The sequence below is a fragment of the Halomonas alimentaria genome, assembly GCF_009902005.1.
GTDB classification, from domain to species: Bacteria; Pseudomonadota; Gammaproteobacteria; order Pseudomonadales; family Halomonadaceae; genus Halomonas; species Halomonas alimentaria.
Map to the genome: position 1 here is coordinate 1,012,012 of NZ_WUTT01000001.1, position 94,760 is coordinate 1,106,771.

General features: G+C 65.2%; 96 protein-coding genes. 66 read left to right on the plus strand and 30 right to left on the minus strand.

Annotation, left to right across the window (positions count from 1 at the left end; all coding sequences use genetic code 11):
* Positions 1-186 precede the first annotated feature (186 nt).
* Positions 187-690: a maltose acetyltransferase domain-containing protein gene (locus GRB96_RS15570; RefSeq protein WP_240894218.1), complete on the plus strand. Its 504-nt coding sequence runs from the start codon at positions 187-189 to the stop codon at positions 688-690.
* Here the strand turns inward: GRB96_RS15570 and GRB96_RS04820 are convergent.
* The 8 genes from GRB96_RS04820 to GRB96_RS04855 all read right to left on the minus strand — a co-directional run bounded on the left by GRB96_RS04820 (position 596) and on the right by GRB96_RS04855 (position 6,288).
* Positions 596-1,561 carry an arsenic resistance protein gene (locus tag GRB96_RS04820; RefSeq protein ID WP_161430997.1) on the minus strand — a complete coding sequence of 322 codons (966 nt, stop codon included), beginning with the start codon at positions 1,559-1,561 and terminating at the stop codon, positions 596-598. The two genes, GRB96_RS15570 and GRB96_RS04820, sit on opposite strands and share 95 nt — an antisense overlap.
* Positions 1,562-1,576: 15 nt before the next feature.
* Positions 1,577-1,900 carry a rhodanese-like domain-containing protein gene (locus tag GRB96_RS04825; RefSeq protein WP_161430999.1) on the minus strand — a complete coding sequence of 108 codons (324 nt, stop codon included), beginning with the start codon at positions 1,898-1,900 and terminating at the stop codon, positions 1,577-1,579.
* Positions 1,901-2,013: 113 nt separating this feature from the next.
* Entirely contained in the window at positions 2,014-2,721 is a 708-nt protein-coding gene (locus tag GRB96_RS04830; protein ID WP_161431001.1) for a cytochrome c biogenesis CcdA family protein, read from the minus strand.
* Positions 2,711-3,121 (minus strand): thioredoxin family protein, encoded by a 411-nt coding sequence (locus GRB96_RS04835; protein ID WP_205743493.1) that lies wholly within the window; start codon positions 3,119-3,121, stop codon positions 2,711-2,713. The genes GRB96_RS04830 and GRB96_RS04835 overlap by 11 nt, the downstream gene beginning before the upstream one ends.
* A gap of 62 nt (positions 3,122-3,183) precedes the next feature.
* Positions 3,184-3,633: a CNNM metal transporter family protein gene (locus GRB96_RS04840; protein ID WP_161431005.1), complete on the minus strand. Its 450-nt coding sequence runs from the start codon at positions 3,631-3,633 to the stop codon at positions 3,184-3,186.
* A gap of 54 nt (positions 3,634-3,687) precedes the next feature.
* The gene (locus GRB96_RS04845; RefSeq protein WP_161431007.1) at positions 3,688-4,041 is read right to left on the minus strand and encodes an ArsR/SmtB family transcription factor; all 354 of its coding nucleotides are present in this window, start codon (positions 4,039-4,041) and stop codon (positions 3,688-3,690) included.
* 4 nt (positions 4,042-4,045) lie between these two features.
* Entirely contained in the window at positions 4,046-4,348 is a 303-nt protein-coding gene (locus GRB96_RS04850; RefSeq protein ID WP_161431009.1) for a hypothetical protein, read from the minus strand.
* A gap of 575 nt (positions 4,349-4,923) precedes the next feature.
* Positions 4,924-6,288 carry a DegQ family serine endoprotease gene (locus GRB96_RS04855; RefSeq protein WP_240894220.1) on the minus strand — a complete coding sequence of 455 codons (1,365 nt, stop codon included), beginning with the start codon at positions 6,286-6,288 and terminating at the stop codon, positions 4,924-4,926.
* A 228-nt stretch (positions 6,289-6,516) separates the two neighbouring features.
* Here GRB96_RS04855 and GRB96_RS04860 point away from each other — a divergent pair, with 228 nt between their 5' ends.
* From GRB96_RS04860 to GRB96_RS04875, 4 genes are all read left to right on the plus strand, one after another.
* Positions 6,517-7,431 (plus strand): cation diffusion facilitator family transporter, encoded by a 915-nt coding sequence (locus tag GRB96_RS04860; protein ID WP_089685292.1) that lies wholly within the window; start codon positions 6,517-6,519, stop codon positions 7,429-7,431.
* Between the two features lie 101 nt (positions 7,432-7,532).
* The gene (locus GRB96_RS04865; protein WP_161431011.1) at positions 7,533-8,210 is read left to right on the plus strand and encodes a DsbA family protein; all 678 of its coding nucleotides are present in this window, start codon (positions 7,533-7,535) and stop codon (positions 8,208-8,210) included.
* Entirely contained in the window at positions 8,207-9,466 is a 1,260-nt protein-coding gene (locus tag GRB96_RS04870) for a M23 family metallopeptidase (protein ID WP_161431013.1), read from the plus strand. Before GRB96_RS04865 ends, GRB96_RS04870 begins: the two co-directional genes overlap by 4 nt.
* 107 nt (positions 9,467-9,573) lie before the next feature.
* Positions 9,574-10,356: a ZIP family metal transporter gene (locus GRB96_RS04875; protein ID WP_023007116.1), complete on the plus strand. Its 783-nt coding sequence runs from the start codon at positions 9,574-9,576 to the stop codon at positions 10,354-10,356.
* A gap of 21 nt (positions 10,357-10,377) precedes the next feature.
* Here the strand turns inward: GRB96_RS04875 and GRB96_RS04880 are convergent, their stop codons facing one another.
* Together GRB96_RS04880 and GRB96_RS04885 are read right to left on the minus strand one after the other, a co-directional pair.
* On the minus strand, positions 10,378-10,857 hold the full coding sequence (locus GRB96_RS04880; protein ID WP_089685295.1) for a MerR family transcriptional regulator: 480 nt from the start codon (positions 10,855-10,857) through the stop codon (positions 10,378-10,380).
* A gap of 34 nt (positions 10,858-10,891) precedes the next feature.
* Positions 10,892-11,614, minus strand: coding sequence for a cytochrome c biogenesis CcdA family protein (locus tag GRB96_RS04885; protein ID WP_089685297.1), 723 nt, complete (start codon positions 11,612-11,614; stop codon positions 10,892-10,894).
* Positions 11,615-11,723: 109 nt separating this feature from the next.
* On the opposite strand from GRB96_RS04885, the gene GRB96_RS04890 reads away from it, so the two are divergent.
* The 11 genes from GRB96_RS04890 to GRB96_RS04940 all read left to right on the plus strand — a co-directional run bounded on the left by GRB96_RS04890 (position 11,724) and on the right by GRB96_RS04940 (position 23,494).
* Positions 11,724-13,919: a heavy metal translocating P-type ATPase gene (locus GRB96_RS04890; RefSeq protein WP_089685299.1), complete on the plus strand. Its 2,196-nt coding sequence runs from the start codon at positions 11,724-11,726 to the stop codon at positions 13,917-13,919.
* A gap of 17 nt (positions 13,920-13,936) precedes the next feature.
* Complete coding sequence (gene lspA / locus GRB96_RS04895; RefSeq protein WP_240894127.1) at positions 13,937-14,419, plus strand: signal peptidase II; 483 nt, start codon at positions 13,937-13,939, stop codon at positions 14,417-14,419.
* Positions 14,420-14,423: 4 nt separating this feature from the next.
* Positions 14,424-15,956 (plus strand): apolipoprotein N-acyltransferase, encoded by a 1,533-nt coding sequence (gene lnt, locus GRB96_RS04900; RefSeq protein ID WP_240894128.1) that lies wholly within the window; start codon positions 14,424-14,426, stop codon positions 15,954-15,956.
* Positions 15,956-17,023 (plus strand): L,D-transpeptidase family protein, encoded by a 1,068-nt coding sequence (locus tag GRB96_RS04905; protein ID WP_089685305.1) that lies wholly within the window; start codon positions 15,956-15,958, stop codon positions 17,021-17,023. Before lnt ends, GRB96_RS04905 begins: the two co-directional genes overlap by 1 nt.
* A 364-nt stretch (positions 17,024-17,387) precedes the next feature.
* Positions 17,388-18,152, plus strand: a complete 765-nt coding sequence (locus GRB96_RS04910; protein ID WP_240894221.1) for a cytochrome c oxidase assembly protein — start codon at positions 17,388-17,390, stop codon at positions 18,150-18,152.
* Positions 18,130-18,594: a copper chaperone PCu(A)C gene (locus GRB96_RS04915; RefSeq protein ID WP_161431016.1), complete on the plus strand. Its 465-nt coding sequence runs from the start codon at positions 18,130-18,132 to the stop codon at positions 18,592-18,594. Before GRB96_RS04910 ends, GRB96_RS04915 begins: the two co-directional genes overlap by 23 nt.
* A gap of 25 nt (positions 18,595-18,619) precedes the next feature.
* Entirely contained in the window at positions 18,620-19,183 is a 564-nt protein-coding gene (locus GRB96_RS04920; protein ID WP_240894129.1) for an SCO family protein, read from the plus strand.
* A 641-nt stretch (positions 19,184-19,824) separates the two neighbouring features.
* A complete protein-coding gene (locus GRB96_RS04925) occupies positions 19,825-21,126 on the plus strand; it encodes an ISL3 family transposase (RefSeq protein ID WP_161431020.1) in 1,302 nt (433 codons plus the stop codon).
* Positions 21,127-21,200: 74 nt separating this feature from the next.
* Entirely contained in the window at positions 21,201-21,506 is a 306-nt protein-coding gene (locus GRB96_RS04930) for a DapH/DapD/GlmU-related protein (RefSeq protein ID WP_338074010.1), read from the plus strand.
* A 415-nt stretch (positions 21,507-21,921) separates the two neighbouring features.
* Positions 21,922-22,326, plus strand: a complete 405-nt coding sequence (locus GRB96_RS04935) for a hypothetical protein (protein ID WP_161431021.1) — start codon at positions 21,922-21,924, stop codon at positions 22,324-22,326.
* Positions 22,327-22,990: 664 nt separating this feature from the next.
* Positions 22,991-23,494 carry a hypothetical protein gene (locus GRB96_RS04940; RefSeq protein ID WP_161431023.1) on the plus strand — a complete coding sequence of 168 codons (504 nt, stop codon included), beginning with the start codon at positions 22,991-22,993 and terminating at the stop codon, positions 23,492-23,494.
* A 162-nt stretch (positions 23,495-23,656) separates the two neighbouring features.
* On the opposite strand, the gene GRB96_RS04945 is transcribed toward GRB96_RS04940, so the two are convergent.
* A complete protein-coding gene (locus GRB96_RS04945) occupies positions 23,657-24,028 on the minus strand; it encodes a histone-like nucleoid-structuring protein, MvaT/MvaU family (protein ID WP_161431024.1) in 372 nt (123 codons plus the stop codon).
* 231 nt (positions 24,029-24,259) lie between these two features.
* On the minus strand, positions 24,260-24,487 hold the full coding sequence (locus GRB96_RS04950; protein ID WP_161431027.1) for a helix-turn-helix domain-containing protein: 228 nt from the start codon (positions 24,485-24,487) through the stop codon (positions 24,260-24,262).
* 101 nt (positions 24,488-24,588) lie between these two features.
* Here GRB96_RS04950 and GRB96_RS04955 point away from each other — a divergent pair, with 101 nt between their 5' ends.
* Positions 24,589-25,176, plus strand: a complete 588-nt coding sequence (locus tag GRB96_RS04955) for a hypothetical protein (RefSeq protein ID WP_161431028.1) — start codon at positions 24,589-24,591, stop codon at positions 25,174-25,176.
* On the plus strand, positions 25,173-26,561 hold the full coding sequence (locus GRB96_RS04960; RefSeq protein WP_161431030.1) for a DEAD/DEAH box helicase: 1,389 nt from the start codon (positions 25,173-25,175) through the stop codon (positions 26,559-26,561). The genes GRB96_RS04955 and GRB96_RS04960 overlap by 4 nt, the downstream gene beginning before the upstream one ends.
* Before the next feature lie 513 nt (positions 26,562-27,074).
* On the opposite strand, the gene GRB96_RS04965 is transcribed toward GRB96_RS04960, so the two are convergent.
* From GRB96_RS04965 to GRB96_RS04975, 3 genes are all read right to left on the minus strand, one after another.
* Positions 27,075-27,278 (minus strand): PA3496 family putative envelope integrity protein, encoded by a 204-nt coding sequence (locus GRB96_RS04965; RefSeq protein WP_161431032.1) that lies wholly within the window; start codon positions 27,276-27,278, stop codon positions 27,075-27,077.
* Positions 27,279-27,476: 198 nt separating this feature from the next.
* Complete coding sequence (locus tag GRB96_RS04970) at positions 27,477-27,911, minus strand: PAS domain-containing protein (RefSeq protein WP_161431034.1); 435 nt, start codon at positions 27,909-27,911, stop codon at positions 27,477-27,479.
* Positions 27,912-28,069: 158 nt separating this feature from the next.
* A complete protein-coding gene (locus GRB96_RS04975) occupies positions 28,070-29,383 on the minus strand; it encodes an MFS transporter (protein WP_161431035.1) in 1,314 nt (437 codons plus the stop codon).
* Between the two features lie 104 nt (positions 29,384-29,487).
* Here GRB96_RS04975 and GRB96_RS04980 point away from each other — a divergent pair, with 104 nt between their 5' ends.
* Entirely contained in the window at positions 29,488-30,372 is an 885-nt protein-coding gene (locus GRB96_RS04980; protein WP_161431037.1) for a DMT family transporter, read from the plus strand.
* Positions 30,373-30,394: 22 nt separating this feature from the next.
* Here the strand turns inward: GRB96_RS04980 and GRB96_RS04985 are convergent, their stop codons facing one another.
* Positions 30,395-31,060, minus strand: coding sequence for an arylesterase (locus GRB96_RS04985; protein ID WP_161431038.1), 666 nt, complete (start codon positions 31,058-31,060; stop codon positions 30,395-30,397).
* Between GRB96_RS04985 and GRB96_RS04990 the strand changes: the two genes are divergently transcribed.
* From GRB96_RS04990 to GRB96_RS05020, 7 genes are all read left to right on the plus strand, one after another.
* Entirely contained in the window at positions 31,059-31,775 is a 717-nt protein-coding gene (locus GRB96_RS04990; RefSeq protein WP_161431040.1) for an ABC transporter ATP-binding protein, read from the plus strand. The two genes, GRB96_RS04985 and GRB96_RS04990, sit on opposite strands and share 2 nt — an antisense overlap.
* Positions 31,772-34,354 carry an ABC transporter permease gene (locus GRB96_RS04995; protein ID WP_161431042.1) on the plus strand — a complete coding sequence of 861 codons (2,583 nt, stop codon included), beginning with the start codon at positions 31,772-31,774 and terminating at the stop codon, positions 34,352-34,354. Before GRB96_RS04990 ends, GRB96_RS04995 begins: the two co-directional genes overlap by 4 nt.
* A gap of 24 nt (positions 34,355-34,378) precedes the next feature.
* Positions 34,379-35,806 carry a polyphosphate:AMP phosphotransferase gene (locus GRB96_RS05000; protein WP_161431044.1) on the plus strand — a complete coding sequence of 476 codons (1,428 nt, stop codon included), beginning with the start codon at positions 34,379-34,381 and terminating at the stop codon, positions 35,804-35,806.
* Positions 35,807-35,864: 58 nt separating this feature from the next.
* Complete coding sequence (locus GRB96_RS05005) at positions 35,865-37,025, plus strand: hypothetical protein (protein WP_161431046.1); 1,161 nt, start codon at positions 35,865-35,867, stop codon at positions 37,023-37,025.
* A gap of 129 nt (positions 37,026-37,154) precedes the next feature.
* Positions 37,155-38,420, plus strand: coding sequence for a serine hydroxymethyltransferase (glyA, locus tag GRB96_RS05010; protein ID WP_161431048.1), 1,266 nt, complete (start codon positions 37,155-37,157; stop codon positions 38,418-38,420).
* A 198-nt stretch (positions 38,421-38,618) separates the two neighbouring features.
* On the plus strand, positions 38,619-40,028 hold the full coding sequence (locus GRB96_RS05015; protein ID WP_161431050.1) for an MBL fold metallo-hydrolase RNA specificity domain-containing protein: 1,410 nt from the start codon (positions 38,619-38,621) through the stop codon (positions 40,026-40,028).
* A gap of 75 nt (positions 40,029-40,103) precedes the next feature.
* Positions 40,104-41,081 carry an arsenic resistance protein gene (locus GRB96_RS05020; protein ID WP_205743494.1) on the plus strand — a complete coding sequence of 326 codons (978 nt, stop codon included), beginning with the start codon at positions 40,104-40,106 and terminating at the stop codon, positions 41,079-41,081.
* Positions 41,082-41,087: 6 nt separating this feature from the next.
* Here the strand turns inward: GRB96_RS05020 and GRB96_RS05025 are convergent, their stop codons facing one another.
* Entirely contained in the window at positions 41,088-41,714 is a 627-nt protein-coding gene (locus GRB96_RS05025) for an ankyrin repeat domain-containing protein (protein WP_161431052.1), read from the minus strand.
* Positions 41,715-41,922: 208 nt separating this feature from the next.
* Here GRB96_RS05025 and GRB96_RS05030 point away from each other — a divergent pair, with 208 nt between their 5' ends.
* From GRB96_RS05030 to GRB96_RS05090, 13 genes are all read left to right on the plus strand, one after another.
* A complete protein-coding gene (locus GRB96_RS05030; RefSeq protein WP_205743495.1) occupies positions 41,923-42,513 on the plus strand; it encodes a rhodanese-like domain-containing protein in 591 nt (196 codons plus the stop codon).
* A 111-nt stretch (positions 42,514-42,624) separates the two neighbouring features.
* Positions 42,625-43,113, plus strand: a complete 489-nt coding sequence (locus GRB96_RS05035) for a DsrE family protein (protein WP_170293768.1) — start codon at positions 42,625-42,627, stop codon at positions 43,111-43,113.
* A 40-nt stretch (positions 43,114-43,153) separates the two neighbouring features.
* Positions 43,154-43,345, plus strand: a complete 192-nt coding sequence (locus GRB96_RS05040; protein ID WP_161431053.1) for a YgaP family membrane protein — start codon at positions 43,154-43,156, stop codon at positions 43,343-43,345.
* A 214-nt stretch (positions 43,346-43,559) separates the two neighbouring features.
* Positions 43,560-44,471, plus strand: coding sequence for an MBL fold metallo-hydrolase (locus GRB96_RS05045; RefSeq protein ID WP_161431055.1), 912 nt, complete (start codon positions 43,560-43,562; stop codon positions 44,469-44,471).
* Positions 44,472-44,641: 170 nt separating this feature from the next.
* Positions 44,642-45,508 carry an MBL fold metallo-hydrolase gene (locus GRB96_RS05050; protein WP_161431057.1) on the plus strand — a complete coding sequence of 289 codons (867 nt, stop codon included), beginning with the start codon at positions 44,642-44,644 and terminating at the stop codon, positions 45,506-45,508.
* A 20-nt stretch (positions 45,509-45,528) separates the two neighbouring features.
* Positions 45,529-45,963 carry a protein tyrosine phosphatase family protein gene (locus GRB96_RS05055; RefSeq protein WP_161431059.1) on the plus strand — a complete coding sequence of 145 codons (435 nt, stop codon included), beginning with the start codon at positions 45,529-45,531 and terminating at the stop codon, positions 45,961-45,963.
* 1 nt (position 45,964) lies between these two features.
* The gene (locus tag GRB96_RS05060; protein ID WP_161433013.1) at positions 45,965-47,773 is read left to right on the plus strand and encodes a SulP family inorganic anion transporter; all 1,809 of its coding nucleotides are present in this window, start codon (positions 45,965-45,967) and stop codon (positions 47,771-47,773) included.
* 35 nt (positions 47,774-47,808) lie between these two features.
* Positions 47,809-48,270, plus strand: coding sequence for a YeeE/YedE family protein (locus GRB96_RS05065; protein WP_161431061.1), 462 nt, complete (start codon positions 47,809-47,811; stop codon positions 48,268-48,270).
* A complete protein-coding gene (locus GRB96_RS05070) occupies positions 48,267-48,680 on the plus strand; it encodes a DUF6691 family protein (RefSeq protein ID WP_161431064.1) in 414 nt (137 codons plus the stop codon). Before GRB96_RS05065 ends, GRB96_RS05070 begins: the two co-directional genes overlap by 4 nt.
* Before the next feature lie 159 nt (positions 48,681-48,839).
* On the plus strand, positions 48,840-49,529 hold the full coding sequence (locus GRB96_RS05075) for a response regulator (protein ID WP_161431066.1): 690 nt from the start codon (positions 48,840-48,842) through the stop codon (positions 49,527-49,529).
* The gene (locus GRB96_RS05080) at positions 49,526-50,863 is read left to right on the plus strand and encodes an ATP-binding protein (protein WP_161431068.1); all 1,338 of its coding nucleotides are present in this window, start codon (positions 49,526-49,528) and stop codon (positions 50,861-50,863) included. The genes GRB96_RS05075 and GRB96_RS05080 overlap by 4 nt, the downstream gene beginning before the upstream one ends.
* A gap of 47 nt (positions 50,864-50,910) precedes the next feature.
* The gene (locus GRB96_RS05085; protein ID WP_161431070.1) at positions 50,911-51,561 is read left to right on the plus strand and encodes a c-type cytochrome; all 651 of its coding nucleotides are present in this window, start codon (positions 50,911-50,913) and stop codon (positions 51,559-51,561) included.
* 13 nt (positions 51,562-51,574) lie between these two features.
* Positions 51,575-52,609 (plus strand): c-type cytochrome, encoded by a 1,035-nt coding sequence (locus GRB96_RS05090; RefSeq protein WP_161431072.1) that lies wholly within the window; start codon positions 51,575-51,577, stop codon positions 52,607-52,609.
* Positions 52,610-52,704: 95 nt separating this feature from the next.
* Here GRB96_RS05090 and dsbG read toward each other — a convergent pair whose 3' ends face one another.
* Together dsbG and GRB96_RS05100 are read right to left on the minus strand one after the other, a co-directional pair.
* Positions 52,705-53,466, minus strand: a complete 762-nt coding sequence (gene dsbG, locus GRB96_RS05095; RefSeq protein ID WP_161431074.1) for a thiol:disulfide interchange protein DsbG — start codon at positions 53,464-53,466, stop codon at positions 52,705-52,707.
* Positions 53,467-53,525: 59 nt separating this feature from the next.
* Positions 53,526-54,347, minus strand: coding sequence for a TlpA family protein disulfide reductase (locus tag GRB96_RS05100; RefSeq protein WP_161431075.1), 822 nt, complete (start codon positions 54,345-54,347; stop codon positions 53,526-53,528).
* 182 nt (positions 54,348-54,529) lie between these two features.
* Between GRB96_RS05100 and GRB96_RS05105 the strand changes: the two genes are divergently transcribed.
* The 15 genes from GRB96_RS05105 (at position 54,530) to GRB96_RS05175 (ending at position 70,965) form a co-directional block, all read left to right on the plus strand.
* Positions 54,530-55,045 (plus strand): copper chaperone PCu(A)C, encoded by a 516-nt coding sequence (locus GRB96_RS05105; RefSeq protein ID WP_161431077.1) that lies wholly within the window; start codon positions 54,530-54,532, stop codon positions 55,043-55,045.
* A 75-nt stretch (positions 55,046-55,120) separates the two neighbouring features.
* Positions 55,121-55,594, plus strand: coding sequence for a transcriptional regulator NrdR (gene nrdR / locus GRB96_RS05110; protein WP_161431079.1), 474 nt, complete (start codon positions 55,121-55,123; stop codon positions 55,592-55,594).
* Positions 55,595-55,608: 14 nt separating this feature from the next.
* Positions 55,609-56,751, plus strand: a complete 1,143-nt coding sequence (ribD, locus tag GRB96_RS05115) for a bifunctional diaminohydroxyphosphoribosylaminopyrimidine deaminase/5-amino-6-(5-phosphoribosylamino)uracil reductase RibD (protein ID WP_161431081.1) — start codon at positions 55,609-55,611, stop codon at positions 56,749-56,751.
* Positions 56,752-56,952: 201 nt separating this feature from the next.
* Positions 56,953-58,122 (plus strand): bifunctional 3,4-dihydroxy-2-butanone-4-phosphate synthase/GTP cyclohydrolase II, encoded by a 1,170-nt coding sequence (ribBA, locus tag GRB96_RS05120; RefSeq protein ID WP_161431082.1) that lies wholly within the window; start codon positions 56,953-56,955, stop codon positions 58,120-58,122.
* A gap of 92 nt (positions 58,123-58,214) precedes the next feature.
* Positions 58,215-58,709, plus strand: a complete 495-nt coding sequence (ribH, locus tag GRB96_RS05125) for a 6,7-dimethyl-8-ribityllumazine synthase (RefSeq protein WP_161431084.1) — start codon at positions 58,215-58,217, stop codon at positions 58,707-58,709.
* Positions 58,706-59,203 (plus strand): transcription antitermination factor NusB, encoded by a 498-nt coding sequence (gene nusB, locus GRB96_RS05130; RefSeq protein ID WP_161431086.1) that lies wholly within the window; start codon positions 58,706-58,708, stop codon positions 59,201-59,203. The genes ribH and nusB overlap by 4 nt, the downstream gene beginning before the upstream one ends.
* An 11-nt stretch (positions 59,204-59,214) precedes the next feature.
* A complete protein-coding gene (gene thiL, locus GRB96_RS05135; RefSeq protein ID WP_161431088.1) occupies positions 59,215-60,180 on the plus strand; it encodes a thiamine-phosphate kinase in 966 nt (321 codons plus the stop codon).
* On the plus strand, positions 60,177-60,650 hold the full coding sequence (locus GRB96_RS05140) for a phosphatidylglycerophosphatase A family protein (RefSeq protein ID WP_161431090.1): 474 nt from the start codon (positions 60,177-60,179) through the stop codon (positions 60,648-60,650). The genes thiL and GRB96_RS05140 overlap by 4 nt, the downstream gene beginning before the upstream one ends.
* A gap of 58 nt (positions 60,651-60,708) precedes the next feature.
* A complete protein-coding gene (locus GRB96_RS05145; RefSeq protein ID WP_161431092.1) occupies positions 60,709-61,950 on the plus strand; it encodes a DUF945 family protein in 1,242 nt (413 codons plus the stop codon).
* 79 nt (positions 61,951-62,029) lie between these two features.
* On the plus strand, positions 62,030-64,489 hold the full coding sequence (lon, locus tag GRB96_RS05150; protein WP_161431094.1) for an endopeptidase La: 2,460 nt from the start codon (positions 62,030-62,032) through the stop codon (positions 64,487-64,489).
* A gap of 97 nt (positions 64,490-64,586) precedes the next feature.
* Positions 64,587-65,591: a thiamine ABC transporter substrate binding subunit gene (thiB, locus tag GRB96_RS05155; RefSeq protein WP_161431096.1), complete on the plus strand. Its 1,005-nt coding sequence runs from the start codon at positions 64,587-64,589 to the stop codon at positions 65,589-65,591.
* A complete protein-coding gene (gene thiP, locus GRB96_RS05160; protein WP_205743496.1) occupies positions 65,567-67,225 on the plus strand; it encodes a thiamine/thiamine pyrophosphate ABC transporter permease in 1,659 nt (552 codons plus the stop codon). The genes thiB and thiP overlap by 25 nt, the downstream gene beginning before the upstream one ends.
* Entirely contained in the window at positions 67,225-67,890 is a 666-nt protein-coding gene (locus tag GRB96_RS05165) for an ATP-binding cassette domain-containing protein (protein ID WP_161431098.1), read from the plus strand. Before thiP ends, GRB96_RS05165 begins: the two co-directional genes overlap by 1 nt.
* Positions 67,891-67,973: 83 nt before the next feature.
* A complete protein-coding gene (ilvD, locus tag GRB96_RS05170) occupies positions 67,974-69,818 on the plus strand; it encodes a dihydroxy-acid dehydratase (RefSeq protein WP_161431100.1) in 1,845 nt (614 codons plus the stop codon).
* Between the two features lie 61 nt (positions 69,819-69,879).
* Positions 69,880-70,965: an oxidoreductase gene (locus tag GRB96_RS05175; protein WP_161431102.1), complete on the plus strand. Its 1,086-nt coding sequence runs from the start codon at positions 69,880-69,882 to the stop codon at positions 70,963-70,965.
* Positions 70,966-70,971: 6 nt separating this feature from the next.
* On the opposite strand, the gene nudE is transcribed toward GRB96_RS05175, so the two are convergent.
* Complete coding sequence (gene nudE / locus GRB96_RS05180; RefSeq protein WP_161431104.1) at positions 70,972-71,556, minus strand: ADP compounds hydrolase NudE; 585 nt, start codon at positions 71,554-71,556, stop codon at positions 70,972-70,974.
* Between the two features lie 72 nt (positions 71,557-71,628).
* Between nudE and yrfG the strand changes: the two genes are divergently transcribed.
* Together yrfG and hslR are read left to right on the plus strand one after the other, a co-directional pair.
* Complete coding sequence (gene yrfG / locus GRB96_RS05185) at positions 71,629-72,333, plus strand: GMP/IMP nucleotidase (protein WP_161431107.1); 705 nt, start codon at positions 71,629-71,631, stop codon at positions 72,331-72,333.
* The gene (gene hslR, locus GRB96_RS05190) at positions 72,326-72,709 is read left to right on the plus strand and encodes a ribosome-associated heat shock protein Hsp15 (RefSeq protein ID WP_161431109.1); all 384 of its coding nucleotides are present in this window, start codon (positions 72,326-72,328) and stop codon (positions 72,707-72,709) included. The genes yrfG and hslR overlap by 8 nt, the downstream gene beginning before the upstream one ends.
* 46 nt (positions 72,710-72,755) lie before the next feature.
* Here the strand turns inward: hslR and GRB96_RS05195 are convergent, their stop codons facing one another.
* Positions 72,756-72,869 carry a DUF188 domain-containing protein gene (locus GRB96_RS05195; protein WP_420841743.1) on the minus strand — a complete coding sequence of 38 codons (114 nt, stop codon included), beginning with the start codon at positions 72,867-72,869 and terminating at the stop codon, positions 72,756-72,758.
* 51 nt (positions 72,870-72,920) lie between these two features.
* Positions 72,921-73,370 (minus strand): YaiI/YqxD family protein, encoded by a 450-nt coding sequence (locus GRB96_RS05200; RefSeq protein WP_161431111.1) that lies wholly within the window; start codon positions 73,368-73,370, stop codon positions 72,921-72,923.
* Positions 73,371-73,813: 443 nt separating this feature from the next.
* On the opposite strand from GRB96_RS05200, the gene GRB96_RS05205 reads away from it, so the two are divergent.
* Together GRB96_RS05205 and GRB96_RS05210 are read left to right on the plus strand one after the other, a co-directional pair.
* Positions 73,814-75,517, plus strand: coding sequence for a DEAD/DEAH box helicase (locus tag GRB96_RS05205; RefSeq protein ID WP_161431113.1), 1,704 nt, complete (start codon positions 73,814-73,816; stop codon positions 75,515-75,517).
* Positions 75,518-75,628: 111 nt separating this feature from the next.
* Positions 75,629-76,612 (plus strand): DMT family transporter, encoded by a 984-nt coding sequence (locus GRB96_RS05210; RefSeq protein WP_161431114.1) that lies wholly within the window; start codon positions 75,629-75,631, stop codon positions 76,610-76,612.
* A 3-nt stretch (positions 76,613-76,615) separates the two neighbouring features.
* On the opposite strand, the gene GRB96_RS05215 is transcribed toward GRB96_RS05210, so the two are convergent.
* Both GRB96_RS05215 and argE read right to left on the minus strand, forming a co-directional pair.
* On the minus strand, positions 76,616-77,332 hold the full coding sequence (locus tag GRB96_RS05215; RefSeq protein WP_161431116.1) for a glutamine amidotransferase: 717 nt from the start codon (positions 77,330-77,332) through the stop codon (positions 76,616-76,618).
* Positions 77,333-77,366: 34 nt separating this feature from the next.
* Positions 77,367-78,521 carry an acetylornithine deacetylase gene (argE, locus tag GRB96_RS05220; RefSeq protein WP_161431118.1) on the minus strand — a complete coding sequence of 385 codons (1,155 nt, stop codon included), beginning with the start codon at positions 78,519-78,521 and terminating at the stop codon, positions 77,367-77,369.
* A 199-nt stretch (positions 78,522-78,720) separates the two neighbouring features.
* On the opposite strand from argE, the gene GRB96_RS05225 reads away from it, so the two are divergent.
* The 4 genes from GRB96_RS05225 (at position 78,721) to GRB96_RS05240 (ending at position 82,433) form a co-directional block, all read left to right on the plus strand.
* Positions 78,721-79,854: an alkene reductase gene (locus GRB96_RS05225; protein WP_161431120.1), complete on the plus strand. Its 1,134-nt coding sequence runs from the start codon at positions 78,721-78,723 to the stop codon at positions 79,852-79,854.
* A gap of 211 nt (positions 79,855-80,065) precedes the next feature.
* Complete coding sequence (locus GRB96_RS05230) at positions 80,066-81,091, plus strand: virulence RhuM family protein/type II toxin-antitoxin system death-on-curing family toxin (RefSeq protein ID WP_161431122.1); 1,026 nt, start codon at positions 80,066-80,068, stop codon at positions 81,089-81,091.
* A complete protein-coding gene (locus tag GRB96_RS05235) occupies positions 81,088-81,972 on the plus strand; it encodes a PhzF family phenazine biosynthesis protein (RefSeq protein ID WP_161431123.1) in 885 nt (294 codons plus the stop codon). Before GRB96_RS05230 ends, GRB96_RS05235 begins: the two co-directional genes overlap by 4 nt.
* The gene (locus GRB96_RS05240) at positions 81,969-82,433 is read left to right on the plus strand and encodes a hypothetical protein (RefSeq protein ID WP_161431124.1); all 465 of its coding nucleotides are present in this window, start codon (positions 81,969-81,971) and stop codon (positions 82,431-82,433) included. Before GRB96_RS05235 ends, GRB96_RS05240 begins: the two co-directional genes overlap by 4 nt.
* Before the next feature lie 15 nt (positions 82,434-82,448).
* Here GRB96_RS05240 and GRB96_RS05245 read toward each other — a convergent pair whose 3' ends face one another.
* From GRB96_RS05245 to GRB96_RS05260, 4 genes are all read right to left on the minus strand, one after another.
* Positions 82,449-83,036, minus strand: coding sequence for an NAD(P)H-dependent oxidoreductase (locus tag GRB96_RS05245; protein ID WP_161431125.1), 588 nt, complete (start codon positions 83,034-83,036; stop codon positions 82,449-82,451).
* 129 nt (positions 83,037-83,165) lie between these two features.
* Entirely contained in the window at positions 83,166-83,483 is a 318-nt protein-coding gene (locus tag GRB96_RS05250; protein ID WP_161431126.1) for a CcdB family protein, read from the minus strand.
* The gene (locus tag GRB96_RS05255; RefSeq protein ID WP_161431127.1) at positions 83,483-83,728 is read right to left on the minus strand and encodes a type II toxin-antitoxin system CcdA family antitoxin; all 246 of its coding nucleotides are present in this window, start codon (positions 83,726-83,728) and stop codon (positions 83,483-83,485) included. Before GRB96_RS05255 ends, GRB96_RS05250 begins: the two co-directional genes overlap by 1 nt.
* Before the next feature lie 192 nt (positions 83,729-83,920).
* Positions 83,921-84,631, minus strand: a complete 711-nt coding sequence (locus GRB96_RS05260; protein ID WP_338074011.1) for an SDR family NAD(P)-dependent oxidoreductase — start codon at positions 84,629-84,631, stop codon at positions 83,921-83,923.
* A 141-nt stretch (positions 84,632-84,772) separates the two neighbouring features.
* On the opposite strand from GRB96_RS05260, the gene GRB96_RS05265 reads away from it, so the two are divergent.
* Complete coding sequence (locus tag GRB96_RS05265; RefSeq protein WP_161431129.1) at positions 84,773-86,104, plus strand: carboxypeptidase-like regulatory domain-containing protein; 1,332 nt, start codon at positions 84,773-84,775, stop codon at positions 86,102-86,104.
* Positions 86,105-86,131: 27 nt separating this feature from the next.
* Here the strand turns inward: GRB96_RS05265 and GRB96_RS05270 are convergent, their stop codons facing one another.
* A complete protein-coding gene (locus GRB96_RS05270) occupies positions 86,132-86,413 on the minus strand; it encodes a DUF503 domain-containing protein (RefSeq protein WP_161431131.1) in 282 nt (93 codons plus the stop codon).
* Between the two features lie 257 nt (positions 86,414-86,670).
* Here GRB96_RS05270 and GRB96_RS05275 point away from each other — a divergent pair, with 257 nt between their 5' ends.
* Complete coding sequence (locus GRB96_RS05275) at positions 86,671-88,704, plus strand: sensor domain-containing diguanylate cyclase (protein ID WP_161431133.1); 2,034 nt, start codon at positions 86,671-86,673, stop codon at positions 88,702-88,704.
* A gap of 172 nt (positions 88,705-88,876) precedes the next feature.
* Here GRB96_RS05275 and GRB96_RS15525 read toward each other — a convergent pair whose 3' ends face one another.
* A complete protein-coding gene (locus tag GRB96_RS15525) occupies positions 88,877-91,351 on the minus strand; it encodes a bifunctional diguanylate cyclase/phosphodiesterase (protein WP_338074012.1) in 2,475 nt (824 codons plus the stop codon).
* A 496-nt stretch (positions 91,352-91,847) separates the two neighbouring features.
* Here GRB96_RS15525 and GRB96_RS05290 point away from each other — a divergent pair, with 496 nt between their 5' ends.
* On the plus strand, positions 91,848-92,873 hold the full coding sequence (locus tag GRB96_RS05290) for a nuclease-related domain-containing protein (RefSeq protein ID WP_161431135.1): 1,026 nt from the start codon (positions 91,848-91,850) through the stop codon (positions 92,871-92,873).
* A 206-nt stretch (positions 92,874-93,079) separates the two neighbouring features.
* On the plus strand, positions 93,080-94,732 hold the full coding sequence (locus GRB96_RS05295; protein ID WP_161431136.1) for an ATP-dependent nuclease: 1,653 nt from the start codon (positions 93,080-93,082) through the stop codon (positions 94,730-94,732).
* Positions 94,733-94,760 lie beyond the last annotated feature (28 nt).

Genomic DNA, 94,760 nt, shown 5'->3' on the forward strand with positions numbered 1-94,760 from the left:
CCCGAGTCGAGTTTTGGAGTGCGCTTGCTCTCGCGGTAGGGGCGGGTGTCTGTGTTCAGGCGGTAGTGCAGTGGCTTGTGCTGCCCAACAAGACGCTCCAGCCGACACGCTGACGCGCGCGGCTGAGCTTTTGCGTTATGAGTAAATTGGTCTTGGAGTCCAAGTTTAATGTCAGAAAAAGAAAAAATGTTAGCAGGTAAGCTTTATGATCCAAGTGATGAAGAGTTATTAAAGTTAAGATTGAACGCTAGACTGTTAACTGAAGAGTTGAATACAACCTCTGTCGAGTTTCATCAAAAGCGTGTTGAAATAATTAGACATTTGTTTGGTACAACAGGTGACAATATTCACATTGAATCTTATTTCAATTGTGACTACGGCTCTAATATTCATGTTGGTGATAATTTCGGGTATCCGGAATATCTGGTTGATTTCTGGTTATCGCAAAAAGGTCCCTACTCTCTGCCTCACCGGATTTCTCGGTTGATGGGTGCTTGGTTTACTCAAGGGTTGCGTCCGGTGAACTACCCTCCGGTCGGGGCCATGGTGCAGATCGCCAGGCGCCGCCGAGAGGTGGCGTCACGGAGCCGTGCGGCTAGGAGGGAGAGGGGTCTGGGATCAACTTGCCCGGCACCCAGCTCAGGTAGGCCACCATGCCGAACAGTTCGACCAGCGACTGGAAGACGATGACCACCACGGCGGCTTGCCAGGCCTCGGGCAGCGCCAAGGCGATGGGCAGCACCACAAAGGAGTTGCGGGTGCCGAAGCTGAAGGTCAAGGTTCTGGCCGAACGCGTGGGGAGCTGGAACAGTCTGCCGAGGGTCTTGCCCAGGAACGCGGCGAAGATCAAGTAGGCGACGAAGATCAACAGCACCTGCAGCAACACCCCGGTGAGGCCGGCCACGGTCGTCACCTGCGATGCCGCGATGACGAAGACTACCAGTGCCAGTAGCGGCACGGGCAGCATGCCCAGGCCATGCACCCACCGCCTGGTATTGAGGCTGCGCTCGGCCAGGCGCTCGGTCATCCAGGCCAGGGCCAGAGGCGTGAGGATCAGCCCCGCAAAGGCGCCGAGCAGATGGGTGCTGATGGCGGTCTGAAGCCACTCCGCGCCCAGGAAGAGCCAGAGATAGACGGGCAGGGCCAGCAGCTGCGCGAGCAGGAGCACCGGTGTGGCGGCAATGGCTCGGCCGGCATCGCCTTTGCCGAGGTGGGTGAAGCTGATGAACCAGTCGGTACAGGGGACGAGCAGCACCAGCAGCACGCCGGCTTGCACGGCGACTGATACGGGCAGGAGGGTCATCAGCCCGCCTAGGACTAGGGGGATCACCACGAAGTTGCCGAGCAGCAGGGCCGCCAGGAAGCGCCAATCCTTGAGGCCCTGGCCGATTCGCGTCAGCGGCACCTGGGTAAAGGTGGCATAGAGCAGCCCGCCGAGCAGCGGCCAGAGAACGGCTTCAAGGCGTGAGGTCACGTCCGGCAGGCCCAGCCCGATGGCCAGGCCTGCCAGGATACCAATTAGATAGATCCAGGATTGCTGGCGTTCCAGCCAGTCGCGCACGGGAGAGGATCCTTCTCAGTGTTCCAGTGTCAAGCCTTCGGCCAACCAGGCCTTCTTTCCACCCACATAGTGGTAGACCGCGGTGTAGCCGAGGCGGGCCAGTCGTTCGGCGGCACGGCCGGCCCGTTTGCAGTCTTCACTGGTACAATACACGACGATGGTCGCTTGCCTGTCGGGTAGCCGGCGGGGCGCCTCGTCCAGGATGTCGTCGGAGACGATGTTGATGGCCCCCGGCAGGTGTCCCTTGGTGAAGGTCTCGGCCGGCAGGGTATCCACCAGGGTGAACTCCCGGTGTCGCCGCTGCCAGTCACGTAGGGTGGCGGTATCGATCGTTGTCATGGTACCTCCTGGCTTGGCGTGATGTTCCTCTTCCATCCTCGCCGAGGCTTTCCGGCCTCTCTTCCTGGTTTCCCGGTTGAACGCCGGCGCAAGGACTGTCCCGCAGGAATCCCCTACAGGCCCGTCACCCAAGCGGGAAGCATCTGCACCGCCCAGGTCTGCAGGACCTTGTCGACGCCGGTGAGCACGAGTCCTCCCAACAGCAGTAGTGTCCAGCCCAGCAGGCGTTTACCGAGGTCCGCGCTCTTCATGGCCGTGGCATTCCAGCGGGCGATCGCCCGGCTCGACAACAGGCCGGCCGCCAGCAGGACCGCCGCCGTGCCCGCGCCGAACATCAGCATCACCAGAAAGGCGAGGCCCATCTGCTGGCCCATGGACGCCAGCCCGATCGCTGCGCCCAGGGTGGGGCCCACACAGGGAAGCCAGACGAGGCCCAGCAGCAGGCCCACGCCGAATTGGCCATACCAGCGCTCGGCGCTGGCGTCGAGATTCCACCGGGACGTTACAAACGACAGCCCCGATGTCAGGCGGTTGGCCAGGGGCTTGATCACCAGCATGGCCCCGGCGGCCAGCAGGATGACGGCGGCGAGGTAACGGAACGATTCCGGGTCCAGCCCCAGGTTGACCAGGAAAAACATCAGCACACTGCCGGCCACGGCGAAGGACAGGCTCAACCCACCGGCCAGGGCCAGGGGGCCGAAGCGACCGGTGGTGGTGGACGAGGCGATGACCACCGGTACCAGGGGCCAGACGCAGGGCGAGAGGATGCCCACCACCCCCGCCAGGAAGGCGAGGGGGAGCGCCGTCAGTTCAAGAGCCATCGGTCACGGCATTGAGTTGGCTGAAAATCTTCTCCTTGCGAGTTTCCCCGACGGCGAACCAGACCTGCTCGGTGCCCGAGAACAGCACCAGCGTCGACTGATGTGGGGCCTTGAAATGGGTCACCCATTGCTTCTGGGTATCGTAGTCCACGTTCAGGATATGCAGCCCGGCGTCCGGGTACTGCTGCTGGTATTCGGTGAGAACCTGCTTTTGCCTCTGGCAGTTCGGACACCATGGCGCGCTGATGTGCACCAGCACACTTTCCCCCTGCTCCTGCAACGTCTCGAACCGCTCCATGCTGAACGGCTCGGCGTCCAACGCCATCGCCGCCGGTGCCAATATCAGGGAAAACAGCAACACGACATATCCCGTCAGGGCCGAGAGTGGTTTGCGAATCACGAGTCTTTTTCCTCTTGCTATCACTTGGGCGGTAGCGACCGCCGACGTTCGTTCAGGATGTGTCATGACCCGCCGTGCCTGCCCAGATAACGGTCCAGCCCCCACAGCAGCAGGCCGAACAGCAGGTGCGGCAGGGCGGACGCCGGAATCAGTTGGGGACCGATAGCCAGGCCGGCGAGTCCCCAGCCCACCACGGGGAAGAACACCACCAGGATCACGACCCACAGCACGGCGGCCAGGCCCAGCGCGGTCGGCAGGGTCTTGCGCGGGAAATAGCGCACGAACACCACCGACCAGAAGGTCACGTAGACCGTATGGAAGAGCAGGCCGATCGGCATCGGCAGGGGCCGTCCCAGCAAGGTCTCGGCGAAGGCCAGAGAAGGGGGCTTCGGGAAGGGGGATACGCCAGCCTTCAACAAGGCGACCATCACGATGGCGGTGAGCACCGACACCGCGATCCCGATGCCGATCGCCCTTGGCCAGGAGGGTTTGGTGGGGACTGTCTGGATCATCTTGCGCTCCCTTTTGATGAACGGTGTGGATGGACCCTCAGGCGAGGCGGAGGGTCACCGGTCGCGAGACGTGGGGCAGCGGGGCCCGCAGCTTTCCTCGGCCTCGCTGCAGCAGGCACCGACCAGGTGGTCCGTCAACGCCAGCAGGGCATCGAACACCGCGCGGTAATAGACGAACTGGCCCTCGCGGTGCGATTCGACCAGGCCGGCGGCGGCCAGCTTCTGCAAGTGGAAGGTCAGCGCATTCGGCGCCACGTCGAGGCGCTCGGCGAGCCTGCCTGCCGCCAGGCCGGTGGGGCCCGCCGCCGCCAACTGGCGAATCGCCGCCAGGCGAACGGGATGGGCGAGGGCGGTCAGTTTTCTGGCGACGATGTCGTCGCTGTTCTGGCGTCCGCAACCGTGTGCCATGGACTCATGCCCTCGGGTCGCGCTGCGCTTGGCCCGCATCGGCACAACCGCCGATCGGGCCGCAACCGCAGCTTCCGGCCCTTTTCGATGCGACGCGACGGCGCAGGTAGAGATAACCGCCGACCGCGCCAAGCGCGGCGATGCCGAGCCCGATCTGTCCCGCCAGCGCTAGGCCGACTCCACCGGCGGCGAAGAACGCGGCCAGGAAAGGGACGACCAGCGGGGCGCAGCAGACCGCGCAGGCCGTGAGCAGCACGCCGCCCGTCGCGACGGCCTTGCCGGAGGGGCTGGAGGATGTCTTGCTCATGATGGGTTCCTCTCGGGTTCGGGCGCTAAGTGGATGAGCTCGATCGGCTGTCTGGCGACGATGTCGCCATCGTCCTGGGTCAATATTTCAATAATAAATGAACTCTATATTTCATGCAATAATGAAATATAGGCGTCACGCAACATGGTGTCGGCTTCAAATCCTTGACCAAGCTCTGAGCTCAGAGCTTGCCCCCTGCGGGTAGCTCAAGCCGGTTGTGGCCAGCGGAATACCAATGCCGTTGAACAGGAACGCCGGCGAGACGTTCTCGGCGTAGGCGGGGTAACATCACCACCCGTACATCGGCATCCTGCCGCGCCCGGATCACGCCACCGGTGGTATTCTTCTCCTTGATGGGGTCGGCATGGCCAGCAGCTCCACCGAACGACCGCCCACGGCAGCGAAGATTACCATGGCGCCGTCGCCGCGCAGGCGCACGGCCTCGCTTTGTTCGGCTGCCCCTCCACATGCTCGCGTTCCATCAACAAGCGGTTGCTGAGCGGAGCGGGCCGTCTGCCCCCTGACCCACCACGCCCTTGCCATTGAGGGAGTCGAATGCCGACGTCCCGGACAGGTCAGTTACTCACCGGGCGTAAGGCAACGAAGTAGGAACGGCCCTCGCGGTTGATGAGCACTGGGACGACTTGCTCTTGGGGTAAGTTGGCGGCCATATCGGCCAGTTGCTCCGCACTCTCCACCGACTGCTGGCCGATGCTCATCAGCACATCCCCTGGCCGGATCCCGGCCGCTGCCGCGCTGCCGGCGGGATCGACGCTGACGATACGCACGCCCTGCTTGATACCCAGCTGGCGACGCTCAAGCTCGCTCAGAGACTGCACTGTAATACCCAGTCGCACCGGACCGCCGTCGCTATCACCCTGGTTAGCAACCACATCCGGCCACTCCCCGACTGTCAGGGTGATGGGCTGCTTTTCACCATCGCGCAGCACCGAGAGTTCGACTTCCTCACCGGGCGTCACTTCGCCCACAAGTCGGGGAAGCGTGGTGGAATGATCCACCTCCTCGCCATTCACCTTCAGGATAACGTCTCCTGCTTGGAGACCACCCTTGGCTGCCGGTCCGCGAGGGTCCAGATCTGCGATCAAGGCTCCTTCCGCCTGTTCCATGCCGAAGGATTCCGCCAGGTCCTTGGAGACCGGCTGGATCCTGACACCCAGCCAGCCACGGTTCACGAAGCCGTCATCACGCAGTTGGTCGGCCACATCCATGGCCACATCGATCGGGATGGCAAACGAAAGGCCCATATAACCGCCGCTACGGGTCAGGATCTGGGAGTTGATACCCACGACCTCACCGTCCAGGTTGAACAGCGGACCGCCTGAGTTACCCGGGTTTATGGCCACGTCGGTCTGGATGAAGGGCACATAAACATCCTGGGGCAGGGTACGGTTGATGGCGCTGATGATGCCCGCGGTCACGGAATGGTCGAAGCCGAAGGGCGAGCCGATGGCGGCGACCCACTGTCCGACCTTGAGGTCGGAGGACTCGCCCAGCTCCAGGGTGGGCAGGTTGTCCGCCTCGACCTTGAGCACCGCCACGTCGGTCTTCTCGTCGGCACCAACCAGCTCGGCCTCGAGTTCACGGCGGTCGTTGAGGCGCACCAGGATCTCGTCGGCATCCTTGACCACATGGGCGTTGGTCATGATGTAGCCGTCTTCATCGAAGATGAAGCCCGATCCCAGTGACTGACGTGGCTCCTCATTGCGATTGGGCGCCCCGCCGGGTGGCATCGGGATGCGGTCGCCGAAGAACTCTCGAAAGATCTCCGGCACCTCCTGCCCCCCAAACTGCCGAGAGGACGTCATGGACCTCTCGACCTCCCGTGAGGTGGAGATGTTGACGACGGCCGGCGCGGCCTTGTCGACCAGCTCCGTGAAGTCTGGCAGTCGTGGCTCGGCGAGGGCTGGCGTCGCCAGCATCAAGAGTAAAGCTAGGCTCATCAGCCAAGTGTGCGAGTGAGGCTTGGGTATCACAATGAGTTCCTTCCGGGGCATGAGACATGGTAACCATGTCTGGTACAGCGCCCACTATGCAAAGTTCCACCACGCCTAGCCCTAGCTCGGCCTTCATTATAATTCGAGCTTGAACCTTGAGTTGGTATAGGTTTTATACTGTCGCGTCATCAGGTGACACCACAAGGACGACGCATGGGACATCATCACGATCATCCCCATCTTGACCCCACCTCTGGTGACCGTCGGGTGAGCATCGCCATCTGGGCCAACGGGATATTGACCGTTGCTCAGATTGTTGGGGGTATCCTGGCGGGAAGCCTCTCGCTGATCGCGGATGCGCTGCATAATTTTTCCGACATGGCGGCGCTCGTCATTGCCTTTGCGGCCCGCAAGATAGCAAGACGACCGCCAGACTCACAGATGACGTTTGGCTATGGACGAATCGAGATTGTGGCGGCGCTGATCAACTACACCACGCTCATTCTCGTCGGCGTCTACCTGATTTACGAAGGCGCCATGCGCATGATCGACCCGCCAGCGGTTCAGGGCTGGATCATCGTTGTCATCGGTGCCGTCGCCTTAGCAGTCGACGCGCTCACGGCCTTGCTTACCTGGTCGATGCAAAAGCATAGCGTCAATATTCGGGCCCTGTTTCTGCACAACCTATCTGATGCGCTTGCGTCCCTCGCCGTGATCATTGGGGGCTCGCTGATTCTGCTATACGACATGCGCTGGGTAGACCCCGCGATTACGATCGGCATTGCGCTCTATATTCTTTATCTCGCCTTTACGGAGATTGGTGGCCCTATCCGGACACTGATGTTGGGATCGCCACCCGATATCGACGGCCAATCAGTCATTGATGCGCTGCGTGACGTCGAGGGTGTCCAGGATGTACATCATGTCCACCTATGGCAAATGCAGGAAAGCACTGCCGCGCTTGACTGTCACGTGGTGCTCACGGAAGCCGGCTGGCAGCAGCTTGAGGCGATCAAGGCGGATATCAAGGCTCAGCTAAAAGCGCGCTTTGACATTGGCCACTCCAGCTTGGAATTCGAGCATATTGATCATGCGCATCAGAGAGCCAATCTTTATGGGCATGGATGACACGTCACTATTCGCCGACTTAGGCACCCAACAGCGGTTGAGATCTACTCAGCAGCTCTCTGGTCTTGCTTTCCGCTTAACCACTTGAATTGGAGAAGTCAATGTACAAAAAAGCGACGTTTATCCTGGTTGGCGCGTTGATGCTGATCGCCCTCATCGTGATCGTAGCGAGACCCTCGTTGTTGGGCATGGGCGCCGAGGCGGCCAGCCAGGATGGCGCTCAGGCCGAAAACTCTCTGGTGCGCTCACACTCGCCTATTCTGGGGCCGGAAGAAGCGCCGGTGACCATCGTGGAGTTCTTCGACCCGGCCTGTGAGGCCTGCCGTGCCTTCTATCCGCTGACCAAGCGCATCCAGGAAGAGTATCCCGACCAGGTGCGGTTGGTGGTGCGCTACACGCCCTTCCACGGAGACGTGTCCGATACCGCCATTCGCGTGCTGGAAGTCGCCAGGCGCCAGGACGTCTTCCAGCCGGTGCTGGAAGCGTTGCTGGCCCGGCAGAGCCAGTGGGCGGCTCATGGCAGCTTCGATGAGGCCGCTATTCTGGATATCGCCAGCGAGGCTGGTCTGGACAGGGCTTCAGCAGAGGAACAACTTGATTCCCCCGAGGTACAAGCGGTCATTGACCAGGACAAGGAAGACGTCAAGGCCAACCAGATCCGCCAGACGCCGACCTTTTTCGTCAATGGTGAGCTGTTGGACCCCTTCGGCATGCAGGAACTGGTCGACGCCGTCAATCGTGAGGTGACCGAGGTCGCTGGCGAGGACGATGCGTCATGACACGGCGCTGGTTGCTGCTAGGGTTGGTGGGTCTGGGCCCTCTGCTGGCCGAGGCCCATTGGCAAGAGAACACCTTGCTATCACCGAGCGAACCGGCATCGGCCAGGGCACAAGCTCTCGCGCAGAGGGGCTCAGCGCCCTTGGCCGTTCAGCCGCCCGAGATCGTCGCCCAAGAGCTCACCGTGGCATCAGGGGATACCCTGAACGCACTGCTGTTGCAGCTTGGCGTGAATGCCGAGACGCGCACCCAAGCGTTGACATCGCTGGCGGGGAGGTTCGACCCAAGAGGCTTGCGGCCTGGAGACCGTCTCACTGTCACCTCTCTGACGACCGGACAGCCGGTGTCGGTGGCCATCGAGCGTGACTCGGGTATTCAATACGTCGTTACACTGGGGGAGCGGCCGTCGACGCGGATTGTCCCGCCTCGTCTCGACACCCTGACTCTGGGCCGTGAAGTGGACATCGAAACGTCACTTTATGCCGCCTTGGCGGCAGAGGGGATACCCACGCGTTTCGCCATGGACCTCGAGGTGCTGCTAGGCGGACTCATGGACACAGCCCGAGATATCTCGGGCGCGGAGCGCCTGCAGTTACTGTGGGAAGAGGATCGCCGAGAGGATGGCACGCGAGTCGGGCCTCCCCGTCTGACCTATATGGGATTGGCTGACCCGTCGGCACGACTGGAGATGGTATGGCCGACGGACCAGAGAGCCACCGTGATGCTCTTCAAGGACGGTAGCCTTGTGGAGACGAAGCGGTTCCCGGTGCTCGGCGCACGCCTGACGTCCGCCTTCGGCAATCGACGCCATCCCGTTTACGGTGGGGTACGTCGTCATGACGGCGTCGACCTTGCCGCCCCTCGCGGCACCCCAGTCATGGCGACGGCGCCGGGGCGGGTCTCCTTCGTCGGTCGCCGGGGAGGTTATGGTCGTGTCGTGGAGGTAGAGCACGAGAGGGGCACTCTCAGTCGCTATACGCATCTCAGTCGCTTCGCCTCCGGCCTGTCGGTCGGGGACGCCATCAATGCCGGCGACACGCTGGGTGAAGTCGGGGCCTCCGGACTCACCACGGGGCCCAACCTGCACTACGAAGTGAGAGTGGGTGACCGACCTGTCGATCCCCTGGAGGAGGGGCAGCGCATCATTCTGGGGGAGTCACCGACACCCCAGGATTATCGAAGCGCGCTCTTCGAGGCTCGTGGTCGTCTGAAAAAAGCCATCGGTACGTCTGGTCTGGTCGCCTTGGATAATCGATAGGCCGCCAGGCTGGCTTGTTGTATGAGACGCAGCGGTGGCCATGTAATGGCTATCGTCGTGTGACTCAACATTCCCTGCAGTACCAACCCTCCAAAGGGGAAGGGTCTATGGAAGGTGTCTCTCCAGTCACGCTGGGGTTTTTGGGTAGTCTTGCCGCCGGTTCGATGACCGCGATCGGAGCGCTACCTATCCTGATCAGCAAGGCGCCCGATCGTGCCGTTCGCGACCTGGCACTCGGATTCGCCGCCGGTGTCATGCTGGCGGCGTCCTTCTTTTCACTGATCATTCCCTCCCTGGAAGCCTCTGGACTGCGCTATGGCGGTAGCGTCTTGCCTGCCGTCATTGCCTGCGCGTCGATACTGATGGGGATGGGGCTGGTCGCCCTGCTGAATGAGCGACTCCCCCACGAGCATTTCGAGCAGGGGCGTGAAGGGCCACAGGCAGCATCGCTTCGCCGAATCTGGCTGTTCATCATTGCCATCACGATCCACAACCTGCCAGAGGGTCTGGCGGTTGGTGTGGCTTTTGGAGCAGGGGGAAGCGAAGGGGGACTTCCCCTTGCCATCGGTATCGGCCTGCAGAATGCGCCGGAAGGCCTGGCGGTGGCAGTGGCACTGCTGGGTGAAGGCTATTCACGCTGGCGATCCTGGACCATTGCCTCCCTCACCGGGCTGGTAGAGCCGCTGGGTGGCCTGCTAGGTGCGGGAGTCGTCAGCATGTCACAAGTGCTGCTCCCCTGGGGGCTGGCCTTCGCCGCCGGCGCCATGCTCTATGTCATCAGCCATGAGATCATTCCCGAGACCCACCGAAGTGGCCACCAGAACAAGGCGACGTTGGGGCTCTCGGTGGGGTTGGTACTCATGCTGTTCCTGGATGTCTCGCTGGGCTAGCTTGCCGACCCTTCCAGGCGCCTACCCCAGGTCGTGAGCGCCTCCGTGGGCCTGGTCGCTGATACAAAGCTGATGATCGCTCAACACTTCGATGATCCGGCAGCTTTCGACCTTCCCCCCGGCACACTGGCTGACCATCCGTTTGAGCTCGTCACGCAGTGCGGAGAGCCGCTGCAACCGCGACTCGACCTCCTCCAGGTGGTGCTTGGCAATGGCGTCGACCTCCTGACACGGCATGTCGGGCTGGTCTGACATGGCCAGCAGTTCACGCACCGCTTCCACCGAGAAGCCGAAGTCCCGAGCATGGCGAATGAAGGTTAGCCGCCTGACGGCTTCCTCTCCGTAGCGGCGTTGACCGCCCTCGGTACGTGTCGCGTCGCTCACCAGCCCGATGCTCTCGTAATAGCGAACCGTTTCGGGCTTGCAGCCGGCACGCCGGGCCAGTTCGCCGATGCCGATATTCCTCTCCGGGACGTGGGACGTGTCGACAGAGTTGGTCATGGTGGCATCTCCGTAAAAACGATCAGCGTCTGAACTACCCCAGAGTTGCAAGGGAAGGAAAGAGTCCCAGCATGAAACTTGAAAGCTGGGTCATGGTGCCTGTCGCGATCGCAATCCCCATGACGATCACGATCGTGCCCGCCACAGGTCTTGTATAGGCACTCCACCTACCGAGCTTCCGGCTGTTTTGCGTCATGACGTTCAGAAAGATGGTGCTAGCCAAGAAAGGAAGTGCCAGACCAAGAGAATAGCTTGTCAGATAGACCATGCCGGCCTGGGCGCTGACAGCACTGCCGGTCGCCATCAGGATGGCTCCCAGGATGGGACCGATACAGGGTGTCCAGCCAATGGCGAAGGACACGCCAAAGATAGTTGCCGATAGCGGTGAGCCACCCTGGACATTGGGTGAAAACTGCAGCGTTCGTTGCAGCAGTGGCAAGCGAAGTATACCGGTCATGAAGACGCCTAGGAGGATGACCACGCCTCCCGTAATCCAGTTGAACTCGTTCCGATAGCCTCGAAGCAACTGACCAATGCTGCTGGCCCCCAAGCCCAGCATGATAAAAACCATGGTGAATCCCAAGATGAAGAAAGAGCTGAGAATCAGGGCTTCCAAGCGCTTGTCCTTTTTCCCGGCGCTTCCTCCCGTAACCACCGACAGGTATGCCGGGAGCAAGGGCAGGGTACAGGGGGAAAAGAATGAGACAAGGCCACCCGCGAAGGCGCCCAGCAAGCCAATGGACGACAAGGATTCCAACGTGCCCTCCCAAAGAACAGCCCTTCAGGCTGTAACCGATGGAGCTTGAAGCTGTAGTTGCTACAGGGTTTATGCTGTCGAATAATACATCATCCCACGGAGTCACACCATGGAGAAATCGACACACTTTGAGGATTCGCCTGCCTTGAAGCTCCGCGTCGAGGGCATGGACTGCGGCGGCTGCGAGCGTAAGGCCGAGGCCGCCCTGGGCCGCCTGGAGGGCATCAAGGAGGTGTCGGCCAGCTCGGTTACCGGCTCGGTCACGATCCAGCTTCATGAGCACTCGACGCCCTCGCATGAGTCGATCGAGGAGACTCTCATTGAGCTTGGCTACCGCCTCGTCGACCAGGATGAGGAAAGTGAATCCACTACCACGCCGGACTCCTGGTGGCAGACCGCCAAGGGGCGCCTGGTGCTCGTCACGGGGGGGCTGCTGGCTCTGGCCTTGGTCCTTCGCATGACCTGGCCGGTCCTGGGGGGCTGGCCTTTTGTCGCCGCCACCCTGGTGGGCCTGATGCCCATCGCCCAGGGCGCCTGGGGCGCACTGAAAATGCGCAACCCCTTCACCATCGAGATGCTGATGAGTATCGCCGCCCTGGGCGCCCTGGCCATCGATGCCGCGGCCGAGGCGGCAGTGGTGGTCTTCCTGTTCGCCGTGGGCGAACTGCTGGAGGGCGTGGCCGCCTCACGGGCGCGACGCAGCATCTCGGCCCTGGCCGATCTGACGCCGTCTACCGCGAGATTGATGGAGAATGGGGATGCCCGGGAGGTCTCGGCCGCCACGCTCACACCTGGCCAGCGGGTACTGGTAAGGCCGGGCGACCGTGTCCCCTGCGATGGGCGTATCCTGGCTGGTGAGTCCGATGTGGATGAGTCACCGATCAACGGAGAGTCGGTGCCCCGCTCGCGTGCCCCGGGTGACGACGTCTTCGCCGGCACGGTCAACCTCGATGCCGCCCTGGAGGTGGAGGTAACCCGCGGCGCCGAGGACAACACCATCGCGCGGGTCATCCGCCTGGTGGAGGAGGCCCAGGCCGCCAAGGCACCGGTGGCCCGCTTCATCGATCGCTTCGCTTTCTACTACATGCCGGCGGTGGTGGGGCTCGCCCTGCTGATGGCGGTGGTGCCGCCGCTGGTCTCGACCATGGCCTGGTCGGAATCGGTCTATCGCGCCCTGGCCCTGCTGTTGATCGCCTGCCCCTGTGCCTTGGTGATCTCGACCCCCGCGGCGATTGCTGCCGGCCTCTCGACGGGCGCCCGGCGGGGCCTGCTGATCAAGGGCGGCGCGGTACTCGAACAGCTGGGCAAGCTCCGAACGGTGGCGTTGGACAAGACTGGCACCCTCACCGCCGGCACTCCCCAGGTCACCGACGTGGAGAACTGGGCCACCGACCAAGGCGAGCACGAGGTACTGAGGCTGGCAGCGGCGATGGAGCGGGACTCCAGTCATCCCATCGCCACGGCCATCTTTTCGCACGCGCAGAAGCTGGGCCTTTCCATCCCCCAGGCGAACGGTAACCGCGCCCTTTCGGGACGTGGCGTCACCGGCTGGATCGAGGGGCGTGAGCTGAGCCTGGTCTCCCCCCGTCACCTGACAGCGCCGACCGCTCTCGATGACGGTCTGCGTGCCCGAATTGCCGAGCTGGAACATGCCGGCAAGAGTCTCGCCCTGCTGGTCGAGAGTGAGCGTCCGCTGGGGCTGATCGCCGTTCGCGATGAGCCGCGTGGGGACGCCCGGGAGGGGCTCGCCGCCCTGTCACGTCTCGGCGTCGAGGCCGTCATGCTCAGTGGTGACAATGCGCGTACCGCCGCTGCCATCGGTGGCTCGCTGGGCATCGAGGCCCATGGCGAGCTGATGCCCGAGGACAAGGCCCGGCGCGTGCAGCAATGGCAGGCCACCGGACGCGGGCCGGTCGGCAAGGTGGGCGACGGGATCAACGATGCCCCGGCACTGGCGGCGGCCGATGTCGGCATCGCCATGGGCGGCGGCACCGACGTGGCACTGGAAACGGCGGATGCGGCCCTGCTCAAGAACCGCGTCACCGGCATCGCCGAGCTGATCGACCTGTCTAGGGCCACGCTGCGCAACGTCAAGACCAACGTCGCCCTGGCGCTGGGCCTGAAGGCTATCTTCCTGGTGACCACGGCGCTGGGCATCACCGGCATGTGGATCGCGGTGATGGCGGATACCGGTGCCACCGTGCTGGTGACCCTGAACGCCATGCGGCTGCTGGGCTATCGCTTCTCACCAGGGACCGCCATGAGCGGCTCGGCAAGCCCGCGCTACCAGGCAGCCACGTCATGAGAACGAAACGGATAGCGATGGCGCCGCAGAGTCGGTACTGGTTGGCACTGGCGGGCCTGGTCGGCCTGGCCGACCAGGCCATCAAGGGGCTGGTACAGGCGCTGATGCCGTATGGCCAGGCCAACCCGCTGACCCCATTCTTCAACTGGGGCCACTGGTGGAACACGGGGGCAGCCTTCAGCTTCCTCGCCGATTCAGGTGGCTGGCAGCGCTACCTCTTCCTCTGCCTGACAGGAATAGCGGCTATCGTGCTGACGTTCCTGTTGTGCAGGCCCAGGCCCCGCCTGGAGGCGCTGGGGTACAGCTTGATGCTGGGTGGCGCGCTGGGTAATGGCATCGACCGCCTGGCGCGAGGGTATGTGGTGGACTACCTGGACATCTACTGGCGAGAGTGGCACTGGCCCGCCTTCAACCTGGCGGATATCGCCCTGTTCCTGGGTGTCATTACCTTTGCGATGGCGGCCTTGCATGAACGTCCCTCCCCCAGGTTGTCCGAGTGACGGCATGGATGCACAGAACCCGCCAGTCCGGGACATGACGCTTTTCGGACGGCTCTCTCCGGTCCTCGGCTGTTTGCTGGCCCTGACCGCCGGAGGGTTGACCACCCTTAGTGCCGCGCCCTTCACGCTGTGGTGGCTGGGCCCGGTGGCGGTGGCCCTGGTCTATGTCGGCATCCATGCCCTGACACCCGCTCAAGCCGCCCTCCGCGGTTGGTGCTATGGCGTGGGCCTGTTCGGCTCCGGTACCTCCTGGGTCTTCGTCGCGATCCACGACTATGGCGATACGGGGGCGCTCCTGGCGCTCTTCCTCACCGGTCTGTTCGTGGCCAGCCTGGCGCTGTTCTATGCCGTGCCCTTCTGGCTCTATCGCCGCGTCACGGGCCCACGCCTGGCCTTCCTCAGCTTCGCCGGCGCCTGGGTACTCAGCGAGTGGCTGCGCACCTGGCTGTTTACCGGGTTTCCCTGGCTGCTGCTGGGCACCTCTCAGGTGGACTCGCCGCTGGCGGCCTGGGCCCCGGTAGGCGGCGTCTATCTCCTGTCGCTGATCACCGCCCTGACCGGCACCCTGGGCGTGGAGCTCCTGCGCCGCCGCTGGTGGGCCGCGGCGCCCATCGCCGCTCTCTGGCTGACTCCCCTGGCCCTGCCGGCCCAGTGGACCTTCCCGGCCGGCGAGCCGCTGGGAGTCGCCCTGCTGCAGGGCAACCTGGACCAGTCGATCAAGTGGACGCCCGAGGGCCAGCGTGAGGCGGCCAACATCTACACGGTGTTGACCCTTGCCCAGTCCAACGACCTCGACCTGATTGTCTGGCCCGAGGCGGCCTTGCCGATGTTCGAGGAGAACGCGCGGCCCATACTGGAGCGGGTGCAGTCCAAACTGTCGCCCGACACCGCCCTGCTCACAGGCATCCTGCAGCGCGACGGCGGCAACAACTACAACGGCGTGATCGGCCTGGGTAACGCCGAGGGCCATTATCGTAAGGTGCGTCTGGTGCCTTTCGGCGAGTACCTGCCGCTGAAGCGCCTGCTCGCCGGCACTATCGCCTTCTTCGACCTGCCCATGCCGACCATGACCCCCGGGGCCGCGGCTCAGGGGCCGATCCACGCCGCCGGAACCACCATCGGTAACGCCATCTGCTACGAGATTATCTATGCCGACCGGGTCGCCGAGCAGGCGCGCGATGCCGAGCTACTGTTGACGGTCTCCAACGACACCTGGTTCGGCCGCTCCATCGGCCCCCTGCAGCATCTGCAGATGGCCCGCCTGCGTGCGCTGGAGAATGGCCGATACCTGATCCGCGCCACCAGCAACGGCGTGACCGCCATCGTCGATCCTCAGGGCCGTGTCACGGCCCGCGCACCACAGTTCCAGGCGACGAGCCTTCGCGGCGAGGTACTGCCCATGCAGGGCCTCACCCCCTTCACCCGAACCGGTAGCTGGCCCGCTTGGCTGTTGGCCGCACTGCTGACTCTACTTGGGTGGAAACGCAACCTACATCGGTCGATTGACAACACACCCGGCGAAAAAGGAAGAGCGTAATGGCCTTGTCGACATTTCATTCAGGTGCTCTGGAGAAACCACTGTTGGGGCAACGTCGAACCAGCATACTGATCGCTGTGATGGCCGGTTGGCTCGCGCTCATCGGCGTTGCTCAGGCCCAGGAGGAGAACAAGTGGCCCCGCGGTCACTATCCGCTGCCTGAAGAAGGCAATGTGATCGGCGACACCTACCGCATAACGGTGGAGGATCGAGAAGATACCCTGCTCGATATCGCCAGGCGACACAACCTGGGGTACAGGGAGATCGTGCGCGCCAACCCGGACGTGAGCATCTGGATTCCCGGCGAGGGTACCGAGGTGACCATACCCGGGCGCTTCATCCTGCCCGCCACAGAGCGCACTGGCATCGTCATCAACATCGCCGAGCTGCGCCTTTATTACTATCCCGAGGTGGATGACGACGAGACATCACGTGTCGAGACCTATCCTATCGGCATCGGTCGCGAGGGCTTCGATACTCCCCTCGGTGTGACCAAGACCACCATGAACATTAAGAACCCCGCCTGGTACCCACCCGAGTCGGTTCAGCGCGAAGCCAGGGCACGCGGTGAAGAGGCGCCCAGCGTGGTGCCACCAGGCCCGGACAATCCGCTGGGAGACCATGCCATTATCCTGGGTTTCGATGGCTACTTGATCCATGGGACCAACCAGCCGGATGGTATCGGCATGCGTGCCAGTCGTGGCTGTATTCGCATGTTCCCTGGGGACATCGAGTCGATCTTCGACCGCGTGCCCGCCGGCACCCAGGTCCGAATCGTCAACCAGCCCATCAAGATCGGCTGGCATGAAGGGCAACCGCTGGTTCAGGCATTCCCGCCTCTGGAGGGGGAGGGGCACAGCATGTCCACGTTGGTAGAGACCGTCACACGCCTCAACCAGCGCAAGGCCGAGGGCTGGAGCTTCGATTATGAACAGCTTCGTGGCCTGTTGGATGACCCCAGCGGTCGCATGGTAGCCCTGAATCCCAAGCCGGAGCCGGAGCCAGATAAAACACCTGACCCTGACTACCAGGGTATCTACGCAGAAATTGCGCTGCGCAGGCCATGACGACGACAACATGGCGGGTCCTGTCAGTCTCGTGATGTTGACTTCAGGCGTGGCTGATACAGGACCTATCGCCCTGTGCAGGGTCACTGGCGGCGCGTTGGCGGTATACCCAACTACTGAACTGGTGCCGTGCCTTGGGGCGCGGCCTTCCTCGCCTCCCAGGCACCGAGGTGCGGGCTCTGGCTTCATCTGCGTTTATAGTCCCACCTTGCCGCATGCCACGTTGGGCTCCTAGTCTCACCGTTGGCATGCCGATTCTGGGGAGGGAAGGGCTATCGACCTCGACGTTGCTCTGGGCTACCTGCTGCCGTGGGAGTTCTCGCTGGCCTGGTCGGGGGCCTGCCTGCTGGCCATCGCGCTCTACCTGCGTGGCCTTCGGCAGCGCCGACGGCGAGGCGAGGCCACCGGCGCAGGCCGAGTCCTTGCCTACCTGCTGGGTGTCGCCACCATCTATGGCGTCACCCAGACCCATTACGACTACCTCGCCCAGTACATGTTCTTTACCCACCGGGCACAGCATCTGGTATTGCATCACGCCGGTCCCTTCCTGATTGCCCTGGCCGCCCCCCTGCCGGTACTGACAGACGGCTTGCCGACCCGAATCAGGCACTTTTCAGGATGGAGGCCGGTCGCGCGCCTGCTGCGCCCCGTATACCGGACGCTTCAGCATCCACTGATCGCTCCCGTACTGTTCGTCGGGCTGATCTATTTCTGGTTGATTCCCGAGGTCCACTTCGATGCGATGCTGAGTACCGACCTGTATCAAGTGATGAACTGGAGCATGGCGCTGGATGGGTTGCTGTTCTGGTGGTTGATCCTGGATCGCCGCACGCCGCAGCAGGGCGGCCTCGGTTACGGCAAACGCATCGCCATCCTGCTGGTGGTGATTCCGCCGCAGATCGTGCTGGGGGCCTATATCGTCTTTAGCAAAAATGTCATTTTCGATGTCTATGAGGTGTGCGGGCGCGCCTGGCCGCTGGACCCTCTGACTGACCAGCTCCTCGGTGGCCTGTTGACTTGGGTACCGGCCACGATGATGAGTGCCATCGGGGTTCTGATCATTCTCAGCTTTCTGTTCCGTGATGCCCGCAAGGAGGATGCCGCTGATGTCTCTCACGCCACACCCTAGTCTGCCGCGACTAGCGAAACCCTGGTGCTCGACCTTCCTGCTGCTGATCGCGACGTCCGGCACGCTGGCGGCTGCCGAACTGGAGGTCAGCGAGGCGCGTCTTAGGCTCCTGCCCGGGGACCTGCCCGCGGCAGGCTACTTCACCCTCATCAATACCAGCGAAAAGGGCGTCACCCTGACAGGAGCGGATAGTCCCGCTTTCGGTAATGTCATGATGCACCGCAGTGTCAATCAGGATGGCGTCACCCGCATGGAGCCCGTTGCCCAGCTGGAGCTGGCGGCGGGGGAACAGGTCGAATTTGCTCCGGGTGGCTATCATCTCATGCTCATGAAGCGGGCTCGCCCCCTCGTCGTAGGTGACGACGTCGAGGTGAATCTTCATTTCGCCGGCAATCAGCGACAGCGTGTCACGTTCCGCGCCGTGGCGCCGACAGCACAGTAGGGGGAGCAGGATGCGCCGATGTATCATGGCACTATTCGTGACGCTATGGATTGCGGGCTGCAGCGATCCAGACTGGCAGACCAAGGATATCTCGGGGCTGATGCCATCCCTGGCGTTCGAACTCATCGACGAGAACGGGAATACGGTGAGCGCCGATCAGTTCCTCGGCAAGACGACGCTGCTGTTCTTCGGCTTCACCCATTGCCCCGATGTCTGCCCCACTACCCTGGCGCGCCTCGACGCTGCCACCCAGCGCATGGATGAAGCGGCTCGCGATGACATCCAGGTGCTTTTCGTCTCGGTGGACCCCCGCCGCGATAACGCCGAGACGCTGGATAGCTACACCGCCGCCTTCGGCCCCCAGTTCATCGGCCTCACTGGGGATAAAGCGGCACTCGATAAGCTGACACGCCGCTATCGGGTGACCTACGGGTATGGTGAAGAAGACAGCGAAGGCAGCTATGATGTGTCGCACTCCAGCGCTGTCTTCGCCTTCAATGCCCAGGGAGAAGTACGCCTGCTGATCCGGGACAGCGACCCCATGGATGCCGTGGTTGCCGACCTCGAAAGGCTTGCCAGCGGTGCCTGAGTTGTCACCGTCCAGTGCCCTATCTTCCGTCGAGAACCAGTACGGTTCAGGGGGAGAAAGGCTGTCGAGGAGGCTTGCCTAGGAGTACGGCGCAGGGTTCGTCGTAGCGCCTTGAGGCAGCCGAAAACCACGTTCGATCACATTTCACTCTTGGAAATTGGGTCTGTCGACCCTGGGGTTAACCTGGGCCGCCGGCGCCTCGCTGGTCATGTCCCTCACCGGACGCCTGCTCAAACAGTCGTGCCAGCCAGAGGACCGTCCGGCGCTGTTCGCCGCGCAGTTCTCGCTTTCGCATGGCTGGTGGCCTATCCGTTGGCCGGCTGAGTCGGGGCCGAGGTGGGCCTGATCGAGACCTTCGCCCTGCTGGGGGCGATTGCGCTGGTGTCGACGGCGCTCGCGATCCGTGTCTGGCCGTCAGGGAACCCTATGGCGCTCGAGCATGATCATGCTCCTATGGAGCACACCCATCTGCACTATCATGACGACCACCATCAGCATGAGCATGAGGGCTGGGAGGGGCCGGAACCGCATCGCCATCCCCACCATCACCCAAGGGGCAGGCATCGGCACATCTTTATGATCGATGGCCATCACACGAGATCGCCGTCGTGACATGACAAAGAGGCACAAGGAACGTTTGCATGACCATTCTGCCTGACAACATCCTCCATTTACCGGAATACCGCATCCTGGGTACAAAGATGGAAGAGCATGATCTCCACTTTCAGGTCGAAGCTCCGGTCCCTGTGGCCTGCAAGGAGTGCGGCGTAGAGGGAGAGTTCGTCAGGTTTGGCAAGCGCGATGTGGCTTACCGAGATCTGCCCATCCACGGCAAGCGAGTCACCCTATGGGTGGTACGACGCCGCTACACTTGCCGAGCCTGCGGAAAGACATTCCGCCCACCACTCCCCGAGATGGTTGACACTCATCGCATGACGCGGAGGCTTTACAGCCATGTCGAGAAGGAAGCCTTCAACCATCCCTACGCTTATGTGGCCGATACCACGGGCCTGGACGAGAAGACTATTCGAGAGATCTTCAAGAAGAAGGCTGAGTTCCTGGCGACCTGGCACCGTTTCGAGACACCCCGTTGCCTGGGCATCGACGAGCTGTACCTGAACCGCCGCTACCGTTGCATCCTGACCAACCTTGAGGAGCGTACCCTGCTGGACCTGTTGCCCGGTCGTCAGCAGGACTCCGTGACCAGACGCCTCATGAACATGACCGACCGCAACAAGGTCGAGATCGTCAGCATGGACATGTGGAAGCCCTACCGCCGTGCCGTCCAGGCGGTGCTGCCACAGGCCCGCATCGTGGTCGATAAGTTCCATGTTGTGCGTATGGCCAACGAAGCCTTGGAGAAGGTCCGCAAGGGGCTCAGAAAGGAGCTGACGGCCAACCAGCGACGGACGCTCAAGGGTGATCGGAAGATCCTGCTGAAGCGGGCTCACGATGTCTCAGACCGCGAACGGCTCATCATGGAGACTTGGACGGGGGCCTTCCCTCAGCTCCTGGCAGCCTACGAGCATAAGGAGCGGTTCTACCACATCTGGGACTGTGCCACCCGGCGAGATGCTGAGAAGGCACTAGCTGCCTGGATTGACGACATCCCGCAGGGGCAGAAGGAAGTCTGGAAGGATCTTGTCAGCGCCGTCAGCGAATGGCGTGAGGAGATGCTGACCTACTTCGAGACTGACATCCCGGTCACCAACGCCTTCACGGAGTCGATCAACCGGCTGGCCAAGGACAAGAACCGCGATGGCCGGGGCTACTCATTCGAGGTGATGCGGGCCCGGATGCTCTATACCACCAAGCACAAGAAGAAGGCGCCGCAGACCAAGGAGTCCCCGTTCCTAGGCAAGGCTACCATGACCTACGGCAGGGGTCTCCCCGAGCCCGAGAAGAACTTCGGCGTCGATCTATCAACCTTCTGGGAAGATTAAGGTTTTGGTGGATCAGAAGGGATCGTCAACCACTTAATCCGGATACCCATAATTTCTATGCTAATTTCGGCTGCGTGATTTTGGATGTTGCGGAAGTAAAATTTGGTAAGAACTGTTTACTAGCACCTCAAGTTGGAATTTATACTGCGACACATCCCTTAGATCCAATCGCGAGGAACAGTGGTTTAGAGCTAGCGAAGCCAATAAAAATTGGTGATAATTGTTGGATAGGTGTTCATGCGGTTATCAACCCTGGCGTGACCCTTGGGAACAATGTGGTGGTAGCCTCTGGTGCAGTGGTAACGAAGAGTTTTGGGGACAATGTCGTAATTGGTGGTAACCCAGCGAAAGTGTTAAAAGAAATCAGCGTTAAGCCATAATTTACTCATAACAAAGCATTTAAGAGTGATTCCCAACGCTTGGCATTTTTCATTCCATCGTTGGGTTTTATGTTTACGGTGGTATGGTTGGGTTTCGTGGTAGCGTTGCTCACACCTTAATGCGGCGTTATATCAGCTCTGGCTGAATGTCCGTTTCTGGCCGAATGGGGAATGTTAGTCTATGCTGATGAGCAGCTTTCGGCCCTAAGCGGCCATGTCAGCAATGGCTGTATGCTCGTGAATTGGGGATATGTGGCACGCGCAATGATCAGCGTTATGCTGCCAAGCTATACTTATTTTCTTGGTTTTTCAAAAATATAAGAGATGGGTGGGCGTCCAGCATAACATTATTGAGCGCGCGTGCGCGTTTAAGTGAAATATAAATCACGCGGTATAATACCTGTTAGGTTTCTGAATGAGCTCAGATTTGATTTCGGTCTTCGCGCTTTTCGTTTCGATAGCAAGCCTGCTTTGGTCTTGGAAAATATCGAAAGCAGCTAGTTCAGTCGCTGTGGCTGAGAAATTGTCCAACCTTAAAATCACGGCAACTGAGGCAGTTCTTTTTATTGAGAATAAATTGAACCAGGAATGTCGCGAAGAAAGTGATGATTTTTATAACCGTCAAAAACGCCTGCGCCGTATTTTGGAAAAGCTTTTGAAGATTAGGGCGCAGCTCGACACTAAAACTTGGCGGAGCTCGAGTAAGTCAGTGGTAGAGCTTCAGGAAATCTCCGGACTTATGTTGGAAGTTCTAAAGGAACTCGAGGCAGAAATGAGAGTTAACGTTGCCGAAATGGGACGTGAGGCCAATGAAACCTAACAAGTCGCTAAAGTTCGTTCCGGCCTTTGGCCTACAGCGGACGCGCTTAAACGCGCCGCTTAGCTTAATCTCTGGGTGACAAGATGAGTAGTGCTGCCAAACTCGCAGAAGCTGGTTTCTTCCTAGAACTATTGGACGCCCTTGAAAATAGGGAGCGATCACTCACCCACGGTTCAGGATCAGCTATGGAGGTGTCGTAATTGCTTAGTACTGTTATAAATTCCCTTTGTTCGGCGCTTGAGTATGCAAAGCCAATTGTAGGGGTTGATGCAGTCAAGGCATACAAGGCCGCTCACTCAACGCTACTCAGCGGGCAAGACGTTCGCAATATCACGATACATGAGAGGCACGTCGGTATTGATCACTACGGGTATATACCTCCGTCGGGAAACACGGTTAACTTTGACTTCCGAAAAACGCCGCGCTTAGTTCAAGAAGAGCGATCAGCTTCAACAGGTGTCGTTCTAAATGTGGGTGCCAATTACCACATCGAATATCAGGGAAAGCTTACTGACCTCACTGACCTTTGCTTTCAACAATTCTATGAGGTGCGCGCATTCCTTGTTTCTCGCGGCGTTGTTACCCAACAAGGTGCTGAAGCGGACAGTCCCGACTCCGGTGCGCCTGCTATTTAGCTTGAGAGTTATAGCCACACGGAGTCACCATGGATCTAAATGAATTGGCGGTAGAGTACTATCACAGCTCTCTTGATCTTGCGCAAAAAGCCCTTCTGGCTGGCCTTTCGGTAGCAGGTGTTGCGTATTTGGTCGCAATAACCGGGGTGAGCAGGGAGTCATATGCTGTCCCTCAGGTTGGTGTGGAAGTGGAATCGCTTAGTTACTTTTCTATTTCTCTTATAATTCTATTTATGGCGTGCGGATTTATTTGCAATTATGGAATTCGTAAAGCTATAGATAACTGGAATTTAATTTCAAATGAGGATCTTGCGGCTAGGTTGCTCGAAGTTCCAAGTTTATTCATGCTTGGAGTTGTAGTTGATGCTTTGCTTTACGGATTCTTATTTATGGTTGGGGCAAGTCTTTTTGAGCCTATATTTGGAGTGAGCAACTGGATGTCTTTGATATTTGGCAGCGTGGTAGTTCTCCCATATTTTCTTGCTTTTAGTTTATCTTCCGATTTGCGGCGATTTAGGGGGAGTGCACAATAGCCATAACAAGGCCAGGCGCAGCGACGTCTTTTCCGTCGCGGCTTCGCCTGCACTACAAAGCCGCGCGTGCTAGCGGCGTTATACGTCAGGAAAATCTCAATGACCGCTCTTGGCCGAAAGCGGCCCTGCCAACCACATCTTTAGATGGGCAGGGCATGATCTTTAATCCTCTGTTCTGACCAGCCATCCTTCAACGGTGTCCGAGCCGTATTCGTCCTTCCAGGCTTTTAGTGTTTTCTGGTTGCCGCCGCGTGTCTCTACGACTTCACCAGTATTAGGGTTTTTATAGATCTTCAGCTTGCGTTTGGCGCGACCCGTGCTCGTGGTGCTGGAGTGTTTGGCCGTTGTCTGTTGCGGGTCAAGCAACTTGATGACGTCTGAAGCCGACTTGTCAAATTCTCGCATGAGAGCTTCCAGCTTATCCTTGAACTGAAGCTCAGCCTTGAGGCGGTCGTCGTTCTTGAGCCTATCCAGCTCTTCCTGAAGCTGCTTTAACTGCTGTTCCTTCTGCATGTAGGAAGCTAGTATGGACATGTGGTCTCTCTCTTCGGGTGGATAGTTACAACTATGGAGAAGAGTCAAGTGTAAATCAAGTCATAATGGCGTCCCTGCAAGGTCAGAATTGGTTCGCCGAGACGACCGCGCTTCATGCGGCTTCTATGCTCGATGAGCCTGAATCACTGGAGTATGACGCGCTGCGATTAATGCAGGCATTGACTTACTGTCTCACTTTTTAGGTGAGAAGAGAGCGTATGGCAGTAAAGCTCAGCTGTAGAGCTCTGTGGCCGCAGGAAGAAGAGTGGCTGGGTCACAGGCCAGCACTGTAGCGATGCGGTAAAGCTTCTCCACAGTGATGTTGACCTCCCCTCGTTCAATTCGGCCTACGTAGCTCCTATCTATGCCACTCAGCAGTGCCAAGTCATCCTGAGATAGACCGCGCGCCTTCCTGCGGTGTCGAATCCGCTCCCCTATTGCTTTCGCCAGATGGTCCATGGCCGCCTCAAAATCTCTTGAGGCGGCACTATCATGCGTTTGCGGACCGTCAGGCCACGGATTATAATCCGCATTTCACTCTTTTCCCCCCCGGACCTCCCATGAAGCCCAATACGTTCACCCTCGACACACGGCTGTATGAGCTCCTTCAGGAGGAAGGGCTTGATCGGTTCACCACACAGGACCTTCGGGATGCCTTCGCGTCCAGGCTGGAGGAGGGCTCGTTCCAGCTGAAGGATGTGCGGAGGTATGTGTATGAGCAGATACGCCGCATGCTGCGCGTGGGCTGGCTCGTGCTAGACGATGAGCGCAAGAGCCGCGGGCAGGTCTATCATCGTCTTCCCATGCCAGAGAAATTGAGGTTAAACTTAATTAGTAATGGCTTTGAGGCTAGCCTCACGCCCAGCAAGACCAAGAAGCGGACGTCCGCCGAGGCTGCGCCTACCTCAGCTCAAAGCTGTGCTGGATCAGAGGTCTACCAGCGACTAGAAGCAACGCGCAAGGAGGTCCGCCTGGATCTTCTCGCCTCAATGGGAGAGGCCGAGCGTTACAAGCAGCTAATTAGCGACATGCCATACCTGAGAGCCCGTGTGGAAAGTGAGTATCAAGAAGCCAAGGACCAAAGTTATCGGCTGCTGGGCCACCTGCGTGCGGTGGAGAAGACGATTTCTGCATTGTCCTCGCCATGAAGTTACCGCGACTCAGACTGTGGCAGCAGCGCTGCATTAAAGCGGCGCTGCCTCATTTTTCTACCACACCACACTTTTTGTGCCAGGCAACACCGGGCGCTGGCAAGACGCGATTGGCAGCAGAACTAGCACGCTGTCTCTTTGAGAATAATCAGATAGATTTAGTCCTTTGCTTTGCGCCCTCATGCCAGGTAGTAGAAGGCTTTCGCCAGACCTTTTCAGAAGTGCTGGGCAAGCGGCTTGATGGCTTGGTCGGTGCAGTTGGGGGTGCCTATACCTACCAAGCTATGGATTATAGGGATGAGTCCTTCTGGCAGCTTCTCAATGACTTTCGTGTGCTTGTCGTGTTTGATGAAATACACCACTGTGCAGGACATGACCCCCTGTTAAGTAATGCCTGGGGTCAGAAAATCCTTCAGAGAGTTCAGGATCGCGCCGCTTACACATTGGCACTTTCGGGGACTCCATGGCGTTCTGATGACCTGCCCATCGCTTTAGCACGCTATTCATCACCAGAAGGTGAGTTGATCTGCGACTTTCGGTACGGCCTACGAGAGTCCATCATTGATGGTGTGTGCCGATCGCCGCGTATTGTTCTTATAGATAATCATGAGGTTAAGCTAAAAGAGGAGCTGAAGCTTGAGAGCACTGCCAGGCTCTTTCCAAGCATTGCTGCATTGCTCGGAGACTCACCGATCACCTACGAAGACCTTCTTCGCCACGATGATGTTATGCATCATATATTGGGGTTGGGCTGTGAGAAGCTAAATGAATTGCGGTGCATTAAGCCTGATGCCGCGGGCCTGGTTGTTGCTACTGATATTGAGCATGCCCACCAAATTGCCGGAGCATTGGAAGCTCAAGGAGAGGCATGCCATGTAGTTACAAATCAAACCCAAGGTGCGCAGCAGGTTATTAATACATTCCGACATAGTGATTGCCGTTGGATTGTGGCAGTAGGAATGATCAGTGAGGGAACAGATATTCCACGTCTACAGGTGTGCTGCTATCTCAGTCGCATCCGGACTGAGCTTCACTATCGTCAGGTGCTGGGAAGGGTGTTAAGGAGAATAGGGCAGAGCGATGATCATGCTTGGCTGTTCATGCTAGCAGAGCCCACTCTTCAGCGCTTTGCGAAGCGGACTGCGGAGGACCTCCCAGATGATTTAGCAGTGCTGACCCAGGTGGAAAATCTTTCATCAAAATCTCATCGGCCGCACGGTGCAGCAGGCAGTAAAGGAGGAGCTGATGACGCTTCGAGTGTCAGCTTTAGCCTTCTGGAGAGTGACCTCCTTACAGCTCCGTATGAGAGTGGTGGCGAGGCCCAACCTCACTACCAAGTCAGCTTTTCTAGCCATTACCGACAGGTCCTGCTCGACCTATAGGTTATACAGCCTTTTCCAAGACATTACTCATGTTGTGTCATGGAAAATAACTCCATATAACGTTTGATGCATTCCCAGCTGCAGCAGGCGAGGTGCCACTGTGTCGCTTAACCCGGATCGGGGCTTCAGGTCACTTTAGCTGATCCGGGAAAGCTGGTCCGGAAAAAAGAAGCGGCTAAAATGAACTCAAATGAGAAGTATTCTTTACAAGCGCTGGGTCGCACAGCCCTCCTCCAAAAAGTTAAGTTTTCAAGCCAAATTGGGCCAAAAAGCGGTAAAGCTAACTGAAAATGTTGGTTTTGAGTAAAGGGGGGAGGGGGCGGACTGCTTGGGTAGGCTGGAAAGCCTGTTGTCACGGGATCAACCCATCCGCCCATGGAAAGTTAACGAAAAGGGAATGGCGCAGAGAGGCATATTGCGCCATGGAGTTCCACTTGGTTGAAGGATTGGCTGACCCACGGATGATAGAGCCCGCAACAGGCAAAGGCCAGCCACTGTCCCGCTCCGGCGGGGCTACTCCTCTTCGTCGATGGCCCAGTCGTCCTCGATGGCGCGGCGTAGACGCCGCTCCTCGAGCAGCGCCTCCACGCGGCGTCGGGCGCGCAGGGTGTCGGCACGACTGGAAGCGCGGGGGCGCGCGTAGTCGTCATCGTTCATCGCGTCGGAGAGTTCCTGGTCGTCGTCGTATCCAGGATCGAGAAGGTGTTCACGGCCCATGTGGTGTTCCTCCCATGGCCAGTGGTCGACGGGCGTCGACCGATCACGTATCGCTTCTCTTCCTCTGTGCGGCTGTGGAATCCGAAGCGCCCAGGCAACGGGGTTGCCTGGGCGCTATATATATGCAACGCGAGGGGAGCACAAGCCCCGCCGCCGGTTTTTTTGCAGCACCGCGCCGGGTGATCGCCCCGGGACGGCTTACTCCAGGCCGTGCTCGGCCTTGAGGCGCTCCAGTTCCAGCTGGGCCTCGACCCGCTCGGTGACATCCTTCTGCACGCCGATGTAGTAGGTGAGGTTGTCGTCGTCGTCATGCACCGGCGTGATCGAGAGCTCGTTGTAGAACAGGGTGCCGTCCTTGCGGTAGTTGCGCAGCACGGTGCGGCAGGGCCGTCCCTCGGCCAGCGCCTTGCGGATGGCCACGAGGCCCTCCTGATCGCGGTCGTCGTTCTGCAGGAAGCGGCAGTCCTGGTAGAGGATCTCGTCGGCGCTGTAGCCGGTCAGACGCTCGAAGCCCTGGTTGACGTAGATCAGGATGTTCTCGTCGCCCTCCTGTTCGGCGACCACGATGCCGTCCTCCGAGGCGTCGATGATGCGCTCGAGCAGGTCAGGGCTGATCAGTGGGGATCGTTTCATGTCGGGTGTTCCATTATGGGCGTTCCTGTCGCGTATCCGGTCCTGGCCGCCTGGGTGACGACGTGCGTTCTGCACTCGATTGTGCCAGATAGCATGGCCAGTAGCCGGCGGGATTTCAACGCGGCCCAAGGCTCGTCGCCGATAGCCGCCGCAGTCGGTCACTCCACCTCGGGAAGCCGGCTGGCGCTGGCGGCGGCGGCCAGCGCCATGCCGGCGAGCACCACCAGCAGGGCGGGACTGCCCAGCCACTGGCCAAGGGCGCCGACCGCGCCGCCCACCACCAGCAGAAGCACGCCGGTAATGGTGTTGGAGAGCGCCACATAGAGGGCGCGCTTGTCGCCGCCGGCCATGTCGACCACGTAGGTCTTGCGGCCCAGGCGCACCCCGGCGTGGACGATCACCAGCAGCGCATAGACCAGCGCATAGGGCCAGACCGTCTGGGTCCAGCCGCCCGGCAGCCAGGCGATGGCGGCGCCGAGCAGGCAGCACGCCGCCGCGCCCAGGCCAGCATCGCGCATCACCCGCCGGCTCGAGGTGTCGGCGCGCTTGCCCCATACCGGGCTTGCCAGCATGCCGGCGAGCCCCGAGACCACGATCAGCACCCCCAGGCCACCCAGTTCGGTGCCGCTCTGCTGCTGGCCGAGCAGCGCCACCCAGGGCAGCGCCAGGGCGCTGGCCAGCAGCAGGGTGCGGGAGACGTTGAAGTGCAGGAAGGCGCGATCCTCGCGCAGCAGGCGCAGGCCCAGCTTGATGCTGTCCCAGGCGTTCTCGCCGCCCTCTACCGCGCCGGGGGCCTCGCGGATGCGCGCCGCGCACAGGGCGTTCAGCGCCCAGCCCAGCGCCGCCACGCCGAGCAGCACGGCCAGCGCGATCTCGCCGGGTCGATCCTCGAAGAGCATCAGCACGCCGCCGGCGGCCAGGGTCACGGCCCCCGCCACGCTGCCGCTCCAGCCCATCAGGGTGCCGCGGCGCTGCTTGGCGATGGTCTTGCCCAGCACGTCCTTGGTGGCGATGGAGGAGAGCCCCCGGGCCAGCGAGAGTGCCACCAGGGCGACGAGTACCAGGCCCCCGCCGATGGCGCCTGCGCCGAACAGCGCGAGCAGGGCGAGTACCGCGGCGGCGGCCGCCTGGAGCAGGCCACCGGCCACCCACACCCACTTGCGCTGTGGCTTGAGGCGGATGAAGCCGGCCACGAACAGCTGCGGCAGCAGGGCGCCGGATTCGCGGATCGGCACCAGCAGGCCCACCATCCATAGCGGTGCAGCGATCACCCCCAGCAGCCAGGGCAGCACCAGGCGTGCGCTGGATAGCTCGTCGGCCAGCTTGTTGCCCAGCGAGGCGACCAGGTGCAGGAAGAAGCTGCGCGGCTGCTCGTCGCAGGCCTCGTCGGGAATGTCCTTGCACATCCGGCTGTCGTCGTCGCCGGTCAGCCACTCGTAGAGGCGGCGCTGGCTGATCTCGGGTGCGGCCATGGGGGCTCCTCGCTGGTAGGATGGGTCCCCTATTGTCGCGACAGGGAGGCCGCCGTGTCACCTATAAGACTTCTCGACTGCACCAGCCACCGGAGGCCGGCCTCATGACCCGCGATGGCCAGGCAATGCTTTACGGCCTCGGCGCCGTGGCGCTGTGGTCCACCGTGGCCACCGCCTTCAAGGTGGCGCTGGGCTACATGTCACCCCTCGAGCTGATGTGGCTCGCCTCGCTGGTCTCCTGGGCGCTGATCGGCCTGCTGGTGGCCCGCCAGGGGCTGATGGGCCAGGCGCTGCGTCACGGTTGGCGCACCGCCGCCTGGGCGGGACTGATGAACCCGGTGGCCTACTACCTGGTGCTGTTCGGCGCCTATGACCGCCTGCCGGGCCAGGAGGCCATGGCGCTCAACTACACCTGGGCGCTGGCCATGGCCTTCCTGGCCGTGCCGATCCTCGGTCAGCGGCTGACCCGCATGGATGTAGTGGCCGGGCTGATCGCCTATGCAGGGGTGTGGGTGATCGCCACCCGCGGCGCGGTGTTCGACGTGGCTTTCGCCGACCCGCTCGGCGTGGGCATGGCGCTGGCCTCGACGCTGATCTGGGCGCTCTACTGGCTGCTCAACGCCCGCGACCACCGCCCGCCGCTGGTGGCCCAGTGGCAGAACTTCAGCGTCGGGGTGCCGGTGCTGACGGTGCTGCTGCTGGCCGGCCCCGGCCTTGAGTGGCACGGCTGGCCGGCGCTGGGCGCGGGGGTCTACGTGGGGCTGTTCGAGATGGGCATCGCCTTCGTGCTGTGGCAACTGGCCGTGCACGGGGTGTCGCGCACATCCAGGGTCTCCAACCTGATCTTCCTCTCGCCGCCGGTGTCGCTGCTGCTCCTCTACCTGGTGGTGGGGGAGCCGATCCTGGCCTCGACACTGGTCGGCCTGGTGCTGATCCTCGCCGGCCTCGGGTTGCAGCAGTGGCAGAAGGCACCGGCGGCACCGCAGTAGGTGAATCGAAAGTCCGAAGGCGTCAGCCCTGCGCCTCGGCCAGCGTCAGGCCGTTCTCCTCGAGGAGGGGGGCGAGCTCGGGCCACACGGTGTCGAGAATCATCGGCTGGGCGGCGGCGGTGGGATGGATGCCGTCGTCCTGCATCAGGTTGTCGTCCAGTGCCACGCCCTCGAGCAGGAAGGGCACCAGTGCCAGGTCGAAGTCGTCCGCCAGGCGCCGGTAGACCCCGGTGAAGGCATCGCGGTAGGCGCGTCCGTAGTTGGGCGGGATGTCGATCCCCAGCAGCAGCACCTCGGCGCCCGCCTCTCGGCTCGCCTCGACCATGCGTCGCATGTTGGCCTGAAACTGCCCTGGCGGCAGGCCGCGCAGGCCGTCGTTGCCGCCCAGTTCGAGCAGAACGATGTCGGGGTCATGCTGTCCGAGAAGCTCGGGCAGCCGGGCTGCGCCGCCGCTGGAGGTCTCACCGCTGATGCTGGCGTTGACCACCCGCGCCTTCCCGTCGAGCCGCGCCTGGAGCAGACTGACCCAGCCCGCGTCGGCCTCGATGCCGTAGGCGGCACTCAGGCTGTCGCCCATCACCAGCAGCGTGGGGCGTCCGTCGGCCGACACTGGGCCCGCGCCCAGGGCAAGCGCCAGCAGCCAGCCCAGCGCCCAGCGCCATGCCACATCAGGGAGTCCCTTCTTCATGAATGCTACCTCTCGCAAGGATACGACGCCGATTCTACACGCCGAGCGGCTGAGCAAGCAGGTTATCAGCGGCGAGCGACGGCTCACCATTCTGAGTGACCTGGCGATCTCGGTGTTCCCCGGCGAGACGGTGGCGATACTCGGCCAGAGCGGTGCCGGCAAGTCGACCCTGCTGGGGCTGCTGGCCGGACTCGACCTGCCCACCGGCGGCGAGCTCGAGATGTTCGGCCATCGGCTCGCCGACCTCGACGAGGATGGCCGGGCGCGGCTGCGCGCCGGTCGCGTGGGCTTCGTGTTCCAGAATTTTCAGCTGTTGCCGACCCTCACCGCCCTGGAGAACGTGCTGCTGCCGCTGGAGCTCTCGCCGCGCTCCGACAGCGAGCAGCGTGCCCGCGAGTGGCTCACGCGGGTGGGCCTGGGCGAGCGCCTCGACCACCTGCCCAAGCAGCTCTCCGGCGGCGAGCAGCAGCGCGTGGCCCTGGCGCGGGCCTTCGTCACCGGCGCCGAGCTGGTGTTCGCCGACGAGCCCACCGGCAACCTCGACCCCGACACCGGCGAGCGCATCATCGACGCCCTGTTCTCGCTCAACCGCGAGGCGGGCACCACCCTGGTGCTGGTCACCCACGACCACGCCCTGGCACGGCGCTGCGACCGCTGCCTGCGCCTGGAGCATGGTCGCCTGGCGGAGATGCATCTCGATGAGGTGAGCGCATGAGCCTCTCCGTCCTGCGCCTGGCGCGCTTTTCGGCCCGGGGGCTCGCCCGCGACCTGCGCGCGCCCGACGTGCGAGCGCTGTTCGTGGCACTCGCCCTGGCGGTGGCCGCCTCCACCATGATCGGCTTCTTCCTCGACCGCCTGGACCGCGGGCTGACCCGCCAGGCCAGCCAGCTGCTGGGCGGCGACCTGGTACTGGAGCAGGGGCGGCCCTTCGACAGTGAGCTGCGCGGCACCCTCGAGGAGGCGGGCCTGGTGCTCAGCGACCAGGTGGATATGGTCTCCATGGTCAGCCTGGGGGACGCCTTCCAGCCCGCCAGCCTCAAGGTGGTGGATGGTCGCTATCCGCTCTACGGCGGGGTGCACGTCGACCTGGGGGAGGGCGTCGAGGTAGTGGCCCGCGGGCCCTCCCCGGGTGAGGTGTGGCTGGCGCCGCGCCTGGCGCTGCTGCTCGAGGCCGAGATCGGCGACCGGGTGCGCCTGGGCGAGAGCGAGCTGGTCGTCGGCGGTCTGGTGGAGCGTGAACCCGACCAGTCCGCGGGCTTCGGCAGCTTCAACCCGCGGCTGATGATGCATCGCGACGACATGGAGGCCACCGAACTGGTCCAGGATGGCTCGCGGGTGGAGTTCGAACTGCTCGCCGCTGGGCCGCCGGACATCCTCGACGAACTGGCGCCGCTGCTGGAGCGACTGCGTCGCGACGGTATGGAGGTCCGCGACGTGCGCCGCGACCGCCCCGGGCTTGGCAGCGCCCTGGAGCGCGCCGAACGCTACCTGAGCCTGGCCGGGCTCGCCGCGGTGCTGCTGGCCGGCGTGGCGGTGGCGATGTCCACCCGACGCTATGTCGACCGCCACCTGGATACCGCCGCGCTGCTGCGCTGCTTCGGCGCCACCCAGGGCGAGCTGACCCGGCTGTTCGGCCTGCAGCTGCTGTGGCTGGCGCTGGCGGCCTCGGTGCTGGGAGCACTGCTGGGGATGGCCGGCCAGGCCGCGCTGCTGGCGCTGCTTACGGCCTTGCTGCCCATGGAGCTGCCGGCTCCGGGCATGCTGCCGCTGTGGCTCGGGGTGTTCACCGCCCTGGCGGTGCTGGTGGGCTTCGCCGGGCCGACGCTGCTGCGCCTCAAGAAGGTCAGCGCCCTCAAGGTGCTACGTCGCGAGCTCGACCCGCTGCCGGCATCGGCCTGGCTGGTGGTGGCAGTGGCCAGCGGCGTCTTCGGCGGGTTGCTGTGGCTCTACTCCGGCGACCCGGCACTGGCGCTGGGTCTGCTGCTGGGAGGCCTGGTGATGCTGGTGGTGCTGTGGGGGCTGGGCTCGCTGCTGCTCGGCGGTGTGTTGCGCCTGGCCGGGCGCCTGCCACGTGACGGGGCGGAGTCAGGCGTCACCCAGGCGCTGCGCCTGGGCGGTGCCCAGCTGGCGCGCCGTCGCACCGCCAGCCTCGGCCAGCTGCTGGCCTTCGCCGTGACCTTCTTCGCCATGGCGATGATCGCCCTGGTGCGCGGTGACCTGCTCTCCACCTGGGAGGCGCAGCTCCCCGCGGACACCCCCAACTACTTTGCCATCAATATCCAGCCCCAGGAGCGCGAGGCCTTCGAGGCCTCGCTCAGCGGTGCTGCCGACGCCCGCAGCGCCCTCTACCCCATGGTGCGCGGGCGCATCACCGCCATCAACGGCATGGCGCCGCGAGAGGCGGTGCCCCCCGAGGCGCGCGGCGACAACGCCCTGCGTCGCGAGCTCAACCTTACCTGGCGTGAGACGCTTCCCGAGGGCAATCGCCTGGTGGCGGGGGAGTGGTTCGGTGCGGAGCAGCAGGTCGAGTCCACTGGCTGGTACGACGAGGTCGCCGCCGAGCCCGGGGTCGAGCGGGTGCCGATCTCCATGGAAGATGGCCTGGCCGAGCGCTTCGGCCTGACCCTGGGCGACACCCTGACCTTCACCATCGGCGCCGCCGATGTGGTCGGTGAGGTGACCAGCCTGCGTGACCTCGACTGGGACAGTTTCCGCCCCAACTTCTTCGTGATCTTCCCGCCCGGCGTACTGGAGCGCTTCGGCCACAGCTATATCACCGCCTTCCACCTTGACGAGGCGGAGCGCGAGGTGCAGCGAGACCTGGTGCGCGACTTCCCCGGTGTCACCCTGCTCAACGTCGACGCCATCCTCGCCCAGGTGCGTGACCTGCTCACCCGGGTGACACGTGCCGTGGAGGTGGTGCTCGCCTTCGTGCTGCTGGCCGGCGTCAGCGTGCTGTATGCGGCGTTGACCGCCAGCCGCCCGGTGCGCGCCCACGAGAGTGGCCTGCTGCGGGTCTTCGGTGCCGGCAATCGCCTGCTCTCCCGGGTGCAAGGGGCCGAGTTTGCTATCCTCGGCCTGGCCAGTGGCCTGATGGGCGCACTGCTCGCCGAACTGGCCAGCGCCGCGCTCTACCTGGCCTGGCTCGACCTGACGCCGCGCCTGCACCTGTGGCTGTGGCTGGCGCTGCCGCTGGGTGGGGCGCTGCTGATCGGCGCCATCGGCCACCTGCTCTCCCGGGACCTGCGCCGCCAGGCCCCGGCGACGAGCCTGGGCCTGCTGGGCGAGACCTGAGATGAACGACATGCGGAGCAGCAGATGAAACAGGACACCCTGCGCTACCGGCTGCTGGAAGCCCAGCTCGAACTGGCCCGGCGTGGTGATCGCGCGGTGGTGCTGCTGCTGACCGGCCATGCGGTGACCCACAAGGGGCAGTTGGTCAACCGCCTCAACCACTGGCTCGACAACCGCCATACCGAGGTCCATGCCCTCGCGCCCAGCAGCGAGGAGCAGGCCAGGCCCTACTGGTGGCGCTACTGGCGGCGGGTGCCGGAGCGCGGGCGGGTCGGCATCTTCATCCACGGTTGGCATGGCGACGCGCTGTTCGCCCGCGCCGAGCGCCGCCTCTCTCCCGGCGCCTTCGAGGATCGCCTGGCGAGGATCCGAGAGTTCGAGGCCGAACTCGCCGCCGCCGGGGTGGTGCTGGTCAAGTTGTGGATGGATATCGGTCGCCATGCCCAGCGCGAGCGCCTGCAGGCGTTGCAGGCCGATCCCGCACTTGCCTGGCAGGTAGGGCCGGTGGAGTGGCAGCGCCACGTACAGCATGCCGCCATCCAGGCGCTGGGCCGGCGCCTGCGCGATGCCACCGATGTCCCCTACGCCAGCTGGAAACGGCTGGCGCTGCGCGCCCCGGACGAGCAGCTGCCGCGGGTGGGGGAGGCGCTGCTGGATGCCCTCGAGGCGCCGTCCGCATCGCCGCGACCGGTGGTGGCTTCGTCGCTGGCGGCCCTGCCCGAGGCCCCCGCGCTGCTCCACACCGACCCCGAGGTCGCCCGGCGCCTCGACAAGTCCCGCTACCGGGAGCGTCTGGCCGCCGCCCAGGCGCGCCTGGCGATCAATGCGCGGGAGGCCGCCCGACGCCGCCTGCCGGTGGTCATCGTCTTCGAGGGGCAGGATGCGGCGGGCAAGGGCGGCAGCATTCACCGCCTGACCGCGGCGCTGGATGCCCGGCAGTACCGGGTGCATCGCATCGCCGCGCCCAGCGACGAGGAGACCCTGCGTCCCTGGGCCTGGCGCTTCTGGCGCCGTCTGCCCGCCGATGGGCGCATCGCCATCTTCGATCGCAGCTGGTATGGCCGGGTGCTGGTGGAGCGGGTCGAGGCGCTCGCCAGGCCCGATGAGTGGCAGCGCGCCTTCGCCGAGATCCGTCAGTTCGAGCAGCAGCAGCTCGAACACGGCGGGGTGGTGATCAAGCTGTTCCTTGCCATCAGCAAGGAGGAGCAGCTGCGCCGCTTCGAGGCGCGCGCCGCCACCCCCCACAAGCGTCACAAGCTGACCGACGAGGACTGGCGCAACCGCGAGCGCTGGGACGACTATCGGCTGGCCATCGACGAGATGTTCGCCGCCACCCACCGCCACGGCGCCGAATGGACGCTGGTCGGCTGCGATGACAAGCGGCGTGCCCGACTGGCGGTCATCGACACGGTCAATGCTCACCTCGAGGCGCGCCTGCAGTCATCCCGTTAGGCTAGACTGCTGCCAGACCCCACGATCACTCAGCTCGATCACACACGGAGGTGATCCCATGCGTTTCCCGAATCCTGCCCCGCCGCGCCGGGCGCTGCCTCTGGCATTTGCCCTGCTGGCCAGCGCCCCGGCATTCGCCGATACCGAGCGTCTCGAGAGCGACCTGCGGGCCCTGGTCGCCGAGCAAGGCGAGCTTGTCATTGGCTACCTCTCCACCTCGCTGCTGGGTGGCGAGACCCGTGCCGAGGAACTGCGCTTCGAGGGTCCCGACGGCGAGACGCTGTGGATCGACCGCTATGTAGTCAAAGGTGACTACGAGCGCCCGGACTCCGTCACGCTGGAGGGCATCCGTGTGGAGGGCATTCGCCTGGAGGACGCCCCGCAGGAACTGGAGGCCTCCCTGGTACTGGGCGTCGCGCGCATCGTGCTGGATGATCCCGGCAGCGCCGTGCCGCCCCGGGACGACGAGGCGCTGGCGGAGGAGTGGCTCGATGTGATGACCCTCACCGAGCTCAGCCTGGAGCACCCCGAGGGGATGCTCGCCTCCCTGGCCAGTCTCGACCTGGATGGCGACTTCGAGGACGGCCAGGGCGGGCTTGCCCTCGAGGCCCTGGCGGTCGACCTGGACCGGCTGATCACGCTCTCCCCCGAGGAGGAGCGCACCCGCCTGCGCATGGCCAGCAATGTGCTCACCGACGGCAGCGGCCAGCTGCACCTGGATGCCGGTTTCGATGCCCGCTGGGAGCCCGAGGACGAGCAGACGGGACGGCTGTTCAGTGACGGTGAGCTGACCCTGCGCGATGCCCTGGTCATGGCGATCGACCTGGAGAGCCTGCTGGCCCTGCCCGAAGGAGCGGAGGTCGCTTCGCTTCTGGCCGACGGGACGCTGCTTGAGGAGGCGGCCCTGGGTGGCGGCCGGTTCGAGCTGCGTCTCGCCGAGCGGGGGCTCTTCGCCCGGTTGGCGACCCTGGGCGCCACCATGGAGGGGATCAGCAAGGCCCAGTATCTCGAGCAGGCGCGTACCCAGGCCGAGGGTTTCGGAATGATGTTCGGTCCCCAGGTGCGCGACCTGCTCAACGGCCTGGTCGACCTCATGGCCGGCGGCGCCGAGGAGCTGGTGGTCACCCTGGATCTGCCCGCGGAGGAGCGCCTCGAGAGCTTCGCCGAGGATCCCCTGGCGCTGCCCGAACGCTTCGCCATGCAGGTGGAGACACGCTGAGCCCGGCAGCCGGCAAGGCAAGATGAATGCGGTGCGGGCCGGGATGACGTCGTTTCATGTGAAAGGGGCGGGGGGCTGGGGTATCATGCCGTGATTCACCTTACCCCCGTGATATGAGGTTTCCCGCCGATGTTCAGCCGTGACATGACGATTGCCGGTTTCGATGATGCTCTCTTTGACGCCATGCAGAAGGAAGTGCAGCGCCAGGAGGCCCATATCGAGCTGATCGCTTCCGAGAACTACGCCAGCCCCCGGGTCATGGAGGCCCAGGGCAGCCAGCTGACCAACAAGTACGCGGAAGGCTACCCCGGCAAGCGCTACTACGGCGGCTGTGAATATGTCGACATCGTCGAGCAGCTGGCCATCGACTACGCCAAGGAGCTGTTTGGCGCCACCTACGCCAACGTCCAGCCCCACTCCGGCTCCCAGGCCAACGGCGCCGTCTTCCAGGCGCTGGTCAAGCCGGGCGACACCGTGCTGGGCATGAGCCTCGACGCCGGCGGCCACCTCACCCACGGCGCCAAGCCCAACTTCTCCGGCAAGCACTACCACGCCGTGCAGTACGGGATCGACGAAAGCGGGCGCATCGACTACGAGGAAGTGGCCAAGCTCGCCCGCGAGCACCAGCCGAAGATGATCATCGCCGGCTTCTCCGCCTACTCCCAGATCATCGATTGGGCGAAGTTCCGCGAGATCGCCGACGAGGTGGGTGCCTACCTGCTGGTCGACATGGCCCATGTGGCCGGCCTGGTGGCCGCCGGCGTCTACCCGACGCCACTGCCCCACGCCCACGTGGTGACCACCACCACCCACAAGACCCTGCGCGGTCCGCGTGGAGGCCTGATCCTTTCCAGCGAGGGCGACGAGCAGATCGAGAAGAAGCTGCAGTCCGCCGTCTTCCCGGGCAGCCAGGGTGGCCCGCTGGAGCACGTCATTGCCGCCAAGGCGATCTGCTTCAAGGAGGCCATGGCCCCCGAGTTCAAGGCCTACCAGCAACAGGTGGTCAAGAACGCCCAGGCCATGGCCGGCGTGTTCCTCGAGCGCGGCTATGACGTGGTCTCCGGCGGCACCGAGGACCACCTCTTCCTGCTTTCGCTGATCAAGCAGGAACTGACCGGCAAGGATGCAGACGCCGCCCTGGGCCGCGCCCATATCACCGTCAACAAGAACGCCGTGCCCGGCGACCCGCAGAGCCCCTTCGTCACCTCCGGCCTGCGTATCGGCACCCCGGCGGTGACCACCCGTGGCTTCGGTGAAGGTGAGTGCAAGGACCTGGCCGGCTGGATCTGCGACATCCTCGACGTGATGGCCAAGGGCGAAGATTCCGCCGCCATCGAGGCCGAGGTCAAGGCCAAGGTCGCCACCGTCTGCACCAAGTTCCCGGTCTATCGCTGATCGATGACAGGCTCCTGCCACCGGGGCCGACCATGATAGACAACCACGCCCCGCGCCGTGACAACGGCGCGGGGCGTGGTCGTTATGACATCTTATGCAGGGCGATATGACATATCGTCAACTTCGGATGTGCACCCTCGCCCCGAACCATTATGCTGCAAGTAGAGGCAATTCTGCTGGCCAAGGAGAAGCACGCATATGTCGACACTGACCTTTCTGGGCGCGGTGGGGGAAGTCACCGGGTCCCGCTACCTGCTCGAGGTGGACGGCGAGAACGGGCCCCACCGGCTGCTGCTGGAGTGCGGCCTGCACCAGGGCGGGGCGGACGCCGACCGCGCCAACGAGAAGCCCTTCGGCAAGTTGGTGAAGGAGCTCGAGGCGGTGGTGCTCTCCCATGGCCACCTGGACCACTCGGGTCTGCTGCCCAGGCTGGTGCGCGAGGGCTATCGCGGGCCCATTCACTGCACCCGCGGCACCCGCGACCTGCTGGAGATCATGCTTCAGGATGCGGCCTTCGTGATGGCCAAGGATATCGAGTGGGAGAACAAGTGGCGCAGCCGCCACGACAGGCCCCTGGTGGAAGCGCTCTACGACCTCGACGACGTGGAGCAGACGCTTGCCCAGTGCGTCTCCCACCCCTACGGCCAGCCGGTCACCTTGCCCGGCGGCGTGACCCTGGTGTTTCGCGACGCCGGCCATATCCTCGGCTCGGCGATCGTCGAGCTCAATGTGCCCTCCGGCGGGCAGGAGAAGCACCTGGTGTTCTCCGGCGACCTGGGGAACCCCAGCTCGGTGCTGATGAAGGACCCCGAGAAACTCTATGAGGCCGACCTGGTGCTGATGGAGAGCACTTACGGCGACCGTGACCACCGCCCCCTGGAGGAGACCCTAGAGGAGTTCGCCAAGGTGCTGGAAGAGGCCCACGCCGATGGCGGCAACGTGCTGATCCCCGCCTTCGCGGTGGGGCGTAGCCAGGAGATCCTCTACCACCTCAGCGTGCTCTACCACGAGGGGCGCCTTCGCCAGCAGCTGGTGTTCCTCGACAGCCCCATGGCGATCCGGGTCACCGAGCTCTACCACCGGGCGCGCAAGGCGCTCGACCCCGAGGACCTCAAGGTGCTCAACAAGGCGGCCAGCGGCGACCCCGGCCAGTACCTGCCGGTACTGCGCATGACCCGCACCGTGGAGGAGTCCATGGCCATCAACCGCATCCACGGCGGGGCGATCATCATCGCCGGTGCGGGCATGTGCAACGGTGGGCGTATCGTCCACCACTTCCGCTACAACCTGGAGAAACCCGCCACCCGGCTGGTGATCGTCGGCTTCCAGGCCGGTGGCACCATCGGTCGCCAGATCGTCGACGGCGCCGAGCGTATCCGCGTGTTCGGCCACGACCTGGCAGTGAAGGCGAAGGTGCATACCATCGGTGGTTTCTCGGCCCATGCCGGCCAGAGTCAGCTGATCGGCTGGGCCGGGGCCTTCCGAAATCGTCCGCGCTTCTACCTGGTGCATGGCGAGCCCGAGACCCAGAAGGTGCTCCAGGCGGCGCTGGCCGAGAGCGAGATCGAGGCGGAGATTCCCGCTTACGGTGATCGCATCGAGCTCTAGGTTGCCGCGACAACCTGCCGTCTTGTCGTCACGCGGGCGGAGGCGCAGCGTGACGGTATCGATGGAGCGGGAGGAATGAGCATGATGGGTGTGATCCAGGCGCTGACGCGCAATCTCGTGGTGGCGATACCGGTGACCCTGCTGCTGGGGCTGGCCTTCGGTGCCATGGCGCCGGTGGGTTGGCTCTCGATGCTGGTGATACCGCTGACCCTGCTGATGATCTACCCGATGATGGTCAACCTGCGCCTGCGTGAACTGCTGATGGGCGGCGACGGCCGCGCCCAGGGGCTGGCCCAGCTGATCAACTTCGCGGTGATCCCCTTCGTGGCCTTCGGGCTGGGCCTGTGGTGGTTTGCCGACCAGCCTTACCTGGGGCTGGGGCTGCTGCTGGCCGCACTGCTGCCCACAAGCGGCATGACCATCTCCTGGACCGGCTTCGCGCGCGGCAACCTGCCGGCGGCGGTGAAGATGACCGTGGTCGGTCTGATCCTGGGTTCGCTGGCCACGCCGATCTACGTGAAGTGGCTGATGGGGGCGGCAATCCCGGTGGATCTGGTGGCGGTGTTCCGCCAGATCATCCTGGTGGTGGGCATTCCCATGCTGGCCGGCCAGCTCACGCGACACTTCCTGATCAAGCGCCATGGCGCCGAGGGCTTTCGCAAGCAGTGGGCGCCGCGCTTTCCGCCGCTCTCCACCCTGGGGGTGCTGGGCATCGTCTTCGTGGCCATGGCGCTCAAGGCCGACGACCTGCTGGCTAGTCCCGGGCTGCTGCTGGATATCGCCGTGCCGCTGCTGATCCTCTACGCCGTCAACTACCTGATCAGCACCCTGGTGGCCCGGTCCTGGCTCTCGCGGGGCGACGGCATCGCCCTGGTCTACGGCACGGTGATGCGCAACCTCTCCATCGCCCTGGCGCTGGCGATGAACGCCTTCGGCGAGGCCGGAACCGACGCTGCCCTGCTGATCGCCCTGGCCTATATCATCCAGGTGCAATCCGCGGCCTGGTACGTGCGCTTCTCGGATCGCCTGTTCGGGCCGGCCGAACCGGCCTGAGACGGGCTACTTGCCGGCGCCGGCGGCTTCCAGGCGCGCGGCGATCTCCGTGTGGCCATTCTCCCGCGCCCACTGCAGCGGTGTGGTGCCGTCGCCGGCCACATGGGCGGGGTCGGCACCCTGCGCCAGCAGCAGCTCGACCAGCTCCGGGCGGCCATCCTTGGCGGCCCATGTCAGGCTCGACCAGCCCGCCTCGTCATCCACGGCATCGACATCGGCGCCGGCCGCAAGCAGTGCCCGGCTGGTGGCTTCCTGGTTGTTGACCACCGCCACCAGCAGCGCCGTGTAACCGGCCTGGTCGCGGTGCTTGGTATCGGCACCGCGGGCCAGCAGCGCCTCGAGCATTTCCAGATGGCCGTTGGCGGCGGCCTTCATCAGGGCTGTCCAGCCACAGCGGTCGCTGGCATCCACCGCGGTGCCGTCGTCGAGCATCGCCAATACCCGCTCGGTTTCGCCATTTTCGGCGGCCAGGGTCAGCGCCGTTCGGCCCAGTGGGTCCACCGCTTCCGGCTCCGGTTTCATGAGGTCAGGCCCGAACATGAAGGCCACCACCAGTGCCAGCGGCATCAGGATGCCGGTCAACAAGGGGTAGCGCCGATAGGGCAGGGTGATCCATTGCCAGATTCGGGACATGCGTGCCTCCGCCAGTGGTGTCGTTGACCTCGGTGCATGATGCCCTTTTCACACACGTTCTGGCTGCGGCACGTTGTCCCGCGCCCGGGTGGCTGCATTCCTGTTGATACACATCAAGGTGCGGCCACATGCCTCATGCCGACGCGGCAGCTTCTGGACTACGCTGGGATTAACATTGAGTTATGTCATAGCGTTAGAGGAAGCGGTTATGAAAGCAGCGATGAAGACTCTGCTGGCGGGCTCTGTCATGGCGGCCATGCTGGCGGGTGGGCCGGCCTTCGCCGAGGAGGCCGAGGCCTATCGCGAGACGTCGCTCGGGCTCTACGTCAACGCCGCCGAGGCCTGGGAGCTGATGCAGGAGAACGAGCGGGCGGTGCTGATCGACGTGCGTGACCCGGTAGAGATCAAGTTCACCGGCTTCGCTGAGCCCACCGACATCCACGTGCCCTGGGTGCTGGCCGACCGCGACAGCTTTGACGCCGAGGCCAGGACCTGGCCCATGGTCAAGAACCCGGACTTCGCCGAGCAGATGCGCGCCGAACTGGAGGCGCTGGGGGTGGCCGAGGATGACCCGATCATCGTCATGTGCCGCTCGGGCTCCACCCGCAGCGCGCCGGCCGCCGACGCCATCGCCGAGATGGGCTTCAGCGAGGTCTACTCGGTGACCGATGGCTTCGAGGGAGGCAAGCTCGAGGAGGGCGACTCGAAGGGCGTGCGCGCGGTGAACGGCTGGCGTAACTCCGGGCTACCCTGGAGCTATGAGATCGACCCCGAGGTTGCCTGGCAGCCTGCCGAGTAACCGGATGATCGGCACGCGGGTGGGGCTCTGGTGGCCTGCCCGCGCTTCCGGGCAAGACGTTTCCGCCAAGAGATTTCCACGCAAGTCTTCGACCCAAGCAAGGAGCAGAACATGAGTTTCAAGACGACCCTGAGTGTGGCGCTGGCCACGGGTGCCATTGCCTTTGGTGCCAACGCCCTGGCCGACAACCACGGTGGCGAGGCCGAGGAAGGCAAGGCAATGGATGACAAGGCGCTGGTGATCCTGACCAGTGACTCCCTGGAGACCCAGGGCATGGCCATGATCCTCGCCAATGCCATGCAGCAGCAGGGCACCGACCTCCAGCTGCTGCTCTGCGACCAGGCCGGTGACCTGGCAGTAGAGGGTTACCAGAGCGCCCAGCCCATCAATACACCGCCGAGCAACCCCGCCGGTCAGGTGACCCCCGAGGGCATCATGCAGATGCTGATGGGTAATGGCGCTCAGGTGGACGTCTGCGCCATCTATCTGCCCAACCGCGACTATGGTGAAGAGGTGTTGCGCGAGGGGGTGGGCATCGCCGCACCGGGCCCGATCGCCGAGCTGATGCGTGACCCGAGTGTTCCGGTCTTTACCTTCTGAATCCAAGCAACTTTTGCTCCCAAGCATCGAGGAGAACGCCATGACCCGTAACGTAGGTGGTATCGACAGGATTGCCCGTATCGTGGTCGGCATCGTGCTGATCCTGCTGGCATTGACCGGCACCATCGGTGCCTGGGGCTGGATCGGCGTGGTACCGCTGGCCACCGGGCTGTTCAACTTCTGCCCGGCCTACAAGCTGTTGGGCGTGAATACCTGCAAGCTGAAGAAATAGTCACCGCCGGCCATAGCCGGCTCTCGAATCGCGGCGCCCGCGGCCTTCAGGTCGCGGGCGCCGTGCGTTGGTTCTCCCCTGCGGAGGTTGTCGCGGAAGGGCTATCGGCCCCATGCAGTGGCACAATCGTCATATAGTTCATTTTAAGCTAAGCTTATTCCATATAAAGCAATTGGTGGTCGACTCACCGCAATACGCTATCGGAGGTATCCCCATGCAGACCTTTGCCCTCTCGCCCAGCACCGGTGCCGGCAGCCCTGAGGTCGCCGGCTTCTTCGACCCGCGTACCTTCTCCATCCAGTATGTGGTCAGTGACCCGGCCACCGGCAAGTGCGCCATCATCGACCCGGTATATGACTTCGACGAGAAGTCCGGTGCCACCGCCAGCCATCACGCCGATGAGCTGCTCGCCTATGTGAAGGAGAAGGGGTTTGAGGTGGAGTGGGTGCTCGATACCCACCCCCATGCCGACCACTTCTCGGCGGCGCAATACCTGAGCGAGAAGACCGGGGCGCCCACTGCCATCGGCGAGAAGGTGGTGGAGGTGCAGAAGCTGTGGAAGAAGATCTACCACTGGCCCGACTTCCCTGCCGATGGCTCCCAGTGGCACCGCCTCTTCGCCGAGGGTGACACCTTCGCCATCGGCGATCTGGAGGTGCGGGTGATGTTCTCGCCGGGGCATACCCTGGCCTCGATCACCTATGTGGTGGGCGACGCGGCCTTCGTCCATGACACCCTCTTCCAGCCGGACTTCGGCACCGCCCGGGCCGACTTCCCCGGCGGCGATGCCCACCAGCTGTGGCGCTCCATCCAGGCGATCCTGGCACTGCCCGACGACACCCGGCTGTTTACCGGCCACGACTACATGCCCGATGGTCGCGAGCCGGAGTGGGAGAGCACGGTGCGTGAGCAGCGCGAAACCAACAAGCATCTGGCAGGCAGCGTCACCGAGGATGACTATACGGTGATGCGCGACCAGCGCGACAGCGAACTGCCCATGCCCAAGCTGATCCTGCACTCGCTCCAGGTGAATACCCGTGGCGGGCGTCTGCCCGAGCCTGAGGCCAACGGCAAGCGCTACCTCAAGATCCCCCTGGATGCCCTGGAAGGAGCTGCCTGGGAGTAGGCGTACGGCAGCGCTGGAACAACGAGCCCCGAAGGCCCTGCCGCCGGGGCTCGTGCCGTGGAGGAGGGTAGTGGGACCCCTATATAGCTAAATATTCTATTCTTAGAACATGTTTTCGGCTATGCTGTCTCCATACTCCGGCCAGCGACATCCGATGGAGGTTGTTTCCCATGTCCCAGCCAATCGTGACCCACTTCTTCGACGAGCCCACCAATACCTTCAGCTATGTGGTGCAGGATCCAGACAGTAACGCCTGCGCGATCCTCGATTCGGTGCTCGACTTCGACTATGCCGCAGGGCGCACCGACGTGCGCTCCGCCGACGAGATCATCGCCTTCGTACGCGACAACGGCCTCGAGGTGGCGTGGATCCTCGAGACCCACGTGCATGCCGACCACCTCTCTGCCGCCCCCTACCTGCACGAGACGCTGGGCGGGCTGACCGGCATCGGCGCCAATATCACCGTGGTGCAGGACGTCTTCGGCAAGGCCTTCAACGCCGGCACCGAGTTCGCCCGTGACGGCAGTCAGTTCGACCGCCTCTTCGAGGAGGGCGACACCTTCACCATCGGCAACCTGGAAGGGCGGGTGCTGCACACCCCTGGCCATACGCCGGCCTGCCTGACCTACGTGATCGGCGATGCCGCCTTCGTCGGTGACACCCTGTTCATGCCCGACTACGGCACCGCCCGCTGCGACTTCCCCGGCGGCGACGCGCGCACCCTCTATCGCTCCATCCAGAAGGTGCTGTCGCTGCCCGACGAGACGCGCCTCTTCCTGTGCCACGACTACAAGGCGCCGGAGCGCGATGAGTACCAGCACCAGACCACGGTGGCCGAACAGCGCGCCCACAATGTCCACGTCCACGAGGGCATCGCCGAGGAGGAATTCGTCAGGATGCGCACCGAGCGCGACGCCACCCTGGGCATGCCGAGGCTGATCATCCCCTCGGTGCAGGTGAACATGCGCGCCGGTGAGATGCCCCCTGCCGAGGATAACGGCCAGGTCTACCTCAAGGTGCCGATCAACAAGTTCTGAAGGCTCAGGAGACAGTCGATATGCAGATTCATCAGCTCGAATCCGGTTTCGCCATCACCGACGCGGTCAGCCCGGAAGATCTCGACGAGGTCGCCCGCCGCGGCTTCCGCTCGGTGATCTGCAATCGCCGCCCTGGCGAGGCCGAGGACCACCCCGATGACCGTCCCCTCAAGGCGCGTGCCGCCGAGCTCGGCCTCGAGTGGCGCTGCATCCCGGTGATACCGGGCGAATACTCGGAGGAGGACATCGCCGCCTTCGGCGAGGCACTGGAGACACTGCCGGCACCGATCCTGGCCTTCTGCAAGACCGGCAAGCGTGCCGTGCACCTGTGGGCCCGTGCCCGCAGCCAGGGCGAGAGCTGCGATATCCCGGCGCTGCTGGCCGCTGCGCGGGCCGCTGGCCATGATCTGGAAGAGCATCGGCCGCATCTGGAAGCCGCCGCCGGGCAGCGTTGAGATGAACCCGAAACGCTATCTGCCGATCCTGCAGTGGCTGCCCGACTATGGTCGCAGCGCCCTGGCCAGCGACCTGCTGGCGGCGGTGATCGTTACCATCATGTTGATCCCCCAGTCGCTGGCCTACGCCATGCTGGCCGGGCTGCCACCCGAGGTGGGGCTCTATGCCAGCATCACGCCGCTGGTGGTCTATGCGGTGTTCGGCACCAGCCGCACCCTGGCCGTGGGGCCGGTGGCGGTGGTGTCGCTGATGACTGCGGCAGCGGTGGGGCAGGTGGCGCCCCAGGGCACGCCGGAGTATCTCGGTGCGGCCCTGGTGCTGGCGCTGATGTCGGGCCTGATCCTGACCCTGATGGGCGTGGCGCGGCTGGGCTTCCTGGCCAACTTCCTGAGCCACCCGGTGATCTCGGGCTTCATCACCGCCTCGGGACTGATCATCGCCGCCAGCCAGCTCAAGCATGTGCTGGGCGTCGAGGCGAGCGGCCACAATCTGCTGGAGCTCGTGGTCGGATTGGGTGGCCAGCTGGGCAGCGTCAATCTGCCCACCCTGGTGATCGGGCTTGGAGTGCTGGCCTTCCTCTACGCCGCGCGGCGCTGGCTCAAGCCCACCCTGCGCCGGCTCGGCGTACCATCGCGCCCGGCGGACATGTTGACCAAGGCGGCGCCGATCCTCGCCGTGGCGGTGACCACCCTGGCCAGCTGGGGGCTGAGGCTGGACCAGCACGGTGTGGCGGTGGTCGGCGCGGTGCCTGCCGGCCTGCCGCCGCTGACCCTGCCCGGCTTCGACAGCGGCCTGTGGAGCCAGCTGTTCGTGGCCGCGCTGCTGATCAGCATCGTCGGCTTCGTGGAGTCGGTGTCGGTGGGCCAGACCCTGGCCGCCAAGCGCCGCCAGCGCATCGACCCCGACCAGGAGCTGGTGGGCCTGGGCACCTCCAACATCGCCGCCTCGCTGACCGGCGGCATGCCGGTCACCGGTGGCTTCTCGCGTTCGGTGGTCAATTTTGACGCCGGCGCCGAGACTCCGGCCGCCGGTGCCTTCACCGCGGTAGGCATCGGCGTGGCCGCACTGCTGCTCACTCCGCTGATTGCCTATCTGCCCATCGCCACCCTGGCGGCCACCATCATCGTGGCGGTGCTGTCGCTGGTCGACTTCGCGGCGATCAAGCGCACCTGGGACTATTCGCGGGGTGATTTCGCCGCCATGCTGGCCACCATCGCCGTCACCCTGGGCCATGGCGTGGAGAGCGGTATCATGGTCGGCGTGGGGCTGTCGCTGGCGCTGCATCTCTATCGCACCAGCCGGCCCCACAGCGCCGTGGTGGGTCGCGTGCCGGGCACCGAGCACTTCCGCAATGTGCAGCGCCACCGCGTGGAGACCGACGAGCGCCTGACGATCCTGCGCGTCGACGAGAGCCTCTACTTCGCCAATGCGCGTTATCTGGAAGACACCGTGATGGAGCTGGCCGCCCGCCAGCCTGGACTCGAGCACATCGTGCTGGCCTGCCAGGCGGTCAACATCATCGACGCCTCGGCGCTGGAGAGCCTGGAGGCGATCAACGCTCGCCTCAAGGATTCCGGCGTGGCGCTGCACCTGGCCGAGGTCAAGGGCCCGGTGATGGATCGCCTGCAACACACCGAGTTTTGTCACGAGATGACCGGCAAGGTGTTTCTCAGTACTTTCGATGCCTGGCAGGAGCTGCGCGGCGTCGGCGACGGCCGCCTGTCGCGGCGCTGCGCCGAGATGCAGCTGGGCGCCGTGCCGGGCGCGACCTTCGACGACGAGGCACAGCCGCATCCACGGCTGCCCTGAAGGACTTACCCAAGGTTTTTTAAAGGAGAGAAAGTGTGGACTGGAGTTCATCCCTGCAGGGACTGGCCGGCGGCGTGCTGATCGGCCTCTCTGCCACATGGCTGATGGCCACCCTGGGCCGCATCGCCGGCATCAGCGGCATCATCGGCACCCTGATCACCGCTCGGCCGAAGGGCGACAGCGCCTGGCGCCTCACCTTCCTGCTTGGCCTGATCAGCGGTCCCATCGTGGTGATGCTGCTGGGCGGCGGCCTGGGCAATGTGGCGGGTGCCGCCGGAGAGGTGATCGGTGAACCCGCCGGCGGTGTGCTGCTGATGCTCGTCGCCGGCCTGCTGGTAGGCCTGGGCACCGGCCTGGGCAGTGGTTGCACCAGCGGCCATGGAGTCTGTGGCCTGTCACGGCTCTCGGTGCGCTCGATGGTGGCGACCCTCACCTTCCTGGTGGCGGCGATCGTCACCGTCTTCGTGGTTCGGCACGTGATCGGAGGTGGCGCATGAAAACGCTCATGGGCTATATCGCCGGGCTGATCTTCGGCCTGGGGCTTGCCGTTTCCGGCATGACCGACCCGGCGCGGGTGCTGGGCTTCCTCGACCTCGCCGGCGCCTGGGACCCGACCCTGATGTTCGTGCTCGGCGGTGCCGTGGTGACCAACTTCATCGGCTACCGCCTGGTCTTCAAGCGTCCCAACCCGATCTATGCCGAAGCCTTCCAGCTGCCCACCCGCCAGGATCTCGACGCCCGGCTGATCGGCGGCTCGGCGCTGTTCGGCATCGGTTGGGGGCTCTCCGGCTACTGCCCAGGCCCGGCGATCGCCTCCATCGCCGGTCTGACCCTGCCACTGGTGGCGATGCTGGTGGCAATGGTCGTCGGCTGGTTCCTGGCCAGGGCGATTCCTGCGCGCAGCTGAACCTGTCCTGCATCAAGCGACTCCCCCGCAGGCCCCGCCAGCGGGGGAGTCGTCGTATACGACCAATGGATCGCCGGTTCCGACTTATATGTTCATAACCATTAACGCAGGCTTAATGGCCTGGTGACAGGATGTCGCATAACGAGAGGACCCGATGCCATGCACGTACTACTGATCGAGGATGACGCCCTGGTGGCCTCAGGCATTCGCGCCGGGCTCGCCGTGCACGACTATGTCGTCGATCATGTGGCTTCCATTGCCGAGGCGCGTCGCGCCCTGGAGAGCGTCGACAGCGATGTGGTGATCCTCGACCGTGGCCTGCCCGACGGTGACGGCCTGAGCCTGCTCGAGGAGTGGCGCGACGCCGGGGTGACTACGCCGGTGCTGGTACTGACGGCTCGTGATGCGGTCAGTGACCGGGTGGCGGGGCTGCAGGGCGGTGCCGACGACTACCTGGTCAAGCCCTTCGACCTCGACGAACTGGTGGCCCGGCTGCAGGCACTTCTGCGGCGGGCGGCGGGGCGCTCGCATCCGCTGATCGAGCACGGTGCCCTGTGCCTTGACCCGGTGGCCCGGGAGGTCAGCGTCGACGGCCGCCCGGTCGCGCTCTCGCGCCGCGAGCTGGTGCTGCTGGAGGCTTTCCTGCAGGCCCCGCGCAGTGTGCTCTCGGCGGACCAGCTCAAGGATAGCCTCTACGGCATGAGCGAGGATGTGGAGAGCAACGCCCTCAACGTGCATATCCACCATCTGCGCCGCAAGCTCGGCAGCGAGCTGATCGAAACGGTACGCGGGCTGGGCTACCGGCTGGGGCCGCCGCTGGGTGAGTCCGACGAGAAGGAGCGTCCGTGAGCCTGCGGACGCGGCTGCTGGTGACTCTCGGGGTCACCCTGGTGCTGCTCTGGGGGCTGGCCGCCGCCTGGCTGCTGCGCGATCTGGAGGAACAGTTCGTGGCCACCCTCGACCAGCGCCTCGCCCAGTCCGCGCGCATGGTCGCGGGGCTGATGGCGCAGCTGCCCCAGGATGTGTGGCTCGAGGCCGACCGGCGGGCGCTGTCGATCCCGCCGATCGAGGGGCTGGCCTGCCAGGTGCACTCGCCGCGCGGCGAGATCATGGCGCGTACCCACACTGACCTGGAGTCGATCCTGGCGGTGGGCGAGGTCGGCGGGCACGCCTACCGTGAGGAGGGCGGCGTGACCTGGCGGGTGTTCACCTACGAGCGGGGCGGGCTGACCATCACTACCGCCGACCGCATGGACGAGCGCGACCTGCTGCTCGGCAACGTCATCAAGGTGGCCACGGTGCCCTTCGTGGTGGCCATGCTGGGCAGCCTGGTGGCGCTGTGGATCGGCGTGGTGCGTGGCCTGTCGCCCCTTGCCCGGCTGCGTGACTCCCTGGCGCGGCGTCATCCGGATGCACTGGCGCCGGTGGCCACCTACGGGGTGCCCGGCGAGCTGCGTCCGCTGGTGGAGACCCTCAACGGCCTGCTGGCCCGCGTCCAGCAGGCCATCGTGCGCGAGCAGCGCTTCACCAACGATGCCGCCCATGAGCTGCGCACACCGCTCACCGCCATCAAGACCCACCTGCAGGTGGCCAGCCGGGTAGAGGGCGAAGCGGCGCGTGATGCCGTCGGCTACGCTGAGGAGGGTGTCGAGCGCCTGGCGCGGATACTCGACCAACTGCTGATGCTGGCGCGGGTGGAGGGCCGGCTGGCCTTTGAGGACGGCACTCCGTGCCGCCCCGCCGATGTGGTGGCCCTGGCGCTGCGTGACAGTGGTGCCGCGACCGCGCGCTTCGAACTGCCCGAAGCGTGGCCCCAGGTATCCCTGGCGTTGCCGCGGGAGCTGGCGGTGGCCGCACTGCGCAACCTGATCGACAACGCGCTCCGCCACGGCGGCGAGGGGTCACATGTGACCCTCGATGTGGAGTGCGATAACCACAGTACTTTGACATTCCGGGTGATCGACCAGGGGCCCGGCGTCGATGACGAAGCCCTGGAGCAGATGGCCAGACGCTTCTGGCGTGCCAGCAAGCAGCACGGCAGCGGCCTGGGGCTGGCCATCGTGGTGGCCATCGCCGAGCGCTTCGGCGGTGATCTGAAGTTCGTCCGTCCCGTGAGGGGGGGGCTGGAGGCTCGCCTGACCTTCCCGGTTCAGGCGAATCGCACTGCCCCGGAGGGGCATTGAGAGACTGCCCCCATCCGAGGGGCCACGACAAAACGAGGGGAATACCGATGACCAGCAAGAGGATCTTGAGTGGGCTCGGCCTGCTGCTGGGTGCCGGCCTGGCCGCCGGCCAGGCCGTGGCGCTCGAGGGAGACGCCCAGCGTGGCGAGGAGGCCGCGGGGACCTGTGTCGCCTGCCATCAGGCCGACGGCAGCGGCATGAACGTGCCAGGGGGGGAATCCTGGCCGCGCCTGGCCGGCCTCGACGCCGACTACATGGCCAAGCAGTTGCATGACATCAAGGAAGGGAGTCGCGAGGCACCCACCATGATGCCCTTCGTCAACATGCTCGACGACCAGCAGATCGCCGACGTGTCGGCCTACTACAGCCAGCTGCCCGCCACTCAGGGCGACGGCGGCGACGTCGACGAGGCGGTACTGGCCCGCGGCGAGCAGCTCGCCCTGCGCGGTGACTGGGACGAGTACATCGTCTCCTGCAAGAGCTGCCATGGTCCCGGTAACCAGGGCGTGGGCAGCACCTTCCCGGGGATCGCCGGTCAGCATGCTGGTTACATCGAGAATCAGCTTCACGCCTGGCAGGAGGGGCGTCGTGCCAACGACCCGCAGAACCTGATGGGGGCGATTGCCCAGCGCATGAGCGACGAGGACATCACCGCCGTGGCGGCCTGGCTGGCCACTCAGCCGGCGACCGACGAGTAAGGGGGAACAGACAATGATCAATCGCAGGAAGACGCTGGCACTGGCCGGTGTGACCCTGGCCGCCAGCGCAAGCCTGGTCGCCTGGGCAGAGACCGACGGCCATCCCTACGACAAGCTGGTGGAAATGGGCTATCCGGCGCCCCAGGAGGGTGAGCTGGTGCATGTGCCGCCGACCATGGCGGACCTCGAGGCCGCCGATATGAAGCCGCAGACCAAGGCCGTCATTCGCCGCGGCTATGATCTCTTCACCAACACCCAGCAGCTGCGTGGCAAGAACGTCTTCAATGACATGAACTGCTCCAGCTGCCACCTGGGAGAGGGGCGCCAGCCGTTCAGTGCCCCGGTATGGCCGGCCGCAGTGACCCTGCCGAACTTCCGTGGCAAGAACCAGCACGTCAACAATCTCGAGGAGCGTATTGCCGGCTGTTTCGCCTACTCCATGAACGGTACCCCGCCGGCGTACGGCAGCGATGACATGCTGGCGCTCTCCGCCTACCATCAGTGGCTGGCCAAGGGGGCGCCCGTGTATCCGGACCAGCCCATCTATGGTCGCGGCTTCCCGTCACCGGAGCGCACCGACGAGCTGAGCTATACGAATGGCGAGCAGCTGTTTGCGGACAACTGCGCGGTCTGCCACAGCGAGGATGGCTCGGGTCTCTATCAGGATGGCGAGTATGTGTTCCCCGCCACCTGGGGGGATGGCTCCAATAACTGGGGTGCCGGCATCGTGCGTACCTATACCGCCGCCGGGTTTATCAAGAACAATATGCCGCTGGGGCAGCCGCTGTCGCTCTCGGATCAGGAAGCGTGGGACATCGCCTACTACATGACCCAGCAGGAGCGCCCGCAGGACCCGCGCTACACCGGTAGCGTGGACGAGGTGCTTGAGAAGTTCGGACCGACCTTCCACAAGCACTCCAGCTACGGCCAGGAGCGTGAGGTCGATGGCCATCGCCTCGCCGACCACGCCAACTGGGGCGAGAAGGGCGAGGAGGTCAAGCCCTGGAACGTCGGCCAGCCGCGCTTCGAGGACCTCGACGTCGAGTAGGAGCCCGATTTATCGGCGATGACTGAGCCTCCGCCCGGCAGTGCCTGGCGGAGGCTGTTTTGTCACTAGCCGCGTGGGCGGGACTACGACTGCGCTCAGGGCGCGGGGCTGCCCATGGCCTCCTCGAGGCGCTCGGCGCTTGGCACGCCTTCGACGCGATCCACACGATCCCCGTCGCGGTAGAGGGTGGTCGGCGTAGCCATGAAACCCAGCGAATCGAACAGCTGGTTGTTGGCGTAGACCTGCTCCTCGACCTCGCGGGACTGGGGGCCCGCCTCGATCTCGTCGCCTTCGCCGCTATGGGCGTGAAGGGCGGCGGCGGGATCGTCGGCGCCCAGCAGGGCGGCGGCCTTGGCCGGGCTGTCCGCGGCCAGCACGCCGATCATGATATGGCGCAGCTGTACCTCGCCGGCTTCGACCCAGGGGCGGGCCTCGTGCCAGAACTGTCGGCAGTAGGGGCAGTTGGGATCGGTGAAGGTGTAGACGATGCGCTCTGCGTCGGGGTTGCCGTCACCGATCCAGTGGCTCGCCTCCAGGTCCTGCCACACCTCGGCGAACTGGGCGGCGCGTACGTGCTTGTCCAGTGCGGGCTCGGAGAGGTTGTTGCCTTCGGCATCGACCAGGGTGCCGACGATGGCGTGCTCGCCGCCCGGCAGCAGGTAGATGGCTACTTCGCCGGCGGAGTGGCTGGCGCCGTAGCCGGTCAATCCGGCCGGGCCCTCGAACTCGCCGTGGATGGTCAGGCCCTGCTCGGTGAGGGCGGCCACCGGGGCGGGCAGGTCATCATTGGCCAGGGCCGGAGCCATGAAGGCCAGGGTTAGGGCGCCGATGGCCGGCAACTTGAGGGTGTGTCGCATTATGGGGTCCTTGTGACGGTTGTCGTGAAGGCTGAGGTGAAGTGTCTCGAAGCAGGGCGTCAGCGCAGGCGTTCCAGTCCCTGGCGCAGGGTGGCGTGGGAGAGTTCGCCGAAGTGGGTATCCACCAGTCGTCCCTCGGCGTCATAGAACAGCGTGGTGGGCATGGCCATGGCGCCGGTCACATCGCCCAGGGCGGTGCGTGCATCGAGCAGCACGTTGCCCAGCTCCAGGGACTGCTCGTCGAGGAAGCGGTTCACCAGCGCCACGTCCTCTCCCTGGTTGACGAAGGCGAAGGTGATGTAGCTGGCCTCGTCCTGGGCCTGTTCGAACACCGGCATTTCGCGGCGACACGGCGGGCACCAGGTGGCCCAGAGGTTGACCACCAGCGGCTGGCCCTGGTCCTCGGCCAGGCTCGGCAGGTCGATGGGGTCGCCCGCCAGGGTGGTCAGGGGTGTGTCGGGAAGCGGGCGGCCGCGATCTTCCATCAACAGCAGGGGGCCTGCGGTGAGCCCCCAGGCGAGAAGGCCGGCCAGCAGGGCGCCGCCCAGCGGGACCCGCTGGCGGGGGGAGCGCCACAGGCGCCAGGCGGCATAGCCCAGGCCGGCTAGCAGGCCGCCCAGAGGGTCAAAGCCGCCATCGCGGATGTCGAGCAGCGACAGGAATCCATCGTAGCTGCTCCAGTAACGTGCCACGAACACCAGCCGCGCGCCGACCAGGGCGATCAGCAGCAGGTTCAAGAGGGTATCGGCCGTGGGCGTGCGATGGCGGCGCCCGATCAGCGCCCCGGTGAGCAGGGCGACACCGAAGGCCAGGATGATCAGCAGCTGGCCGATCGAGAATCCCATGGGACCCACGGCGACGCTCTGGTTCAATGCCTGCATGGGGAATGGCTCCTTGCCGGAAATGTGGGGCGATCATGCCGTCAGGCGCTGAGCCTGACAGCCAGTGATTAGCGGTGCATTAATCGCCGCCGCGCTGGGGCGTTATGTCGCAAGCGCGAACATGCCGCGTCTCCTGACCTATGCTGTGACCTCAGGTTCCCGTCATCGAGAGGATCATCCGCATGCTGCCACGTTTTTCCCTGTCCTGGCGCGGCCCGCTGCTCGCCCTGGTTGCTGGCCTGGCCAGCAGCGCGGCGCTGGCCGACACACTGAGCGTCGAGGGCGCCCATGTGCGTGCCGTGCCGCCGGTCTCCACCACCACCGCCGCCTTCATGCAGCTTCACAACGCCGGTGATGCCGATCGCGCCCTGGTAGCGGCGAGCACGCCGGCCGCCCGCGTGGCGGAGCTCCACAATCATGTTGACGTGGACGGGGTGATGCAGATGCGCCAGGTGGAGATGATCCCGGTGCCGTCGGGCGAAGGCGCGCAACTGGCCCCGGGCGGCTACCACCTGATGCTGATCGATCTGGTCGAGCCGCTGCACGAGGGCGACGAGGTGGCGCTCAGCCTGACCTTCGATGATGGCCAGACCCTCGAGGTGGCGGCCCCGGTGCGCCGCATCGAGACCATGGGCCACGGCATGTCCGAGGAGATGCCCGAGGGGAAGGCCGAAGGCATGTCGCACGCGGGGCACTGAGGAGGCACCGCTGGGCGGGCGGGGCTCGAGTCGCTACAATGCGACGAGTCCCGTTTCCCGTTCTGGAACCCTGCCATGCACTGTCCCTTCTGCGGCACCCACGACACCAAGGTCACCGACTCGCGGCTGGTCGCCGAGGGAGACCAGGTGCGGCGGCGTCGCCAGTGCGTGGCCTGCGGCGAGCGCTTCACCACCTACGAGACCGCCGAGCTGATCATGCCGCGGGTGATCAAGGGTGACGGCTCCCGCGAGGCCTTCAACGAGGAGAAGCTGCGCGCCGGCATGCTGCGTGCCCTGGAGAAGCGCCCGGTCAGCGCCGAGGCCATCGAGGCCTCGGTGCAGCGCATCCGCCAGACCCTGCGCGCCCGCGGCGAGCGCGAGATCCACGCCCGCGACATCGGTGAGGCGGTAATGGCCGCGCTGCGCGGCCTCGACCAGGTCGCCTACATCCGCTTCGCCTCGGTCTACCGCCGCTTTCAGGACATCGACGAGTTCCGCGCCGAGATCGACCGCCTCGCCCAGGACCCCGAACAGACGCCCCCTCGCTGACCCGGAGCGCCCCCATGGCCTACCCCCCGCCGGAAACCTGGATGGCCCGAGCCCTCGAGCTGGCTCGCCGCGGCCTCTATACCACGCATCCCAACCCCCGCGTCGGCTGCGTGCTGGTCAAGGATGGGCGGCTGGTAGGGGAGGGCTACCATGCCCGCGCCGGCGAGCCCCATGCCGAGGTGCACGCCCTTAACGCCGCGGGCGATGCGGCCCGCGGCGCCACCGCCTACGTCACCCTGGAGCCCTGCTCCCATCACGGCCGCACCGGGCCCTGCGCGGTGGCGCTGATCGAGGCCGGCGTGGCCCGTGTGGTAGTGGCCATGGAGGACCCCAATCCGGCGGTGGCCGGCCGCGGCATTGCGATGCTGCGCGAGGCCGGCATCGAGGTGACGGTGGGCATCGCCGAGGACGAGGCCCGGTCGCTCAACGCCGGCTTCGTGCGCCGCATGGACCATGGGCGCCCCTTCGTGCGCCTGAAGATGGCCATGAGTCTCGACGGCCGCACCGCCATGCAGTCCGGCGAGTCGCAGTGGATCACCGGCCCCGAGGCGCGGCGCCAGGTGCAGCGCCTGCGTGCCCGCGCAAGTGCCGTGCTCACCGGGGTGGAGTCGGTGATCTTCGACAATTCGCGGCTCACCGTGCGCGCCGACCAGCTCGGCCTGCCCGATGCCGAGGCCATCGCCACCCGTCAGCCGCTGCGGGTGATCGTCGACAGCCGCCTGCGCCTGCCCGAGGCGGCGGCCTGCCTCACCGAACCGGGGCGCACCCTGGTGGTGGCGGTGGAGGGCGTCGACGAGGAGCGCATCGAACGGCTCACCCGCGCCGGGGCCGAGGTGCTCACCCTGCCCGCCGGCGATGACGGTCGGGTCGACCTGGATGCCGTGCTTCGCCACCTGGCCGAGGTCGAGCAGGCCAACGAAGTGCTGCTGGAGACCGGCGCGACCCTGGCCGGCGCCATGCTCGATGCCGGCCTGGTGGATGAGATGCAGCTGTTCGTGGCGCCCACCCTGCTCGGCGGCGACGCCCGTCCGCTGTTTCAGCTCGCCGGCATCGAGACCATGGCCCACCAGCGCGGCCTGGAGATCCTCGATATCCGCGCCGTGGGGCAGGACTGGCGCATTACCGCCCGGCCGCGTCGGCGCAGCCAGGCGCGATAGCGATATCAAGCGAAAGGCCTGTCGCCGGAAAAGCCGTGAGCGGTGCTTCCAGGCGCTATAGCACTGTCGCCAAGGGCTCTTTACTGGCGCCCGCTGCCGCGCCAAGGTACCCTGACGCCGTTTCGAGGCGAGGCGACGCCTGTGGACGACATGATTGTCGCCGCCTGCCGACGCCTGCCACGCAGAATTTCTGGAGATCTCATGGTGCACGCCACTGCCGGGGGCCTGGCCCCTATCGAAGACCTGATCGAGGACATCCGTCAGGGCAAGATGGTGATCCTGATGGACGATGAGGATCGCGAGAACGAAGGCGACATCATCATGGCCGCCGAGAAGGTGCAGGCCGAGCACATCAACTTCATGGCCCGCCATGCCCGCGGTCTGATCTGCCTGCCGATGACCCGCAGCCGCTGTGAGCGACTCAAGCTGCCGCTGATGGTCAACGACAATGGCTCCGGTTTCGGCACCAAGTTTACCCTCTCCATCGAGGCCACCGAGGGCGTTACCACCGGCATCTCCGCCGCCGACCGCGCGCGCACCGTACAGGCCGCCGTGGCCCGCGATGCCCGCCCCGAGGATATCGTCCAGCCCGGTCATATCTTTCCGCTGATGGCCGAGCCCGGCGGTGTGCTGCGCCGCGCTGGCCATACCGAAGCCGCCTGCGACCTCGCCTCCCTTGCCGGCCTCGACCCCAGCGGCGTGATCTGCGAGATCATGAACGACGACGGCACCATGGCTCGCCGCCCCGAGCTCGAGCGCTTTGCCGAGGAGCATGGCATCAGGATGGGCACCATCGCCGACCTGATCCACTATCGCATCCACAACGAGCAGACCGTGGATCACGAGGAGTCGACCACGGTGAAGACCGCCCACGGCGAGCTCACCCTGCACGTCTTCCGTGACAGCATCCAGGGCGCCCATCACCTGGCGCTGGTCAAGGGCCGGCCGAGTCCCGAGACGCCGACCACGGTTCGCGTGCACCTGGCCGACACCATGCGCGACCTGCTCTGCCTGCAGAAGGGCGAGGGGGGCCACTGGACCTCCCACGAGGCCATCGCCGAGGTAGCGCGCAGCGAGCGCGGCGTCTTCGTGCTGCTCGATCATGGCCGGCCGCGTCTCGACCTGCGTGACCAGCTCGATATCTTCCTCGAGCGTCGCCGTGCCCCGCGTACCAGCGATTCCGATGGTGCCGGCAACTACCTGACCATCGGCACCGGCTCGCAGATCCTGCGCCACCTGGGCGTGGGCCAGATGCGCCTGCTCAGCTCGCCCTGGAAGTTCTCGGCGATCTCGGGCTTCGACCTGGAGGTAGTGGAGCGCCTGGGGCCGGAGGATCTCCCGGCGGGTGTCGACGCTGCCGACGGCGAGTGACACGGCGCCTCCCCTCGGCACTCCCATCACCTACTCTCATTCAATTCCGGGCGCGGCATGGCCGCGCCGGTGAGCCTCAGCAGGAAACCGATATGGAACCCATTTCTCAACTGGAAGGCAGCTTCGTCGACGTCGACGGTCGCTACGTGATCGTGGTGGGGCGCTTCAACCACCACGTGGTGGACAGCCTGGTAGAGGGCGCCGTGGATATCCTGGTGCGCCATGGCGTCGATGCCGAGAACATCGACATCGTCCATGTGCCCGGCGCCTGGGAGCTGCCCCTGGCGGTCAAGCAGGTGCTCAAGGTGGCGCGCCCCGAGGCCGTCATCGCCCTGGGCGCGGTGATCCGCGGCGGCACCCCGCACTTCGAGTACGTGGCCGGTGGCTGCAACGCGGCCCTGGGCAACCTGCAGCTGGAGTTCGAGACCCCCATCGCCAACGGCGTGCTCACCGTCAACTCCATCGAGCAGGCCATCGAGCGCTCCGGCACCAAGGCCGGCAACAAGGGCGCCGAGGCGGCCATGGCGGCCATGGAGATGGTCTCGCTGATGCGCCAGCTGGGCGGTGGCGCCGAGGAGGAAGCATGAGACGCGAGCGCGGGCCCTCGAAGGCGCAGCAGGGGCGGCGCGCCGCCCGTGAACTGGCGGTGCAGTGTCTCTACCAGTGGCAGATGACCGGTAAGTCGATGAGCGCGGTGGAGGTGGAGTTCCGTAGCCAGCTGGCCGACGACGATCTCGAGGACCACGAGAACTGGCACAAGGTCATGGAGATCGCCGACCTGGCGCTGTTCCATGAGCTGGTGCACAACGTGTCACGCTTCCGCGCCGACCTCGATGCCTCCATCGCGCCGCTGCTCGACCGCAAGCTCGAGGAGCTCGACGCCATCGAGCTGGCCATCCTGCGACTGGGCGCCTACGAGCTCTCGCGGCGCCTGGAGGTGCCGTACCGGGTGGCCATCAACGAGGGCGTCGAGCTGGCCAAGTCGTTCGGGGCCACCGACGGCCACAAGTACGTCAACGGCATCCTCGACAAGCTTGCCGGGCGCCTGCGCGGCGCCGAGGTGGCCGCCCGCCGCCGCTGAAGGGAAACCGGATGCATAGCGAATTCGACCTCATCGCCCGCTACTTTACCCCCGCCACCCCCGACCCCGAGTCCGGGGTGGTGATGGGCGTGGGCGACGACTGCGCGCTGCTGGCGCCCACCCCGGGCCGGCGGCTGGCGGTGAGCGTCGATACCTCCGTGTGCGGGGTGCACTTCCCCCCCGACGCCCCGCCCGAGGCGGTAGGCCACCGGGCCCTGGCGGTCAGCCTCTCCGATCTTGCCGCCATGGGCGCCAGGGCCCGCTGGTGCTTCATGTCGCTGTCGCTGGATGAGAGCGAGGACGCCTGGCTGGAGGGCTTCTCGCGTGGGTTCCTGACGCTCTGCGAGGCGACCGGCACCCGCCTGGCCGGCGGCGACATCACCCGCGGTGAGCTGGCCATCGGCGTCACCGTGATGGGCGAGGTGGCACCCGAGGCAGCCATGACCCGCGGCGGCGGCCGTCCTGGCGACCTGGTGGCGGTGACCGGCGCCTTGGGTGGCGGTGCCGGTGGCCTGGCGGCGTGGCAGGCAGGCGAGCGCGACCCTGTCCATCCGCTGCTGCAGCGCTACCTGACACCCCGGCCGCGGCTGGCCGCCGGCGAGGCCCTGGCCGGGCTGGCCACGGCCGCAGTGGATATCTCCGACGGGCTGCTCGCCGACCTGGGCCATATCCTCGAACACTCCGGGGGCGGCGCCCATCTCGAGCCCGAGACGCTGCCGCTGGCCGAGGGGCTGGTGGCGGCGCTGGGCGAGGAGGGCGCACGCCAGGCGGCGCTGACCGGCGGCGATGACTACGAGCTGCTGGTGTGCCTGCCCGCCGAGGAGCTGGACGAGGCCCGCCGACGCCTGGCAGCACTCGAGTTGCCGCTGACGGTGGTCGGTCGCCTGACCCGTGCGCCGGGCGTTAGCGGCGTGCCGGCGGCCCAGCGCACCGGTTGGCAGCACTTCCGTGGCGCCCCTCCGGGAGGCACTTCATGAATCGCGCCCCATCCAGCGTCTGGCATCGTCCCTCCCACTTCCTGGCCTTCGGTCTGGGGAGCGGCACCGTGCCCTGGGCGCCGGGAACCTTCGGAACCCTGGCCGCCATCCCCTTCTACTGGTTGCTCTCCGAACTGCCACTTTCCTGGTACTGGGGGGTGGTCTTCATCGCCTTCGTGTGGGGCGTGTGGTTGTGCGAGAAGACCTCCCGCGACCTCGGCGTCCACGACCATTCGGGTATTGTCTGGGATGAGTTCGTGGGCTACTGGATCACCATGGCGGCAGTGCCCTTCTCCTGGGAGTCGGCACTATGGGGGTTCCTGGTCTTCCGGGTATTCGACGTGATCAAGCCGTTCCCCATCCGCTGGGCCGACCGTCATGTGGCCGGTGGCTTCGGCATCATGATCGACGATGTTCTCGCCGGCATCTACGCCTGGAGCCTCATGCACCTGTGGTTCTGGCTGCACTAGCACGGCACGGCGGTATTTCGCGAATGCCATAGCAGGCGTCGCAGGGAAGGGAGTGAGCATGCGCAAGGAACGACTGATCGTGCCGGTGGTGGTAGGGCTGGCGCTGGTCTGGGCGGTGGCCCAGTACGCCGCCTCGCTGCTCTTCGAACGCGAGCTGCTGCGCACCCTGAACGACCTGGAGGCGCGCGGTGAGCTGGTGGTCGAACGCGAGGACGTGGAACGCGGCTGGCTCTCTTCCTCGGGACGGGTTCTGATCGCCCCGCTGCTGGGCGACGGCTGGCAGCTCTCCTTCACCTATACCGCGCGCCACGGCGTGCTCAGCACCCGGCTGGACGGTGAGATCCAGCCTACCCTGGGGCCGGCCCAGCGGCGCCTGTTCGGCGATGCGCTGCCCTCCACGGCGCCGCGCTGGCACGCCCGCTACCAGACCCTGGGCGGCGCCCTCAAGGGCAGTGTCGGGCTGTCTCCCTTCGTGGTTCGCCAGGGCCAGCGCGAGCTCGACTTCCAGGGTGGGCAGGTCACCTTCGGCGGCGAGTACGGCGACTGGTGGCTGCGCGCCCGTCTCAAGCCGCTGCGCCTGACCGACGGGGTGGTCACCCTGGAGGCCGGCCCGGCCAGCCTGGAGAGCCGCTACGCCTATACCGCCGATGCCCACCATTTCACCCAGCATGACCTGCTGCGCCTCGACCGGGTCTCCTGGAGTCAGCCGGACCTCGAGCTGGATGGCAGCGAGCTGGTCTACCGCAGTCGCATGGAGCTAGACGACAGCGAGCTTCTTATCGACGGCGAGCTCAACCTGGGGGAGGTGCTGGCCGCCGATCAGGTGCTGCTTACCGGAGGCGCAACGGCGCAGTTTTCCCGCGTCGATGCCGAGGCGTTGCGTACCCTGCTGCGCCGCCTGCGCGAGGAGGTGATGACGGGGGGCAGCGACACCCCAACGCCCCGCCAGCTGATCGAGCGGCTCGACCCGGAGTTCAAGGCGCTGCTGCAGGATTCACCACGCCTGGATGTCACCGCGGTGGCACTCGACAGCCCCATGCTGGGCCTTTCCGCCCAGGGCGAGGGGGCGCTGATCTTCGATCCACGGCGCCTCGATGAGCTCAGCGTCTCACGACTCGATGATCCCGCCGAGCAGGCCCGTTGGCGCAGCCGCCTGGACGGCGACTTCGTCTGGCGCGAGGTGCCCACCGTGGTGGCCCTGTGGCTGGGACTGCCGCTGGACACCCGGGAGCTGGCGGTGGACGTGGTGCGAGGCAAGGTGCGCGTCAATGGCCGCCCGCTGCCACCACTATGGCGATAGCCAGACTTGAAGTTGCCGATCATCGCCCGCATTCCACAGTCCATCGGCATATGCCCAACCGCTTGGACAGGGAGACCCCATGAGCGACGACCAGGACCGCCACGCGTCTGACGAGCCGGAATGGATCCACGACGAGCACGAACAGGACGAGCAGGAGCAGGGCGAGGGTCTCGACCTCGGTGAATCGACCGGCGACAGCCAGCGTTCCATGGTGCCGGCCCGTGAAGCGCTGCCCGAGCGCATCTACCTGCTGCCCATCCACAACCGCCCCTTCTTTCCCGCCCAGGTACAGCCGCTGGTGATCAACCGCGAACGCTGGGAAGAGACCATCGAGCGTGTTGCCAAGACCCCGCACCACACCGTGGGCCTGGCCTTCGTCGGTGATGCCGCGCTGGAGGGGCTGGATCACGGCGACTTCCCCGAGATCGGCACCGCGGTGAAGATCCACAAGCTGCAGGGCGAGGATGACCAGCTGCAGTTCATCGCCCAGGGCCTGCAGCGCTTCCGGATTCAGCGCTGGATCTCCCGGGAGCCGCCCTACCTGGTGGAGGTGAGCTACCCCCGCGAGCCGGTGGATGCCGAGGCCGACGAGGCGCGGGCCTACGCCATGTCGCTGATCAACGGCATCAAGGAGCTGCTGCCGATCAACCCGCTCTACGGCGAGGAGCTCAAGCACTACCTCAACCGCTTCAGCCCCCATGAGCCCGGGCCGCTCACCGACTTCGCCGCCGCCATCACCTCGGCCAAGGGGCACGAGCTGCAGGACGTGCTGGCCACCCTGCCGGTGCTTTCGCGCATGCAGAAGGTGCTGCCGCTGCTGCGCAAGGAGATTGAAGTCGCCCAGCTGCAGAGCGAGATCAGCGACCAGGTCAACGCCCAGATGCAGGATCGCCAGCGGGAGTTCTTCCTGCGCGAGCAGCTCAAGGTGATCCAGCGCGAGCTGGGCATCTCCAAGGACGACCGCGAGAACGACGTCGACACCTTCCGCGACCGCCTCGAGGACCTGGTGGTGCCGCCCAAGGTGCTCACCCGCATCGAGGAGGAGCTCGACAAGCTGGCGGTGCTGGAGACCGGCTCGCCGGAGTACGGTACCACCCGCAACTACCTGGATTGGCTGACCAGCATGCCCTGGGGCGTGCGCAGCCAGGACCAGCTCGACCTGGGCCACGCTCGTACGGTGCTCGACCGCGACCACGACGGCCTGGCCGACGTGAAGGAGCGCATCGTCGAGTTTCTCGCCGAGGGCACCTTCAAGGGCGATGTGGGCGGCTCCATCGTGCTGCTGGTGGGACCGCCCGGGGTCGGGAAGACCTCGGTGGGTCGCTCCATCGCCGAGGCGCTGGGCCGCGAGTTCTATCGCTTCTCGGTGGGCGGCATGCGCGACGAGGCGGAGATCAAGGGCCACCGGCGCACCTATATCGGTGCCATGCCCGGCAAGCTCGCCCAGGCCCTCAAGGAGGTCGAGGTCGAGAACCCGGTGATCATGCTCGACGAGATCGACAAGTTGGGGCAGTCCTTCCAGGGTGACCCCGCCTCGGCGCTGCTCGAGGTGCTCGACCCGGAGCAGAACGTCGACTTCCTCGACCACTACCTGGACGTGCGCCTGGACCTCTCCAAGGTGCTCTTCGTGTGTACCGCCAATACCCTGGACTCGATCCCCCCGGCGCTGCTCGACCGCATGGAGCAGATCCGTCTCTCCGGCTACATCGCCGAGGAGAAGATGGCGATCGCCAAGAACCATCTGTGGCCCAAGCTGCTCAAGCGCGACAATATCCCCAAGAAGCGCATCAACCTTACCGATGCCGCCCTGCGCCAGGTGATCGAGGGCTATGCCCGCGAGGCGGGGGTCCGCCAGCTCGAGAAGCAGCTGCACCGCATTGTGCGCAAGGCGGCGGTCAAGCTGCTGGAGAGTGACCAGCAGTCGGTGAAGGTCTCGGTGAAGAACCTCGAGGAGTACCTGGGGGCGCCGCTGTTCCGCAAGGAGCAGGTGCTCCAGGGTGAGGGCGTGGTCACCGGCCTGGCCTGGACCTCCATGGGCGGCGCCACCCTGCCCATCGAGGCGGGCAAGGTGCATTCGCTGACCCGTGGATTCAAACTCACTGGCAAGCTCGGCGAGGTGATGCAGGAGTCGGCCAACATCGCCTACAGCTATGTGCTGGGGCACCTGGCCGAGTATGGCGCCGACGCCGACTTCTTCGATTCTGCCTTCGTGCATATGCACGTGCCGGAGGGCGCCACGCCCAAGGATGGCCCCTCGGCGGGGGTGACCATGACCACCGCACTGCTCTCGCTGGCCCGCCACCAGGCCATCGATCGCAATCTGGCGATGACCGGTGAACTGACCCTGACCGGACATGTGTTGCCGGTGGGCGGTATCCGCGAGAAGGTGATCGCCGCCCGGCGCAGCGGCATCTTCGAGGTGATCCTCCCCGAGGCCAACCACCGCGATTACGACGAGTTGCCGGAGCACCTCAAGGAGGGCATGACGGTACACTTCGCCAGGCGCTACAAGGATGTGGCCAGGGTGGTCTTCGGCTGACCCGGCTGCGCCGGAGCCGTAAGCCATAAGCTGGAAGGTAACCCCGGGGTCAGTGGCTGTGCCGACTCCCGGGGCCGGCCAATAACAGGAACAACCCATGAAATATCTGGTAGCGGCAGGCGCCGTGCTGTCAGGCCTGACGGTGGGCGGCGCCACCGCCGCAGAGCGCACGCTCACCGTCTATACCTACGACTCCTTCGTTTCCGAGTGGGGGCCGGGGCCCGGCATCGAGGAGGCCTTCGAGGCGCGCTGCGGCGACTGCGAACTGCGCTTCGTGGCACTCGACGGTGGCGTGGATATCCTCCAGCGCCTGCGCCTGGAGGGGGAGGGCAGCGGCGCCGACCTGGTGCTCGGTCTCGACATGAACCTGATGGCCGAGGCCCGCGGGCTCGAGCTGCTGGCGCCCCACGGCGTCGACACGAGCGCGCTCGAGCTGCCCATCGTATGGGACGACGACACCTTCCTGCCCTACGACTGGGGCCACTTCGCCTTCGTCTACGACAGCGAGCAGCTGGAAGATCCGCCGGGCAGTTTCGCCGAACTGCTCGAGGCCCCGGACGACGTCAAGATCATCCTCCAGGACCCGCGCACCAGCGTCACCGGCCAGGGGCTGCTGCTGTGGATTAAGCATGTCTACGGTGACGCGGCGCCCGCGGCCTGGGAAAGGCTCAACGAGCGGGTGCTCACCGTGACCAACGGCTGGAGCCAGGCCTATTTCTCGCTGTTCATGAACGGCGAGGCGCCCATGGTGCTCTCCTATGCCACCTCGCCGGCCTACCACATGGCGGTGGAGGAGACCGACCGCTACCAGGCCGCCGAGTTCGACGAGGGCCACTACCTGCAGGTGGAGACCGCGGCGAGGCTGCGCTCCAGCGACGAGCCCGAGCTGGCCCGCGACTTCCTCGCCTTCATGCTGACCCCGGACTTCCAACGCCACATCCCGCTGGGCAACGTGATGAACCCTGCCATCGACCTGGGTGACGAGCTGCCGGCGGTGTTCGAGCGGCTGATCGACCCCGAGAGCCTCACCTTCACCCCCGAGGAGGTGCGCGACAACCGCCGCGCCTGGATCCGCGAGTGGCTGAACGCGGCGGCGCGCTGACGCCGTCGCGCTGGGCGCGCCCCTCGCCCTGGCCGCCGGGGCTGGGGCTCGCCGCCCTGGCGCTGGTGACGGGGCTGGGGCTCGGCAGCCTGGCCGCACTGCTGTGGCAGGCCCGGGCGCTGCACCCGGCCATGCTGTGGCAGGAGCCATGGCTCGCCGCCATCCTGCGTTTCACCCTGTGGCAGGCCACGCTCTCCACGCTGCTCAGCGTGGGGCTCGCCGTGCCCGTGGCCCTGGCCCTGGCGCGGCGCCCCGCCTTCCCGGGTCGGGCCCTGCTGCTGCGCGCCATGGAGCTCTCGCTGGTGTTGCCGACGCTGATCGGCCTGTTCGGCCTGGTGGCGGTGCATGGCCGGCGTGGCTGGGCGGCACCGTTGTGGGAGTGGCTCTTCGGCCTGGAGGCCGGTTACCTCTACGGCCTCTCGGGCATCGTGCTGGCCCATGTGTTCTACAACCTGCCGCTCGCCGCGCGGCTGATGCTGCAGGCCCTGGAGACGGCGCCTGCGGCCCACTGGCGGCTGGCCGCCCAGTTGGGGCTTTCGCGGGGGGCGATCTGGCGCACCCTGGAGTGGCCGCGCCTGGCATCGCTGCTGCCGCGGCTGGCGGCGCTGGTCTTCACCCTCTGCTTCACCAGCTTCGCCATCGTCATGACCCTGGGCGGCGGGCCACGCAGCTCCACCCTGGAGGTGGCGATCTACCAGGCGCTGAAGTTCGATCACGACCTGGCCCTGGCCGCGCTGCTGGCGCTGACCCAGCTGACGATCTGCCTGGGCCTGTGGCTGCTGGCGCTCTCCCGGGGCGGGGCGCCCTCGCTGATGGTAGGCAGCGTGCGCCTGCCGTCCCTGGGGCGCTGGCGCCGCCGCGACGCCCTGGGTGTCTCCCGCTGGGTCGATGCCGCCTGGTTGCTGGCCTTGGCCGCGCTGCTGGTTCCGCCCCTGGCGGCCATCGTCATCGCCGGCCTGGGCGGCCTGGCCGAGCTGCCCCGGGCGTCGAGCCTGTGGCCGGCGGCGGCACGCAGCCTCGCCATGGCGCTGGGGGCGGGCCTCGGCGCGCTCGCCCTGGCGCTGGCGCTACTGGCCGGCAGCCGTTGGTTGCGCCGCGCTGGGCAGGGTGCCCTGGGCCTGGCGATGGAGGGCGGCGGCCAGCTGATTCTGGTGGTGCCGGCGCTGGTGCTGGGCACCGGGCTCTTCCTGCTGCTGCGCCCCACCCTGGGCAGCGGCTGGGAGGGCTATGGGCTGGTGGTGCTGGTCAACGCCCTGATGGCGCTGCCCTTCGCCATGCAGGTGCTGCGCGGGGCGCTGCCGGGGCTCACCGCCCCCGAGGCGCGCCTGGCCGACCAGCTCGGTGTGCGCGGGGCCGCAAGGCTGCGCTGGCTGACCTGGCCGCGGTTGCGCCGTCCGCTGGCCCTGGCGCTGGCCTACGCCATGACGCTGTCGCTGGGGGACTTCAGCGTCATCGCCCTGTTCGGCAGCCCCTCCGCCCCGACCCTGCCGATGCTGCTCTACCAGCAGCTGGGCGGCTATCGCTGGCAGGGGGCGGCGGCCACCGCACTGCTGCTGCTGGTGCTGGTGACCCTCATCTTCGCCGCGCTGGGCGGCCTGACCCGCCGCCCGCCACGTCCGCGCTGGAGACCCTGATGCTCGACTGTCGCGACCTGACCTTCCACTACGACCGCGCCGACCCCGGCGAGACGCCGGCCTTCTGCTTCACCTTCCGCCTGGCCCCGGGCGAGTGCCTCTCGGTGGAGGGCCCGTCGGGCTGCGGCAAGAGTACCCTGCTGGGGCTGCTGGCCGGCTTCCTCGAGCGCGAGGGCGGCACCCTGACCTGGCGGGGGCAGGAGCTGCTGGCGCGCCCGCCCTGGGAGCGCGGCATCACCACCGTCTTCCAGGAGCACAACCTCTTCGACCACCTGCCGGTGTGGGCCAACCTGGGGCTCGGCCTGGCGCCGGACCTGCGGCTCACCGCCGACCAGCGCCGGCGCATCACCGAAGGCCTGGCCGAGGTGGGGCTGGCCGGCCTCGAGGCGCGCCTGCCCAGCGAGCTCTCCGGCGGCCAGCGCCAGCGGGTGGCGCTGCTGCGCGCCCTGCTGCGGGCCTCGCCGCTACTGCTGCTCGACGAGCCCTTCACCGGCCTCGACGAGGCCACCCGCGCGGGCCTGTGGGCGCTGGTGCGACGCCAGCAGGAGGCGGGCGCCGCGGTGATCCTGGTCAGCCACGACCGCGACGACATCGATGCCCTGGCCGATCGCCGCTGCCGGCTGGAGGCGGGGCGGCTGGTGCCGCTGCCTGAGCCACTGGCCTGACGGCCGGGCGCGTGACAGAATCGGGGGCTGACCTGGACACCGAGCCGCCGGCACAGGCGGCCGCACGCGAAGAAGAGGACACCATGCCCGAGTATCGTTCCCGCACCACCACCGCCGGTCGCAACATGGCCGGCGCCCGCGCCCTGTGGCGCGCCACCGGCATGAAGGATGACGACTTCCACAAGCCGATCATCGCCGTGGCCAACTCCTTCACCCAGTTCGTGCCGGGGCACGTGCACCTGAAGGACTTGGGGCAGCTGGTGGCCCGCGAGATCGAGAAGGCCGGCGGGGTGGCCAAGGAGTTCAACACCATCGCCGTGGACGACGGCATCGCCATGGGCCACGACGGCATGCTCTATTCGCTGCCCAGCCGCGACCTGATCGCCGACAGCGTCGAGTACATGGTCAACGCCCACTGCGCCGACGCGCTGGTGTGCATCTCCAACTGCGACAAGATCACCCCCGGGATGCTCAACGCCGCCATGCGCCTGAACATCCCGGTGATCTTCGTCTCCGGCGGCCCCATGGAGGCGGGCAAGACCAAGCTGCTCGACCACGGCCTCGACCTGGTGGATGCCATGGTGATGGCCGCCGACGACAGCGTCGATGACGAGACCCTCTCCGAGGTGGAGCGCAGTGCCTGTCCCACCTGCGGCTCCTGTTCCGGCATGTTCACCGCCAACTCCATGAACTGCCTGATGGAAGCGCTGGGCCTGGCCCTGCCGGGCAACGGCACCGTGGTGGCCACCCACGCCGACCGCCGCCGCCTGTTCGAGACCGCGGGTCATCGCATCGTCGAACTGGCCAAGCGGGTCTACGAGGGCAACGAGGCGCACCTGCTGCCGCGTGCCATCGGCTCCAAGGCGGCGTTCAAGAACGCCATGACCCTGGATATCGCCATGGGCGGCTCCACCAACACCATCCTGCACCTGCTGGCCGCCGCCCAGGAGGCCGAGGTCGATTTCACCATGACCGATATCGACCGCCTCTCGCGTGAGGTGCCGCAGCTGTGCAAGGTGGCTCCCAACACCCAGAAGTACCATATCGAGGACGTGCACCGCGCCGGCGGCATCATGGCCATTCTCGGCGAGCTGGATCGCGCCGGCGTGCTCGACACCCGAGTGCCCACCGTCTACGGCGACTCCCTGAAGGCGGCCCTGGACGAATGGGACATCATGCGCAACCCGAGTCCCGAGGTGGTGGAGTTCTTCCGCGCTGGCCCCGGTGGCGTGCCCACCCAGGTGGCCTTCTCCCAGAGCGCCCGCTGGCCGAGCCTCGATGGCGACCGTGCCAGCGGTTGCATCCGTGACCTGGACCACGCCTTCTCGACCGAGGGTGGTCTCGCCGTGCTCAAGGGCAACATCGCCGTCGACGGCTGCGTGGTGAAGACCGCCGGGGTGGATGAGTCGATCCTGGTCTTCGAGGGCCCGGCCCATGTGGTGGAGTCCCAGGACCAGGCGGTGGAGCATATCCTCGGTGGCCAGGTGAAGGAGGGCGACGTGGTCGTCATCCGCTACGAGGGGCCCAAGGGCGGTCCCGGCATGCAGGAGATGCTCTACCCGACCAGCTACCTGAAATCCAAGGGGCTGGGCAAGGCCTGCGCGCTGCTCACCGACGGTCGCTTCTCCGGCGGCACCTCCGGGCTCTCCATCGGCCACGCCTCCCCGGAGGCTGCTGCCGGCGGCGCCATCGGCCTGGTCGAGCAGGGCGATATCATCCAGATCGATATCCCCAACCGTGCCATCAACGTCAAGCTCAGCGACGAGGTCCTCGCCGAGCGCCGCGCGGCCATGGAGGCCAGGGGCGCCGATGCCTGGAAGCCCAGTATCCAGCGCGACCGCAAGGTTTCCGCGGCACTCAAGGCCTATGCACTGCTCGCCACCTCGGCCGACAAGGGCGCAGTACGCGACCTGACCAAGCTCGATTGATCCACTCCCTGGCGCCCCGGCCCAGGCTGGGGCGTCGGCGTCTCTTTCAAGGAAGGCTGCGATGAAGACCCATACGCTCAGCGTCGGGCTGGTCGGTTACGGCCAGGCGGGCCAGGTGTTCCACGCGCCGCTGATCCAGGCCACCGAGGGCATGGAGCTCGTCGCCGTGGTCAGCGGCGATGCCGAACGGGTCCACGCCGACCTGCCTGAGGTGGAGGTGCTGGCCAAGGCGCCGGCACTGTTCGCGCGTCGCGATATCGACCTGGTGGTCATCGCCACACCCAACGATACCCACTTCCCGCTGACCAAGGCGGCACTCGCCGCCGGCAAGCATGTGGTGGTGGACAAGCCCTTCACCGTGACGCTCTCCGAGGCACGCCTGCTGCGCACCCAGGCGGATAACGCCGAGCGCACCCTGAGTGTCTTCCACAACCGCCGCTGGGACAGCGACTTCCTCACCCTGAAAGGTGTGCTCAAGGAGGGCACCCTGGGGCGGGTGGTGTCGCTGGAGTCGCGCCTCGATCGTTTCCGGTCCACGGTGACCGATCGCTGGCGCGAGAACCATCGACCGGGTGGAGGAATCTGGTACGACCTGGGGCCGCACCTGCTCGACCAGGTGGTGCAATTGTTCGGCATGCCGCGGGCGATCCTGCTGGAGCTCGCCACCCTGCGCGACGGCGCCGAGGTGGACGACGATTTCCTCTGCCTGCTGGAGTACGACGGCCCGCGGGTCACCCTCCAGGCGAGCTCTCTGGTGGCCGACCCCACGCCCCGCTTCCGGGTGCACGGGACCCTCGGCAGCTACGTGAAGTTCGGTCAGGATCCCCAGGAGGCACGCCTCAAGGAGAGCCTGGCGGTGGTGGCGGGCCTGGGCAATGACCCCGACCTCGGGCGGTTGACCCTGGCCAGTGACGAGAGCGAAATACCGGCGGTGCATGAGCAGCCCAACCGGCCCGGCGACTACCCGGCCTTCTACACCGGGGTGGCCGAGATGCTGCTGCACGATGCGCCACCGCCGGTGCCGCTGGACGGTGCCATGGAGGTGATGGAACTGCTGGAGGCGGGCCTGGACAGCTATCGCCAGGCGCGCTGGGTACGGCTCAAGGAGGCCAACGGGCTGCTGCGCCAGCGACTGCACCGGCGCTGAGTCCCGCTACCAGCGCAGGGCCGTCTCCGCTTCGCGTTCGAGCAGCTTGTCGCGGGCGATATACAGCGCGGCGATGGCCCGGGCCTCATGGAAGTCCTCCCGGGCGAGCAGGGCGGGCAGCTCGTGGATCGAGTGCGTCTCGACGATCAGTGGCTCGGGTTCGTCACCGGGCAGGCGCTTGGGGTAGAGGTCACTGGCCAGCAGCACCTGCATGCGATGGCGCATGTAGTTGGGCGCCAGCGACAGCTCGACCAGTGGCTGGATGTTGTGGGCGCCGAAGCCACACTCCTCCATCAGTTCACGGTTGGCCGCGGTGATGATGTCCTCTCCGGGGTCCACCAGCCCCTTGGGCAGGGTCAGCACATAGTCCTCGAATCCCGCGGCGTACTCGCGGATCAGCAGCACGTGCTCGGGGTCGGGCATGGCCACGATCATCACCGCGCCGCTGTCGCTGCCGGTCAGGCGCTCGAAGGTGCGCTCTTCGCCGTTGGAGAAGCGCAGGTCCAGTGACTCCACGTGGAACAGGCGGCTCCTGGCCACCGAGCGGCGGTCGAGGATAGCGGGTTTCTGCGGCCAACTGGGCGAGGTCATGGCGGCTCCGTTTCTGGGGGAGGGATCGCCTGTTACCATATCACCTCCCGCAAGCCACGACCCGGAATCCCCATGATCGACTGGCGCGCCATCGATACCGTCCTGCTGGACATGGACGGCACCCTGCTGGACCTGCATTTCGACAGCCATTTCTGGCTCGAGCACCTGCCGCGCCGCTATGTGGAGCTGCACCAGCTCGACGAGGCCACCCAGGAGGTGGTGCGCTCGAAGGTGCTCCACGAACAGGGCACCCTCAGCTGGTACAGCCTCGACTACTGGAGCCGCGAGCTCGACGTCGACGTGGTCGCCCTCAAGCGCGAGATCCAGCACCTGATCGGCCTGCGCGGTGACGCCCTGGACTTCCTCAAGTGGCTCAAGCAGGCCCACCCGCGGGTGGTGCTGGCCACCAACGCCGACCGCGCCAGCCTCGAGCTCAAGCTGCCGCTCACCGGTCTGGAGCAGTACCTGGACGCCATCGTCTCCTCCGCCGACCTCGGCGTGCCCAAGGAGGAGCAGGCGTTCTGGTTCGCGCTGCAGGAGGTGGAGCCCTTCGACCCCGCTCGCACCCTGTTCATCGATGACAACCCGCGGGTGCTGGAGAGCGCTCGGACGTTCGGTATCCGCCATCTGCTGGGCATCAAGCAGCCCGACAGTCGACGGCCGGAGCGTGAGCTGGAGGAGTTCGTCGCCCTGGATACCTTCGCTGCCATCCTGCCTGGCAACGAGCCGCCGCTGGCCCCGGGCGCCGAAGCGAATGGAGGAAGCACCCATGGATAGCGTACGGCTCGACAAGTGGCTATGGGCGGCACGCTTCTTCAAGACCCGCGGCCTGGCCAAGAAGGCCATCGAGGGCGGCAAGGTGCACTACAACGGTGCCCGGGCCAAGACCAGCAAGACCGTGGAGGTGGGGGCCATCATTCGCGTGCCCCAGGGCTGGGATATCCTCGAGGTGGAGGTCATCGCGCTCTCCGACCAGCGCCGCGGCGCCCCAGAGGCCCGCGCCCTCTACCGTGAGACCGAGGAGAGCGTGGCCCGCCGCGAGCGCGAAGCCGAGGCGCGCCGGCTCACCAACCAGGCCATGCAGCACCCACTCAAGCGCCCCGACAAGAAGCAGCGTCGCGAGATCCAGCGCTTCCAACGCAACCAGGAGTAGGAGCGCAGATCCTGCGCGATTGGCGCCGTCAGGTGCCCCGGTCCTGTTACCGCTGCTTCGCCAGCCAGCGATCCAGGGCGTTGGCGAACTCGCGGCGGTCGCTGTCGGAATAGCCGCTGGGCCCGCCGGTGTGTTCGCCGCTGGCGCGCATGGTCTCCATGCTGCCCTTGAATCAGCCGAATCTGCACCCCGGGTGCAGATGCGTCATGGATCAAGCGTTCTTCGCCAGCCAGCGATCCAGGGCGTTGGCGAATTCGCGGCGGTCGCTGTCGGAATAGCCGCTGGGGCCGCCGGTGTGTTCGCCGCTGGCGCGCATCGTCTCCATGAAGTCCCTCATCTGCACCCGGGCGCGAATGTTGTTGGCGTCCAGGGCCTCGCCGCGGGTGGTCATCACCTTCGCCTGCCGCTCGATGGCGGCCATGGCCAGCGGCAGGTCCGAGGTGATCAGCAGGTCGCCGGGCTGGATACGCTCGACGATCTCGTCATCGGCGGCATCGAAGCCCTGGCTGACGGCCAGCGCCTTGACCCACGCCGAGCGCGGCAGCGGTACCGTATGGTTGGCGACGAACCAGGCCGCCGTGCGGGTGCGCTCGGCGGCACGCACGATAATCTCACGGGCCACCTTGGGACAGGCGTCGGCATCGACCCACACGCTAGGCATGACATCTCCTCGATTAGCAGCAACAACAGGGCAGCCGAAAAGGCTGGCCAGGGCGGGTCGACGATGGTAGCATGCGCGCTCCTCGCATGTGTTGACCCCACCATCATGTACGACGCCACCGCCGCCGGTCACCGACCGAGCACAGGATGGGCGCCGCAACGCCAGGCCCAGCGCCATCGCTGAAGGCCGCAAGCGTTCGAATTGTGTAGATGGAGCGCCACCGAGATCCCGCCGTTCTGGCGAGATCGGCGCAAACGGTCGCCACAGGGTTCCTGTTTGCCATCCACGATGGCAGGAACCGATGCCAGGTGCGACCGGCGTCCCCGACTCCGATGTCCCGTGCTGACTGCCCTCACAGGCCGCAGCGCGCCTGATGGCTTTTGCTCGCGTCAGGGACGCCAATGAATTTACGCCGGTGATCCCGGCCTACCAAGGTGTGATTGATGACCTCTTCTTCTGTCGCCTCGCCGAGCTTCGGCGATCTTGCCCTGCTGCCTGCCGTTCTCTCTGCCGTCGAGTCTCTGGGTTACCAGACTCCCTCGCCGATCCAGGTCGAGACCATTCCGGCACTGCTGGAAGGGCGCGACATGCTGGGCCAGGCCCAGACCGGCACCGGCAAGACCGCGGCCTTCGCCCTGCCGCTGCTCTCGCGTCTCGAGTTGACCCGTCGCGAGCCCCAGGTGCTGGTGATGGCACCGACCCGTGAGCTGGCGCAGCAGGTTGCCGTCTCCTTCACCCGCTACGGTCAGAACCTCAAGAGTCTGGAAGTGGCCACCCTGTGTGGCGGCCAGGAGTACCGTGAGCAGCTGGGCGCACTGAAGCGCGGTGCCCAGGTGGTGGTGGGTACCCCGGGCCGGATCATCGATCACCTGGATCGCGGCAGCCTCAAGCTCGACGGCCTCTCCGCCCTGGTGCTGGACGAAGCCGACGAGATGCTGCGCATGGGCTTCATCGACGACGTCAAGCGCGTGGTCGCCGACACCCCCAAGGCGGCCCAGCGGGTGTTCTTCTCCGCCACCCTGCCTGCCGAGATCGAGCGCATCGTCAATCGCTACCTGGTGGACCCGGTGAAGGTGGCCATCGAGTCACGCACCACCACCGGCGAGAACATCGAGCAGCGCCTGGTGCGCGTCGATGGTGGCGCCAAGCTGGAAGCGCTGGCCCGTATCCTCGAGGTGGAGCCGGTGGATGGTGCCATCGTCTTCGTGCGTACCCGTGCGGCCTGTACCACTCTGATGGAGCAGCTCTCCGCCCGCGGCCTCAACGTGGCCAGCCTCTCCGGTGACCTCGACCAGAGCCTGCGCGAGCGCACCATCCAGCGCCTCAAGCGCGGCAAGGTCGACGTGCTGATCGCCACCGACGTGGCCGCCCGTGGCCTCGACGTGCCGCGTATCACCCACGTCTTCAACTACGACCTGCCCCAGGACTCCGAGGCCTACACCCACCGCATCGGTCGTACCGGCCGTGCCGGTCGTACCGGTATCTCGATCACCTTCGTGGGCTTCCGCGAAGGCCGCAAGGCGGGCTGGATCGAGCAGGCCACCGGCCAGAAGATGAGCGAGATGGAGGTGCCCGATGAGGCGGCCATCCGCGCCCACCGCGACGAGGCCTTCCATCAGAAGGTGATCGCCGCCCTGACCGCCGGTGCCGAAGAGCAGCAGGCCCTGGTCGAGCGCCTGATTGGCGAGGGCTACGACCCCGTCGAGCTGGCCTGTGCCTTCGCCCGCCTGGCGCGTGCCGACGAGGCGCCCATCGGTCGCCTGCAGGCACCGCGCAAGGAGCGCAACGATCGCGCCCCGCGTGACGGCAAGCCGGCGCGCCGCGAGCGTGGTCCCAGCGAGGGCATGACTCGCTATCGCGTCTCCGTGGGCCACAAGGACGGCGTCAAGCCCGGCCAGCTGGTCGGCGCCCTGGCCAACGAGGGCGGCATCGAAGGGGCCCGCATCGGGCGCATCGATATCCGCAACGCCTTCTCGGTGGTCGAGCTGCCCAACTCGTTGCCGGCCAGCATCCTGGCCAAGATGGCCCGCGCCCGCGTGGCCGGCCGTCCGCTGGAGATCAGCGAGGACCGTGGCGCCCCCGAGCGTGCCCCGCGTCGTCGCAGCGATGACGGCGAGTCACCGATTCGTCGCCAGTCGCGCGCGTAACGCCCCGGATGCCGCCCTCGGGCGGCACCCCACCCAACGACAGGTCGGAGCCTCGCTCCGGCCTGTTGTCGTTGGTAACCACGCCATCTCGCCTGGAAGGAGGACTCCCCGATGTGGAAGCGGCTGCCGTTTCGCCTGCGCGGCTACCTGATCACCATGAGCGGCGTGCTGCTGCTCTCGCCGGATGCCCTGCTGGTCAAGGACACCACGGTGGACGTGGCCACCTTCATGTTCTGGCGCGGGCTGATGCTGGGCCTGGTGCTGCTGCTGATCGCCGCCGCACGCTACCGCCAGCGTCTGGGTCAGGCGATCCTCGACTGCGGCCCGGCGGCGCTCTGGTGTCCGCTGGCGTTCGCCGCTAGTGCCTGGGCCTTCGTGGGGGCAACCCGCCTGACCTCGGCAGGCAACGTGCTGGTGATGCTCAACCTGGCGCCGCTGGTGGCCGGGCTGATCGGCATGCTGTTCTTCGGCCAGCGACTGCGCCGCCAGACCTGGGTGGTGATCGGTGTGTGCATCGTCGGGGCCAGCCTGATGGCCGCCGGCGAAGTGGGGCAGGGCAGCCTGCTGGGGCTGGGGGTGGCGCTGATCATCCCGGTCTCCATTGCGGTCAATACCAGCGTGGCCAGCTCCCGTCCCGGTACCGGTAAGCGCGGCCTGGATACCACCGTGGTACTGCCGCTGGGTTGCCTGGCGATGCTGCTGCCCGCGGCCCTCATGGGAGGTGCCCAGCTGCCGGGGGGCGAGGATATGCAGCGCCTGTTGCTGATGGGGCTGCTGCTGCCGCTGGCCTACTTCCTGATCCAGACCGGGGCACGCTATCTGCCGGGCGCCGAGGTGAGCCTGGTGATGCTGCTGGAGACCCTGGTGGGCACGCTGCTGGTGTGGTGGTGGGTCGGCGAGGTGCCGGCACCGCTGGCCTTCGTGGGGGGCGGCATGATCGTCGCCGCCATGCTGGCAAGCTCGCTGCGTGACCTCGCTCGCCAGCGGCGCAAGGCCGCCGAAGGCGCGCCGGATGCCAGGCGGCTGCGTGATGAGGCCGCCGAGGCGAGCATCGCACGCGGCGAGCCCGCCCCGCCGGTGGGCGAGCGCCACTGACCCCTAGGAGGCTGGCGTCACCGCCTGGGCGAAACGCACCAGCAGCGAGCGCGCCTCGGGCGTGTCGATGACGCGGCGCATCAGCGCGTGGGCGTCCTGCCCCTGGTCGCGCAGCTTGTCGACCTGGCGGGTCAGGTAGGCGCGCATCACCTCGGGGGTGAACTCGGGGTGGAACTGTACGCTCCACTGGCGCGGGCCATAGCGCAGCGCCTGGTGGGCGTCGTGGTCGTTGCGCGCCAGCACCACCGAGCCACTGGGTGCCTTGAGCACTGACTGGGCGTGGGTGAGCTGGGCGGAAAAGTGGCGGGGCAGGGTGCCAAGCAACGGGTCCTCGCGGCCCGACTCGGTGAGTGACACCCCGTGGGTGCCGGACTCGCGTCCCGCCGGGTGGTAGCCGCTCTCGCCACCGAAGGCCGCCGCCATCAGCTGGTGGCCATAGCACACCCCGAGCATCGCCAGGTTGCGCTCGCGTGCGGCGACCAGCCAGGGCTTGAGCGCCTCGCTCCAGGGCTCCGCGTCGCTGACCATGGCGTGGGAACCGGTGACGATGAGGCCGTCGACTTCCGCCAGGTCGGGAAGCGGCTCGTGGCGGGCGTCGAACACCTCGGCCACGAAGCCGTCCTCCGCCAGTGCCTGCCGGAACAGCGCCTCGAAGTCGCCGTATTGCTCGATCACTTCGGGGAAGGCATCGCCGGTCTTGACGATCAGCAGTCGGGGCATGGGAACTCCTGGCGTGGGGTGACGGCTCCGTATTCTACTTTCGTTGCAGGCGCTCGCCCAGTGCCGCCATGAAGCGCACTCCCGCCTCGAGCTGCTCATGCTCGATGTACTCGTCCGGCTGATGGGCCTGACTGATGCTGCCTGGGCCGCAGATCACCGTGGGCAGCCCCTGGCGCTGGAACTGGCCGGCCTCGGTGGCGTAGGCCACCGCCCCGGCGGGACGCTCGCCGAGCAGGGCGTTGCACAGCGCCAGCACCTCGGTGTTGTTGTCGTCGGCCAGCGCCGGCACCGTCTGGTTGAGCGCCTGGGTGACGATGCTCGCCTCCGGCGCGCGGCTCCGCATCTCGGCCTCGAGCTCGGCGGCTCGGGCCTCGACCCGGTCGATCAGGTCCTCGAAGCGATCCGAGGGCAGGTGGCGGATCTCCCACTCGAAGGTGCACTCCCGGGCCATGATGTTGATCGCCGTGCCGCCGCTGATCTTGCCCACGTGCAGGCTCGAGTGCACCACATTGAAGGCCTCGTCGACCCGCCCTTCGGCGCGCAGCTCGGCCATCACCTCCTCGATATAGGTGACCAGCCGCGCCGCCACATGGATCGCCGAGACCCCCTGGTTGACCTGGCTGGAGTGGCTGGCGCGGCCGGTGACCGTGGTACGCAGGTTGGTGGCCCCCTTGTGGGCCACCACCGGGTGCATGAGGGTCGGCTCGCCGACGATGACCGCCGCCGGCAGCGGGTGCTCGGCCATCAGCTTCTCGATCATACGCGGCGCGCCGATGCAGCCCACCTCCTCGTCGTAGGAGAGCGCCAGCCAGATCGGCGTCTCGAGCTCCATGCTCACCCAGCGCGGCACCTCGGCCAGGGCGCAGGCGATGAAGCCCTTCATGTCGCAGGTGCCGCGGGCATACAGGCGACCATCCCCCTTGTCGGTCAGGGTGAAGGGATCGGTGGCCCAGGGCTGGCCCTCCACCGGCACCACGTCGGTATGGCCCGAGAGCACCACGCCACCGGCCACGTCCGGGCCGATGCGCGCCAGCAGGTTGGCCTTGCGACCGTCGTCACTCTCCACCCGCCAGTGCACCACGTCGTGTTTGTCGAGCCAGGCTTCGACCCACTCGATCAGGGCCAGGTTGGAATCTCGCGAGACGGTGGGAAAGCCCACCAGGCGGTCGAGCATCTCGGCGGCGGTCATGCTGCACTCCTGAACTGGGGAAGAGAATCGCAGCAGACTACCACGCCGGCGGGGCGGGCCGAAGGCGGGGCAGGGTGCCTGGGTGATAGCGCCAGGCTATCTGGTCGATCCTCTCTCTGGTTTGGCGCTGGCCGTTAACAGGCTTATGGTGTGTCGCATCTTCATTCAGTGAAATACCCTTTGCCTCAGGAGGCGATCCATGACCGACACATCCCTGCGCAACCCCGGGCTGTTCACGCCGCTGCAGATCGGCAGCTTGACCCTGCCCAACCGGGTGATCATGGCGCCGCTGACCCGCTCGCGCACGCCGGACAGCGTGCCCGGCAAGCTGCAGCAGGCCTACTATGGCCAGCGCGCCGGGGCGGGCCTGATCATCAGCGAGGCGACCAACATCTCGCCCACTGCTCGTGGCTATGTCTATACCCCGGGCATCTGGACCGACGCCCAGGAAGCCGGCTGGCGTGACGTGGTCGAGGCCGTGCACGCCAAGGGCGGGCGCATCGCCCTGCAGCTGTGGCACGTCGGCCGCGTCTCCCACGAGATGGTTCAGCCCGACGGCCAGCCGCCCGTGGCCCCCAGCGCCCTGAAGGGCGAGGGCGCGGAGTGCTTCGTCGAGTTCGAGGACGGCACGGCGGGGCCGCACCCCACCAGCACCCCGCGGGCGCTTGAGACCGACGAGATCCCCGGCATCGTCGAGGACTATCGCCAGGCCGCCGTGCGCGCCAAGCGCGCCGGCTTCGACATGGTCGAGGTCCACGCCGCCAACGCCTACCTGCTCAACCAGTTCCTGGCTACCGGCACCAACCAGCGCACCGACCAATATGGTGGCTCGCTGGAGAATCGGGCCCGCTTCCCGCTGCAGGTGGTCGATGCGGTGGCCGAGGTGTTCGGCCCCGAGCGGGTCGGTATCCGCCTGACGCCGTTCCTCGAACTGTTCGGCCTTACCGACGACGAGCCCGAGGAAATGGCCAACTACCTGGCCGATGAGCTCAATCGTCGCGGCCTGGCCTATCTCCACTTCAACGAGCCCGGCTTCGCGGGTGCCGACATCACCTACCCCGAGGGCTTCCGCGAGCAGATGCGCGAGTGCTTCAAGGGCGGGCTGATCTACTGCGGCGGCTATGACGCCGAACGCGCCCAGACGCGCCTCGAAGAGAACAGCGCCGACGCCATCGCCTTTGGCCGCCCCTTCATCGCCAACCCCGACCTGCCCGAGCGCTTCCGGGTGGGCGCCGCGCTCAATGAGCCGGAACACGCCACCTTCTACGGCGGCGCCGAGGAGGGCTACACCGACTATCCCTTCCTCGACAACGGCTACGACCGCCTCGGCTGACCCAACGCCAGCCAGCCGCTGAACGCCACAAGCCCGGCCATCGAGCCGGGCTTGTGGCGTGATGGGAGAGCGGTAAGAGTCACTGTTTTGGTGATTGGCGCCCTTCAACGCCAGGGCGTAGCATCCATTGAATGCATCGCCAAGGGTCGCCACCGGGGGCTGTCGTCGCTAGACCCAGGCAGGCACAGGCCGGGGAATCGGGGAGCAGGACATGAATACCAATAGCCAGGCACCCATCGTCATCTATCAGGAGGCCGATCAGCAGGTCGAGGTACGCCTGGACGTGGAGCAGAACACCGTCTGGCTGAGCCAGCGGCAGATGGCAGAGGTCTTCGATACATCCACCGATAACATCAGCCTGCACTTGAAGAACATCTACTTTGATGCGGAGCTTGATGAAACGGCAACTACCGAGGAATCCTCGGTAGTTCGTCAGGAAGGGCATCGGCAGGTGAGGCGGCGCGTCAGACACTACAACCTCGATGCCATCATCTCGGTGGGCTACCGCGTCAACTCCCGGCGCGCCGTGCAGTTCCGCCAGTGGGCCACCCGCGTGCTGCGCGAGCACCTCACCCAGGGCTGGACGCTGAACCGCCAGCGCTTCGAGGAGAACGCCCGCGAGCTGGAGGCCGCCATGGCTTTGGTGCGCAAGACTGCCGGCAGCCCGGCACTGGATGCCGCCAGCGGACGGGGCCTCGTCGATATCGTCACCCGTTACGCCCAGACCTTCCTGCTGCTGCAGCGCTACGACGAGGGCCTGCTCACCGAACCTCATGCCCAGGCCGGCGGCCGACTGCCGACACTGAACGAGGTCCGCACGGCACTGGCGTCTCTGAAGGCCGAGTTGATCGCCAAGGGCGAGGCCACAGACCTGTTCGCCCGGGAGCGCGGCGACGGCCTCGATGCGCTGCTAGGCAACCTCGATCAGACGATCTTCGGCGAACCGGCCTACCCCTCGGTAGAGGCCAAGGCGGCGCACCTGCTCTATTTCGTGGTCAAGAACCACCCCTTCGCCGATGGCAACAAGCGCAGCGCGGCCTATCTGTTCGTCGACTTCCTCTATCGTAACAATCGCCTGCTCAATGCCCACGGCGAGGTGGTGGTCAACGACGTGGGCCTCGCCGCCCTGACGCTGCTCATCGCCGAGTCCGATCCCGCCAACAAGGAAACCATGGTCCGGCTGATCATGAACATGTTGGCCAGCCCGGAAGCTCGAGTTTCAGGAGAGTCTGTATGACCGAGTATTCCCTGCTAGATGTCTTTACCGACCGAGCCTTTGCTGGCAACCCGCTGGCGGTTTTCCCCTACGCCGAGGGCCTCGCCTCTGGCACGATGCAGGCCATCGCCAACGAGCTGAACCTCTCCGAGACGGTGTTCGTCGGTGAGGCAATCGGCCAGCATCGCTACCCCATCCGCATCTTCACGCCCACCGAGGAGCTGCCCTTCGCTGGTCACCCGACGATCGGCACTGCCCACTTGCTGGTTGCGCTGGGCTTGGCCGAGCGGGGATGCCCGCTGATTCTCGAGGCTGGCGTCGGCCCTATCGTCGTTGAGTTCGACAACGAACTGGCTAGATTTACCACGGCGGCGCCGTTCAGCAGCCTGCCGAGCTCCTTGAATCGGACTGCTGCCGCACAACTGCTGGGGCTGAGGGCACACCAAGTCCTGAGCGAGCCGGTGCTCGCCTCCTGCGGGCTGCCCTATCATCTGGTCGAGCTCGCGTCGTTTGAGGCCCTCGAGCGGGCACGGCCATCGCCGGGCATCTGGTCGGAGTGGGTCTCACCCAGCGGCCACGAGCAGGTCTATCTCTATGTGGTCGGCAAGGGGGCCGGTGCATCACCCTTCGTGAGGGCCCGGATGTTTTCCACCCCGGGTGGCGTGCGCGAAGATCCGGCCACCGGCAGTGCGGCGGCGGCCCTGGCGGGGTACCTGGCGCAGAACAGAGGAGTTGGTCGATGGCGCTGGCAGATCGAGCAGGGCATCGAGATGGGTCGCCCAAGCCGCATCCTTGCCGAGGCCGAGCGTACCGAAGACGAGTTTTCGATTCGCATTGAGGGAGAGGCAGTGATCGTGGGACGCGGGACGCTGCTTCTGCAAGAATCATCGGAGATCCCATGAAGCCCTTCTCCATCCTGCTGATCCGCCTGCTGGGTCTCTATCTCTTCCTGAAGACCCTGTTCTCGGTGCTGCCGGCGCTGCTGGGCCCGAATGTCGGGGAGTTCTGGTCAGCCGAGCTACTGCCGGTGCTGATCTCCACGGTGGCGATACCCATGGTGGGCGGTGTGTTGCTGTGGTGCTTCGCCGGGCGGCTGGCGGAGAGGCTGCATGGCGCTGGGGGAGTGGATGACGGGGCGAGCGGCCGCATCGCGGACGAGGATCTGGTGCGTGCCGGCACCTTCCTGATCGGTGTGTACCTGGTGGTGCGCCACGTCGGCATGCTGGTGGCGGCCTACACGGGCGCGGGTGCCGTCGCCTATGACGCCCTGGTCGTGGTGGTGCTGGGCCTCGGCATGATGCTGGGCAATGGTGGCATAGCCGTGCTCTACCGCCGGATCAAGTATCTGGGAGTCGGTCGGTAGGGAGAAGGCGCCCGCCTACCGGCCCTCTTCGCCGAAGGTGTGCACCTCTCGGAACCAGTCGTCGACCTGCTTCTGGCTCATCCCCTCCACGCCACCGATCAGCGTCTCGCGTATCGGTGACAGGCCGACGAAGCCGAGGATGTTGCGTTCCAGCGACTTGAGGCTGTGGGCCCGGTAGAGGTGGCGGTAGATGGCGGCCGGCATGCCCATTGTCACGATGACCCGTGCCGAGCGACCGGTCAGCCCTTTCTTGCCCAGGGGGTTGTCTTCCTCGTACTCGAAGGCGAAGCCCGGGCGCAGTACCTGCTCCAGGAAGCCCTTGACCATGGCCGGCATGTCGCCAAGCCACAGGGGGAAGATGAGCACCAGGTGCTGGCACCAGCCGATGGCCTGCTGGGCCTCGGCCAGGCTGTCGGGGAGGGGCGAGTGCTCCCACTCCTGCTGGCTGCGAATCAGGGGGAACTCAAGGCTGGCCAGGTCGATCTGGCGGATCTCGTGGCCCTTCTGCTCCGCGCCGGCGCGGTAGTGGTCGGCCAGGGCGTGGCAGAGGTGAGTTTCGCTGCGGTCGGGGTGGCCCTGCAGGATCAGGATGCGCTGGTGCATGGCGACGACCTCTCGGTGAGGCAGGGGGCTTCACCCTCAGCGTAGTCGTCCGGCCGGTGATCACCTTGACCGACATCAAGGCATGGGCAGCGCGGGAACTGCGGCCGCATCAGGTGGCCACCGGTTGAATCAGATGCCGGTGATCAGGAAGTCGACGGCGGTCATGATCCGATCGCGATAGATGCCAAGGTCATGCACGGATTCGCCGAGTCGCTTCCTTTCGATTCCGGCGAGCTCCTGCGTCATGGCGATGTAATGTTCACCATCTATCTCGATGACGGGATTCAAGTAGGTCATTCGCACACTTTCGGCTTGAGTGACAGGGCAGAGGGGCACGACAACCGTGGTGCGTAGTTCTTCCAGCAGGTCGCTCTGGATATCAAGCAGGTAGGGGTATCGATGTCGTGAGGCCGGATTCCGGTTTTCGTAGGCGTTGAACTGAGCCATCAGAACTGTCGCTCGCCATCACCGAAGGTGCCGTTCTCTTCGACGAACTGGTTGTAGGCACGAATGGCATCGGTGTTTTCCTGTTGCCACCGTGCGCGTTGCTCTGCACGTACCTTTTCCGTCAGCGCGCTTTCGAAGGTGGCCGAGAGGTTGATCCCCAGGCGCCTTGCACGTTGGAGCAGGTCGCTGTTGATGCTGACATTGGTGGCCTTCTTGGGTGCCGTGACATCGAAGAGTGGCGACATGGAAAAGTCTCCTGTTTCGAAGGGTTATGCGCATAGCTTATGCGCACCGATATTGCCCGGCAAGGGTGCTATCTGCGGGTTATCCCTCGAGCATTCACTCCCTCTCATCCCGCGTCGCGCGCAGCAGCACTCGGTCCATGCCGCGGGTGCTTAGTACCCGCCGGAGGGCGGAGAAGAGGTGGGTGGGCAGGGTCACCGCATAGCGGGGCCCAGGGTGAAGGCACCTTTGCCGTCCTGGCTGGCCAGGCGTGCCTCCACCTTGTGGTAGGTCTCGGCATGGGCGCTGTGTCGGGTATCGATGTTGGCGCGAAAGGCGCGGTGGGCGTTCTCGCGGAAGCGACTGGTGATGGGGCCTGGCTGGATCAGGCTGATATGGATGCCGCTGCCGAGAAGCTCCTGGCGCAGGGTGTCGGTGAGGCCTTCGAGGGCGAACTTGGAGCAGACGTAGGCGCCGCGGTAGGGCAGGGCGGCGAAGCCCAGTACCGAGCTGTTGTGCACGATGCGCCCGTGCCCCTGGGCACGCATCATCGGCAGCACCCGGGTGGTGAGCTCGTGGGTGCCGAGCAGGTTGGTCTCGAGCTGTTGTCTCAGCACGTCGCGGGAGAGGTCCTCCACCGCGCCGGGCTGGCCGTAGGCGCCGTTGTTGAAGAGCGCCGTCAATGTGTCACCGGTGCGCTGTGCCACGCTCGCCACCGCCGCCTCGATGGAGGCGCTGCTGTCCAGGTCCAGCGTAAGTGCCTCGAAGCCCTCCTCGCGCAGCCGGGCCACATCCTCTGCCTTGCGCGCCGTGGCGAAAACCCGCCAGCCCCGCTCGGCCATGGCGTGTGCCGCGGCATGCCCGATGCCGCTGGAGCAGCCGGTGATCAGCAGGCTTCGGGTCGTCTGCGGCGGGGTGGCTGGCATGCAGTTTTCCTTTCAGTGCGGGGGAGCGAGGTGGGCCTCGACCATAGGGCCCGGGAGCCGATTCGGCAATGGTGGCCGAAAGGGAGCGTGTGGCGATGGACGGAGTGCTACGCTGCCGGTGGCGAGGAGGGGAGGCGAACCATGAGCGAGCATGCCGGGCGCCGTTGGTGGTGGGTGGTGATATCGGGGGCCACGTTATCGGGGCTGGTACTGGCGGTGTGGCTGGTGCTCGAGTGGCTTACCCCCGCTCCGGTGACTGGGCGGTTGATCGAGTATCACAGTGATGCACCGGTGGCTGGCGCCACCCTGACCCTGAGCCGCCAGGGCTGGGGCCTGAGCGGCGCGGATCGACAACTGGTCTGGGACAAGCGCTACGAAACCACCGCGACCACCGATGGCGAGGGGCGCTTTCGCCTGCCGTTGCCCGGCCCGGTGTGGCTGCTGGGCAACGGCAGCGGCCGTCTCGTGGCCGAGGCGCAGGGCTTTCAGCGGCTCGATGCGGGCTATGTGGCCCCTGGCGCGGCCTTGACCCTGCAGACGGTGGCCGAACGGAAGGAGCGCCTGCCCGGCGGTATCGCCTACCTGGGCTTGGACAAGGACGGCGAGCCCTTCGGCTGGTCCTTCATCGACCACGCCCCGGTGCGGGGCCCGGCCGGGGCCGACCTCTTCCCCGTCGCCCTGGAGCGTGAGCCGCTGCGGGTCACCTTGGCCGCCGCCGATGGGGGCGGGCTGCACTTCGTCTCGGCCAAGGCGCAGGGGATCACCCATCCTTCCTATGACTACCTGCTGCGCTATCGTGACGCCTCGCCCGAGCCGCCTGCCGAATCCCGACTGACGCTGGACGACACCCCCGGCACGCTCTTCCTGCGCACCGCCCGGGATCGCCACGCCAAGCTCGCCTGGGAGCCGGGCGAGGCGCTGGCGATGTCCGGCAGCGTGCCGGGGCTCGATGCCAGCAGCGAGCGGCTGCTCTCCTTGCGCTTCGTCTATCGTCCCGGGCCGGGGAGTTCTGTGGTGTACCAGCCACCGCTACGGCCGATGGAGCCCGTTCGCGCCGCGCTGCTGGCTTCCCTGCCCGAGCAGGGAGCGCCCTTCACGGGGCCGCGTGCCTTCCGGCTGGTCGTGACCGATGCCGATGGCAGGGAACTGGAGCGCCAGCACGTCGAGCTGGCTCCAGGCGTATCGCTGGATATAGAAAGCTGTGCCCGGCAGGCGCCGTTGACCTGGCGCTTCCAGGCGATGCGCCTGGAGTACGACACGGATGGCCTGCCGCACCTGCAGTTGACGGTGGATGGCGATCGCTTCGTGCACCACTCCGCGCCACGCCTGGTCAGCACACGGGACGATACCGTGTTCGAGGTGATGGCCTTCGATCTCGACTATCGCCGCCATGACCTTCGTCTCCGCCTGCGGGAGTTGCCTGGCGAGGCAGGCCCCGCTGGCTGCATCTCGCCGCCCCAGCCGGGTCGGTAAGAACTGCGGCCGCATGGCGGCTCACCCTCAGAGCATCTCCCGGGTCGCCTCCATCACCCGGCCATCCACGCTGCGCTGGATCTTGTCCTCGATCTCGCCGAGCAGCGCTTCCACCTTGGGGCCCTCGTTGGCCACCGCCACGAAGGTCCATTCGCTCGCCTCCAACCGGTCGTGTTCGCCGCTCTCGCAGACCGCCACCGCCGGGTTGCGCCCGAAGCGCTCGTGCAGGCCGCCCATGCGCTGGCGCTTCTCCTTCAGCGACCGGCAGCCGGGTAGCGAGATGTGCAGCGTGAGTATTCCCATATGCATCACAACCTCTCCTCCGCTCTCGTGGCCTCGCCCTGGCGCCGGCCGTCGAGCGCCTCTGAATCGCCGTTGTCGATGGCCAAGAAGCGACTCCCGAAGGTGATCTGACTACCTCGAGTGTCTCCCCGTCACCAGGGGAGTGTATGGGGGCTCTTGCCTACGGGAAGAGGGGCAATCGAGGGGCAGTTAAGCCTTATGCCGCGAAGCCTGGGTGTTACCCACCCTGGCCGTTGAGATTATTCTCGGGCAGTATGTCGTTAATGAAAACGAAGTCTAATTTAAAGGAGTCTGCTGCCGGCTCGCAGCTCCTTGGCATCCTATCACGCCCGCTTACCTTTCCCCTGATGACGCTGCGCGGACGCTTGCTGGTGGGTGCCGCGGTGCTATGGGGCGTGCTGTGCGTGACGCTGCTGACCCTCGGCTGGCAAGCGGGCCGTCACCTGGTGGATGAGACCAACCACCAGCATCTGCGCTACGAAGCCGAGCTGATCAGCAACACCATCACCAACCAGGTCGGCCTGCGACTGGAGGAGCTGGCGCAGCTGGCAAGCAGGATTCCCGAGCCGCGTGAGGGTGCCCTGGCCGACCAGCATGCCCACGCCCTGGCCCACCTCTTCGAAGGTCTCTCCCTCTTCGATCGCGACACTCGGGTGGTAGACGCCTGGCCTACCGGTGATGGCCGGGTGGGGGGCAGCTTTCCTGACCGGGAATATGCCCGTTTCATGCACGCCTTCCAGCGCCCGTATGTCAGCGAGCCCTTCGTGGGGCGCATCACCGGCCTGCCCCTGGTGATGATGCTGGTGCCGTTGCGAGACGACGAGGGACGCTACACCGGCTTCCTGGGAGGCCTGGTCAACATCAACGAGAGTCGACTCTTCAAGAGTTTCGAGCGGTTGCGCCTGGGCGAAGGTGGGTATGTCACCATTACCACCGCCACCGGCCAGCGGCTCTATCACCCGAACCAGCGGCAGGCCATCGTCGGCCTGCCCGATGACCTCCCCCCGGCGCTCGAGCTGGCGCTGTATGGCTGGGAGGGAGAGAGCGCCGGCCGCATGTCCTCCGGCGAGCCCCAACTGGTGGCGTATCGCCAGATCTGGCCGGCCGACTGGATCGTGGGCGTGCACCTGCCACAGTCGCAGGCCGAGGCGCCGCTGGTGGCCGGTATGCGGCGCATCTCCTTCTATGCCTGGGGGGCGCTGGCACTGGTGCTGCCCCTGGTGGGAGGCTTGATCTGGTTGACGCTGCGTCCCCTGTCCCGGCTGGCCGAGCAGGTCCGTGAGCTGCAGGATGAGCGGCGCTCTTTCGTGGAGATCCCGACACGCATGCCGGAGCTGCGCCGGGTCATCGATGTGATCAACGAGACCGAGCATGCACGGCGGGCCAGCCTGCGCGACCTGACGGAGCGCGAGGCCCTGCTGCGCGGCACCCTGGCCGCCTCGCCTCAGGGGATGTTCGTGACGGATCCGCATGGGCGGGTGACCTTCATGAATGATGCCCTGTACACGCAGCTGGGGATCGATGACCCCCTCGATATGGATACCTGGAGCGAGCGGATCCATGCCGAGGATCGCCCGGCCGTGCTGGAGGCCTGGAATCAGAGCCTGGCTCGGCGCCGCGACTTCATGCGCCAGTTCCGCTTTTTGGATGCCGAAGGCGCTCCGCGCTGGCTGGACGTGCATGCCGGCGCGATTCAGGTCGAGGGCGAGTTCATCGGCATCGTCGGGGCGGTGCGCGACATCACCCAGCATCGTCATGACGACGCCCTGCGTCGCTGGGAGGCCGAGCACGACCCGCTCACCGGTCTGCTTAACCGACGTGGCCTGACACGCCGTCTGGAAGAGGCCCTGGTGGAGTGGCAGAAGGCCGGCACTCAGGCCGCGGTACTGCTCTTCGACCTCGATCACTTCAAGCCGATCAATGACCAGGGTGGGCACGCCCTGGGTGACCGCATGCTGCAGCAGGTGGCGGACGCGGTGCGCAGCGTGGTGCGCAAAAGCGATCATGCCGCCCGCCAAGGGGGGGATGAGTTTGCCGTGCTGATCGGTGGCTGTAGCCCCGACCAGGCACTGGTGCTTGCCGAGGCGCTGCGAGACAGGATCGCCTCGAGTCCGGTGGAGCACGCGGGGAGGTGCTGGCAAGTCACCGCCAGCATCGGCGTGAGTCACTTCCAGTCAGACGATGAGGAGATCGATGCCGTCCTCGACCGCGCCGATGCTGCCAGCTATCGGGCCAAGCATGGCGGTCGCGACAGGGTGGTGAGTGACGGCAGGGAGTTTGCAGCCCCTCCGGTCTAGCGGCCGCGTCAGGGGGGATGCCGGCACCTGTTGGCCGGGAACCGGCCGGTGAGCGGCATGGCAGGCCATCATCTCTGGAGATCGGGCAGTCGGTCCGGCAGCGTCGCAAGCGCCTCCCAGGGCATGGGCCTGGCGAACCGGTAGCCCTGCAGCAGGTCACACTCGCGCCGTATCAGCTCCTCCTGCTGCTCGCGTCCCTCGATGCCCTCGGCAACCACCACCAGCCCCAGGTGATGGTTGCCATGGTGATGATGCCCTGAACGATGGCGACATTGTGGCGGTTGGTACGGATGTCCTGGACGAAGGCGCGATCCAGCTTGACCTTGTGGATCGGCAGGTCACGCAGGTAACTGAGGCTGGAGAAGCCGGTGCCGAAGTCATCGATGGCCACCTTGACGTTCATGCGGCGCAGGGTGTCGATCATCTCGATGGCCTGTTCGGCGCCGTCCAGCAGGATACTCTCCGTCACCTCCAGCTCGAGCAGCTCGGGCGGCAGCCCCGTCGCATCGAGAATGGCCTGCACCTCGTCGAGGAAGCCGTCGCGGCGGAATTGCAGTGACGAGATATTGACCGCTACTGGATACACCCGCTCGCCCCGGGCGCGCATGGCGGCAAGCTGCTCACAGGCCTGCTGGAGTACCCAGCGGCCCAGAGGAATGATCTGCCCGGTCTGCTCTGCCATGGGAATGAAGATGCCGGGGGACACCATTCCCTGAGTGGGGTGGTGCCAGCGGATCAGCGCTTCGACGCTGCAGATGCGTCCCGTAATGGCCTCGACGATGGGCTGGTAGTAGAGCTCGAACTGGTTCTCATGCAGGGCGGCGTGAAGGTCATGACGTAACAGCACATGCTCACCGACGTCCTGCTTTCTCTCTCTCCGATACCACTGCCAGGTATTGCGCCCCTGGCGCTTCGCCGCTTCCAGGGCCAGGTCGGCATGCTGCAGCAGCTCATGCGTCTGCTGGATCGCCTCGTCGCTGCAGGCGACCCCGATGCTGGTACTGACATGCAGTGTACGGCCGTCGATGTCGAAGGCGTCATCGAAGGCCGCGAGGATGCGCTCGGCAGCGAGCGCGACCTCGTCGCGTGAGGCGACGTCGGGCATCAGGAAGGCGAACTCGTCGCCGGTGAGGCGGGCCAGCGTGTCCCGGGGGCCAAGCAGCCGTTGCAGACGCTCGGCGATGGCCGCCAACTGGCGGTTGCCCACCCGATACCCCAGGCCTTCATTGATGGCCTTGAAGCCGTCCAGGTCGAGGTACAGCACGGCCAGCAGGCGCTGGTTCTGCCGACTCCAGCGGAGGTCTTGCTCCAGACGATCGTCCAGGGCCGTTCGATTGGGCAGGCCGGTGAGCAGGTCATGGGTGGCCTGGTAGGCGATCTGGGCCTCCTGAGTGCGTTCCAGGGTGATGTCCTGCTGGGTGCCGATGAAGTGGGTGCAGTGGCCTGCCGCGTCGATGACCGGGCTGATCGACAGGCGGTTCCAGAAGGCGGTGCCGTCCTTGCGGTAATTGAGCAGTGTGACCTGCACCTCGCGATGCTGGCTAAGGGCGAGACGGATGGTGGCGACCGTCGTGGGGTGGGTGTCTGCGCCCTGCAGGAAGCGACAGTTGCGGCCGAGAATCTCGCCGGTGGCATAGCCCGACAAGCGGCAGAAGGCCTCATTGGCATAGACGACAGGCAGGTCGGGCTGGCTGGCATCGGCCATGAGGATGCCGTTAGGGCTGGCCTCGATGCCCCGTTGCAACAGATGCCGTTCGGCCTCCTGGTGCTTGCGTTGCGTGATGTCCTGGCAGATGCCATAGACGCCGACGACCTCACCTTCGACGGTTACCGGGAAGTTGGTGACCTCCAGGTGGTAAGCGTGGCCGTCGGCATGCGTACCCATCGTCTCGTAGTGGCGTGAGGCCCCGGCGCGGGCGGCATCGAAGGCGGCCTGGGTCAGCTCCCGATAACCGGGGGCGATGAAGTCGTTGAAGTGGCGGCCTACCAGGCGTGGCTCGGGGTACCCGGTGATCTGCTCCAGGGCGGCATTCCCGCGCAGGAAGCGGCCCTCGAGGTCGAATGCGTAGACCCCCGCCGGATGGTTCACGAACAGCGAGCGATGCCACTTGGCCAGCTTCTGGTGACGACGGCTGTTGCGGTGCTTGATGATAGCCAGGGCGACCAGGCTGGCCGCCTGGCGCAGTCGCCGCAGGCTCATCTCAGTAGGCGCGGCGGGCTGACGGTAATAGATGCCGAAGGTGCCCAGTAGCTCACCCTGGGAGGTGATCACCGGGCTTGACCAGCAGGCGCGCAGACCCTCGGTCAGGGCCGCATTGCGCAGAGGCTCCCACAGCGAGTCCGTGCGGATGTCCTCGCTGATCACCTGGTGACGCAGGTAGGCCGCCGCCCCAAAGGACGCCGCCTCGGCCGGGCCGATTCGAACATCCTGAAGCCGTTCGTGGTAGGCCTGGGAGAAGTGGTGGCTGGGATACAGGCTGAGGGAGCGTCGCTTTGGATCGAAACGCATGAAGGCCACGACGGCCCCGGTCAGCTGTAGGCTGATCCAATGGGCGATCGCCTCCAGCGTGCTCTCCAGGGGCGCCTGCTCGGCGATCCGCTCGTGAATCTCCTGCTGCGCTTCCAACAGGACGAGATCGTCGGTCACGGACGTCTCCCCATGATGACTTTCCTTTGACGTTGTTCGGTGGCAGCTGAGCTCTCCGAACACTCAACCAGAGACCAACCGGCCGGGCAAGCGCGCCGCATCAGAGAATTAGAGATATTGGATATTTTGATATGCCGACCAGCCTGGTGGTAATGGCCAATAGCGCGACTCCGCCCTCGAGGGCGCGCGATATGGCCCTCGGCCGGCGGCTTCGGGGTATCGATGGCGAAGGGGGGGGCGCCAGCGAGATGTGCAGGGTGAGGATTCCCATGTGCATCACAGCGTCTCCTTTGCTCTCGTGGCATCGCCTTGGTGCCGGCGGTAGGCCGTCTGCAACCCATGGCGTAAGCGAAAAACGACACTGACTTGTAAGCTTTTTCCCACTGGTGCTCAAGGGACTTAGGTGCCAGGCTGTTTGGTTACAGAATGTTGCCGGACCTGACCGTGAAATAACGGCAGGCCAGAGCAACCAGTGAAAGTCACGCAGGGAACCCCGATGATCCTCAAGGAAAAGGACGCCTATAGCGGCACTGATGAGCGCGGCTACTACGGCCACAAGCAGGAGCAGGACGTGGCCTTCCATCTGCGCCGCGAGTTCGGCGACAGCGAGCAGGTCCGCATCATCCATGACCTGGTGATCGAGCACGGCGGCGAGCGCGCCCAGATCGACCACCTGGTGATCCACCCTTACGGCTTCATCATCATCGAATCGAAGAGCATCGTCGGCGAGGTTCAGGTCAACGCCGAGGGGGAGTGGTCGAGAAGCTATCAGGGAAAATGGATGGGCATGCCGTCGCCCATTCGCCAGGCGGAGTTGCAAAAGCAGGTCCTCCACCGTCTGATCAGAGCTAATGTGGAGCATCTGCTCGGCAAGATCTTAGGTGTGCAATCGAAAGTAGGCGGCCGTGACTGGCAAACGCTATGCGCCGTTTCCAGTACCGCGATATTGCATCGCGAGAAGATGCCGAAATCCGTTGCTCGCAAGGTCGTGAAGACGGAGTTCGTGGCCAAGAAAGTCCGGGATCTTGTGGGTAACATCGTTACGGAGTATCTCAAGGCAAAGCCCCGCTTCTCCTTGCAGGAACTCGAGAACCTCGGCGCCTTTCTTGTGGAACATACCCATGCGCTGCAGGCGGAATCGGAGAAGCCAGCACACGTCACGCCGACTCAGGAGCCAGCCCCTGATGCTGCCCTCGTCAGCGAGCCCGCGCCACAAAGCTATGTGGCGACTGATGCCGAGCGTGTCGCCTCAGAGCCCGCTATAGACACGGGAGCCACCACTGAAAAAATGCTGACCTGCAAGCAGTGTGGCGAGGCCGACAACCTGGTCGGCATGTATGGCCAGTACGGTTACTATGTAAAGTGTGGCAGCTGCAGCACCAATACGTCGATGAAACAGCCGTGCCCTGTCTGTGGTTGGAAGAGCATCAAGGTCTCCAAGGACGGCCTGAGCTATACGGCGACATGCCGGAAGTGCGATCACCAGTATCTGGTTTTCCGGCAGAGAGAGGGGGAGGTGTAATGGCGGATATCGACCCAAAGCGGCCCTGCCGAAAAATACAACAGGCGCGCGGATTTTGTTATGTGCTTAGGAAATAGTCTGCTTTCGATCTCAACGTTCCGAATGCTGCAAGAAGTTATAATGGTGGCTTTTATAGATAGTTGTCGACTCGCATATTGACCTTATTGAACATATGTTTAAGAAAGTATTTTTATTGGGGAGGGTTTATGAGGTTAGAGGAATTTTGTGTCTCGAATTATCGGAACATCATTGATTCCGGATGGATCAAGGCAACAGACGTCACAGCGATCGTCGGGCAAAACGAAGCGGGTAAAAGTAACCTTTTTGAGGCGCTGTATTGTCTGCATTCCTTCGTTGAAACCCGGTACAACCCAGACGAGGACTGGCCGGTTGACGACTGGAAGGGAAAAAAGAATGCAAATGGAAAGCCGGTATCCCAAGCCTACTTTGAGTTTGATGAAGGTGAAGCCGAAGCTTTGTTTGAGTTTGCGGCGGAAGAAAAAACCGATGAAGATGACAGTGAGCTAGAGGCAAAAATCACTACGCCACCAGTTGGTATTCGTCTATTTGCTAGTCGTTGCTATGGGTACCTTACCGGCTTTTACTTGCGCGATAGAGAGGGCAACGCGATTGCAGCTGAAGACTTAGGCCTTTCCCAAGGCAAAGTATCGGAATGGGCTAGAGAGCACGTTCCGCGCTTTGTGCTCATTCAGGACTACGAATTCTCCGGGGCGCAGGTTGAGCTGAATGACTTAAAGAGTCGCTTAGACAAAGCGGGTGGCAAGCGCCATAAACTCTCAACCGAAGATCAGACGATCCTGATTGTACTCGACCTTGCTGAGATTGATCTCGATGACTTCGTCGAGAAAGGTAGCAGCGCTGAGGGTCGGACACTGCGCCAGTTCGATAAGCGTGCGGCATCTGCCTACCTGACTCAACAGTTTCAGAAATTGTGGAAGCAGAAGAAAGTAAAATTCGATATCGATGTAGATGGCCCAACACTCAACATCTTCGCTGAGGATGAAGCGATCGGCTTTCCGGTTCGCCTGCAGCGGCGCTCAACTGGGTTCCGCTGGTACGTCTCTTTCGCGTGGAAGTTCACCCATGCCTCCGAGGGTGACTTTGAGAACTGCACACTCTTATTGGAAGAGCCAGGCATCCACCTTCACTATAGCGGGCAACGCGACCTTTTGGGTGTGTTTGAAGACCTATCAGAAACCAACACGGTGATGTATACCACTCACCTGTCATCAATGGTCGACCAAGCGAATCCAGAGCGAGTGCGCATCATCGAAACCGACAGCAGCCATCATCTGCGGGTTACGCATGGCGTAGTGAGCAGTCAGTCGGCTCCAATGGCGGTTATCGAAAGTGCTCTCGGTCTCACCCCCGACCTTTCCGGAATGCTTGGTAACCGTAAGGTGCTTATTGTAGAGGGAGGAACTGATGCGTTGATATTAAGCAAGCTTTCAGGCTTGCTGACTAAAAGCGACAAAGTTGGCATGTCAGATCATATATATATATGGCCCGCACAGACCTCAACTAAAGCGCCGATGTATGCGGCGTTCGCGATCGGTCAGCGGTGGGATGCCGGAGTGTTGCTCGACACCGATGAAGCTGGCCACCAAGCTCACAAGAAGATCAAAGATATGAATCTGAAAGACTACGCCGATCAGACTGGTCACGAATTTAGGGTGTTAATGCTTGACAAGGCAGCAGGTGTGAAGAAAACCGACGTCGCGATCGAAGACCTGTTTCCGGACGAATGGTTTCTTGAGTGCGTGAATCGCGCTTACGGCCTAGCACTAAGGCTAGTGTGGTGTCTCACAAGTAAGTACTATAAATATAGTCTATCCTGATACCTGAATTCCGCACCATTGCTGGAGG

Excerpts from the sequence above, each read along its gene's own strand:
- GRB96_RS15570 (WP_240894218.1), top strand. The coding sequence starts at position 187 with ATGTTAGCAGGTAAGCTTTATGATCCAAGTGATGAAGAGTTATTAAAG.
- GRB96_RS04825 (WP_161430999.1), bottom strand. The coding sequence starts at position 1,900 with ATGACAACGATCGATACCGCCACCCTACGTGACTGGCAGCGGCGACAC.
- GRB96_RS04830 (WP_161431001.1), bottom strand. The coding sequence starts at position 2,721 with ATGGCTCTTGAACTGACGGCGCTCCCCCTCGCCTTCCTGGCGGGGGTG.
- GRB96_RS04840 (WP_161431005.1), bottom strand. The coding sequence starts at position 3,633 with ATGATCCAGACAGTCCCCACCAAACCCTCCTGGCCAAGGGCGATCGGC.
- GRB96_RS04845 (WP_161431007.1), bottom strand. The coding sequence starts at position 4,041 with ATGGCACACGGTTGCGGACGCCAGAACAGCGACGACATCGTCGCCAGA.
- GRB96_RS04850 (WP_161431009.1), bottom strand. The coding sequence starts at position 4,348 with ATGAGCAAGACATCCTCCAGCCCCTCCGGCAAGGCCGTCGCGACGGGC.
- GRB96_RS04855 (WP_240894220.1), bottom strand. The coding sequence starts at position 6,288 with ATGCTGGCGACGCCAGCCCTCGCCGAGCCACGACTGCCAGACTTCACG.
- GRB96_RS04860 (WP_089685292.1), top strand. The coding sequence starts at position 6,517 with ATGGGACATCATCACGATCATCCCCATCTTGACCCCACCTCTGGTGAC.
- GRB96_RS04865 (WP_161431011.1), top strand. The coding sequence starts at position 7,533 with ATGTACAAAAAAGCGACGTTTATCCTGGTTGGCGCGTTGATGCTGATC.
- GRB96_RS04870 (WP_161431013.1), top strand. The coding sequence starts at position 8,207 with ATGACACGGCGCTGGTTGCTGCTAGGGTTGGTGGGTCTGGGCCCTCTG.
- GRB96_RS04875 (WP_023007116.1), top strand. The coding sequence starts at position 9,574 with ATGGAAGGTGTCTCTCCAGTCACGCTGGGGTTTTTGGGTAGTCTTGCC.
- GRB96_RS04880 (WP_089685295.1), bottom strand. The coding sequence starts at position 10,857 with ATGACCAACTCTGTCGACACGTCCCACGTCCCGGAGAGGAATATCGGC.
- GRB96_RS04890 (WP_089685299.1), top strand. The coding sequence starts at position 11,724 with ATGGAGAAATCGACACACTTTGAGGATTCGCCTGCCTTGAAGCTCCGC.
- lspA (WP_240894127.1), top strand. The coding sequence starts at position 13,937 with ATGGCGCCGCAGAGTCGGTACTGGTTGGCACTGGCGGGCCTGGTCGGC.
- lnt (WP_240894128.1), top strand. The coding sequence starts at position 14,424 with ATGGATGCACAGAACCCGCCAGTCCGGGACATGACGCTTTTCGGACGG.
- GRB96_RS04905 (WP_089685305.1), top strand. The coding sequence starts at position 15,956 with ATGGCCTTGTCGACATTTCATTCAGGTGCTCTGGAGAAACCACTGTTG.
- GRB96_RS04915 (WP_161431016.1), top strand. The coding sequence starts at position 18,130 with ATGTCTCTCACGCCACACCCTAGTCTGCCGCGACTAGCGAAACCCTGG.
- GRB96_RS04920 (WP_240894129.1), top strand. The coding sequence starts at position 18,620 with ATGGCACTATTCGTGACGCTATGGATTGCGGGCTGCAGCGATCCAGAC.
- GRB96_RS04925 (WP_161431020.1), top strand. The coding sequence starts at position 19,825 with ATGACCATTCTGCCTGACAACATCCTCCATTTACCGGAATACCGCATC.
- GRB96_RS04935 (WP_161431021.1), top strand. The coding sequence starts at position 21,922 with ATGAGCTCAGATTTGATTTCGGTCTTCGCGCTTTTCGTTTCGATAGCA.
- GRB96_RS04940 (WP_161431023.1), top strand. The coding sequence starts at position 22,991 with ATGGATCTAAATGAATTGGCGGTAGAGTACTATCACAGCTCTCTTGAT.
- GRB96_RS04945 (WP_161431024.1), bottom strand. The coding sequence starts at position 24,028 with ATGTCCATACTAGCTTCCTACATGCAGAAGGAACAGCAGTTAAAGCAG.
- GRB96_RS04950 (WP_161431027.1), bottom strand. The coding sequence starts at position 24,487 with ATGGACCATCTGGCGAAAGCAATAGGGGAGCGGATTCGACACCGCAGG.
- GRB96_RS04955 (WP_161431028.1), top strand. The coding sequence starts at position 24,589 with ATGAAGCCCAATACGTTCACCCTCGACACACGGCTGTATGAGCTCCTT.
- GRB96_RS04960 (WP_161431030.1), top strand. The coding sequence starts at position 25,173 with ATGAAGTTACCGCGACTCAGACTGTGGCAGCAGCGCTGCATTAAAGCG.
- GRB96_RS04965 (WP_161431032.1), bottom strand. The coding sequence starts at position 27,278 with ATGGGCCGTGAACACCTTCTCGATCCTGGATACGACGACGACCAGGAA.
- GRB96_RS04970 (WP_161431034.1), bottom strand. The coding sequence starts at position 27,911 with ATGAAACGATCCCCACTGATCAGCCCTGACCTGCTCGAGCGCATCATC.
- GRB96_RS04975 (WP_161431035.1), bottom strand. The coding sequence starts at position 29,383 with ATGGCCGCACCCGAGATCAGCCAGCGCCGCCTCTACGAGTGGCTGACC.
- GRB96_RS04980 (WP_161431037.1), top strand. The coding sequence starts at position 29,488 with ATGACCCGCGATGGCCAGGCAATGCTTTACGGCCTCGGCGCCGTGGCG.
- GRB96_RS04990 (WP_161431040.1), top strand. The coding sequence starts at position 31,059 with ATGAATGCTACCTCTCGCAAGGATACGACGCCGATTCTACACGCCGAG.
- GRB96_RS04985 (WP_161431038.1), bottom strand. The coding sequence starts at position 31,060 with ATGAAGAAGGGACTCCCTGATGTGGCATGGCGCTGGGCGCTGGGCTGG.
- GRB96_RS04995 (WP_161431042.1), top strand. The coding sequence starts at position 31,772 with ATGAGCCTCTCCGTCCTGCGCCTGGCGCGCTTTTCGGCCCGGGGGCTC.
- GRB96_RS05000 (WP_161431044.1), top strand. The coding sequence starts at position 34,379 with ATGAAACAGGACACCCTGCGCTACCGGCTGCTGGAAGCCCAGCTCGAA.
- GRB96_RS05005 (WP_161431046.1), top strand. The coding sequence starts at position 35,865 with ATGCGTTTCCCGAATCCTGCCCCGCCGCGCCGGGCGCTGCCTCTGGCA.
- glyA (WP_161431048.1), top strand. The coding sequence starts at position 37,155 with ATGTTCAGCCGTGACATGACGATTGCCGGTTTCGATGATGCTCTCTTT.
- GRB96_RS05015 (WP_161431050.1), top strand. The coding sequence starts at position 38,619 with ATGTCGACACTGACCTTTCTGGGCGCGGTGGGGGAAGTCACCGGGTCC.
- GRB96_RS05020 (WP_205743494.1), top strand. The coding sequence starts at position 40,104 with ATGAGCATGATGGGTGTGATCCAGGCGCTGACGCGCAATCTCGTGGTG.
- GRB96_RS05025 (WP_161431052.1), bottom strand. The coding sequence starts at position 41,714 with ATGTCCCGAATCTGGCAATGGATCACCCTGCCCTATCGGCGCTACCCC.
- GRB96_RS05030 (WP_205743495.1), top strand. The coding sequence starts at position 41,923 with ATGAAAGCAGCGATGAAGACTCTGCTGGCGGGCTCTGTCATGGCGGCC.
- GRB96_RS05035 (WP_170293768.1), top strand. The coding sequence starts at position 42,625 with ATGAGTTTCAAGACGACCCTGAGTGTGGCGCTGGCCACGGGTGCCATT.
- GRB96_RS05040 (WP_161431053.1), top strand. The coding sequence starts at position 43,154 with ATGACCCGTAACGTAGGTGGTATCGACAGGATTGCCCGTATCGTGGTC.
- GRB96_RS05045 (WP_161431055.1), top strand. The coding sequence starts at position 43,560 with ATGCAGACCTTTGCCCTCTCGCCCAGCACCGGTGCCGGCAGCCCTGAG.
- GRB96_RS05050 (WP_161431057.1), top strand. The coding sequence starts at position 44,642 with ATGTCCCAGCCAATCGTGACCCACTTCTTCGACGAGCCCACCAATACC.
- GRB96_RS05055 (WP_161431059.1), top strand. The coding sequence starts at position 45,529 with ATGCAGATTCATCAGCTCGAATCCGGTTTCGCCATCACCGACGCGGTC.
- GRB96_RS05060 (WP_161433013.1), top strand. The coding sequence starts at position 45,965 with ATGAACCCGAAACGCTATCTGCCGATCCTGCAGTGGCTGCCCGACTAT.
- GRB96_RS05070 (WP_161431064.1), top strand. The coding sequence starts at position 48,267 with ATGAAAACGCTCATGGGCTATATCGCCGGGCTGATCTTCGGCCTGGGG.
- GRB96_RS05075 (WP_161431066.1), top strand. The coding sequence starts at position 48,840 with ATGCACGTACTACTGATCGAGGATGACGCCCTGGTGGCCTCAGGCATT.
- GRB96_RS05085 (WP_161431070.1), top strand. The coding sequence starts at position 50,911 with ATGACCAGCAAGAGGATCTTGAGTGGGCTCGGCCTGCTGCTGGGTGCC.
- GRB96_RS05090 (WP_161431072.1), top strand. The coding sequence starts at position 51,575 with ATGATCAATCGCAGGAAGACGCTGGCACTGGCCGGTGTGACCCTGGCC.
- dsbG (WP_161431074.1), bottom strand. The coding sequence starts at position 53,466 with ATGCGACACACCCTCAAGTTGCCGGCCATCGGCGCCCTAACCCTGGCC.
- GRB96_RS05100 (WP_161431075.1), bottom strand. The coding sequence starts at position 54,347 with ATGCAGGCATTGAACCAGAGCGTCGCCGTGGGTCCCATGGGATTCTCG.
- GRB96_RS05105 (WP_161431077.1), top strand. The coding sequence starts at position 54,530 with ATGCTGCCACGTTTTTCCCTGTCCTGGCGCGGCCCGCTGCTCGCCCTG.
- nrdR (WP_161431079.1), top strand. The coding sequence starts at position 55,121 with ATGCACTGTCCCTTCTGCGGCACCCACGACACCAAGGTCACCGACTCG.
- ribD (WP_161431081.1), top strand. The coding sequence starts at position 55,609 with ATGGCCTACCCCCCGCCGGAAACCTGGATGGCCCGAGCCCTCGAGCTG.
- ribBA (WP_161431082.1), top strand. The coding sequence starts at position 56,953 with ATGGTGCACGCCACTGCCGGGGGCCTGGCCCCTATCGAAGACCTGATC.
- ribH (WP_161431084.1), top strand. The coding sequence starts at position 58,215 with ATGGAACCCATTTCTCAACTGGAAGGCAGCTTCGTCGACGTCGACGGT.
- nusB (WP_161431086.1), top strand. The coding sequence starts at position 58,706 with ATGAGACGCGAGCGCGGGCCCTCGAAGGCGCAGCAGGGGCGGCGCGCC.
- thiL (WP_161431088.1), top strand. The coding sequence starts at position 59,215 with ATGCATAGCGAATTCGACCTCATCGCCCGCTACTTTACCCCCGCCACC.
- GRB96_RS05140 (WP_161431090.1), top strand. The coding sequence starts at position 60,177 with ATGAATCGCGCCCCATCCAGCGTCTGGCATCGTCCCTCCCACTTCCTG.
- GRB96_RS05145 (WP_161431092.1), top strand. The coding sequence starts at position 60,709 with ATGCGCAAGGAACGACTGATCGTGCCGGTGGTGGTAGGGCTGGCGCTG.
- lon (WP_161431094.1), top strand. The coding sequence starts at position 62,030 with ATGAGCGACGACCAGGACCGCCACGCGTCTGACGAGCCGGAATGGATC.
- thiB (WP_161431096.1), top strand. The coding sequence starts at position 64,587 with ATGAAATATCTGGTAGCGGCAGGCGCCGTGCTGTCAGGCCTGACGGTG.
- GRB96_RS05165 (WP_161431098.1), top strand. The coding sequence starts at position 67,225 with ATGCTCGACTGTCGCGACCTGACCTTCCACTACGACCGCGCCGACCCC.
- ilvD (WP_161431100.1), top strand. The coding sequence starts at position 67,974 with ATGCCCGAGTATCGTTCCCGCACCACCACCGCCGGTCGCAACATGGCC.
- GRB96_RS05175 (WP_161431102.1), top strand. The coding sequence starts at position 69,880 with ATGAAGACCCATACGCTCAGCGTCGGGCTGGTCGGTTACGGCCAGGCG.
- nudE (WP_161431104.1), bottom strand. The coding sequence starts at position 71,556 with ATGACCTCGCCCAGTTGGCCGCAGAAACCCGCTATCCTCGACCGCCGC.
- yrfG (WP_161431107.1), top strand. The coding sequence starts at position 71,629 with ATGATCGACTGGCGCGCCATCGATACCGTCCTGCTGGACATGGACGGC.
- hslR (WP_161431109.1), top strand. The coding sequence starts at position 72,326 with ATGGATAGCGTACGGCTCGACAAGTGGCTATGGGCGGCACGCTTCTTC.
- GRB96_RS05195 (WP_420841743.1), bottom strand. The coding sequence starts at position 72,869 with ATGGAGACCATGCGCGCCAGCGGCGAACACACCGGCGGGCCCAGCGGC.
- GRB96_RS05200 (WP_161431111.1), bottom strand. The coding sequence starts at position 73,370 with ATGCCTAGCGTGTGGGTCGATGCCGACGCCTGTCCCAAGGTGGCCCGT.
- GRB96_RS05205 (WP_161431113.1), top strand. The coding sequence starts at position 73,814 with ATGACCTCTTCTTCTGTCGCCTCGCCGAGCTTCGGCGATCTTGCCCTG.
- GRB96_RS05210 (WP_161431114.1), top strand. The coding sequence starts at position 75,629 with ATGTGGAAGCGGCTGCCGTTTCGCCTGCGCGGCTACCTGATCACCATG.
- GRB96_RS05215 (WP_161431116.1), bottom strand. The coding sequence starts at position 77,332 with ATGCCCCGACTGCTGATCGTCAAGACCGGCGATGCCTTCCCCGAAGTG.
- argE (WP_161431118.1), bottom strand. The coding sequence starts at position 78,521 with ATGACCGCCGCCGAGATGCTCGACCGCCTGGTGGGCTTTCCCACCGTC.
- GRB96_RS05225 (WP_161431120.1), top strand. The coding sequence starts at position 78,721 with ATGACCGACACATCCCTGCGCAACCCCGGGCTGTTCACGCCGCTGCAG.
- GRB96_RS05230 (WP_161431122.1), top strand. The coding sequence starts at position 80,066 with ATGAATACCAATAGCCAGGCACCCATCGTCATCTATCAGGAGGCCGAT.
- GRB96_RS05235 (WP_161431123.1), top strand. The coding sequence starts at position 81,088 with ATGACCGAGTATTCCCTGCTAGATGTCTTTACCGACCGAGCCTTTGCT.
- GRB96_RS05240 (WP_161431124.1), top strand. The coding sequence starts at position 81,969 with ATGAAGCCCTTCTCCATCCTGCTGATCCGCCTGCTGGGTCTCTATCTC.
- GRB96_RS05245 (WP_161431125.1), bottom strand. The coding sequence starts at position 83,036 with ATGCACCAGCGCATCCTGATCCTGCAGGGCCACCCCGACCGCAGCGAA.
- GRB96_RS05250 (WP_161431126.1), bottom strand. The coding sequence starts at position 83,483 with ATGGCTCAGTTCAACGCCTACGAAAACCGGAATCCGGCCTCACGACAT.
- GRB96_RS05255 (WP_161431127.1), bottom strand. The coding sequence starts at position 83,728 with ATGTCGCCACTCTTCGATGTCACGGCACCCAAGAAGGCCACCAATGTC.
- GRB96_RS05260 (WP_338074011.1), bottom strand. The coding sequence starts at position 84,631 with ATGCCAGCCACCCCGCCGCAGACGACCCGAAGCCTGCTGATCACCGGC.
- GRB96_RS05265 (WP_161431129.1), top strand. The coding sequence starts at position 84,773 with ATGAGCGAGCATGCCGGGCGCCGTTGGTGGTGGGTGGTGATATCGGGG.
- GRB96_RS05270 (WP_161431131.1), bottom strand. The coding sequence starts at position 86,413 with ATGCATATGGGAATACTCACGCTGCACATCTCGCTACCCGGCTGCCGG.
- GRB96_RS05275 (WP_161431133.1), top strand. The coding sequence starts at position 86,671 with ATGAAAACGAAGTCTAATTTAAAGGAGTCTGCTGCCGGCTCGCAGCTC.
- GRB96_RS05290 (WP_161431135.1), top strand. The coding sequence starts at position 91,848 with ATGATCCTCAAGGAAAAGGACGCCTATAGCGGCACTGATGAGCGCGGC.
- GRB96_RS05295 (WP_161431136.1), top strand. The coding sequence starts at position 93,080 with ATGAGGTTAGAGGAATTTTGTGTCTCGAATTATCGGAACATCATTGAT.